We start from the raw sequence: 113,963 nt of genomic DNA, 5'->3' as shown, positions 1-113,963 counted from the left end.
TCCCCGCCGGTGGTGAAGAAGTCGGCGTTGCGGTCCGGTGCCGAACCGGGCAGCTGGGCCTCCCACAGCTCGGCCAGTGCCTTCTCCACCTCTCCTCGGGGCGGTTCGGCGTCGGCCGGGGAGGTGTCCCGGGCGGCCAGCAGGGCCAGCGCGGCGCGGTCGACCTTGCCGTTGGCGGTCAGCGGCAGCGCGGGAAGCAGCAGCACCCGGGAGGGAACGGCGTAGGCGGCCAGGCGCTCACCGAGCCAGCGATGAAGCCGCTCCAGCAGCCCTGGCATCTCCGGGCCGGGAGCGTCGTGCCCGGTGGGGGAGCCGCCGGGCAGGTCGCGGGGGACGGCGAAGGCGACCAGCCGCCGGGCGGTGCGCTCCCCTGCGGCCACCACGGCGGCCCGCGAGATGCCGGGGTGGGCTTCGATGGTCGCCTCGACCTCGCCGGCCTCGATGCGATGTCCGGCGATCTTCAGCTGGGTGTCCAGGCGGCCGAGGAATTCCAGGAGCCCGTCCGAGCGGTAGCGGCCCAGGTCGCCGGTGCGGTACCAGCGCTGCCCGTCGTGGGTGGGGAACTTCTCCGCGGTGCGGTGCGGATCGCCCAGGTATCCCATGGCCAGCCCCGCGCCGCCGATCCACAGCTCGCCGGGGGTCCAGTCGGGGCAGTCGCGGCCGAAGCCGTCGACGACGCGGTAGCGCTGCCCGGTCAGCGGGCGCCCGTAGGGGATGGACGCCCAGCTGGGATCCACCTTCTCGACGGTGAGGGTGTTGGACCACACCGACGCCTCGGTCGCGCCGCCCATGGCGACGAACCGGCAGGGCCGCGCGGTGAGCGCCCGCAACCGGCCCGGCAGGTCCAGGCCGATCCAGTCGCCGGAGATCAGCGCGACGCGCAGCCTGCGCAGCGTTTCGCCGTCGGCCACGGCGTGCTCGGCCGCGTCCAGGAGGAGGTCCAGGAGCGCCGGCACGGTGTTCCACACCGTCACCTCGTGACGGTGGACGAGTTCGGGCCAGCGCCGGGGTTCGTGTCGTAGCTCGTCGGTGGGCAGCAGCAGTGATCCGCCGGCCGACAGCAGCCCGAAGATGTCGTAGACCGACAGGTCGAAGTCCAGTGCGGACAGGGCGAACACGCGGTCGCCGGGGCCGATGTCGTGGCGCGCCCCGATGTCGGCGACGGTGTTCCAGGCCGCGGCGTGGGAGATCTTCACTCCCTTGGGCTCACCCGTCGACCCGGACGTGAAGATCACATAGGCGAGTGCCTCGACCGGCACGTGACGCGGCTGCTCCAGCGGTTCGTGGCTCAGCGCTTCTTGAAGGGACATCACCTGGTGTGCCCCGCTGTCGTCGGGCGCGCTGGCCCGCGGCGGTCCGGGCCGTTCACCGAGGGTCAGGCCGATTTGCGCGGCCGCTCGTATCCGGTCGCGGCGGGCGGCGGGCTGGTCCAGGCCGATCGGAACGTAGGCCGCTCCGGCGGCCAGCACACCCAGCACGGCCGTGATCTGCTCGGGCCCCTTGGGCAGGCTGACCGCGACGAGGTCGCCCGGCCGCACGCCGCGCTCCCACAAGGCGGCGGCGGTGCGCAGCGCCCCGTCGGCGAGCGCGCCGTAGCCGGTGGTGCGGCCTTCAGGGGTGATCAGTGCCGTCCGGTCCGGTTCGGCGGCGGCGCGTTCGAAGAAGGTCTCGTGCAGGAGCCGGGGGGTGACGGGGTCGCCCTCCTCCTCCAGCGCCACCTGCGCGCGCCGCCGCCGCTGCGCGGCGGGCAGCAGGTCCGGGATCGGTGCGCTCCAGTCGCCGTCGGCCAGGTGGTGGATCAGCCGGGTGTGGGCGTCGAACATGGCCTCGAGCACGCCGTCGCTGAACAGTTCCTCCACCGCGTCCCAGGTGACGACCAGCTCGCCCGATTCCTCGGTGACCTGGTTGTCCAGGATGACCTGGGGGGATTGGGAGATTCCCCACACCTTGGGCGGGAAGCCGGAGGCCGGGTCGGACAGTCCTGCGTCGCCGACGCCGAGCGCGCTGGTGAACACCACCGGCGCGGCGGCGTCGAGGGTGCCACTGCGGCGGGCGAACTCCCGCAGCAGCCAGGCGATCGGCACGTCCTGGTGGTCGAGGTCCTCGGCCTGCCGCCGCTGCAGCGCGGCGGCGGCCGACAGCCAGCCGTCGCCGGAGCGGCGGTAGGCGGCCAGGGACAGGGAGGTGAAGTCCCCCAGGACGCGGTGGACGTGCGGGTGCACCTCGCGCCGGTTGAACAGGGTGAGGGTGAGGGTGAGGGTGAGGGCGTCGGTTCCGCTCCAGGTCGCCAGGACCTCCCCGTAGGCGGCGAGCAGCACGGTGGACGGCGTCAGGCCGTGCCGGGTGGCGCGCTCCTTGACGGCGCGCCAGGCGGCGGCGTCCAGGCGCAGTTGCCTGCGGGTGAACCTGGGCGTCTCGAGCAGTGCCGGATCACGGTCCAGGGGCAGGGCGGGGACAGGGGGCAGTTCCTCCAGCCGTGCCTGCCAGTGGGCGCGGGCCCGTTCGGTGGAGCGAGGGTCGGTCGGCAGCTGGGTGAGGTAGTCGCGAAAGGACAGCTCGATCGCCGGGAGCGAGGTGTCGGGGTCGGCGTAGAGGGCGTTGAGCTCGGCGTACAGGGTAGTGATCGACAACGCGTCCAGGACGAGGTAGTCCAGGCCGATGGCGAGCCTGGTCCGGATCGATCCGGCGGGGCCGGGGTAGCGCACCGCCGCGAGGTCGAAGAGCGGCCAGCGGCCGGGGTCACGGACCTGGTGGGACATCCGCTCGCGCAGGGCGGCCAGGGCCTGGTCGGTTCCGGTCTCGTCGACCTCCTGGCAGTCGATCCGATACGGTTCGACGCTCTCCAGCACCTGCTGCGTGCCGTTTTCCACGACGGCGCGTAACATGCCGTGCCGCTGGATGAGGGTCCGCCAGGCCCGCTCCAGCCGCCTCAGGTCGACGTCGGCGCCGTCGAACTCGCTGTAGTGCCAGGTTCCGACGCCGCCGAGGGTGAAACCGCGATCGCGTCCGGTGTGGTAGGCGGCCTGGACGTCGGTGAGTGCGAAGGGCTCGTGGGCGCGGCCGGGGTCGGCTGCAAGGACGGGAGCCGGTGCGGTTTCCTGGCCGGGGGCCTCGGGCCGCAAGGTCAGCAGCGCGGAGAATTCCCGCAAGACCGGGTGGGCGAAGAGCGCGGCCACGCGGGCCCCGCCGACGCCGGCGGCGCGCAGCCGGCCGATCATGCGGGTCGCGATGAGCGAGTCGCCGCCGAGCGCGAAGAAGCCGTCGCCGCGGCTCACCTCGCCCACCCCGAGAAGGTCGGCCCACACGTCCGCGACCATGGTCTCCACCGGACCGGACGGGGGTTCCGCCGCCACGGGGCGCTCGCGTGCGGAGGCCGTCAAAAGGTGCCGCACGGCCGCCCGGTCGAGCTTGCCGTTGGAGGTGAGCGGCATCGTGTCCATGACCAGGAGATGCTCGGGAAGCATGTAGGCGGGCAGCTGTTCGGCCGCCCGGCTCCGCAGGAGGTCGAGGTCCAAGAGGGCGCCGCCCGCGGGCGATATGGGCGACACGGCCGCCGCGAGGCGGCGGACCGGGCTCTCCAGCACGGCGGCCACCGCGTGCAGCACGTCCGGGTGTTCCTCCAGGGCCGCTTCGACCTCGCCGAGTTCGATGCGGTGCCCGCCGATCTTCACCTGGTGGTCGGCGCGGCCGAGGAACTCCAGAACACCATCCGGCCGGTAGCGGGCCAGGTCGCCGCTGCGGTACCAGCGCTCGCCGTCGTACTCGACGAACCGGGACGCGGTGCGCTCAGGATCGCCGCGATATCCGGTGGCAACACTCGGGCCGCCGATCCACAGCTCGCCGGGCACCTGGTCGGGGCAGTCGCGTCCACGCCCGTCCACGACGCGGGCCCGCATGTTACGCAGCGGCACGCCGTAGGGGATGGACTTCCAGGAGGGATCGACCTCGTCGACCTCGAAGACGGTGGAGTGCACGGCGGCCTCCGTCATGCCGCCCAGCGCCACGAAACGGCAGCCCGGGACGAGGGCGCGCAGCCGGGCGGGCTGGTCGAGTCCGACCCAGTCGCCGCCGAGCAGGACCAGGCGCAGCGCGTCGCCGAGCCCGGCGTCCCCGCCCGCCACCATAAGCAGGTCCAGCAGCGCAGGCACGCACTGGACGATGCTGATGTCGTGTTCGCGGACGAGGTGGGCCCAGTGGTGGGCGTCGCGCCGATGCTCCTGGCCGACGACGATCACCTGCCCGCCGACCGACAGCGGGGCGAAGATGTCGTAGGTGGCGAGGTCGAAGTCGAGGGCGGAGATCGCCAGCGTGCGGTCGCCGGGACCGAGTCCGAACTGGTCGCCCATCGCGTCGACGGTGTTGACGATGGCGCGGTGGGAGACCTCCACCCCCTTGGGCAGCCCGGTCGAGCCGGAGGTGAAGAGCAGGTACGCGGCACTGTCGGCTCCGGGGTGGGCGACAGTGCCGGGGGGCAGCCCTTCGGCGTCGGCCAGGCGCAGCACGCTCACCCCGGACAGGTCGGCGCACAGGTGGGCGTGCGCGTCGTCGGTGAGCACGACGGCCGCGCCGGCCATGGCGTGGATGCGGCCGCGCCGGACGGCGGGCTGCTCCACCCCGACGGGCGCGTAAGCGGCTCCCGCGGCGAGCACTCCGAGGACGGCGGTGATCTGGCCGGAGCCCTTGGGCAGGGTGATGGCCACGGTGTCGCCCTCTCGCACACCGTGGCGGCGCAGCAGGGCCGCCACCTTCCGCGCCGCCAGGGCGAGGGCGGCGTAGGTCAGCGCGGAGCCGTCCTCGGCGATGACGGCGAGGCGGTCGGGCCGCTCGTCGACGAGGGCGAAGAAGCGTGTGTGCAGGGCGTGGCCGGGGGGCGGGGACGGGGGCAGGGCGGCGACGGCGCGGGCCGGGAGCCGGTCGGCGGCCAGCAGCGGCCCGACGGGCAGCAGCCAGGCCTCTGAGGTGCTGAGGAGGCCGGTGACCAGGCGGCGGTAGGCCTCGAAGGCCGCGTCCGGTACACCGGGGGCGAGCACCCCGTCACGGACGTCCCAGTTGAGCAGGAGTCCGCCGTCGAGTTCGGTGACCTGGGCGTCCAGGAAGACCTGGGGACCCTGGGAGATGATCCACACCGGGCGTCCGAAGGTCGCCTGGACGTCCGGCTCGAAGATCTCGCCCAGGCCGATGGCGCTGGTGTAGACGACCGGCGCGAGGACGGGGGCGCCTTCCAGCCGCGCGAGGTCGCGCAATACCTCGACGCCGCCGTACGCGCCGTGGGCGATTCCCGCTTGCAGGCCGTCCTGCAACCGCCGGGCCTGCTCGGCGAAGGGCAGGGGGGCGCTCATGTCCGCGTCGAGCAGGACGGAGCCGCTGAAGTCGCCGATGAGGCCGGCGACATCGGGAGTGATCATCTCCCGGTCGAACAGCGGAAGGTTGAGCAGGAAGCGGTGGGTGTCGCTCCAGGCGGCGATGACCTCGGCGAACGCGGTGGCCAGGGCGGCGGCGGGGGTGATGCCGTGCAGCCGCGCCCGGGCCAGGAGGGTGGCCTTGGCGTCCGGGTCCAGCCAGTGGTGCAGGCGCCTGGAGTGGGTGAGTGCGTGGTCGGCTGCGGACACGGGCCTCAGCGGGTCCACCGTCGTGGGCAGCCGGGGCGCCCGGGGGAGGTCGGGGAGCCGGTCGCGCCACCACCGGGCGGCCCGTTCGCGTTCGGCGCCACGACGCCGGGCGTGTTCGGCGAGGTAGCGGCCGTAGTCGAGGCTGAGGGCGGGCGGTGACACATCGGGGCGCTCATACAGCCGGCGCAGATCGGTGAGCAGGACGCGCAGGCTCAACGCGTCGCCGGCCATCATGTCCAGATCGAGCTGGAGCCTGGTGCGCCCACCGGGCAGCAGGCACAGGGAGACCCGGAAGACCTCGCCCGCCGCGATGTCGAGGTGGCCGTGGGTGTGGCGTTCGCGCAACGTCTCCAGCGTGTCGGTGACCTCGTCGGCGGGCAGTTCTCGCAGGTCGTGGACGACCAGGCCGGCGCCGGGCGCGCCGTAGCGCTGGCGGCCCTCGTCGTCGAAGCGGGCCCGCAGCATGCCGTGCCGCTCGGTCAGGGCGCGCAGCGCGCGGTCGAGCCGTACGGGATCCACCTCCTCGCCGTCGAGTTCGACGTAGAAGTGGGCGGCGACGCCGCCCAGCGGCTGGCCGTCCTGCCGGCCGATCCAGTAGGCGTGCTGCATCGTCGCCAGCGCGAACGGCGCCTCCTCCTCGTGACCGGGGTCCGGGGTGAGGAAGGGGGAGGGGATGTCGAGGGGGGCCTGCCGTGCCTTCTCCGCCAGCAGGGCGCTCCAGGAGCCGAGCACCGGGTCTTGGACCAGGTCTTGGAAGGTGACGGCGACACCGTGGCGGCGCCACTGGCCGGCGAGTTTCATCACGGTGAGGGAGTCGAGACCGAGCTCGAACAGGTCACGCTCCTGGTCGATCTCGTCCGCCGGTATCCCCAGCGCCTGAGCGACCACCTCGCGCACGTCGTCCGGCGCGAACGCCGGTGCTTGTGAAGGCGGCTGCAGCAGGGGCGACGTCTGGTCTGGGACGGAGTGTTCGTCACTCAAGGGTGGGTTTCCCTCCGGTGTGGGCTCTCGGATGTTCGTGGTGCTTGCCCGCGGCGTCGCGTCAGTGAAGGGCGTGGCGATGAAGCAATATAGTAGAAATGATTATCATTTCTGTCCGTGCATCCTAAACGGACGGATGCGGCAGATGCCACTCCCAGCGGGAGACGACGGAGGAGATCGCCATGACCCAGCCCCAGGCCCATCCGGTCTGGCCGCGTGCCGACGCGGAGCGTTACCGCCGCGCCGGCTACTGGAGTGGCCGGACGTTCGGCGCGCACCTACGTGACTGGGCCGCGCGGCACCCGCGGCGAACCGCGCTCGTCGACGGCGACCGCCGCTGGACCTACGCCGACCTGGACGCCGAAGCGGACCTGCTCGCGCGCGGACTGCGGCGGCTGGGCTTGCGCAAGGGCGACCGTGTCGTGGTCCAGCTGCCCAACTGCGCGGAGTTCGTCCAGCTCTGGTTCGCCCTTCAGCGCCTCGGCGCGGTGCCCGTCCACGCCATGCCGGGCCACCGCCGCGCCGAGATCGACCACCTGGTTCGCATCTCGGGCGCGGTGGCCTGCGTCATCCCCGACCGGCACGCCCGCTTCGACCACCGCGGGCTGTTGCGCCACATCCTCACCGACCAGGCGGGAAGCGGCACGCTGCGTCACGTGGTGGTGCTCGGCGACCCCGGCGCGCACCGGGATTTCACGCGTTTCGAGGACCTCAGGACCGAGGCCGCACCCCTGGCGACCGGCCGGGAGGATCCCGACGCCGCCGACCTGGCCCTGCTGCTGCACTCCGGCGGCACCACCGGCCTGCCCAAACTCATCCCGCGCACCCACGACGACTACGCCTACAACGCCCGCGCCGCCGCCGAGATCTGCGGGCTCGACGAGCACTCCGTCTATCTCGCGGTCCTGCCGATCGCCTTCAACTTCACCTTCGCCTGCCCCGGCGTGCTGGGCACCTTGGCCGCGGGCGGCACCGTCGTCGTGTCGCCCGATCCGAGCCCGCAGACCGCGTTCACGCTGATCGAGCGCGAGCGCGTGACCATCACCTCGCTCAGCCCGCCCCTGGTCCCGTACTGGATGGAGGAAGGTGCCCGCGGCGCGGCGGACCTCGGCAGCCTCAAGGTGTTCCAGGTCGGGGGAGCGCGGCTTGCCGACGACGTGGCCCGCAGGCTCGGCCCCGCCCTGGGCGTGACGGTTCAGCAGGTCTTCGGCATGGCCGAGGGATTGATCAGCCTCACCCGGCTGGACGACCCAGAGGATCTCATCTGCACCTCCCAGGGGCGCCCGATCTCCCCGGACGACGAAGTCCTCATCGTCGGCCCCGACGACCGGCCCGTCGCCGACGGTCTTCCCGGCGAACTGCTCACCCGGGGCCCCTACACCCTGCGCGGCTACTACCGCGCCCAGGAGCACAACCGCGTCGCCTTCACCCCCGATGGCTTCTACCGCAGCGGGGACGTCGTACGCCGGCTTCCCTCGGGCCATCTGGTCGTCGTCGGGCGGATCAAGGACCAGATCAACCGCGGTGGTGAGAAGATCGCGGCACCCGAGGTGGAGGAGCACCTGCTCACCCACCCGCTGATCACGCAGGCGGCACTGGTGGGCGTCCCCGACGAGAAGTGGGGCGAGCGGTCGGTGGCGTTCCTGGTCTGTGCCGGGCCGATTCCGGGGACGCGGGAGCTGGCCCTCTTCCTCAGAGAACGAGGGCTGGCGCAGTACAAGGCACCCGACCAGGTGGTGGGAATCGCGGTCATGCCGCTGACCGCGGTCGGAAAGATCGACAAGAAGGTTTTGGCCGGAACGCTCTCACCGGCATGACACGGCCGTGAGGGGAAGAGGGCGGCCCTGTCTCCTTCCCCTCACGCGCCTACTCCGGGTTTCGCGTCGGCCCCATGGGGGAGCAGCTGACCAGTTCCCGGGTCACCGGGTGCCGCGGCCGGGCGAACACCCGGCACGGTGGGCCCGACTCGACCACCCGCCCGCCGTCCAGGACGACGACCTGATCCGCGTACCGCGCCGCCTCGGTCAGGTTGTGGGTCACCAGCACTACTGTCAGCTCCAGCGTCCGGCGCAGCGAGGCCAGCAACTCCAGGACGCCGGCCCCGACCTCCGGGTCCAGCGCCGAGGTGATCTCGTCACAGACCAGCACCCGCGGCGCACCGGCCAGGGCTCGCGCCAGGTTGACCCGCTGGCGCTCACCACCGGACAACTCCCCTGGCCGGCGTGACAGCATCGCCGGTGCCAGGCCGACCAGCCCGAGCAACCGGCCGGCCTCGGCGGCGGCCTCGGCGGCCGACATTCCTCGCAGGCCGGTCAGCGGTCGCGTCAGCGCGGTGCGCACCGACTCGCGCGGATTGAGGGCCCCGCGGGAGTCCTGGGCCACCAGCTGCACCGCACGGCCGCGTCCCGGGGCGACAGGCGGCCCGTCGGGTTCGTCCCTCCAGCCGGCCGTACCTCGCGCCGCGCGGTGCAGGCCGACCAGGCAGCGGGCGAGGGTGGTCTTGCCGGAACCGGACGGCCCCACCACGGCCGTGCACGTACCGGCGGGGACGGTCAGCGAGACCCCGTGCAGGACGATGCTGCGGCCGTGCGCGGCCGACAGGTCGCATATCTGCAGCTCGCCCCGGTTTCCGGCGCCGGTCGTCCGGGCAGCGTCCGTCTGGGCAGCGTCGCCGTTCCCACGGGCGGCGGGCGCGGTGGCGTGCGGCTTGCGCAGTACCGCCTGCGGACGCAGTACCGCCTGCGGAGATCCGGAGGCGGAGATCCGCCCGTCCTCCAGCCGGATCGCCTCGTCCGCCAGCGCCGCGACCCAGTCCGGGTCGTGACTGACCAGCACCGCCGCGCGCTCATCGTCTCGCACCAGTTCGCTCAGCAGTTCACGCATCTGGTGGGCCAGCACGGTGTCCAGGCTGCCCGTCGGCTCGTCCAGGACCAGCAGCCGCGGACTGCCCGCCAGGGCGACGGCGAGGGCCACCCGCTGCGCCTGCCCGCCGGAGACCTGATGAGGACGGCGCCGCAGGAACGCCCTGTCGGTCGGCAGCCGCACCGACGACAGCAGCGATCGGACCTGCCCGGCGACGTCGGAGCGTCTGGGCGAGCGCAGCCGTACCGCCTCGGCGACCTGGGTCCCGATCCGCAGCGCGGGGTTGAGGGAGGCCGCCGGATCCTGTCCCATGAACGACACCACCCGGCCGCGCAACCGGCGAGCTCCCGCCCGGTCGAACGGGTCGAGGCCGGTCACCCGCACCGCGCCGGAACGCCGTTCCAGGCCGGGACGCACGTGGCCGAGCAGGCTCAGCGCCAGGCTGCTCTTGCCGGAGCCGGACCGTCCGACCACCCCCAGCACCCGCCCGCAGGCAAGAGACAGCGTCGCCTCCCGCAGGACGGGGAGACCGCCGCCGACCGCCCCCAGCGTCAGCCCCGTGACGCGGAGCAGTTCCTCACCACCCGCGACGGTCATCGCTGCTCCCCGGATGCCATATCGGCGAACCAGTCGGCCAGCAGCCCGACGCAGACCGAGAGCAGCACGATCAGCAGGGTGGGCGCCAGAAAAGGCGCGACCGTCAGGGAGGCGCCGGGTATGTTCTCGTTGATCATGCGTCCCCAGTTCGGGGCCGGCGCGCTGCGGCCGAGACCGAGGAAGCCGGCGGTGGCGGTGAGGTGGATGGACGCGACCAGCCGCAGGGCCGTGTCCGCCAGTGCCGGTCCGGCGATGTTGGGCAGGATGTCGTGGCGCAGTACGGCCCACCTGCTGTCGCCGCGGGCGTAGGCGGCCTCGGCGTAGCCGGTGACGACGACCTGCCGGGTGGCCGCGCGCAGCACACGTACCGAGAACGGGGCGGTGGCCAGGGCGACGGCGGCCACGACCGCCAGATCGCTGCCGGGGAAACCGGCCGCCAGCACGAGGATGAGCAACAGCGCGGGAAGCACCGCCAGAGCGTCCACGAGCCATAGCACGAGATCGCCGACGCGGCGGGGCGCGAGCCCGGTCAGCACGCCCGCGGCCATCCCCGCGGCCCCGGCGACCAGCGTCGCACCGAGCCCGGTCAGGACGATCATCTGTCCGCCCCACAGCACCCGGCTCAGCACGTCCCGGCCCAGGACGTCGGTACCCAGCCGGTGAACGCCGTCCGGTGGCTGAAAGGGCATCCCCAGCTGCTCGGTCGGGCTGTACGCAGCGAGCAGCGGCCCGCACAACCCGACTGTGATCACGAACAACGCCCATGCCCCGGCGAGCAGCGGCAGCCATCGGCGGCGCGGTCGCAGCGCGCCGCCGCCCGCCCCGAACCGTCCCTCCCGCATCAGGACACCCGTCATCGCCGATCCCCGCCCACCGGATCGAGCAGCCGCCCACACACGTCGCCCAGCAGCAGGATCAGCAGCATCACCGCGGCCAGGGCCGTGGCGATGCCCTGCACCATCGGGATGTCCCTGGCCGCGACGGCCTGTTGGAGCTCGCGGCCGATTCCGGGATAGTCGAAGACGCTCTCCACGACCACGGCCCCGCCGACCAGCACCCCGGTGATGAGCGTGAGGGCCTGCACAGCGGGACCGACGGCGTTGGGCAGCACATGACGCAAGGCCAGGCGCAGACCACGCACCCCGTTGAGCCGGGCCGTCTCCACATACAGGGAGGCCGCCACGTCCGCCGCCGAGGCGCGGATCAGCCGGGTGGCCGTGGCCAGGGCCACCGCAGTGAGGGTGAGCACGGGCAGCACCAGGCCCTGCGGGGCCTCCAGCGGGGTACCGCCCAGCGGCACCAGGGAGACCCGCGGCAGCAGGTCCAGCCACACCGACAGCACGGCGATCAGCAGTGCCGCCGACACGAACTCCGGTACCCCCGCCGCGACCTGGGCGAGGGAGGAGACCAGACGGTCGGCGGTACCGCCCGCCCGAAGCCCGGATGACAGGCCGAGCAGCACCGCGAGCGGAACGGTGAGGGCGAGGGTCAGGCCGGCCAGCAGCAGGCTGTTGGGAAGCCGGGCCCCCAGCACCTCCACGACCGGCCGATGCCCGACGAATCCGGTGCCCAGGTCTCCGCGGGCCGCGCCGAGCGCCCATCGGGCATATCGTTCGGCCACCGGCCGGTCCAGACCGAGGGCGGCCCGGACCCGGGCGCGTTCCGCCGCGGAGGCGTCGATGCCCGCCACCGCGCTGACCGCGTCTCCCGGCAGCACGGCGGTGGCGGCGAACACCGCGCCCGACAGCAGGACGAGCAGCACGGCCGCGCCGACGAGTCGGCGGCCGACGAAGACCGCCCAGCTCACGTCAGGGTTGCCCGGGAAAAACCGGGGAACTGCTCGAAAAGGTCGTCCTGGATGCCGGTGACCCCCTTCGCCTGGGCGTTGACGTAGGGCTTGAACACCGGAAGCACCGTGTTCCCGTCCTCCCACTGCTTCCTCTGCGCCTCGGTTCCGATCCTCTTGGCCTCCGCGGGATCGCTCTGCGCGCGGGAGGCGGAGACGAGCTTGTCGACGTCGGGGCGCTTCCAGCCGAACGCCGACGGCGCGCCACCGGCCGTGCCGATCTGGTAGGTCGACAGGGCCGGGACCGGCACCTGATACGAGGCGGTCAGCGGCAGCTCGGTGTAGGCGGCGAAGTCGGCGAAGAGCTGCCCGGCGGGCAGCTCCTTGAGGGAGGCCTTCACCCCGATCTTCTTCAGGTCCTCGACGTACAGGGTCGCCACCTCCACCATGCCCGGAGTCTCCGGCCCCGTCGTCAGCACGATCTCCATCCCCTCGGCGCCGGCGGCCTTGAGCAGGGAACGGGCCTTGTCCGGGTCGTGCGCCCGCTGCGCGAGCCCCTCCACGTAGTCGGGAAAGCCCATCGAGGGCAGGTCGTTGCCCACGGTGGCGTTGCCGTAGAACACCGTCCTCACCATGGCCTCGCGGTCGGCGGCGAGCTTGAACGCCTCGCGCACCCGTTCGTCGTCGAACGGCTTGACGTTCATGTTCATCCGGAAGGACAGACCGACCAGGTAAGGGCTCTTGGAGGGGACGAGGTCGAACTTCTCGTTGGCGGACAGCGTGCGAGCGGTGACGGGGGAGAGGTCGTGCGCGAAGTCGACCTCGCCGCTGGTCAGCGCACCGGCCCGGGCGTCGGAGTCGGCGATCGAGCGCAGTTCCAGCCCGGCGAGACGAGGCCCCTGTCCCAGGGCGGCGCCGTAGTAGTCGTCGTTGCGGGTGAAGGCGGCTCCCTGCCCTGCGGTGAACTCGGTGAGCGTGAACGGGCCGCACGTCGGCATGCCGATGGAGAACTGCTTCGTTCCATCCTTGACGACGAGGAAGTTGCCCTGGCACAGGATCAGGCGACCGTCGGCGATCGGACGGACGGTCGGCAGGATCACCTTGAGGTCGCCGTCCGCCTTCGCGCGGGCGAGGTCGAAGTTGAGCGAGGCCATCCGATACACCGGCAGCGTGCTGCCCGCCGCCAGGGTCGCCAGGGAGTGCAGGACGTCGGCCGAGGTCAGCGTGGAGCCATCGGTGAAGCGGACGTCGCGGCGAAGGCGCAGGGTGTACGTGGACAGGTCCTCGGACACGTCGATGCCGTCGAGAACCCCGTAGCGGACGCCGTCCTCGGCGGCGGGGTCGAGATTGCCCAAGGTGGCGTGCCAGGCGCGGGCCCGTACCAGGTCCATCGGGGTGGGGCCGTTGAAGAAGTCGAGGGTCTCGGACGCGCCGCCACCGACGAAGGCCGCCCGGAGCGTGCCCCCGGTCCGGGGTGTCCCGGAAGCCGCAGCGGCCTTCGGTGACGCGGTGGAACCATCAGCGGAGCATGCGGTGATCAAACTGGGCCCGGCGGCCAGAGCCACGGCGGTCAGGGCTCCCTGGCGCAGGAAGCGGCGGCGGTCCAATGGGCGGGACATGGTTCTCCTTGATGTGAGGGTGCTGCGGTGGTGAGCGTCCGGATGGAGGCGGGCCTGCTTGTGAAGCGGACGCGTGGTGTCTCGGCAGCTCTGACCGGATGGTGGGGAAAGGCGGGAAACGGTGTGGGGAATCGTGGGACAGCCGCCGGGCCTGTCTGCTCAGCGGGCGGTGTCGTCGCCGACGGTGACGGCGCCGGACGGGCACTGACGCGCGGCTTCTTGCACAGCGGTGCGCAGCCAGGGCGGGGGAGTCCTGGCGAGAAGGACCACCAGCCCGTCGGGGCCCTGGTCGAAGACCTCGGGAGTGGCGAGCACACACTGTCCGGCGCCGACACAGATGTCTGTGTTCACGGTCACCTCTGTGCCGGACCGCTTACGACCGGTTCCGAGCGGCCCTGGGGTGATTGCCAAGGCGTCCTCCCTTCCGTGGGTGAAGCTGTCAGCCGCTGCCCTCGATCACGGGAAGCAGGAGGAACGGCGGTCGCGCGGTCGGTCTGACCGCGGACGATGCCGGCGTTCGATACAAACTAGTGGAAATGATAACCATATTTATACTTTCGGGGTCCCGCTCGTTGTCCACCACCTTGCGAACAGCCGGCAGGATCCCGCTGTCGCCGGTCCGGCGAGGTCCTCGGCCGCACCGTCACATCAAGCCCGCCTGAGGGCTCTTCCGGCCCAACGACGCAGGACATCCACGAAGCCATTGGGCCGGGACTCGGGAGGTCGCAGAGGTCGCACCGCGCCTGCCGGCCTCCCGCTGCATCGCCAGGGCGTCATGATCCCTCGCGGCCGGGGCGGCGCACTGGAGCCGGGGGCTGTGGTCACAGGCGCAGACGCAGGCAGGGCTGAGGGCGGGCCGGGTGACACCCGCGGGCGAAGCGGACTCGTACGGTGAACCGTCCTGCGGCCCTCCTCGCCGAGCGGTCCGGTGCCGGACTCGTCCACTTCTCCCGCGGACACAAGGGGCAGGGCCTTGGACACGCACCCGCCGAGCTCGTCGACCTGCTTGGCGGTGTTGAGCGTCCAAGGATGACGAAGACCTCGACGGATGCGCGCGATGGGCGTCGCCATCCTGACCGTGTTAGAGCGGCATCGCCGGTGGATGACCCCGCACCCGAACGAGGAGATGGAGGCGCTTCGGTCTTCCACCGGTGCAAGAACGCGACGCCACCGGCCAAGTGAGCGCGACGAACACCATGACCCTTGCCCACTGTGGTCCGTGTGGCACTAAGAGGTCGGCGGCCGGCTCATGTCATGCAGTTGCCGCAGATGCCGTACACCTCCTCGACCTGGAAGCCGTCCGCTCGTTCCTCTGCCCCTTGTTCTGTGACGAGTCCGCAGACGCGACAGATCAGGTGGTGGTGCCGGGCGGGGCCGCAGAGCCGGTAGGTGGTTTCGCCCGCCTGGGTGAAGGCGTGTGCGAGACCCGCGTCCACGAGGGAGGACAGGGTTCGGTAGACGGTTGTCAGGCCGATCGCCTTGTCTCGCGCCAGGAGTCCGGTGTGCAGCTTTCGGGCGGTGGCCGGTCCGTCTTCAGCGTCCAGCACCTCCAGCACCAGCACGCGTTTTCGTGTTGCCCGGATGCCGACCGCGCGGAGCCGGGTGTGCCACCGGGGTGGCTCTGACATGTCGGTCATCACTTCGGCTTGACAATGGTTTTCACTTTCTACAGGGTTGTCCGCCGAGGCACCATATTGAAATGAAAATCGTTATTGATCTAGGAAGGTCCGGAATGCACCTGATGCGCTCTGCCGCTCTCTGCGCCTTGGCGCTGCTGATGGCCGGATGCGGCGCGCCATCCTCACCCGCATCACAGCCCGCCTCCTCGGCGACCGCACCCCTGCCGCCTTCCGCGCCCATCACCGTGGTGGCCTCCACCAATGTCTACGGCGACATCGTCAAACAGGTCGGCGGCGACAAGGGCGCAGTGACCTCGATCATCTCCGATCCAGCACAGGACCCGCATTCCTACGAGGCCAACACCCAGAACCAGCTCGCGCTGTCCAAGGCCAAGGTCGTCGTCGCGAACGGTGGCGGGTACGACGACTTCGTCGACACCATGATCAAATCCAGCGGCAACTCCTCCGCAGAGATCATCAACGTTGTTGCCGTCTCCGGCAGGACGGCACCCGCCGACGGCGAACTCAACGAACACATCTGGTACGACTTCCCCTCGGTCGCCAAGATCACCGACCGGATCTCCGCAGCTCTGACCAAGGCCGACCCCGCCTCGGCGGCCACCACCGCCAACGCAGACGCCTTCAAGAACAAACTCCAGCCTCTGATCGACCACGAAGATCGCCACTGATGCGGGCGGTGCCGCCGTGGCCATCACCGAGCCCGTCCCGCTGTACGTCCTGGACGCCGCAGGATTGAAGAACCTCACCCCCAAGGAGTTCAGCGAGGTCGTCGAGGAAGGCGACGACGTCTCTCCCGCGGTCCTGCGGGAAACGCTCGCCCTGCTCAGCGACAAGAAGGTCGAAGTCCTGATCTACAACGAGCAGACGAGCGGGCCGCAGACCGAGCAGCTCAAGAAAGCGGCCGACGACAACGGCATCCCGGTGGTGACGCTCACCGAGACCCTGCCCGAGGGCAAGGACTACATCGGCTGGATGACCGCCAACCTTGACGCCCTCCAAGCCGCTCTCGCGACATGACCGATCCCGTTGACGTCGCGGTTTCGCGTCGCGAGGAAGCGGCCGGCGACGGCGACGTCATGCTGAGCCTGGCCGGCGCGGGACTCGCTTACGGCGATCGGGTTCTGTGGCAAGACCTGGATCTGGACTTGCGACGTGGCGAGTTCGTCGCCGTCCTGGGACCGAACGGATCGGGTAAGACCAGCTTCCTGCGCGTCCTGCTCGGTCAACAGGCGCTGCCGGTGGGCACTTTGACGGTGGGCGGACGGCCGGCCCGCCGGGGGAGTGACCTGATCGGAACATCCCGCAGCAGCGGGCCGTCGCCGCGCAGACCCCGCTGCGGGGACGTGATCTGGTCCGGCTCGGCGTGGACGGGCACCGCTGGGGTTTCTCCTTCGGACGGTGCTCGAGGCGGCGAGTGGAGGAGCTCTTGGAGGCCGTGGGCGCGACGGCGTTCGCCGACGTTCCGCTTGCTTTGTTGTCGGGTGGTGAGCAGCAACGGCTACGCGTCGCTCAAGCCCTCGCCACCGACCCGGCCCTTTTGCTCTGTGACGAGCCTTTGCTGTCGTTGGATCTGCACCACCAGCAGGTGGTGGCCGGTCTGGCGGACGCGCGACGACGTTCCCACACCACCTCGGTGGTGTTCGTCACGCATGAGATCAACCCGATCCTGAAGATGGTCGACCGGGTGCTCTACCTCGCCGGAGGACGGTTCCTTATCGGCCCACCCGAGGAGGTCATGACCTCCCAGACACTGTCCGACCTGTACGAAAGCCCAGTGGAGGTGCTTCGGGTCCGCGGCAGATTCGTGGTCGTCGGCGCCCCCGGCTCCCACGACCACGGCGGAGAACCTCCAGCATGACCGGCGACATCTGGCAGCAGATCTTCAACTACGACAACTGCGGCGAACTGCTGTTCCTGGTTCGTAACTCTCTCATCGCGGGAGCGATGCTGGGCCTGGTGGGCGGCATCATCGGCACCTTCGTCATGATGCGTGATCTCGCCTTCGCCGTGCACGGCGCCTCCGCAGCACTGCTGTTCGGGGTGAACGTCGCCGCGGGCTCCCTGGCAGGCTCGATCGTCGCGGCGCTCATCATCGGCGCTCTGGGGGTACGCGCCCGGGACCGCAACTCGATCATCGGGGTGCTGATGCCGTTCGGTCTCGGTCTGGGGGTGCTGTTCCTGGCCCTGTACAAGGGCCGGGCGGCGAACAAGTTCGGGCTGTTGACCGGTCAGATCGTCGCGGTCGACACGGTGCAGATGACCTGGCTGATCAGCACCTGCGTGGTGGTCTTGATGGGGCTCTGCGTGCTCTGGCGGCCTCTCACGTTCGCCAGTCTGGATCCCGACGTCGCCACCGCCAGAGGCGTTCCCGTCCGGGCCTTGTCCTTCCTGTTCATGATCCTCCTTGGCCTGTCAGTGGCCGTTTCCATCCAGGTCGTGGGGGCACTGCTGGTGCTCGCCCTGCTCGTCACCCCCGCCGCGGCGGCCATGCGGGTCAGCGCCTCACCGGGCACGGTCACGCTGCTCAGCGTCGCGTTCGCCCTCACCTCGATGCTGGGCGGCATCCTGCTGGCACTGGGCAGCAGCATCCCGATCAGCCCGTACGTCACCACCATCTCCTTCACCATCTACATGGTCTGCCGGGGGTGCGGACCCGTGGGGGAAGCAGGTTCTCCGGGCCGCCTTCAGAGGGGCAGTTGAATGCCTCCCATGCGCGCCATCCGCCGATGCGCCTGAGGTAGCCGCGGCATCCGTCCGGCGGCTGTCACGCCCGTCCGCGGAGTCACGGCGTGCCGGCGAGGCGACTCGTCGCCTCGCCGGTGGCTTCACCCGGTGCGGCCGAGAAGCCACGGCTGCCCGGGGTCAGGGCCGCCGCCGCGGGAGCCAGGAAGCAGACGATCGCGCAGACCGCCAGTACCGGCCGCCAGCCGAAGGCGTCCACGGCGGGGGCCAGGAACGCCAGGCCGATGGGGGCCAGACCGTAGGAGACGAGGAAGTCAAGCGAGGACACCCGTGCCAGCAGGCGCGGGTCCACCTCGCGCTGCGTGGCGGTGAACCACGGCACGTTGAACAGCTCGATCCCCAGCCCGGCGATCGCGTAGGCGACGAACACCACCGCGGGGTGCACCGGCAGCAGCAGGCTGAGCGGGGCGAAGCCATACAGCGCCAGACCCGCCAGCGCCGTCCAGCCCTGCGCGCGCGGCTGCCAGCGCGCCATGAGCGCGGCCCCGGCGAGCGCGCCGAGGGTGTAAGCGGTGAGTGCTCCGGCCAGTACCGCCTCGGTCCCGTAGCGGTCCCGGCCCACCAGCGGCAGAGCCACCGCCGTGGCGGAGTAACCGGTGAAGATGACGGCGGCCAAGGCGGCGAGACCGGCGAGGAACCACGGATGCCGCCGAGCCTCGCGCACTCCTTCACCGAACTCCGCCAGCAGTGCCGTCCCCGGCTGCTCGGCAGCGGGCGTCCTTCGTCCGGGCGGGGGCAGGAGCGCGGCCGCGAGCCAGAGCAGGCCGGTGCTGACGATCAGTGTCCAGGTGCTCAGTACGGTCGCCAGCAGTGCGGTCGCCGCCGGCGCGACCAGGGTCGTGACGCGGACGGCCAAAGTGATCGCGGCGTTGGCCTGCCGGCGTCGTCCGGCATCGACGACTTCGGCGGTCAGCGCCTGGAAGGCGGGCCTGCACGCCCCCTGGCCGGCGCCGACGACCGCCGCCGCGGCGCTCATGAGCAGGACCGAGCGACCCAGGCCCAGCGCGATGAGCGGGGTGGCCAGGGCCGAGGCCAGCCCCGCCCACAGCACGACGGCCCGCCGCGAGTACCGGTCGGCCAGGACCCCGGCGACGGGCACCGCGAGAAGGAAACCCACGGTGCGGGCGGCCAGAACGACACCGAGCCCGGTGGCGCTCAGAGCGTGGTTCAGCACCGCGAGGCCAAGGACGAACGGCAGCGCCCAGGTCGCCAGACCGGAGGCGGTGGTGGCCGACCACAGGCGCAAAAACGACGGCTCGCGTGAGATCGGCCGGCCTTTCGGGGACGCGGTCGCCGGTGCGCTCACCGGGCCTCACCCTTCTGGCCGTGAGGAATCACTTGTTCAGCTCACGCAGGTAGGTGGCGAACTTCTCCAGGCCGTCGATATTGCGCGGCCCGCTGATGCCCTCGTTGTAGTCAAGGATGAAGAAGCGGTCGTTGACGACGGCGGGCAGCTTGCTGGTGGCGGGGAACTCCTTCAGGAACTTGATCTTCTCCTGGGCGGGTTTGTCCGCGTAGTCGAGGATGATGATGACCTCCGGCTTCGCCTTCACGACGGCCTCCCAGGTCACCTCGCCCCACCGGGCGTCGAGGTCGGCGAAGACGTTGCGGCCGCCGGAGAAGCGGATGATGTCGTTGGGCGGCACCTGGCTACCGGCGGTGAAGGGCTTGTCGGTGCCCGAGTCATACAGGAAGACGGGGACCTGCTCACCCTTGGAGGCCTGAGCCTGCACCGCCTCGACGCGCTTGCGATACCCCTCGACCAGGGAGGCGGCCCGATCCTCGACACTGAAGATCTTCCCGAGGCGCTCCAGGTCGGTGTAGAGGCCTTCGAACGGTGTCACCCGCTCCGGATGGCCGGGGTAGTTGAAGCAGGATTCGGTGTGCATGAAACTCTGGATCTTCAGGCCGTCCAGGATGGCCGGGGTGATGCCGCGCTGGTCGCTGAAGCCCGAGCGCCATCCGGCGACCACGAAGTCGGCCTTGGCCTCGACGACCAGTTCGCGGTTGAGCAGGTCGTCGCTGAGGAACTTCACCTTGGCGTACTCGGCCGCCCAGGGCGAGGTAGTGACGGGCGGGTTGGCGGGTGGCATGACGTAGCCGTGGACGTGGTCGGTGAGCCCGAGGGCGAACATCTTGTCCGCGCTGCCGCCCTCGTAGACGACGGCACGGCGCGGAGTGGTGTACTCGACCGGCTGGCCGCACCGGTTGACCGTCACCTTTCGGTCGGCCGCGGTGCCTTCCACCTGGGCCCCGCAGCCGGTCAGCAGGAGGACGCCCATCAGGAGGGGGACGGTGGAGCGCAGCGGGCGAGATGCCAGCGGGGAGCGCGTGGTCACGCGGATTTTCCTTTCGAGGGTTCGGCCGAGCCCAGGTCGTAGAGCACCTGGGGGACGCCGGTGAGGGGATGGGGGACGACGGTCGCCGCGACGCCGAAGACGTCGCGCAGGAGTGCCCCGCTGAGGACCTCGGCGGGAGGCCCGCAGGCCACGAGGCTCCCTTGGAACAGCACCGCCAGCCGGTCGCACGCGGAAGCGGCGAGGTTGAGGTCGTGCAGGGTGACCAGCACGCTGAGGCCGGAGCCCTTGAGCATCGACAGCAACCGGAGCTGGTGGTGCAGGTCGAGGTGGTTGGTCGGCTCGTCCAGGATCAGCACCTGAGGCTCCTGCACGAGCGCGCGAGCCACCAGGACTCGCTGGCGTTCGCCGCCTGACAGCGACAGCACGCCGCGATCGGCCAGGTGCGAGACCTCCATCCGCGCCATGGCCCGGTGGCACAGCTCGCGCTCACGCGCGCTGAGCGCCTGGTTGCCATGCAGGTGCGGGGTACGGCCGAGCGCGACGGTCTCCTCGACGGTGAAGTCGAGGTCGGATCCCCCCTCCTGGGTGAGGGCGGCGATCATCCGGGCGCTCTCCCGTAAGGGGATCCGGTCCAGGTCCCTGCCGTCGATCCGTACCACGCCGCCGGTCGGTCGCAGCGTCCGGTACACGCATCGCAGCGCGGTGCTCTTGCCCGAGCCGTTCGGGCCGATCAGGCCGACGACCTGCCGGGGGCCAACGGTGAGCGCCAGGTCGCGTAGCAGGGCGGTCCCGTCGACGGAGACCGAGATCTCATCGAGCACGAGCGTCATCGTCAGCGCCCTCCGAACAGGTGGCCGCGGCGACGCAGCAGGACGAGGAACACCGGGACGCCCACCAGCGCGGTGATCGCACCGATGGGAAGCTCCCGGGGGGCGACCATGGTGCGGGCCAGCAGATCGGCCCAGACCATGAAGATCGCACCGGCCAGGGGAGCGATCACCAGCACGCGCGCGTGCGCCGCACCCGCCCACAGGCGGACCACGTGCGGCATCACCAGCCCGACGAACCCGATGGCACCGCTGACCGCGACCATCGCCCCCGTGGCCAGAGAGGTCAGCACGAACAGTCCCCGGCGGAGGCGGCGGGCGTCCACCCCGAGGCTCGCGGAGGTCTCGTCGCCCAGCGCGAGCACGTCCAGGCCTCGGCCGAGTCTGCGCAGGACGACGAGTGAGACGGCCACGGCCGCGGTCACGAGGGGCAAGGCTCCCCACGTCGCCGCCCCGAAACCGCCCATCGACCAGAACAGCACCATGCCGGCGGCCTCACCGTCCGGCGCGAAGTACACGATCACGCTCATCACGGCCTGGAAGCCGAACGCCATCGCCACCCCGGTCAGCACCAGCCGCAGCGGCGTCAGGCCTCCGCTGCCGTGTGAGGCCAGGTAGACGAGAGTTGAGACGAGCAGCGCCCCGAGGAAGGCACCGGCCGAGACCGCGTAAATCCCCAGCACGGCGAGGGAGCCGGAGACGGTGACCAGCACCGCGCCCGCCGAGGCCCCCGAGGACACTCCCAGGACGAACGGGTCGGCCAGCGCGTTGCGAACCATGGCCTGGATGGCCACGCCTACCGCGCTGAGCCCGGCCCCGACCGTAGCCGCCAGGAGCACACGCGGAGTTCGTACCTGCCAGATGATCTGGTAGGACGTCACCTCCTCGGCGGTGATCCGCCCTCCGGTGAGTGCCGCCCACAGGTAGCGGAGCGTCTCACCGGGCGGCACGGCTGCGGCGCCCAGCCCGATCGCCAGCAGCATCGAGGCCGCGAGCGCGCTGACCAGCAGGACGACGGCCATGGGCGTCGGCAGCGCTCGCGCCCATGGCCGAGGGATTTCCTTCATGGAAGCAGGTGGGGGAGAGGGGAAGCGCACGCCGAGGTCCGGGCGCTGAGGGGCGGGGGACGAACCCACGAAACACTCCGATAACGGGAACCATTTTCATAAGACGGTAGCAGTGACTTTGAGGAGTCGAGCCTCCGGGGGTCGCCCGGAGCCCTTTGCGGGTGCTTGGTGCCGCTCGCTCTTGGCAGCGTCAGGTCCAGCAGGGATGCAAGTACCGACCATGGGACGCGATCTTGAGTCTGTGACTTCGAGGGACTGCGGGAGCAGTGCCCCGGGCGGGCTGGCGAAGTGCGCTGGGCTCTAAGCTTCGCTTTCAACCCGGTGACGAGTGGTTCTCACGTAGAACGGCCACCGCGCGATGCTCCGAGTACGACCAAGTGTCCGGAGGTGTGGTGGCCGTCATTTCGAGTGTGCTCCTACCAGGCCCAGCTCGCCAAGGGGTGGCCCGCCTGGCGGTGTTCCGCCAGCAGCTGATCGGTTGCTTCACCCGTCGCCCGGATGCATTGCTCGAGGTCACCGATGCCGTACTGGCCGGGCCGGTGCTCTCGTTGCCGCACCTGTCCCTAAAACCTCTGCACCGACGCGGACATGGCAGCGTGTATGCCGCGCTGGCCGCGCCGACCGCGTCCTGCACCTCGGCTCTGCGAACTACTGCTGGTTCACCGACCCCTCCCGCGCGCTCTGCCTGAAACTCGCCGGAACCCCGACCGCCGACAAACCCCTCGTCGGGATGCGTGACTCCGCCCGCTGCCCGCAAGCCACCCACCACCCCTGCCACCGACCCGTCTGGGCCGAATTGGATCCATCGCTGGCGGCGTCCTCACCTGGTTCACCGCACGGTGGACGCTTCGTCGCCAACTCGAGCAGGACTATGACAAGGACCTCAGAGGGCGTTCCGCGAGCTGATGTCCATGATGTCGTAGTGTGATCGGACGGATTTGTAGAGTTACAGCCTGTCGGCGGGTTCGGATGTGTTGGGATGGCCGCGTGAGCGAGCGCAAGCCGTACCCGAGCGACTTATCCGACGAGCAGTGGGCGTTGATCGAGCCGGTGATCACGGCGTGGAAGGCCGCGTACCGCTCCGTCAGCGGCCATCAGGGCAACTATGCGATGCGCGAGATCGTGAACGCGATCCTCTACCAGGGCCGGACCAGCGTTCAATGGGACTATCTGCCCCACGACCTGCTGCGCTGGCACCTAAGCGTCCCGGCACACAAGTCTGCGCCACCCGAAGTCGGCGTCAAGGCCAAGCCCTGACGGGTCGGACTACGGTCGAGCTTTGACCCCGACCCCTCGATGGCGCCTGCCCGCACCTGCCCGGGAAAAACGGCCACAGCTCCCCGGCCCGGAGACTTGACCGGCCCCGCTCCTTCAGGAATGAACAGTTACTGCATTCAGAAACGGAGGGCGCTTCGCCACTGTCCCGAATCAAACAATAAAGTTTCCTAATAATTATTGACCGATGTCGGCGATCTGCGATTGACTGCTCCATGGTGCACCCTCGCGTACCGGGAAGGTAGGCATGAAGAAGCATCATGTGGCTGTCCCTGCCGTTGCCGGTGTCGCCCTCACCGAAGCCGCCGCGGCCGCCGTGCCCATCTCCGTGCCCAACTCCGCGGCGGCCCGCGCCCGTGGTGAGCGTGCTATTGGGCGGCGCCGATCCCGTCGTCCGTCACGCCGAGCGGCAGGGTTTGTCGTCGCGCTGTGTGCATTCGCCGCAGCGTGCTTCGTCGGCGTCCCGACGGCGTCGGCCGCCGGGCAGCGGCCGATCTACGCCATCGCCCACCGCGTTAATACCCTCGACGGGGTGAGTGCTGCCATCAAGCACGGCGCCAACGCCATCGAGATCGATGTGTGCGCCTGGTGGAGCCCGAACGAGTGGCGGGCCTGGCACGACTGCTCCACCGCCGGGAACAACCGCCTCGGCCCTAGCATCGACAGCATCTTCGATAAGATCGTTTCCGAGGCTTGGGCCGGTCGGCGACTGTCACTGATCTGGCTCGACATCAAGGACCCCAACTACTGCGGCGAGCAGCAGAACCGTACATGCAGCGTGGCCGGCCTACGCGACAAGGCACAGAGACTTGTCGCCGCCGGCATTCAGGTCCTCTACGGCTTTTACGAATACCACGCTGGCAGCGACCCTGATGTTGGCGGGCGAGGCTGGAGGAGTCTCCAGGGTCGACTCGGCCCGCTGGAGGGAATCACCACGACCGGCTCACTGTCGTCGGTACAGAACACCTACGCCACGCACGGGTCGGGGCTGCCGAACGGCCGCCGGTTGATGGACTATGGCGACTCCGACATCCGCAGCGGGTTCGGCAATTGCACCGAGGCCAGCTGGTACACCTGTGCCGAACTGAAGAAGGCCGCCCAAGCTCGCGACGCCGGCGCGTTTGCCGCGACCTTCTCATGGACGATCGATTACAACGACACCTGGTACGTCGGCAAGCTCCTCGGTGAGGCCCGGGTTGACGGCATCATCGCAGGCTGGGCCAAGAACCAGGTGACGGAATATAACGACGGTTGGGAGTGTGCCCAATCCATCGCCGCCATCCGTACCTGGGTGAGCCAGCACAGCTCCACCCACCGTATGGCGACTCCCAGCGACCGACTCTTCCGGTAGCGGGACTGGAAGCTCAGCCGGGTCATCACCGTTGTGGACCGCGGGCTCTCCAAGCCCAAGCGACGAAAAGGACATCAACTCACGCAAGGCCTCCTCAGAGTCGAGAGGATCGCGTCCTACCGGGAGCTTTGGAAACTGACCGGGGCTCTACCTCGATACCAATGGCCCGACAAGATCACCAAGTCGGAGCTTAGGGAACTAATCGAACGCTTCCACGCTGGTACTTCGACGCCGGAGGCATGTTCCTGTCCCAGGACGCCAAGAACGCCTACTTCGAGATGATGAACGCTCTCGACGATGCCGCTGGCCGCAAGGTCGGCGACGACACTGCAGTCGAAGATCACATCTACGAGGCCATCTTCAGGACTGGTGAACAGCTCCGACTCCAGCTCGCAGCAGACGTTGGCACAGGCCAGCAACCGCGAGTGATCTCATCCCAACTGCGCCCGCCAGAGACCCCCGAGAGCATGAGGGCATGTGACATCCATCACTGCGGAACCAAGGAATCGCGACACTCGCCGCAGCCATCGTCACGAACACGCCCCGAGAAGGGCGGCCACGACGATCACAACACGGGCACAACCGCACACAGCGAGCGCGGGTAGAAGACGCCTGTTCATCACCGACGCGATCATGAACGGAATGCCGCCCCACATCGCTCAACTCGTGATCGGACATCGAGACATCAACACCACCATGGGCTGCAAAGCCGTCTAGGGCGTGTTTTAGAAGTCGGTGATGTGCCTGGTTGGCCGTCCGGGGAAGTGGCGGGCGGCCATCCAGACGGTGAGGTCGCGGGCGATGTCGTTGATGCTGCTCGAGGTGGTGACCTGGTGCTCGTTTCGGGTGCTGTCACGGCGGACGACCTCGTATCCGCCTTCGCCCAGCACAGCCACCGAGGCGAACCAAACAGGGGCGTCCTCATCGGGCTGGATCACGACGAAGGTGTTGTCGGAGTCGTTCAGATCACTGATCATCATGAACAGCGCGTCCTCGGATGGGTCGTCGATGCGGTCGCCGTTTTCACTGTCGGCGCCGTAGTACTGAGCCCCCATCTACGCTCTCCCTCTCGCCCCGCTCAACCTGGTCGCGGTCAGCATGGCATGCGAAAGCGGCCGCTCTGCCGGGTCACAGCCATTCGCCGATCGCGGCAATCAGCGCGGTGGCCTCGAAGCGGACCGCGAGCTTGTCAAAGCGGGTGGCCACCGCCCGGTTGCGCTTGAGCCGGTTGATCCCGCACTCGACCGCGTGCCGGGCCTTGTAGTCCTCGTGGTCGAAGGCCGGAGGCCGCCCGCCGGCCCGCCCGCGTCGCTTACGGTTCCCGGCCTGATCGGCCGGCTCGGGGATCGTGCTCCGGATCGCCCTGCTGCGCAGGTAGGACCGGTTGGCGCGAGAGGAGTACGCCTTATCGCCTCGCACCCGCAGCGGACGGACTCGGGGACGACCCGGCCCGATACGGGGGACCCAAATGCCTCCCAAGACAGCCGTGAACTGTGGGCTGTCGCCGCGCTGTCCGGCGGTGACCAGCAAAGACAGCGGCCGCTGGCCTTGCTCGCAGGCCAGGTGAATCTTGGTGGTGAAGCCACCCCGGGACCGGCCCAGGCCGTGGTCGGCGGGCTCGATACCGATTCCGATTCCGCCCGGCGGCTCCTTCTGGGCTGATCCATCGCGACGGGCGCCCGCGGCGTGCTGATGGGCCCGGCAGATCGTGGAGTCGACGTTGACCTCCCACGTGATCAGTCCTGCCGCATCCGCCCGGGCTTGCAGCCCGGTCAGCAGCCTCGGCCACGTGCCATCGCGCTGCCAGCGGCGAAACAGACCATAAACCGTCTGCCAGGGCCCATACTCCGGCGGCAGATCCCTCCACGGAGCACCGGTCCGCACCCGCCAGCCGATCCCGTCTATCAGCCTGCGCCGGTCCACCACCGGCCTGCCCAACACCGCGACCGGCAGCAACGGCTCCAGCACCGCCCACTGCTCATCAGAAAGATCCCCTCGCCCCACACCGAGATCATTACGGTGCGGGGCAAAGGACAGCGTCCACTTCTAAAACACGCCCTAGCCGGAGAACCTCTTCGCGAGGTCGCGGGCCCATTTCGCGGCCTCGGCCGCCTGGTCGCCAGTGAAGGGCGCACCGGACCACCGGCTCAGGCGCTCCACCTGTTCGGCCCAGCGCAGGTGCTCCCGGTGAGCATGTTCCCTGCAGGCGAGACAGGTGACGCTTTCCGGGCGGGGAGAGGTCATCACATAGGGCACCTGGATGCCGCAACCGGTGGTGACGACGCTCGGAGAGTCAGGCACGAGGCCCAACGTCAACACCATCGCGTTGCGGCCGCCGGCGCTAGCCTGCATCACCTTCTGGTCGACGTGGATGTGCGGGCCGGTCTCGCTCATTTGCGTCCGTACCTCCGTCCGAGTCGTCCTGGAATCAGGGTAATGCGGTGACCACTCAGGTTCACCGAGCGGTCAGGCTGCTTGTGGCCGGCCCCAGCGTGGCCGACATTCACTGTGGATGCGCGCTCGGGTTACGGGCCAGGCAACTGGCCGGATTCCGCTCCAGCGGGTGAACGAGCACCTGGGCTGACAGGAGCCCCAGCCAGCGTGTCGCCGACCCGGCGAACGTATGTGGTCACCGCACTAGCAATCCCACCTGGTCTATCGAAGGAGTGAATTACCGCAGGCCAGGGGTGTATTTATTAGATTTTTCGCCATTGCTACTGAGACCTTTTGAGACGAGGTTGTGCGGTGTAGGGATCACGGCCACAGCTGCTTCCTTTGATGCGCGGACTACTTTCTGATTGCCGTCGGCCAGGTACGGCAACGGAGGTCTGGCGTAGAGAACCGGGCGTCGGGGTTGTCGGTCCTCCTGCTGGGCGTCACCCTGATCGGTGTGCTCGATTCTCTTGGCTGCCCAACCTGCTGGGCTCCCTCCGGTGATGATTGCCGCCGCCCGGATGGCCGCGCCCGGGCGCCTCACCGCGACCGGATCGCGCTGGCCCTGGCCGTCATCAGCCTGAAATGGATCACTCAGCGCTACACGACGGCCGACGTCGCCGCTCTCCTTGAACTCCTGATCACCACCGAGCACACTCTCGGGACGCGCGAGCAGCGCCACAAGGCTCACGCCTTTGGAGCTGAGACCGAAGATGACGAGCGTCAGCCGGCACCGGAGTGGGAAGTCCAGATGCTCCTGCTCGCCACGCACCTGCAAGAAAACATCGAACACATTCTGGGCATGCTTAACGGCCGGAGCCTCACCCTGACGCGCGAGCGGAACCAGGCGAGCGAATTCGCCACCACCTTGTACCATCTGCGCCACGCTGTCGCCTTGGTGAGCGAGAGCACGCTCGCCTCGCACACCGGCGCGCCGACCTTGGACACTCTTCAGCGGCTGCAGGACCAGGAGCTCAACGCACACCTGAGCGCTCGTGCCCGGCGCCGTGATGACCTCGCCGAGCGGCGGCTGGATCGGAGTTTGCCGCCCGCGCGCTGGCAGGTCACCCGCTACGACCGCAACGGGGTCTTCCACGCCGTGCCTGTGGACGAGCAGGGACGGCCACGCCCCGGTCACGAAGGCTGGGCTGCCGTTCCCGCCGCTGTCCCTGATCTGCTGCGCACGCGGAGCGTCCCCTCGTGTCGCCCCATCGAGGTGACCTGGCAGAGGGGCGTCATTCCGTACATCCCCGACCGTGTCCTGCCCTACGGCGGGTGGCTGCCCGGGCATCGCGGCAACGACAGTTCCCGCCCGGACGCTGCAGATCCTGGGATCGAGGAGTTATGGCGTGAGGGGTTCGACGAGCACCGGGCCCGCTTCGCCTCCTACATGCGCCGTGTCCGCCAGGCTTGGCCCGAACAGGTCACGGTGGACGCGTTCATGCAACAGCGCACCGCCGAGCTCAACGCCACCCACCCGCCCGCGCCGGACCTGGACGAACTGCTGAGGGCCACCTATGAGCATCACTCCACGATCGGCCCACGCATCTCCGACACGCTCGGCCTAGGCATGATGTCCACCTGCGAGTGGATCGACCCGGCCGCCGTCGCCGAAGTGGGCTACCGGCGGTGGAACGATTTCGCCGCTCATCGGCCCGGCACGGTGCCCGCCATGCTCGGCGCACTGTTGAATCCGTCGGTGGATGAGGCGTTGAGAATCTGGGCTCTGGATGAGGATCCGATCAGGGTCATGCGCATCGCGGGCTTCGCCGGGCCGCTCTACACGCTGGGCGAGAACGGAGCGCATCGCCTCACCGCCGCTCGTCTGGCCGGCCTGCCGGGTATCTGGGCCAGCGTCGAACAGGCCGCGCTTCCCCTCCAGGTCCGGCCGTATCAGGTTGTCGCCGGCCAGGATGCGGCAAAGCTCCTAGCGTGCTGGCGCGGCCTGCTCGCCCGCGGTTTGGTCACCGGCCACCTGGAGGAGAACCCTGACCTGCCGGCTTTAAGCACCCTGCATCTCGACGACGCTGCCGCGATGTGGCTGCTGACCGGCCCGCGCACGGCGATCGGGTGGGCGGCCGCCTATGACCGGGCCTATCCCGGAGCGTTAGCCGATCTCGGCATCGCGCCGGAGCGCTACGCCGACGTGGCGGCCTGGACCACCTGGCTCAGCAGCCCGCCCCGGGACCCGCCACCGGCGGCCAGTCGATGACCCGCCAGCCGACGGGCGCCTCACCGCCGGCCCGGGCCGATGCGGCATGTGGAGCTGGGTGTGTAGGTGTTCTGATCGGTCACGAATCTGAGCCCTGGTCAGGGGGTTTCAGATATCGAGGGCGGTGTGGGTGATGGCATGGGCGGGGATCGGATCGCGCAGCACGGTGGGGTCGGCGTAGACGTCGAGTACCGCCGCCGAGGCGAACCGGCGCGGCCACGCTTTCGCCAAGCCCGTCCGGCGCAGTGCGATCTGATCCAGCCCTTCGACCAGGGCCTCTGCCGGGGAGGGGGCGAGCGAATGCCAGATGCGCCACAGCTCGGGCAGCGCGCGAACGGCCTCCCAGCACGTCCTGGTCTTCCCCGTCGACGAATCACCGACCAGCACCGCGATCCGCACGCCGCCGGCCGCGACAGCCGTGGCGACCACCTCGTCGACGATGTCGTCGTGGGCGCGCCGGATCCCCAGCCACCGCCTGTACTCGATGCGGGATCGTCGCCGCGCGAGGGCGAAGCAGGGGCGATGTTCGATACCGTGCCCCTGAGGGAGAGGATCTTCGATGAGTGCGTCGCCGCCCCCGGCCTGGTATCAGATCAGTGTGCGCCGGTCGTCTGCCCCGACTGCGAGCGGCCGCTCAGCGAGCAGCAGGTGAGCAGCCTCGGCGCCCTGGAGTGCGAGACAACCTCGTGCGCTGCGGCAGGCATGACGGTGCCGGTGTGGCGCCACGCCGACCGCTTGGCCGCCGCCAGCGGCCGGGATCCGCGCCCGGCGGGCTGGCCGCGCCCACACCGAGACGGCCGCCCCGTCCCCTGGATACCCCGATCACCGGCGTCCGCGTGTGGTGGGGGCAGATGCATGGCGGGCGGCTGCTCACCTGTCAGGAGGCGGGGGCTGTCAGGTGTGCGGCATCGGGCTGGGCCCGGCCGCCACCGTGCTGGCCCGTCCCGACGGCAAGGTGGTGACCAACGCCGCCCTGCATGCGCGTTGCGCCGACCTGGCTCTGGCGACCTGTCCGGGCCTGTCCGCCGTGCTGCTGCGCCTGGCCGTCACCCCCGACGACCTACTGGCCGACGGCCGCCCGCTCCCCGACGCACCACCGGCGCTGACCTGGCAGACCTGGAGACTGCATCCGCAGGTCCTGGCCACCGCTGTGGGTGATGCGGCTGCTCCATGAGATCAGGGAACTCGGCTACACCGGCAGCCTCACCCTCCTCTACCGCTACCTCACCCAGGGCCGAGCCGAAGGCGACCGGCCCGTCATCACTGCCCGCCACCTGACCCGGCTCTTGCTCACAGACCCCGACCGGTTACGCGACAAGGACGCCGACCTGCTGCGGGATCTCACCGCCGCACGCCCCGAGCTGGCTGCACTCGCCCACCTCATCCGCGCCTTCGCTGAGCTGCTCACTCCTGCCGTCGGAAACGACACCCAGCTCACCGCGTGGATCACCGCCGCACGCGCTGTCGACCTACCTCACCTGCACGGTTTTGCCAACGGAATGGAGCTCGACCGCGCAGCCGTCGATGCCGCTCTCACCCTGCCCCATCACAACGGCCGGACCGAAGGCGTCAACACCCGCACGAAAAGGATCATGAGACAGATGCACGGCCGCGCCGGATTCGACCTCCTTCGCCATCGCATCCTCCTCCCGTGACCATTACCCAGCGCCACCACCGATTACGGGACAGAGCCGTTTGATTGACAGACCTACGTCGGGGTGGCCTGCCAACTGAACGCCGGATGCCTGATCGAGGGCAATTACTTCGAGCGGGTCGAGGTCCTGGCGACGAACACCTACGTCGGCACCGCTGGCAGGTGCGTCGCGCAACAACGTGCTCGACGACTCCGGCCCGCCCGAGTGCAGCGGCAGCGTGCAGGAGGCGAGCTCGTACTACGCCTACACGCTGAACGACCCGAACTCGGTGAAGATGATCGTCAGCGCGGGGGGTCGGGGTTGGCAAGATCGGCGGCTGACTCCCAGGGGGCCCGGGAAATTCTTCGGACCGGGTCCCCGGGGGGTGGCTCACTTTCGCGCCCGCCGGGGACCCGCCCCTTGTCCTGGGTGCTTGCGGGAAATTCCCAATGGAAACGCGATGACATCATGCCTCATACACTAATTGTCCATTTATGTCGCCTCATGGATGGATGACCGTTTCGACGTTCCAGGAAAGGCGGCTCTGCGGCATATCCTCAGGCAGGACGACAGTCTGGGGAGTAAAGGACGTGTCACGACATAGACGCTTCATGTCACCACGGGAAGAAATTGCGCCTGCAATAAATCATTACAAACACTACCGTAGGCCATATATAAGTTGTTAAGATCCCGCGGATCTGTCCGTTGACCGCGTGGGAGTCGTTACATGGTTTCGTTCGACAGCAGGACCGCCCGGCTTCAGCGGATCGACCAGGGCCAGGAGAGTTACGGCGAGGGCGATTCGAAGTCTCAGGCGGTCCGTTTCTACTTGGACCATCTGCTTGACGACGTGGTCGAGCGGATCACGCAAGAGGGCGGCAGGACTCCTCGCGAACCCGTCGAGCTTCTGATCAGTCTCTCGGGCTTCTCCCCGCTCACCACGATCATCACCCATAAGGTGATCAAGCCCCGTAGGCTGCTGGTCGTGTCCTCCGAGACCGCCCAGGACAGCATCGACGTGATCGCCGAGTGTCTCGTGGGTCCCGGAGGGCTGCGGCAACGGGACTTCGCCCACCGCCCGTGCGTTCCCACCGATCCGCTGGGCATCTACCGGATCGTCAAGGAGGAACTGGACCGGTTGCGCCCGGCCGACGGTTCCCGGCCGTACGCGATCATCGATATCACCGGCGGCCGGAAGGTCATGAGTGCGGCGGCGGCGTTGGCCGCCTGGCAGCTGGGCCTGGATCTGTGTTACGTCAACAGTGAGTACGACCCCGGGCGGCACCGCCCCATCCCGGGCTCCGACCGCCTGCTCCTACTCGACAACCCGATCGCTCTCTTCGGGGAGCAGGAGATGGCCGGGGCGCTGCAGGCCTTCGCCGGCGGTGCCTTCGAGAGCGCTCGGCAGCGGTACGACGAATTGTGCGAGAGCCTGGCCGCACCGGGCCGCGCACGTTTCATGCGGGCCCTGTCGGATCTCTACCGGGCCTGGTGCGACTTGGATCTCGATCGCCTCTCCGCGTGCGTGGAGACGGTCGCCACAGCGCTCGGTCACGAGTCGTACCAGATCAGCACGGAGACCGCCGGTCGGCTCAAACGCCAGATCGGCTTCCTGCGGCGACTGGCCGCAGGAGACGGGGACAGTCTCGTGATCAACTACTTCGTCCTGGGCGAGCACTACAGGGAACTCGGCCGCCATGACTTCGCCGCGCTTCTGTCTTACCGAACCATCGAGGGCTGCCTGGCGGGCCGGCTGGAATCACTGGCGCCCGGCTTCACCTGTGACCGGCCCGACTATTCCCTCCTCACCGATGACGTGCCGGGTCTGCGGGAGCGGTACGGGCGCATCCAGAGCTCGCTGGGCCGCACGGGCGCGACGGACACGTTGCCTCCCGTCATCGGGCTGATGAGCGCGGCGGTTCTGCTCACGGCGCTGGACGATGCGCTGCCCGCCAGAGCGGGTATCCGCGAGACCTCGGCATTGTCGCATCTCAACACTCTGGTCACCGCGCGCAACAGGTCGATTCTGGCCCACGGCGACCGCCCGGTGAGTCCCAAGGACAGCCAGACGCTCGGAAACAAGGCCCGGATCGTCTTGCGTGCCGCCTGGGCGCTGCGCGGGGACGCCGAGGACGTCACGCGGCTCTGCGACGATCTGCGGTTCGTCCGCACCGACCGGTAGGGGCACGGCATGCTCGGCGCGATGCTGCTTCTGGGAATCCCGCTGCTGTGGCTCATCGAGTACACGCGCGAGGTTCGCGCCACCCTGGACGTACCCGAGGGGGCGATTCGGCTCCCCCTCACCCACCGGGCGGGCCTGCCGGAGAAGCTGGCGAGGATCGGCACGGACCTCGGCGCCGTCGAGGCGGATCTACGGGCGGGCTTCGTGAGCGACAGGCGGACCGGTCGCGACGAGGACTACTTCTGCCTGAGCACACTCCGGTACGACGTCTTCGTCAGCAGCCAGCCCGAGTCGGACAGCGGTGAGCCGCTGGCGGTCGTGACCTCGGTGAAGCCGCGTACGAGGCCACCCCGCTCGGAGTTCACGGTCAGTGGCGCGGTGACCTTCCACTCGCCCTACGAGGAGCGTATCTGCGACATGGAGGTCATACACCGGGAGGTGCGGGAACGGATCCGCGCTGCCCGACGCGCCCGTGACCTCGCCACAAGGGGCCTTGGCTCACCGAACGAGCAGATCATGGAGAACGCCCGGCTCCATTCGGGCGTGCGCCGGTACTACTCCGCCCTGCTCATGATGATCGACCTGCTCGCGCTCCGGATCGAGAGGGAGGAGAAGGTCAGCGTCCATGGTGTCCTCCTCGACCCGTCACCGCTGTTTCCGCCCGACACGTTCCCGATCCGCCTGCACGGCCCGGCCGACGGGTTCGGCATCGGCAGCTCGGTCACGGTGGAGGCCGACGGGAAGAAGGCGGGCGTACGTGTCGAGTCGGCCGACGAGGGCGTGCTTCACCTGACGCAGACGGACCGTCTCGTCCTCCGGCCGGGAACGCGGGCGACCGTCACGAGCACCGCGCGCTTCGGCCTGGCACGGCACTCCTACGCGCTGAACCGGTTTCTGCAGGAAGAGGTGGTCGGCAACTGGGATGTACTGGCCCGGATGCTCAGCGCGCCCGCGTCACTCCCCGCGCTGCCCGCTCTTGCCCCGCTCGGAGGTTTCTTCGACACCGAGCTCAACAGCGAGCAGCGCGCGGCCGTCACGGGAGCGGTGGGCAGCCCTCATGCGTTCTTCATTCAGGGGCCGCCGGGGACAGGCAAGACCACGGTGATCACGGAGGTCGTCCGGCAGCTGGTGGCCCGGGGGGAGCGCGTGCTGCTGCTCGCCCCGATGCACGTCGCCGTCGACGAGGTGCTGCGGCGCCTCAGTGACGTTGATGGCGTGTTCCCGCTACGCGCGGGATGGGACGACTCCCGGGTGCGGCCGGAGCTCCGGCGGTTCACGAAGACGGAGATCGTGGGAGAGATCGCACGCAGGGCGCGGCGGCCGGAAGATTCCGGGGCCTTCGGATGGCGTACCGAGGCAAGTCGCCTCGCAGACGAGCGCACCCGCATCGAGACCTATGCCCAGGCCCGGCGAGCGGAGGTCGGAGCCGCCGCACGACGCGACGAGGCGTTTCACCGGCGCCTCCACCACCGGGCCGAGCACCGCGCGGCCATGGAAGAGGCCGAGCGCCTGCTTTCCCTCGCCGTCACCGCCGACCGGGCCACCGCCGCGCGGCTGGTCCGCGCCGAGCATGACGAGCGTCTGGCGCGCGAGGCGCTCGACCGGCTCGAAGGCCGGGCGACGATCGGGTCGCGGACGCTGGCATGGTTCGGGGCCGGCGAGCTGGGCCGGTCGCGCCGAACCCACCGGGCGGTCTGCGGCGATCTGGAGGCGGTCCGTCACGAGCGGGAGCGCGCCGCCGCGGCGCGCGTCGAGGGGCAACGACGCGTCGACTCCCTCCAGGCCTGGGACGCGGATCGGGAGGCCCGCGACGGCCAGGCTTGCGCGGAGACCGCACGGATGGCCGAGGAGGCCCGGCACGCCCGGCTCCAGGCACTGAACCGGCTCGAGGACCCCGGCATGGCGGACGCCGGCGACGCCGAACTGGCCACCCGGGTCAGGCGGAACCAGGAACGGGAATGGCGCCTGGAGCGCTACGCCCACCTTGAACAGCGCTGGTTCCAGCTCACCGGCCTGGACCGGACAACCGGGCAGCACGAGCAGCGGGGTCTCATGACGAAGCTGGGCGAGCAGCTGGCCGCTTCGGCCAATCTCGTCTGCTGCACGACGGTGGGGTTCGGCGGCGACGAGGGCCTGCGCGACGAGGAGTTCGACACCCTCATCGTCGACGAGGCCAGCCGGGTCATCGACAGCGAGTTCCTCATCGGGGCTAAACAGGCCCGCCGCTGGGTTCTGGTCGGGGACGAGAAGCAACTTCCTCCGTATGTCGAGGCCAAGGACGAGCACTTCCTGCACGCGCTGAGCGCGCTCAACATGGCGGACCGGGACGCCGTTCCCGACGTCCACGCCACGGTCGCCACCCTAGGAGGACTGTGGAAGGAGGACGAGGAGCTGCACCGGTTTCGCGCCGATTCGGTCCTGAAGATCGCCGAGCGTCTCCGCCTGCAGGGGCACTGGCCCCAGACGTACAAGAAGGAGTTCGCCAAGGGGCACCGTCGGCTTCGGGCCCAAGGCGCCGACGCCGACCGGGAACTGCTCAGCGCCATGCGTACCCATCTCGTGCGCAGCCTGTTCGAGCGGTGCGTCATCGAGGGCCCGCCGTCCATGCGGCAGGAGTTGATCGAGCAACGCAGGATGATTGACCCCATTGCCGCCCTGGTCAGGGATCCCGTGTACGGGGGGCGTTACATCAGCCCGCCGGCGGAGCGGCTCGCGGCCTCGGGCGTGACACCGCTCGTCACCGGCCAGACGTTCCGCCGACCGCTGATCTTTCTGGACACGTCCGACCATCCCCGGGCCGGTGAGGAGCTCGTTGGCACGGGATTCGTCAACCCTCTCGAAGCCGACCTCGTCGCCTCGGCCTGCCGCACCTGGGAGCGAGAACTGCTGGCCCGCGGGGAGAAGGCGGTGACCGTCAGTGTGCTGACCTTCTACCGTGCCCAGGCGCGCGCGATCAGAGAACAGCTGGAAGCGCCCGGGCAACCAGCCTTCCGGATCCTGCGGTTCGAGGTGATCGACGCGATCGACAGGATCCAGGGGCAGCAGAGCGATCTGGTCGTCATCAGCTTCTGCCGCACCCGGCGCGGCCCGCTCCGTGAGCGGCCGGGCTTCGCCTTGTGGCTGCAGGACGTCCGCAGGCTCAACGTCGCGTGCAGCCGGGCACGTCGTTCGGTCATGATGATCGGCCACCTCAACACCCTCACCGGTCTGCGGGGGGTGCCGGAAGCAGAGCGCTTCTACGCGAACATGGCCGCCCAGTTCTCCCCCGGCAACCCCTCCTCTCTGCTGCTCAAGCAACTTGAGGTGACGTCTCCGTGAAGCTCCGGTCCATCACGCCGACCGTACTCGAAGGCGACGCCGTCGCCATCATCTCCGAGTCGTTCCTGCCGATGCTGTACTGGCGCAACGTACCGGTGCTCCGCAGGCGATCCCGCGAGCTGACGTCGTTGGAGCGCTTCGTCCTGGAGATGGGGCTGGCACTCGGCACGATCGATCCCACGGACTTCTCCGCAGTGACGTCGCTGCCGCCCAGCGTGCTCGCGGGAGCGGCGTGGCAGCTGGTCGCCGACGGAGTGCTGACACCTGATGGCACCGGTTACCGCGTGGATCCCGGGCGCTCTGTGGAGGCGCTGACGCAACAGTCCGTTCACCGGCTGGTGCGTTCCACCGCTGACTTCGTCCTGTTGCCACGCACGGGTGATCTGCTCGTCGTCGCCTCCGAGAAGAACAGCTGGTTGCGCGAGCTCGAGCGCAAGCAGCTCACCGCGGACCTACGAGCTCCCGTACCCCCTGAACTCAAGGGGTATGGCAGAGCCGCCTACCTCGGCATGCGCGTCCGCGAGGGTGCGGCGGGCACGCATGGTTCGGGCGTCGCCGACGTGCCGATCCCCGACCACGGTGACGTCCCGCTGGTGGAGGATCTGAAAGGCGGACCCGGTCAGCCGGTCCTGCCTGGTCTGTGCCCCGCCTATCGCTGCAGTGCTGTGGTCCGGACGGACCCGGACGCCGGCCACGTCGCGGATGTCACCCTGACCGGGTCCCGCCGGCGTTCCGGAAAGGACGGCGAGCAGGTCGAGGTAAGCGTCCGACTGGACGGCGCCGACGGCCTGCTCGGCCGGTGGCTGGCACTCGCCGACCACCTCGGTGATCCGGTCGCGCAACGAGCCGCCTGGCGCGAACTGGGCCTGGTACCCGAACGGGACGGGCCGCCCCCCAGGATGCGAAGGCGCGGCCCGAGCGCGTGGGAGCTGCTTTTGGAGGGCGAGACCGCCCGGATGATCGGTGATCGGGGCCGGATGCTGGCCGAGCCCATGGGCCTCGCCGTCCAGGGGGAGGAGGCGGTGGCCGAGGTCTCCTGCTGGTTCTTCCCCGCCGACGACGACGCCCGCCTGCTATTCGCCAGGGACGATGTCGTCACGTCGGTGATGTCGGCGCACGACCCGGCCGGAGAGCTGGAGCGGGCCTGCGCGGAGGCCGGGCGCCGTTACGGGACAACGCTGGACGAGGAATCGGTACGCGAGCGCATATGGGCACTGGGCCATTACGCACTCGCTTATGAGCTGCGTCGACGCAAGGACTTCGCCTATGACTGACCAGATCGACCTCGGCGAGCTCACCTTCGACGAAGGTTTCTTCCTCCTGCGCAATGCCCGGCGGACCCACGGATCGTACTCGCCGGGCGAGGACGCCCCCGGCGGCTACCGGCATGTCTTCACCTATGCGGGATCTCGCAAAACCATCAAGGAAGCGGCTCTGGAACTGATCGGCCGAGCTCGCGACAAAGTGTTCGTGGCCAGTTACCTGCTCGGCGAGAAGGACCTGCTGGAGGCCCTGTACGCCGCGGCGCACCGCCTGCGGGGCGGTGTCTACGTGATCTCCGAGCTCAGCGGGCAGAGCCTGCGACGCCGGCTGGCCGAACTGGAGGACGAGCGGGACCCTGACGACGCTGCACGCATCCAGCGCAAACACTTCGCCGAGTTGACCCGGCGCGGCATCGCCGTGCGAGGACATCCCAACTGCCATGCCAAGTTCGTCGTCGTGGACGACCGATTCGCGCTGATCTCCAGCGCCAATCTCGACACGAACGGGCTCAACAGCATCGGGGAGAACGGCGTCGTCATCGACGAACCGGCCGAGGTCGACCGGATCGCCCGGTTCTTCGTCCGCCTGTGGCACTCCTGTTCCTACGAGATGCCGCCGGGGTCCGCGACCTACTCCGTGCAACGGCGCGAGCCGGAACCGAGCTCCTGCCGGGTCCCGCTTCCCGAGAAGCCTCCGGGCCCAGGCGTCATCTGGACCCATGACGACGAACGCTTCATCCTGGACCACCTGCACGATGTGATCGACCAGGCGCGTAACAGTGTTCTCCTGGCCACCTTCTCCCTGAACGGACTCGTCGACCGGCCAGAACTGCTCCTCGGCCCCCTTGAGCGCGCGATGAGGAGGCGGCCGCTACAGGTCGATCTGCTGTGCCGGGGACGTAACAACATGGCCGCCCATCGGGCCGACGCCACGGCGCTGGCCGATCTGGGAGTGCGCGTTCACGCTGACTCCCGCAACCACGCCAAGGGCGTCATCGCCGACGGCGGAAAGGGAGCGCTGTTCTCAGCGAACTTCGACGCCGCGCACGGCCTGCTCGACGGTGTCGAGACCGGAGTGAGGCTGGACGGCCAGACCGCACTGGCCGAGGCCGTCCGCTACTTCACCCACGCGATGGCCGAGGCGGATCTCTCCTTCGCCCGGCGGCCGACACAGAAGGAGATGAACGACCGGCTGGCCGCCGGCTGGCGGAAGCCATGGCCCCTCGAGACGACACTCGGGATCGACTGCGCGGAGAGCGTGTGGCGGGAATTCTCCGCGGCCGTCAGGAAACCACCGGTTCTCTACACCCGGGAGCGGGGAGGACGCCTGCTCCTGCACGCGGGAGAGGCGGTGTGGGAACTCTCGCAACCGCGGGACCGGAAGACCTGGAGACTGGCTCCCCTGCCCGAAGAGACTTCGCCCGGCGCCGGCGCCCTGCTCGGGAACTGGCTGTCCAGGCCACGTACCCGAGGCACCAGCGACCCCGAGGCCCGGGGGATCTGCCCGGCCGTTCTGGAACGCCGATGAGAATCGTCGCTCCTTCCGCCTCCCACTTGCCGACGTCGAACTCGTGACGTTCACCGCCGGGAACGCGACCCACCCCCCACCTCCCCTCCACCGAACAGGACCTGACCGAGACGGACGGTGGCCGTGTTCGAGCGGCCGCCCCGGCCCACCTCAGCGCTTCGGTTCACGCCTGGAGGACGTCGAGCGTGGTACTGCGTCGTGACGGATCAGCCGGTTGGAGGTGTGGCGGAGCCGCCGCATCCTGCGCAGGGGAGTTGTCAGCTTCAGCAACTCCGGCAAGGAGACCCCTTCGGTGGCCCACCGGTGAAGCTCCTCTCGGCCGAACAGGTGGATCCGGAAGGCGGCAGCCGCCTTCCGGGCATCGCTGGTGAACGCCCCGTTGGTGATCACCACCGCGACGTCGGCGTTATGCGCGGGGTGGGCGGTGCCGTTCACCGTGTAGATCACCGGCGCGCCGACCTTGGCCTGGGTGGTGGTGTGTTTGCACTGGGCGACGATGAGGTAGCCGCCCGGGGCGTGGCCGATGACGTCGGCGGCTTTGTCTCCTCGCTGGCCCACATGGCGGGCGTCGATACCGTCGCGCACCATCAGATCACGCACCGCCAGCTCGAAATCGGTGTAACCCAGCGCGTCCAGCTCCGCCAGCGTCAGCTGTAAATGGCGCAGCCGAGCAGCACGGCGAGTGGCGGCGGAGGCTTTCCACCACCCCCATACCGCTATTGCCCCCACAATGAGAATTACCGTCGGCACACCGATGTACCAATGGCCGAAAATGACCCGGACGGCTGCCCGGAACACATGGAATGCCACTGAAAGCGCAGCCAGCGCGATAAAAGCGGCCGCGATCCATTCCGTCCGGTCGGCCGGTTTTCGAGGGCGCGGAAGGCGAGCGCGCCAGCGCGGGCGTGTCACGGTGCGCCGGTCGGCTCGGGCGGCGGACCCTCGTCTTCTACCTGCTCAGCGATCGGAGCCGGATCCGGCGGCGCCGATTCCGACACCGAGGGCGGCGTCGGGGGACTTTCTTGCTGGTCGCCGGGCAGGCTGCTCCACAGCCAGACCGCGCCGACAACGGCAGCCGCGATCACCCACCCGGATGTCTTCTCCTTTTTTGATCCGCGTTTTCTCACCCAATGTCCGCGCCGAAAATACTTGTCTGCCACAACGCCTCCTCGCGGTGCGACCGAATGATATTCGGGGGAATGGCGGCCCTAGAGGAATGGAAACATGTGGCACCGACAAAAGCAGTCGTTCGGTGAAAGGTCACGAAATTCACAGTGAAGAAACGCGTGTCCGCGCCGGGGCTGAGCACGCTGAACCGGGCCGGCGTCACGCCGTCCGGGGCGGCCACGGCGGGCAGCAAGTGAGCGCGCCCATCGGCCAGGCCGATCCGCAGCCCCGAAACTGGCACCGCGTGGGGTGAGTGAGATCGGTGGGCATGAAGGCTCTCCGGGTAGGCGGGCAGATGGGAGATCACCTTGATGTCAGAATTCAGGCCGGACGGCCGCCCGCCCGCTGAAGGTCATCGCTGTCTTGATCAGCCCGGCCTGCGTCGCCAGCCGGAGGAGATGGCCGCCCGCCGTCCGCCCGGCCATCGGGTCGCCTGTGTCACCCACCTGCTGATGACCGGTCCGAGTCGCTGTACCGCACCGGCCGAACCAAGCCCTTCTCCACTACACGGGTCATTGCCTGGTGGTGTGGGCGAGTTGGCCATGGCCCCGGCCGCAGGCACCATATCGGTCAACGCCACCTATTCGGCGCTGAGTAGAGAACCTTTGGTCATGCGGAGCGATGATGTTGGCTTTGAAGCGCGCCGGGATTGCTGGAGGCTTTGGTGTGCCCCTGGTCTTATGGAGGCGGGTTCTTAGATTCTCGTGCCACTCATTGAGAGGAGAGTGGCGTGGGACAGCATGGCTACCCATCGAAGTTCCGGCGCAAGGTACTAATCTCGTTAAGGCGGGACGCTACAGCCCGGCTTTGCCCATGGGGTTGTCCTTCCAGCGGTCGACGGCGCGGACGTAGCCGTGCACGGTGGGGGAGGTGGGCTTCCAGCGGCCCTGTTCGGCGATCTTGCCGGTGGGCACGTTCGCGTCGGCCAGGGTGGTGGCGCCACCGGCGCGCAGCCCGTGCGCGCTGTAGCGTTCGGCGTCGGCCAGGCCCGCGCGCAGAGCGGCGTCCTTGACGATGGTGTTCAGTGTGACGCCCGATAGGCGCAGGCCGCCGCGGCCGGCCCAGCCGGGGGTGCCGCCGATGCGGCCGAAGCGGTCGATGGGTCGCAGCAGCGCCCCGGTGGTGATGCCGTGTTCGTGCAGCACGGCCAGCCAGGCCTGCACCGAGCGGACCGGGCAGGTGGCAAGATGGGAGCCGTAGGGGACCGCGACGGTCTGCCCGGCGGCGTCCTGGTCGGTTTTGCTGACGGGGATGAACACTTCCAGTCCCTGGCGTGGGAAGGTGAGGTGTTCGCAGTCGAGGGCGGCGAGCTCGCTGCGCCGGCCCATCAGCGCGAAGCCGAGCACCAGCGCGGCCCGATCCCGGATCCCGGTGGGGGTGTCGTCGGGGGTGTGTGCGATGAGGCTGCGCAGGATGTCGATGGTGATCGGCGGGGCCTTGCGTACCGTGTTGCCGGGGTGGGTGCTCCAGGCGCGGCGGTAGGCGCGCAACGCGTCGCGGGCGGCGGTGGTGTGCGGTCTGGGCAGTCCGGCCTTGCCGTGCGCGGACGACACGCAGGCCAGCGCCTGGTCGATGCTGGCCGGGGCCAGGCCACGTCCGGTCAGTTCGGCGACGAAACTGGCCAGGGTGGCGGCGGTGGCCGGCAGCGGAGTGCGGCCGGTGGCAGTGCACCAGGACAGGTAGTCGGCCCAGATACGGGCATAGGCGCGGGTGGTGTTGGCCGCCGGAGCCGCCGCGATCAGCCGCGCCGCCTCCTCGGTCACGTACTCGTCGGCCGAGCGCCGACCGCCGGTGACCGTCACCCCGTCCAAGACGACCGCATCGTCCAACCGTGCCGCATTATCGACCGGAGCGCGCCAGGCAAGCGCGGTCCCGGGCGAACTCGGCTCCTCAAGAGAGACATCCACTTCGGCACCGTCACCGGCACCAAGGCCTGACATCGCGTCGTCGTCGTTGGGGCGCTTCAGATGCATGCAGCCACTCCCTGCCCAATTCATAGGATCATCGGGTCTATTTTGATGCTTCTAGGCTTGCGGTAAGCAAAGTTATCGCAAGCCTGCCCGGGATGCGTTCGATCTCCAAAATTTCGTTTCGTGACGTACGTAAATATGATCGTTCGCGAACGGTACGATGCTATTCTTTGCCGGTGAGTGAAGATCCTTCCCGCGCGTTCACCCCTTTTGCGCCCCTGGAGACGAGCCCAGATGATCCCGATAGGGGGCGGATGTGTGCCCGCTCGGGCTGCGTCAACCGACTGGAGCCCACCGGTCGGCGCAGCGGCCGCCCGGCGCTGTACTGCGGGGACGCCTGCCGCGCCGCCGCGCATCGCGCCCGCACCGCCACCCACACCCCGGCGGTCACCGAGGCGCTCCGCCGCACCGGCGCGCTGAGCGGAGATCTGCTGGCCGCAGGTGAGCAGTGGAGCGCCCAGCTTGCCGCCTTCACCGAGGCGCTACAGGCCGCGACTACCGGCGCGCTCACCCAGATCGATGCCGCCGAGCAGGCCGCCGAAGAGGCCCGCGCCGCCGCTGCGGCCGCCGAGCAGCGTGCCGCCGACCGCATCGCCACCGCCGACCGGCGCGCCACCGCCGCTCAGGACAAGGCCGAGGCCGCGATCACCGCCAGCGAAAAGGCGATGGAAAAAGCCGCCGCGGCGCAGCAGCGCGCCGAAGAGTCCGAACGCGTGGCCTGGCGCACCGCCGGCGAGCACGAATCAGCCCGCGCCCACGCCCAGCAAAACGCCACCGCCAGCGCCGAACGCGCCACCGCCGCCGAACGCGAGACCCGGCGCATCACCTCCGAACGCGACGCTCTGCAGGGTCTCCTGGACGCCGAACGTCGCCAGGCCCGCGTCGCGGCCAACGAACACGACCGGCAGATCGCCACTCTGAAAACCGCCCTGGCTGACCGCACCACCGCTCTCGATCAGGCACATACCGATCTGAAAGCCGCTGCTGGCCGAGCCGAACGCGCCGAGACCGCCCGGGAAAAGGCGCACCAGGAAGCCGCGGCGGCCCGCGCCGAGACCATCCAGGTGCGCGAGGAACTCACCACTGAACGTGAGCAACTGCGGCGAACCGGCGTCCAGCGCGATGAGGCACGCACCGCAATCGCGGTGGCCGAGGCCCGGCTAGAGGTGCTGCACAAGGCGCTGGAAGGGGCCGAACTCCGTGCTCAGGCCGCCGAGCAGCGCGAAGAGGTCGCCCAGCAGACGATCAGCCGTCTGCTCACTCTTCAACCGCCTCCGGAAGCCGTATCGGCTGAGGGAGCAGGCGGTGCCGCACATCGTGAGGACTTCCCTGAGCGTCCCTGAGACGCTCGCCCTCTTCCGCCACAGCGGCCGTCGACGGAGGAAAACGCCTCTCTCAACACCGTGCTCCACCCCGACGTAGAGGTGCAGGAATCGAGTCTGACCAGGCGAAAAAACCAACGACCGGGCCCAAGGCTGCCCATCGTCGACAGAGGCGTCACTGACATCCTGATGACGATTTCCACTGACAGCAGGTGACGAAGCCCCAGTTCAGAGCGCCTTCTCCTCGTCGCGCCGCCCCGGAAACGTCATGTGATGTCAGTGATCCTGGGGGCCTGTCTGCGGCTGGCGCCGCCGCCCTGTGGGCAGCGAAGAACTTCTGTGCCCGGCATAGCAGCGAGCCTCACCGCATTCTCAAGGCAAGCCATCTGGGCCCACATGGTTCGCTACGCCGACGCTCATCAGCGCGACCACACATCCGGCGCAACGCTGCGGCCTGTAGCCCGCCGACGCCTCCGGCGGCGTGATGTGGCCTCGGAGAAGATCCCTGCAGATGATCATCAGCGGCCGAAAAGTGCCTCTGACCTGCGTACTGACACCTCATGCAGATTTCTACTGACATCCCAGTGCAGATTTGCATCTGCACTGTTCCTCGCCCTTGGACCCGTTCGGGACACTAACTTGCGGGAATTTCCATTCCCGGTAGTTACTTGGATCTGGGGGAGACGCAACAGATCTTGTTTATTTATTTTTAATTTCTGGAAAATAAAAGATGCTAGGCTGCTGCGCATGCGGGAGCCGGGTGCGATGACGCCGTGTAAACACTGTGGGACGCCGATCGAGCAGAGGCCTGGGAGAGGACGGCCGAGAGCCTACTGCGCGCAGGGAGACTGCCAGGCGGTGGCCAAGCGCGAACGCGAGATGCGGCGGGCGACACCGGGGCTTGAGGGGGCACTGGCCAGAGCCGAGGAGTTCTACGAGCGCATGGAGAAGGGGATGACCGCGGCGATCGCGCCGCTGGCGCAGGTGCTGGCGCAGGAGCTGAGCCCGGCGGGGGTGGAGGCCAAGGTGAGCGCGGTGCAGGCCGAGGCGCACACCCGGGTGGCGATCGCACGCACCGAGCGGGAACAGGCCTTCGAGCAGGTACGCCTGGCGCGGGAGGCTTCCGAGCACGCCCGGCGCGAGCGGGACGCGATGACGCGCCGCGTGGAGGAGGCCAATGCCGAACGTGACAACGCCCTGGCCGACGCGGAGACCGCCAGGGAGCAGGCACTGGCCGCGCTGCACGAGGCGGCCAGCACCGAACGCCGGGCCAGGCAGGCCGAGCAGGAGGCCACTCGCAGGGCCCAGCGGGCCGAAGCGGCCAGAGACGCGGCGCTGCGGGAGATGGCCGAGCGCGTCGAGGCCGCGGAGGCCGAGGCACGCCGGGCCGAGGCACGGGCCGTTCACGAACAGGAGCAGGCCGAGGGGGCGCGAGCCGAGCGCGACCAGGCGTTGCGGGAGGCCGCGAGCGCGCAGGAGGCCAAGGGACAGGCCGAGCGTTCCGCTTCGGCCGCCTCGGCACGTGCCGAGGCGGCCGAAGCGGAACGGGACCGGGCGCTGGCGCGTGCCGACGCCGCGGCGACCGCCCATGCCGAAGCCCTGGCCGAGGCGGCCGAGGCGCGCACACGGGCCGACCGGGCGGACAAGCAGGCGGCCGAGGCGGAGAAGCGGACGGCGCGCCGGGTGGCCAAGGCCGAGGAACGGGCCGCCGAGAAGATCGCCGAGGCGGAGGAGCGCGCGGCGGCCAGGGCCGCCGAGGCGCTCGCCGAACGTGACGAGATGCGCCTGCGGTTGGCCATGGAACAGATGCGCCTGTCGGACCTACGCGACCAGATGGAGGCACTGCGCGCCGAGTCCGCCCAGCTCAGGGAACGCGCCGTCGCCGCGGAACTGCGGGCCGAGCCAACCGGAGCCGAGGGCTGACGAGCGGCTGGGCGCGGGGCCTGCCGCAGGTTCACGACAGGCTGGGGATCACCAGGGGATGACGCCGTCGTCCTCGAAGAACGAGCCGGTCGGACCCCCGTCGGGCAGGGTGGCGAGCCGGATCGCCGTGGCCGCGCCCTGCTCGGGGGTGCGGGGCCCCTGGAAGCCGGTGAAGTCGGTCGCGACCAGGCCCGGGCAGGCGGCGTTGATCAGGATGTCCGTACCGGCGAACTGCCGGGCGTACTGCACGGTGACGGCGTTGAGGAAGGACTTCGACGGCGCGTAGGCCGCCATGACAGGGCCGATCTCGATGTCCGGGTCCGCCTGCCGGGTGAGGGAGGCGACGCTACTGGAGACGTTGACGATGCGTGGCGACGCCGAGCGCCGTAGCAGCGGCAGCATCGCGTTGGTGACCCGGATGACGCCGATCACGTTGGTCTCCACGACCGTGCGGACCACATCGAGGTCGAGCGCGGTCGGGTCCTGCACCCACCCCGGACCCACCGGTCCTGAGATGCCGGCGTTGTTGACCAGGACGTCCAGGCGCCCAGCCTGCCGTTCGACCAGTTCCGCGGCCTCGGTGACGCTCTGGTCGCCGGTCACGTCCAGCGGCACCCCGAACGCCTCCACTCCGGCGGCGCGCAGCTTCTCGACGGCGGTCTTGAGCCGAACCTCGTCGCGAGCTCCCACGCCCACGCGGTATCCGAGGGTGCCAAGCCCGGCCGCGATCTCGTACCCGATTCCCTTGTTCGCGCCGGTCACCAGCGCGGTCTTCGTTTCGCTCATGCCGTTGATGGTCGCGGATGGGCAAGCGGTGCATCCAACACCGATACGGCACCCTGTCATACCCGGTAGGTATCACCGAGGTATGTTGTGGCGGTGGACACTCTGGAAACCCGCGAGTTGAGGTATTTCGTAGCCGTCGCCGAGGAACTGCACTTCGGCCGGGCCGCCGAACGCCTCGGCATGGCCCAGCCACCGCTGTCCCGGGCGATCCAGCAGCTCGAGCGACGCCTGGGCGTCTCCCTGCTGAAACGCAACCGCCGCGGCGTCCTTCTGACCGGCGCCGGCGAGGTGTTGCTGCACGAGGGCCGCGCGGCCCTCGACGCGACCACCGCCGCCGCCCGCCGCACCCGTCGCGCCGGTGGTGCCGACAATCCGGACGGTCCTCGCAACCGCCTGGTACTGGCGGTGAAGGCCGCCGGCTCCCACGAGCTGCTGCGAAAGCTTCTCGACGCCTACGCGGCCGAACCCGGCGCCGCCGAGATCGAGGTGCTGCCGTGCGGCCTCTGCGAGCAGGAAGGGCTGCTGCGCGACGGCCGCGCCGATGTGGCGCTCATGCACGCGCCGTTCAACTCCCTCGCCGGGTTCGACAGCGAGGAACTGATGACCGAGGGACAGATCGCCATCCTGCCCGCCGGACACCCCCTCGCCGCGCGCAAGACCCTGTCCCTCGCCGATGTCGGCGATGTCCCCGATCTTCCTCTCGCCCGCTGGCCCCGCCACGGCGTCTACCCGCCAGGGCCGGGCCCCGAGATCCGCGACCAGACACAGCTGGCCCAGCTGATCGCCCTCGGACGCACCGTGGCCGTCCTCCCCGACTCCGCCCGTTCCTGGCTGTGGGCCGAGCACACCGCCGTCCCCCTGACCGATGCGCCCCCCGTCGTCACCCACATCGCCTGGCCCGCGCACAGCCGCTCCCTCGCCCTCGCCGGCCTGGTCCGCACGGCCACACGACTGTGACGCTCTCCCGCCCTTCGTACTGGTCCGACGATGTGGGTATGACGACCTCTGGCCGGACCACGGCTTCTCCGGCAGCGCGAAGGCGCATCACAGGCCGGTACGCCAACCTCAGGGCGTACCGGGAATCCCCGTCGTTCACGAGAGGGAGAAAGTCAAGATAAGACTCCTCGCATGGAGTTTTTCTGTTATCACCGCGATCGACCTGACTCAGCGGCCCTGCGCGACGAACTGGTGGAAGAGCACTGGTCCTACATGGACGGGTACGCGGCAACGATGATCGCGCGTGGCCCGACCCTCGGTCCCGGCGGCGAGACGGCCACCGGCAGTGTGCACATCGTCGATCTGCCCGATCTCGCCACGGCGCGTGCTTTCGCCTTCGAAGAGCCCAACTACCAGACCGGTGTGTATCGGGACGTGATGCTGCGCCGATGGCGCAACGTACTGGGGCGCACCATGTGGGATTTTCCCGGCGACCGAGACGGCGGTGACCGGTATCTGGTGGTGGGCCTCGGCTCCGGGCAGGCTGCCGACCTCGTCCCGCCGCCCGGCCGGGACGGCCTGATCGCCTATGGACCGTTGCTGTCGGACGACGGCACCACCTGGCTGGGTACGGCGCTGCTGGTCCAGGCGCCGGGACCGGACGCGGCACGCGACATCCTGACCGCGGGCCGGTACGCCGACATCGAGGTCCACGACTGGAGGTTCGGCGGGCGGCGATGATGATTGCTTGACCGGCGCCGAGGGCGGGTGACGAGGATCGCCGCCCGCCCTCGGCTCTACGTTGCGGCATCATATTTCCATCTGGCAATATGAGTGCATGAGCGCCTACGCAGCCCTGGCCGAGCCGCACCGCAGACAGATTCTCGACCTGTTGCGTGACGGCGAGCGGCCCGCCGGGGAACTGGTGAAACGCCTAGACCTCAGCCAACCCGGCGTGTCGAAGCACCTCAAGGTGTTGCGCGAGGCCGGACTCGTCGTCGTGCGCAAAAACGGCAAGCAGCGCGTGTACGCGTTGCGCCCGGATCCCCTCGCCGAGGTCGACCAGTGGCTGGAGCCCTATCGCGTGTTCTGGTCCAGACACCTCGACACCCTGGAACGACACCTGGAGGAGAACCCATGATCGACGGAACCCTGGAAACCATCGACGGCCGCCCGGCGCTGCGCTTCGAGCGCACGCTCGCCTATCCGGTCGAGCGCGTGTGGCGAGCCGTCAGCGTGCCCGCGGAGCTCGAGCGCTGGTTTCCCGCGGCCGCGGACTGGACACCGGCGACGGGAGAGACCTTCGAAGCCGCCGGTGTGACCGGCGAGGTGACGGAGGTCGATCCACCCCACCGCCTGGCCTGGACCTATGCCGGCCAGGCGTACAGCTTCGATCTGACCGCCCACGGAGACGGCTGCCGCCTGGTCTTCACCCACATCTTCGACGATCGCAACACCTCAGCGCAGACCGCCACCGGCTGGGACGCCTACCTTTCGCGGCTTGAGCCTCATCTCGCCGGCAAGGACCTCTCAGAGGAGGACGCGCACGAGGGGTGGGAGGAGAATCACGAACGCTACGCCGAGCGCTTCGGGGTCGACCCGGCGCCGGGTCGGCGCTTCGCGGCGGCTCTGCGCGGAGACAACGGCGACACCTGATCCCTCGCACCACGGCGGCCGTCCCGCCCAATTCGGTGGCGTCCTCGCTCGTCAACTCCATCAGGGTCGGCATGGTTGCGGGAAGGGAGCCGCGGCGAGCGGGAGGCTCGCCGCGGCTCCCTTCCCGCTAGTCCCCGGCCATCACGGTGAAGGTGAATCCGGTGCTCGTCGTACGGCGCAGCGGAATGTCGCACTTGATCCGGCGCAGCACCTCGTTCCTGCTGAGGCCCAGCCCCTGGGCGAGGAGCCGTTCCGGACGCACCGGCACCGGATCCTCGAAGACGACCTCCACCCGCACCGGCCACGCCTCGTCGGACCATGCCGACCGGATGTCCAGCCGCCAGGCCCCTGTCCAGTCCAGGACGAAGCGGTTGCGCCTGGCGAGCAGCGGATCCAGCAGCCTGGACGCCACCAGTTCCGGATCGTTGACGCGGTAGCCGTGAAGTTCGGCCGGATCGAAGGATCTGACCGGCGCTCGCTCGTGCACGGTGAGCTTGCTCGTCCGATCGCAGGACACGCAACGCACCAGCAGCCACACGTCCAGCAGCTTGCCGTTGGCGTTGACGCGGAACCTGCCCTCGCCGGGGGTGGCCGACCCCGACCGGCAGTCCACGCACCGCAGCGACAGCAGAGGAAGCCTGGTCCGGCGAACGACCCAGGGCAGCACGATATGAGGTTGTGAAGACATGATCTCTCTAGACCTGACACGAGGCCGATTGCGCGCGACCTCAAACGCTGTAGGACCGGGCGCGCACGGGCAGCCCGGCAGGACCGACGGGAACGTCGGCTACAGGTGAGCGAAAAAAGGTGTCAGATCTGGAAAGCAGGCGGGGTCACGCGGTTTTGTCCTCTGTCCTCACTACGGCGGGGCTGGGAGGCAACCTACGGGAACGCGGAAAGAAGACTCAAACGGTTTTCCGGCCGAGACTTCGCCGGTGCTACCGGCCCCTCTCCGACGAAGGCCGTCCAGGGGGCCGGTAGCCGTCGCCGGTGTCCACGGCTTCGCGTCAGCCCGGGGTGATGACGCAGAACTCGTCGCCCGCCGGGCCGGTGAGGACGATCCACGAGACGTCGCCCCGGCCCACGTCCGCGGGCGTCGCACCCAACTCCCGCAGGCGCGCGACCAACTCCGCCTGATGGGCCGCGGGCGAACGTCACCGCCGTATCGACGTCAGACGGCGCGGCGGGAGCGGGCCAGGGCCAGCCCGCCGAGTGCCATGGCGATCAGCCCCACCGCCAGGGCCATGAAGCCCCCGACTATTCCGTAACCGGTGCCGGGACCACCGTCCGCGGCGGCCACGACCAGCCCGCCGACGACCGCGCCGACCGCCCCCGCCATCAGAGCCACGACGGCCCCCCTTCTCCCGGAGCCGGAGCCGATACGCCCTGCGGAGCGTGCCAGGGCGAGCCCGCCGACGACCACTCCGGCCACCCCCAGCAGCACGGCGATCAGGGACCACAGACGCCCGGCGGTCATGGTGTAGGCCCCGACGGGGTCCAGTTGGGCCGAGGCGTGCGCGGCCGCCGGTGCGGCGAGTGCGAGGACCGCGATCGGGGCGGTCGCGGCGGCGAGCAGGTGACGGACGGACATGGGGCGCTCCTTTTCTATGTCTTCTCCGGCGAACCGGATGTCGCCCGATCATGTCCGCCGGACCCGTCGCCGGTCGTCCCGCGCGGGCGGGCACTTCGCGCTGCCACCGACGCGCACCCGGTTGCCGCGAACGCCGCAGGAGCCGCGAAAGATACCGCGGATGCGGTAGCCGAAGACTGGTCCGCGCGCAGGAGTCGCCCGCGGGGACATCCGGCTAAGGTCCCCCCATGGGGACAGGACGGTCCGGCGTGCGGGCGAATGCCACAGACTGGGTGATCGCCGTCGGCGTGGCGGCGACACTGCTGGTCACCGGGCTGTCCGGGCGGCACTCCACCCCCCACCTGGAGCTGCTCGGCTACGCGCTGCTGGCGGCCGGTGGCCTGGTGCTGGTCGCGCGCCGTCGTGCTCCACGCGCCGTCCTGGCCGTCACCGGGCTGTGCGCGGCGGGTTACCAGGCGGCCGGTTTCGACATACCCGCCGTCGCGTACCTGTTCGCGGTGTACGCGGCGGTGCGGGCGGGGCAGCGCGCCTTCACGGTGGCGGCGAGCGTGATCATGCTGGCCCTTCTTCCGCTCGCGGCCCTGGCCGCGGGGTCGCACGACACGGGTGAGGCGTTCGCGCAGGCCCGAGGTGCCCTTGAGCTGGCCTGGCTGATCGCGGCCGGCGCCGCGGGGGAGGCGCTGCGGCAGGCCGAGCGGCGGGCGGACGAGGCCGAGCGCACCCGGGAGGAGACCGCGCGGCGCCGCGCCGACGAGGAGCGGCTGCACATCGCGCGGGAGTTGCACGATTCGCTCACCCACCAGATCTCGATCATCAAGGTGCAGGCCGAGGTCGCCGTCCATGTGGCCCGCAAGCGTGGTGAGCAGGTGCCGGAGGCCCTGCTGGCGATCCGGGAGGCCGGTCGTGAGGCGACCCGGGAACTGCGGGCGACCCTGGAGGCGCTGCGCGAGGAGGATCCGGCCCCGCCGCGCGGCCTCGACCATGTCGCCGAACTGGTGGAACGGGCCCGGACGGGCGGTTTGGAGGCGACGCTGACGATCGAGGGGCGGCGACACGACGTGCCGGCCGCGGTGGAGCGGACCGTCTACCGGATCGTTCAGGAGTCGTTGACCAACATCGCACGTCACGCCGCCGCCGCGACGGCGTCGGTCCGGATCGACTACCGTCCCGACACCCTCGCGATACGCGTCGACGACGACGGCAAGGCCAGGGCGGACGCGGCCCCGGTGCCCGGTGTCGGTCTGCTCGGGATGCGCGAACGGGTCACCGCCCTCGGCGGGCGCCTGCGGGCGGCACCGCGCGAGGAGGGCGGGTTCACCGTCCAGGCCGAACTTCCCGTGGAGCGGACGTCATGATCCGGGTCCTGCTCGTCGACGACCAGCCGCTCGTCCGCAGCGGATTTCGCGCGCTCCTCGACCTCGAGGACGACATCGAGGTGGTGGCCGAGGCCACCGACGGCAGGCAGGGGTTCGCCCTGGCCAGGGAGCACCTGCCCGACGTCGCTCTCGTCGACATCCAGATGCCGGTCGTCGACGGCATCGAGGCGACCCGGCTCATCGCCGCGGACCCGGCCCTGGCCGGGGTGCATGTCGTCATCCTGACCAACTACGGCCTGGACGAACACGTCTTCAACGCGCTGCGCGCCGGCGCGGCCGGATTCCTCGTCAAGGACATCGTGCCCGAGGACTTCCTGCACGCGGTGCGCGTCGCCGCCCGGGGCGACGCGCTGCTCGCCCCCTCGATCACCCGCAGGCTCATCGACCGGTACATCGCCCAGCCGCCCCGGCCCGGCGCCGGCACCGGTCTGAAAGAGCTCACCAACCGTGAACGCGAGGCCGTCGCCCTGGTCGCGCGGGGTCTGTCCAACGACGAGATCGCCGACCGCATGGTGATCAGCTCGTTGACCGCGAAAACCCACATCAACCGGGCCATGACCAAGCTTCATGCCCGCGACCGCGCCCAACTCGTGGTCCTCGCCTACGAATCGGGCCTGGTGGTCCCACGCGACTCCTGACCTTCACGATCGCTCGTCGCGCGCGTGCCGTCGCCGGTGCGCGGGCCGTACCGGTGCAGCGCCTCGACCTGCTCGTAGGACGGCACCTCGCCGGTGACCGGTTCGCCCCGGGCCACCGCCAGCGCCGTGGTGACGGCCGTGCGCAACGCCGCACGAAACAGCAGCGACCCGTAGCTGACGCGGGCCACCCCCAGTTCGGCGAGCCGTCGCATCGGCACGCCGGGGGAGACGAGCACGTTCAGCGGTACCCCGGCCCCGGCCACCAGCGCCTCGATGTCCCGCCCGGCGCTCGCGCCCGGTACGAAGACCCCGTCGGCCCCCGCCTCGCGGTAGGCGCGGGTCCTTTCCAGCGCCAGAGCCAGGGCATCGGGCAGGTTCAGCCAGAACGCGTCGGTACGGGCGTTGAGGAACACCTCGGGAACCCGGCTCTTGACCACCGCGACCAGTTCGGCCTGCGCCGAAAGGCCGGCCAGGCGGTCACCGCGCCCGTCTTCGAGGTTGATCCCCGCCACTCCCAGTCCGGCCAGCTCCGCCACCAGGTCGGCGACCCGCTCGGGCGCCTCGGCGAAGCCCGCCTCGATGTCCACCGTCACCGGGATGCCCAGTCTCGTTATCGTCCGTGCCAGCCGCAGTGTCTCCTCCCGCGTCGCCCGCCCGGCGTCAGGCTTGCCCGCCGCGGCGGCCACCCCCAGGCTCGTCGTCCCGATCGCGGCGAACCCCGCCTGTGCCAGGGCCGCCGCGGAGGCGTGGTCCCACGCGCAGGGAAGCAGCAGCGGCTCGTCCGCGTGGTGCAGCGCCCTGAAGCGCGCGAACGTCATCGGGCCGCCGCCTCGATCGTCCCGGCCGCCAGGGCCAGCGCGACGTGCCTGCCCGGGCAGGCACGCGGCCCCGCCCCGAACGTCAGGTACTCCGCTTCGCCTTCCGCAGGCGCGAGGTCCCGGTCAGGGAGTGCCTGCGGATCCCGGCCGGCCGCCGTGACGTCGAGCACCACGATCCTCCCGTCGCCGGGCGTCCTGCGGCGCAGCGTCCGGACCGGAGGATCGTGGCGCAGTGTCTCGTCCAGCAGTTCCTCCACCGACCACGCCTCGGCCGGGCGCGACTTCGCGGGAGTGGTTCCCCCTCCCGCCGGAAACCGTGTCGCTGCGGCGGCCAGGGCTCCGCGGACCAGGGCGACGGTGGGAGCGTATGCCTGGGCGAGCAGTCCCGCCAGCACGGCCAGCCGCTCAGAAGACGGGTCACCCAGCAGGCGCGAGAGCTCCACCAGCCCTTTGTCGGCCACGTCCCTGCTCTCCTCCTCGCCAGGCCCGGCCCCGACGCCGGGCAGGTAGGCCGGGGCGATCGCCGCGACGGCCCGCACGGCACTCGGCCCGTCCTCGGCGCGTACGCCCAGCGCGATGGCGAGGACCAGCACCGGAATCTGTTCCGGGGGACAGGGGGCAGGGGCGATGTCCCGCGAGGCCAGCCGGAACGCCTCGGCGCGCAACGCGCCCGGGTCCAGCCCGGCCAGTACCGCCACCCCCGCGGCCCGGCGCTCGGCGTGCATGGACCCCTCGGTGAAGCGGCCGACCGCTCCGCGCAGCCACGCCACGGTCAACGCGAACGGCGGGCGCGGTACGGGGTCGACGGTGAAACGGGGGTCGGCCAGCACGGCCCGTATCTCGGCGGGACGGCTCACGACCAGCGGGTCGGACGTCATCGGTTCTCCTTGAGTGGGCGCCTCCCCTCTCGGTCGGTGGGCGAAGGAGAAGGCGCGGGACTCGGTGATCTTCAGAAGGTTAGACGCCGGACGTTTCGGCACTCGCCGAAACGTCCGCGTCCACTCACCCGCGTCCACTCACCCGCGTCCACTCACCCGCGTCCACTCACCCGCGTCCACTCACCCGCGTCCACTCACCCGCGTCCACTCACCCGAGGCGAAGTCGGCGATGACCGGGGGCGGCTGCTGTGTGGAGGCCGCGCACACCGAGGTCGTGGTCCCGGCCACGGCGCTCGCCGCTCAGCCGCGCCAGCCGTCCTCGTCCACCCCGCCGGGCACCTCCGCCTGCGGGTCGTAGGGGGTACGGGTGAAGACGAAGGTGTTGAGGTCCAGGTGGCTGAGGGAGCCGTCGGGCCTGCGGACCACGCGGAGTGTCTCGCCCGCGTAGTAGCCGTCCAGCCCGAGCCAGGTCCCGTCGTCCTGGGCAGTGAACCGCGAGGCCCGTCCCGCGCCGCCGATCGGGTTGAGGGAGAGGCCGCGCTCGGGCAACAGCCGCAGCGCGTACGCGCTGGGCCCCCAGTACCACGGGCCGGTGAGCTCCAGCAGACCCGCGGTGTCGGCGACGGGCTGCCATTCGTCGGGCAGGCGCGGCTCGTGCTGGTCGAGGATGGCCAGCAGGTCGCTCAGCAGGGTGCGTCCGACGCCCGCGGTGGAGTTGGCGGTGAACAGCACGCCGACCTTGTCGGCGGGGTCGGCCCACACCGTGGCCAAAAAGCCGGGCATGGAGCCGGTGTGACCGGCCAGGCGGCGGCCGCCCGCCCGGGCCAGCTGCAGGCCCAGGCCGTATCCGCCCGTCCAGGCGTCGCCGTCGTCGACGATCGCCGGCTCGCGCATCTCCGCCACGGTGTCCGGGGCGAGCACGTCCCCGGTGTCCCCGGCGACGAACGCCGCCCACCGGGCGAGGTCGGCGGGGGTGGACCACAGCTGCCCGGCCGGGGCCATGGCGACCGCGTCGTGTTCGGGTTCCGGCAGCAGGACGTCCGCCCAGGGGTGCACGGCGTAACCGGTGGCGTGGGGTGCGCGTGGCCGGGGCGTGGTGTCGCGCATGCCCAGGGGCAGCAGGATCTCCTCGTGCACGGCCTGTGCCCAGTTCACGCCGCGGTGGCGGGCCACCAGTTCGCCCAGCAGGGCGAAGCCCACGTTGGAGTAGTGGTAGCGGCGTCCCGGCCGGTGCCTGGCCGCCTCGGGCCCGAGCGCGGCGACGAGGTCGGCGGCCGGCACGCCCTCGGTCCGCTCCCACCACTGGCCGGGGGACTCGGCGCTCAGCCCCGAGGTGTGCGACAGCAGCTGGGCGACGGTCATCTCACCGACCCGCAGGTCGGGAAGGTGCTTGGTGACCGGGTCGAGCAGGCCGACCTTCCCCTCGTCGCGCAGGCGCATCACCACGACGGCGACCAGGCTCTTGGTGATCGAGCCGATGCGGTACTGGGTGCCCGGGGTGGGGGCGGCCCCATCCACCCGGCCGCGCGCGCCGAACCAGGCGAGCTCCCCGTCACGCACCACGGCGGCGGTCAGCGAGGGCAGGCGTCCCTGGGACTGCTCGACCGCGATCCTGCGCAACAGCGCGCGAGCCGTACTCTCCAGAACCGGCGACATCAGATGGCTCCTCACCCGACACGAAACCCAACGCGAAAAAGTGCCCCCAGGTTAGTGCCGCCCGAACCGGGAGGGCATCGCCGACGGCTCGGCGCGACGGGCGATCAGCGGCTCCACAGCATCTGGGCTTTCGCCTCCGTACGACGGCGGATACGACGAAGCCGGCGGTGTGGCCGGCCGAGAAGGCGGCGCACGCCGAGCGGGCGGTCCGAGCGGATGCGCGTGCCGAACTTTCGGCCTGGGCACCGGGGCGCCGCCTCCGAGGAAGCGTCCGGGAAACCCTCTATCTCGCCAACCTGGGTGATTCCGGCGGGGACGACGCTGAAGGGGGAGGCGGAGCACCGCTTCGCGAGGGTCTCGTCCGTCCACGGCCAACGACGGGGAAAGGGAAGTATCCACACCTTTCCACTCTCAACGTATAGCGCACCGGGGGGCTTGCCACAAGACCCGGGTCATGCCGCAGAATCGTCGGCCGAAGCCGGAAGTCGCGGAAACGGGGGATGCGAAGTGAGTGTGTTGCCGCCGACGTATGAGGGGGCCGGGAAGGCCCCTTGTCCACCTCGGATCGGAGCCGAGGACGTGAACCCGGTGACGAATCCGCTGACCAGCAGCGCGTTCGACCTTCCCGCCCATCTCGCCGCCAAGGCCGACCCGGCGCTGATCGCCGGCGACGAACGGCACTTCGTGGCCATCGCGCAAAGCCTTGAGCACACGATCGCCGACCTGTCCGGCCGCCTCGACGCCGAACGCAGGGCGCCCGGCGGCAAAGGCCGGCAGGCGCTGGACCGGGACCTGGAGATCCACCGGCTGTCGGCTCGCCTGCGCACGCTGCGTCGCTTCGGCCTGGATTTGTGTCTTGGGCACATGGTCGGCGCGGACGATTCCGAGCCCGTGTACATCGGACGGCTCGGCCTCACCGACAGCGCGGGCCGCCGCCTGCTGCTCGACTGGCGCTCTCCGGCGGCCGAGCCGTTCTTCGGAGCGACCCACGCCAACCCGATGGGGCTGGCGAGCCGCCGCAGGTACCGCTGGAGTCGCGGCCGGATCAGCGACTACTGGGACGAGGTGTTCACCCCGGAGGGATTCGAAGGACACCACGCGGCCCTTGACGACCAGTCCGCCTTCATCGCCAGCCTGGGCGGTGACCGATCGGCCCGGATGCGAGACGTGCTCGGCACCATCCAGGCCGACCAGGACGCCATCATCCGCGCGGGATCTCGCGGGGCTCTCGTCGTCGACGGCGGTCCGGGGACGGGCAAGACCGTCGTCGCCCTGCACCGCTCCGCCTACCTGCTCTACTCCGATCCCCGTCTCGGCCACCACCGGGGCGGCGTACTGTTCGTCGGCCCGCACCAGCCCTATCTGGCCTACGTCGCCGACGTCCTGCCCAGCCTCGGAGAGGAGGGCGTGCGCACCTGCACCCTGCGAGACCTCGTCGCCGAGGGAGCCGGCGCGACGGTCGAGACCGACCCGCGGGTGGCCCGCCTGAAGGCGTCGGCGGACCTGCTGAAGGCGATCGAGCCGGCCGTCAGGTTCTACGAGAACCCGCCCGCCAAGGGGATGACGGTCACGACCCACTGGTCCGACATCTGGCTGGGCCCCGACGACTGGGCCGAGGCGTTCGGGGCGGCCGAACCCGGTACCTCGCACAACGAGGCACGCGATCAGATCTGGGAGGAACTGCTCAGGATCCTGATCGACAAGCACGACGACGAGATCTCGGCCGACCTGCTGCGCAGATCGCTGCTGCGAGACGAGGAACTGCTCACCACCTTCAACCGCGCGTGGCCGCTGCTGGAGGCGGCCGACCTCGTCGGAGACCTGTGGTCGGTGCCGGCCTACCTGCGGATGTGCGCTCCCTGGCTCGACCCTGAGGACGTCCGGCGACTGCAGCGCGCCGACGCCCATGCCTGGACGGTGTCGGACCTGCCGTTCCTGGACGCGGCGCGGCAACGCCTCGGCGACCCGGAGACGTCACGACGCAGGCGCCGGCAGGAAGCCGCTCTCGCCGCCCAGCGCGAGCGGATGGCCCAGGTCGTCGACAACCTGATCGAGGCCGACGACGACGGTGAAGGGCTCGTGACGCAGTTGCGCCGCGCGGACCTGCAGCGAAATCTGATCGACGAGTCCGAGCTGCCCACCTTCGAACCGGATCTGCTCGCCGGCCCGTTCGCGCACATCGTCGTGGACGAGGCCCAGGAACTCACCGACGCGCAGTGGCAGATGTTGCTGCTGCGCTGCCCGTCGCGGAGCTTCACCATCGTCGGGGACCGTGCCCAGTCCAGGGGCGGGTTCACCGAGTCGTGGAGCGAACGGCTTGAGCGTGTCGGGCTCGACCGGATCACCCTGGCCTCCCTGAGCATCAACTACCGGACGCCGAAGGAGATCATGGCGGAGGCCGAGCCGGTCATCCGGGCCGTGCTCCCGGACGCCAACGTGCCGACCTCCATCCGCGGCGGTGCCGTCCCCGTCGTCCACGGATTGGTCTCGGAGCTGGGCCCGGTCCTTGAGACCTGGCTCACCGAGCATGCCGAGGGCATCGCCTGTGTCATCGGTGACCCCACGTTCCAGGCGACCTCTCGGGTTCGGTCGCTGACCCCGGAGTTGTCCAAGGGGCTGGAGTTCGACCTGGTCGTCCTCGTCGATCCGGAGACGTTCGGCACGGGTGTCGAAGGAGCGGTCGACCGCTATGTCGCGATGACCCGGGCGACCCAGCGGCTCGTCATCCTGTCAACACCCTGATCGCCCGCCCTGTCCGGCCGGGGTGCGGGGGATCCCCCGCACCCCGGCCGTGTCCGCCGCCGTGTCCGCCGCGCAGGCCGGCGAAGGTCAGGAGTCGGGCCCGGGTACGGCGAGGTCGATCCGGCGAAGGCGGTCCGGCTCCGCGATCACGTCGATCTCGGTGATCCCGTCCTCGGTGATCGTGAAGCCGAGCACCAGGCGCAGGTGACCGTAGGGGGCCATCGCGAGCCCGATCGCCCCGTCGAGCAGGGCGGGTCCGGTGAACCAGGCCCGTTCCATCGCGGCCATCGCGCCCTCGGCCACGGAACGGGAGCCGCGGACCACGAAGGGCTCGGGGGTGGGGATGACCGCTGCGTCGGCCCGGAGCACCACGTCGGGATGGAGCAGGGCGACCAGTGCCTCGAAGTCCCCTGCGCGTGTGGCGGCCAGAAAGGCGTCGACGACAAGGCGCCGGCGGGTCAGGTCGGCGTCGGGGGCCGCGGGTGCCCCTTTGACCCGGCGGCGGGCGCGGCTCGCGAGCTGCCTGGTCGCGGCTGGCGACCGCTCGAGCATCGGGGCGATCTCCTCGAACGGCACGGCGAACATGTCGTGCAGCACGAAGGCGAGGCGTTCGGCCGGTGCCAGCGTGTCGAGCACCACCAGCAGCGCCACCCCGACCGAGTCGGCCATCAGCACCTCCCGTTCGGGGTCGGTCCCGGCCTCCTGCCGGCCGATGAGCGTGCCGGTCACCTGCGCGTCGATGGGGTCCTCACGCCGATGCTCGCGCGCACGCAGCATGTTCAGGCACACCCTCGCCACCACCGTGGTCAGCCACCCGCCGAGGTTGTCCACGTCGCCGGCTCCCGCGCGGCTGACGCGCAGCCAGGCCTCCTGCACGGCGTCGTCGGCCTCGCTGAGCGAGCCGAGCATCCGGTAGCCCACCGACCGCAGACGAGGCCGATGCTCCTCGAAACGCCCTGCCAGCCATTCGCGTTCGTCCACCGTGTCACATTCCTTCGCCGCCGGGGGTCATAGCAGTGAATCCGAAAAACACCAACCGAAAGTACCGGGAGGTCGACTCCCGGCCGAACGAACACTGGAGAAGCCATGACGGCACCCATCCTGGTCACCGGAGGCACGGGCACGCTCGGCGGCCACGTCGTCCCCCTTTTACGGGAGGCCGGTCGCGAGGTACGGACCCTGAGCCGCCGTGATCACGGGCCCGGCGACGGCGTCGAGCACTTCTCCGCCGACCTGCTCAAGGGCGAGGGGATCGAGCCCGCGGTGAAGGGCGTCGAGACCGTCCTGCATCTGGCGGGCGGCAGCAAGGGCGACGACAAGGCGACGTGGAACCTGGTGGGCGCCGTCTCGAAGGCCGGTGTGCGGCACATCGTGTACATCTCGGTGATCGGGGCGAACACGATGCCGCTGAGCTGGTTCAAGACCCAGCTGGAGGCGGAGCGGGCGGTGACGGACTCCGGTATTCCGTGGACGATGCTGCGCGCGGCCCAGTTCCACGACCTCGTCTTGAAGATCGTGGAGAAGATGGGCAGGATGCCGGTGGTCCCGGTCCCGGGCGGGCTGCGCTTCCAGCCGGTCGACTCGCGTGAGGTGGCGGCCCGGCTGGTGCAGCTGACGCTGGGGCGGCCGGCCGGCCTGGTCCCCGACCTCGCGGGCCCCACGGTGTACGGGATGGGGGAACTGGTCGGCGGCTACCTGCGGGCGCGCGGCAAGCGCCGGATGATGATGCCGGTGCGGATGCCGGGAAAGGCCGGCAAGGCCTACCGGGCCGGGGAGAACCTGTCGCTGGACGGGGCCGATGTGGGCAGGCGGACCTGGGAGGAGTTCCTGGCGGAGCGGGTGCGCTAGCGCGCCGGCGTCTTCGTCCGTGACACGCGTGTGGCTTTGGGGACGTCCGGCTCCATGCCGCCCGCCCTGCCGGTCGTTCCGTGCACGCCGGCCGCCTCGGGGCGGCCGGCGTGCACGGGGCGGCTGCGGTGACCGGGTCCGCCTAAGGGTGGGGGATCGAGCCGGTGAGGGGATCCTCCGTCCGGCGGCGGTGGCGCGCCGCCGGGGGTGGCCGGTGCTCGGGGGCGGCCTTGCGGGCGCTGGCCAGCGCGGCCAGGGCCGTGGTGATCGGGACGGCCGCGATGAGTCCCAGGGTGCCCACCACGCTGCGGACGATCTCGGTGGCGATGACCGGGTTGGTCACCACCTCGCCGATGGGCTGGTCGCCGACGCTGACCAGCAACAGCAGCGGCAGGGAGGCTCCGGCGTAGGCGAGGATGATCGTGTTGATCACCGAGGCGATGTGGGCGCGGCCGACCCGGGCGGCGGCCCGGTACAGCTGGGCGAAGGTGTAGCCGGGGTTGGCGTGCGCGAGCTCGGTGACGGTGGCGGCCTGGGTGACGGTGACGTCGTCCAGGACACCGAGCGAGCCGATGATGATGCTGGCCAGCAGCAGGCCCTCGGTGTTGATCCGGTAGCTGACGTCCAGGTAGAACGAGCTCTCGTCGGTGATCCCGTTGAGCTGGGCGAGGCCGATGGCCGCGTACGACAGCACGCCGGTCAGGCTGAGGCTGACCAGGGTGCCGACCACGGCCATCGAGGTGGGGACGGTGAAGCCGTGGGTGAGATAGAGCACCGCGAGCATGATCGCCGCGGCGCCGACGATGGCGACCAGCAGCGGCTGCTGCCCGGTCAGGATCGCCGGGATGACGAACAGCAGGAGCAGTATGAAGGTGACGGCCAGCCCGATCAGCGCCATCACCCCGCGCCAGCGGCCAAAAGCGATCACCGCCGCGGCGAACGCGGCACCGGCCAGCCACAGCGGCGAGGAGCGGTCGTGGTCGGAGATCTGGTACGGCGGCACCTCCAGCTCACCGTCCAGCTCACCGTCGCCGCCGGGGGTGTGGACCAGGATCACGTCGTCGCCCGCGGCGAACCTCTGCGAGCCGGGCCCGCTGGGAAGGCCGCTGGTGACGAAGTGACCGGCCTCGGGCCCGCTGGTCAGCTCGACCTTGGCGTCGCCGCAGGTGGCGGGGTCGGCCGGCCGCTGCTCGCCGGGGGGTTGCCCGTCGGCGGGCGGCTCCTGCGGGCACGGGGTGAGGGTGATGGCGGTGATCGTCCCGGTCACCCGTTGCAGGCCGGCAGGTTGCTGCCCGCTGGAGGTGAGCTTCGCGGGCCACATCCAGATCAGGGCGATCAGCGTGGCCAGCGCCAGGGGGACGATGACGGCCAGCGTCGCCCACACCGTGCCACGGGAGCTGGGGGCGGCCGGGCCGTGCGAGTGGTTGGCACCCATGGTCGAAAAAGCTCTCCTCAGGGACGGTAAAGGCGAAAGTACCGCACCTGGGAGGCGGCCGTGGCGCCGTGGCGGCTCAACAGGACCGGTGAGAGCGGCAAACGTGACGTTCATCCTGATGGATGGCGCTTTCCGGTCATTGTGGAAGGCCGAAGTGGTGGGTGAGCGCGGCGCGCAGCGTGCCGGTGTCCCCGGCGGACCAGGCGACGAAGCAGTCGGGGCGCACGAGTAACGCGGTCGCGGTCGTGCCCTGCAGGGGGCCGGTGACCACGTCGACCCGGTCTCGCCATGGCGCGGTGACCTCGGCGTAGGCGCCCGTGGAGTCCAGCAGCAGCGGCCGGGCGGCGCGGGTCAGTTCGGCGAGGCGTTTCGGGCCGTGCTCACCGTGCACGACCACGTCGGGGGCGCAGCGGCCGGCCAGCGGATCGGCGGGGTCGGCGGGGTAGCGGGTGTCCGCGCCGGACATCAGCGCCGCGATGTGCCCGGTCACCTCGGGCTTACGCAGCAGTTCGGCGAAGAGTTCCCGCAGACCGGTGATCTCCTCGCCGGGGCCGATGAGCGCCGCCTGTGCCTGGGTGGACATGACGACCCGTTCGGCGACGGGGCGACGTTCGGTCTCGTAGGTGTCGAGCAGGTCCTGCGGTGCCCAGCCGCGCACCGTGGCCGCGAGCTTCCATCCCAGGTTGACGGCGTCCTGCAGGCCCAGGTTGAGGCCGGGGCCGCCCATCGCGGGGTGCACGTGCGTGGCGTCACCGACCAGCAGCACCCGGCCGGCGCGGTAGCGGGCGGCGATACGGGTGTTGCCGCCGGTCAGCCGCCGCAGCAGGCCGGGCCCGTCGGGCGCACCGATGGGGACGTCTGCGCCGAGCACCCGGGCGACGCTGGCGCGTAGCTCCGCCAGGTTCATCGGGGTCTCCTCGCCCGCCGGCGCGTCGGGCCACTCATGCGTGCTCAGGATCGCCGGGCGGCCGGGGAACGGGGCCCAGGCGATGAGGCCGCGCGCGGTGCGGGTGTGCTGGAACGGCGGGACGACACCGTAGCCGGGGACCCGCAGGCCGCCGGTCCCGGGGTCGAGGAAGGAGTCCGGGACGGTCACGGTGGCGGTGCGGGAGATCGACCGGTCGTTGGTGACGCCGGGGAAACCGATGCCGGCCAGGCGGCGCACCGTGCTGCGGCCGCCGTCGGCGCCGACGAGGAAACGGCAGGTGAGCCGCCTGCCGTCGGCCAGGCGGACCTCGACCGCTTCGGGGTGTCGGCACACGTCGACGACCTCGTGGCCGCGACGCAGGTCGACTCCGAGCTCGGCGGCCCGGGCGGCGAGGGCGGCCTCGAGCCGGGCTTGCGGCACACCGAGCACGTAGTGCGGGTTGTCCGCGAGCATCGTGAGGTCCAGCGGGAACGCGCCGAAGGTGAAGGCCGGCTGGGGGGAGGGCGGAGTGCTCTCGCCGCTGAGCCGCGTGTAGAGGCCGCGCCGGTCGAGCAGGCGGACGACCTGCCCGACCAGGCCGTTGGCGCGGGACTCGCCGGTGGGCGCGGCGTGGCGTTCGAGGACGACGGGGTGGACGCCGGCGAGGGCCAGTTCGCAGGCGAGCATGAGGCCGTTGGGCCCGGCTCCGGCGATGAGGACATCGATCATGATCGTTTTCCTTCGCTGGGCGTGCGTCATCGCCACGGCGGGCGCGGCACGCGGCCGGACCGCCGCGGGGTGTGACGCGGCTGCAGAGGTGGGTGAGGCGGTGTCTTGGGCGAGGAGTGAGAGCTTTAGCGGGGCGGCGCCGGGAGGCCGGCGGCGACCTGGGTGAAGGCGTCGGTGATGAGGCGCTCGATCGAGGTGGGCGGGTCGGCGCTGTCGAGATAGTGCCGCATGGCGACGGCGACGGCGGCGCTGGCCGCGGCCGCGACGAGCCTTGGATACATGTCGGTGGCGAGGTCGGTGCCGGTGCGCTCGGCGACCGCGGCGGCCAGCTCGGCCTCGGCGATCGCGACCGCGCGCAGTCGCTCGCCCTGCAGCGCGGGCTCGGCGAGCATGGTGCGTACGCCGGTCACCCACTGGGTGTGTGCGGGGGAGGGTGTCGCCTCGACCTCGGGGCCGGGCGTGAACTGCTCCAGCGCGGCCCCGGTGAGCGCGGCCCACAGCGGCTCGTCGGCGGGGCGTTCACGCAGCGCGGCGGCGGTGCGCAGGCTGCGGTCGAGGTGGCGGGAGGCGATCGCCTCGGCCTTGCTGGAGAAGTAGTTGTTGAAGGTGCGCGGGGAGACACCGGCCGCCTCGGCGATGTCCTCGACGCGGACGTTGTCGTAACCGCGCTCCACGGTGAGGTGGATCGCGGCCCAGCCGAGCGCCGCCCGCGTCTCGGCCTTCTTGCGCTCTCGCAGCCCCGTCATACCGCCACACTAGCACTAGTTGCGTGCCACGCAAATATACGTGACACGCAAAAATGTCGCCACCGGGCGTGGCCCTTTGCCTCGCGTGAGGCAAGGGGCGGCCGGGCCTGCCCCGGTGGCGCGTCAGTCGTCAAAGTCACCGAGGTCACCGAGGTCACCGAGCCCTCCCGCCGTATCCACGACAGTGGCCGGTGACGGCGGCGTGAACCGCATCCGGGCACGGAGGGTGCGTATCGGGCGCGGCCGGGTCAGCGCTTCCACTCCCTGTCGTCCGGCGTGACGGTCTGCTTGAGGAAGACGACGCCGTCGGCCCTGCCGAGCCGGGCCGGGTCCAGCGGGAAATAGGCGAAGTCGTGGGAGACGCGCGGGACGGGCTTCGTGAGGGTCTCGGCCAGGCGGCGGGCGTCGACGAGAGAGTGCTCCCACGGGAGCTCGGACAACAGGCCCTCGACGGTGTCCGGAGGCGGGGTGTCGTCGCCGAACGTGCCGAAGGCCGAGGCCAGGAAGGCGTACCGGTCGCCCAGGTGCGCCTCGGTGATCGCTCCCGCGCTCCACCACTCCAGTTGCCGGTCACCGAGCGACATGAGGCTCTTGTCGCGATGCAGGTGAAGGTTGTGGGCGAAGACCAGGGCCGGACCGCTCTCGGCGACGGCGCGAAGGTTGGCGGCCATCATCGCGTCCCGCAGACCCGACAGCCTGGCCATCCGGGCCGGGGAGGTGTCGGCCATCCAGTGGTGGTAGCGCAGCAGGCCGACGGCGGTGCGCCCGTACAGCGCCGCCCGCTCCCTGTCAGGCCGGCTCAGCCCGGGTGCCTGGATGTCGAGCAGCGCCACCAGGTCGTCGGCGATCAGCCGCAGCCGCCGGGCGTCGGCGGACTGGCCGATCGACTGGGACGGATCCATCACCGTGGCCTCGTTCGTCCACCGCTGGTCCGGGCCCAGCAGCGCCTCCAGGGTTTCCACGGTGCAGGGCAGCGGGCCCTCCAGGAGGGCGTGCAGGGCGGTGAGCGCCTGGCGCGGGCTTTCGGCCCAGTACTCCAGCGGGCCGTCGAAGCCGAAGAACCGAAGCTTCTCCTCGTGCTGCTCGTTGTGGGCGCGCATCCAGCGCACGAGTTCGCGGTTGGCCGCGAAGGCGCCGAAGTTGTGGCTGAAGCCGCGTTCCATGACGTCGTCGAGCGTGCCCGCGCCCGCGGTGACGTACTCGTCCACCACAAGGCCCTTAAGGCAGTCGCTCTCGATGGCGAACGACCGATATCCCTCGTGCTCGGCCAGATGCCGGAAGATCTCGTTGCGCAGCTCACCCAGCTCCCCCACGAAGTGCCTGGCCTCGCCCAGACCGAGCAGCGAGGGCTGGGCGGCGAGCGAGCGCAGGAACGCCGAGACGCCCGCGCCGTCGAGCGGCCGGGCCGTGTCCTTGATATCCATGCCTTAAACGGTATCGTTGAACACTCGGTGTAAACTTTTGCGGGAATTACCCGCTGTTGTCGCGATGGACCTTCAAACGATGGTGTATTCATGAGGCCGGTGGACCTGGCGCGCGAGCACGGTCTGTCCACCCAGGCGATCAGAAACTACGAGGAGGCCGGCATCCTGCCCGCCGCCGACCGCACCGCCCACGGCTATCGCACCTACACGCCGTTGCACGCCCAGGCCCTGCGCGCGTTCCTCGCCCTGGTGCCCGGGCACGGCCACCAGCGGGCCACATCGATCATGCAGGCGGCCGGCCGGGGTGCCACCGAGGAGGCGCTGCGGTTCATCGACGACAGCCACGGCCAGCTCCTGGAGGACCGCCGCACCCTGCAGGCCGTCGAGGCCGCGCTCGGTGACCTGGCGCCCGTGCCGCCGGAGCACGGCGACACCTTCATCGGCCCCCTGGCCAGGAGGCTCGGCATCCGCCCCGCCACCTTGCGCAAATGGGAGAACGCCGGCCTGGTCAGGCCGCGCCGCGACCCACAGACGGGCTACCGGATCTACAGTCCGGCCGACGTGCGCGACGTCCGGCTGGTCCACCAGTTGCGGCGGGGCGGCTACCTGCTGGAACAGATCGCCCCGCTGATCGCCCAGGTCCGCTCCGCCGGAGGCGTCGCCCCGCTGGAGTCGACGTTGCGCGACTGGCGCGCCCGCCTGTCGGCCCGGGGCCGCGCCATGCTCAAGGGCGCCGCCGACCTGGACGCCTACCTGCGCGCCCGCGACGCCTGAAGGCCGATTTCAGGGTCAGCTCGTGTCACGCGGGATCAGCTGCAGCCGCAGCGCCATCTCGCGGGCGGCGCCGGGCTCACCGAGGCGCTGGATGAGAAGTTCCGTCGCGGCACGGCCGGACTCCTCCAAGGGCTGGCGCACGGTGGTGAGTTCCAGGGCCTCGGCCAGGTCGCTGTCGTCGAAGCCGACCACCGCCAGGTCATCGGGGACGGTGAGACCGAGGTCGCGGGCGGCCCTCAGCGTTCCCGCCGCGAGGGTGTCGTCGGCGGCGAAGACGGCCGAGGGGCGATCCGGCGCCGACAACAGCTCCCTGGCGACGGCGCGGGCCGGTGCGACGCCGTGTCCGGCCAGCCGTACGTCACCGTCGAGGAGAAGGTGGCCTGCTTCGGCCAGGGCCGAGCGGTAGCCGGCAAGTCGCTGCTGTGACGGCGAGAGGTACAGGCCGGATCTTTGCGTCTCGCCGAGGAAACCGAACCGGCGATGACCACGACTGATCAGGTGTTCGGCCACCAGCCGGCCGCCGGTGGTGTCGTCGGTGTGCACGGAGTCGAAGCGGGGGTGGCGGACGTCGATCAGCACCGTCGGCAGCCGCATGCCGGTCAGGCGGTCGGCCACCGCTTCGTCCAGGGTGAGACTGATGACGATGAGCCCGTCCAGGCGTCCGGTGATGGGCAGGCTGGCGAGCAGGGGGGAAGAGCTCTGCGCGGCCGACTCCTGGTCGAACAGGACGATTTCCAGGGGGTGGTGGCCCACGGCCCGCAGGATGCCGTTCAGGCGCCGGGCGACCGACGGATAGGAGGTGAACGGCGCGATGACGCCGATGCGCCCCACACCTCGCCGCGCCTTGGCGATCGCGTCCTGCTTGGGGACGAAGCCGAGCGCGTCCGCGGCCTGGAGGACCTTGCGCCTGGTCTCCTGACTGACCCGGGCCGGGGAGTTGAGGGCGAGCGAGACGGTGGAGATGCTGACGCCCGCGGCGGTGGCGACGTCGTAGATGGTCGTTCTTCTGGCCGCCATGTGTCACTCCTTCCGCGAGACGTGCTCTCGTCGGCAGGAATCGTATCAAGCGCTCGAAAGAATCGAAGTGCTTCGATAGAAGCATTTGACATTTTTGACGACGGTCCCGTCTCATGGTGAGGAAACGAATGCGCGACCGGTGTCCGGGCGGCACAGGACGGGACCGCGGCATGTCGAGGGTCTTGGCGAGCCGGCGCATCGACGAGAAAGGAGAGGGCATGAGCCGTTCGTACGTGGTGACGGGAGGGGGCCGCGGCATCGGCAGGGCGGTCGTCGAGCGCCTGCTCGGCGATGGCGCCGTCGTGGTCGCCGTCGAGCGCGATCCGGCGGCTCTGACCTGGATGGAGGACCATCTCGCCGGCGCACGCCTGGTCGGTGTGGTCGGCGACGCGGCCGACGAGACCGTGGCGCAGCGAGCCGCCGACGCCGCGCAGGCCGCGGGCACCCTCGTCGGCTGGGTCAACAACGCCGCCGTGTTCGAAGACGCCTCCCTGCACTCGGCCACGACCGCACAGGTGCTGGAGCTCATCGCGGCCAACCTCGATGCCGCCGTCGTCGGCTGCGCCACCGCGATTCGCTGCTTCCTCGCGGCCCGAACGCCGGGGGCGATCGTCAACCTCTCCTCACACCAGGCGCGCCGGGCGGTCCCCGGCTGCCTGCCGTACGTGACGGCCAAGGCGGCCGTCGAGGGGATGACCCGTGCGCTCGCGGTCGAGTACGGGCCGTCCGGCATCCGCGTCAACGTCGTGGCGCCGGGTTCGGTGGACACCGAGCGCTATGCGCGCCTCCTCGCCTCCCAGGGGTCCGCGGCGGCCGTCCGCGTCCAGCGGGAGATGGCGCTGTTGCACCCGCTGGGCCGGGTGGCGCGCTCCGCGGAGGTCGCGGCCGCGATCGTCTACCTGCTCTCGGCCGAGGCCGGTTTCATCACCGGCGCGACCGTACCCGTCGACGGCGGCCGGTCGGTACTCGCGCACGATCCCGAGTCATGATTTCCGGCGAACGGTGACCGTCGTACAGGCCCGCGGAGGGCTACCGGAACGCGGGCCAGTGCTCCGGCCTTGCCGGGGGTGAAGGCCCGCGCGGGAGTGCCCGCCAGGGCGCGAGACGCCGCCCAGTGCGCGTCCGGCGCAACGTGGAGATCCCGGACGCCGGGCGGACCGTGCGGCTGCCGATCGGCCCGTGGCCCCATGGCCGCGGGCTCTGCGCCCGTGAAGGGCTCAGCGACGCGCTCTCCATGCTGGATGCCGCGCTGCTCGACCGGCCGTGCGGTTGTTCCAGCCGGACCAGCCATATCCACCCGATCTTTTCGCCAGTACTACGGGGACCCCACCTCGACGTCGAGGTGTGCCCGACCCGAACACCTCCCCTGGATCGACCCCGGCCCATCCGGCCCGACCGGCGGTGCGGTGTCAGCGGCTTCACCGATCAGAAATCCTCCGCCACATCGTCAGTTCTGGTAATCCCTTGTCACCCGCGGAAGGATTGACGACCATGACCGACGCCAGGCTGCTGGGCGACGACGAGGCCACGTTCATCGCGGCCATCCGCGCGGAGGATACCGCGCGGTTCGCGCTCGTGACCGAGCCCCACCGGCGTGAGCTGCAGGTGCACTGCTACCGGATGCTCGCGAACTACGAGGACGCCCAGGACATGACGCAGGAGACGTTCCTGCGAGCGTGGAACAAGCGCGAGTCGTTCAGGGGCCACGCGGCCCTGCGGACCTGGCTGTACCGGATCGCGACGAACGCCTGCCTCGACTTCCTGGAGAAGCGCAACGACCGCACACCCGTGCCGTCCGAGCTGCCGGACCCCGGCTCCGAGGTGCGGTACCTGCAGCCCTACCCCGACCGGATGCTCCCCGAGGACCCGCAGGAGTCGGTGGTGGCGCGGGAGACGATCGAGCTGGCGTTCATCGTCGCCGTCCAGCACCTGCCGCCGCGGCAGCGGGCGGTGTTCATTGTGCGCGACGTCCTCGGCTGGCCGGCGTCGAAGGCCGCCGACGCCCTTGAGTTGACCGTCGCATCGGTGACCAGCGCACTGCAGCGGGCCCGTGTGACGATGCGCGAGCAGCTGCCCGGCCGCCGCCTCGACTGGCGGAGCCCCGCCATCCACGAGCTGTCGGATGACGAGCGCGGTGTGGTGAAGTCGTACATCGACGCCCATGAGCGCAATGACCTCGACGGGCTGATGTCCCTGCTGCGCGACGACCTGCGCTTCGCGATGCTGCCCGAGCCGGTCACCTTGACCATGACGGCCGAGGACGCGGTGGACGGCTGGGTCTCCGGTGGGCTCTTCCAGCGCGGCTACGACGACTGGCGCGGTATCACCACGACGGTCAACCGCATGCCTGCCGCCGCGCTGTACCTGCGCGCCCCCGGCGACCCGGGGTATCGGCCATTTGCCATCGCGGTCCTGCGCATCGTCGACGGGAAGATCGCCGAGCTCACCGGATTCGACGCCGCCGACAAACCATGGCTGAGCCTGCCCCCGACACTGTGATCAGACGAGTCCCCATCGTCGACGAGTCCGGCGCACGGGCCGCCGTCACCGAAGTCACCGCGAAATGAGCGCCCCGACCGGCTGAACACCAACGCGGCAACGCGAACACCACCGCCCCGCCGGCGTCGCCGGCGGGGCGTCTTCATGCCCGAAGATCATCGTCACGATCAACGACGCCGTCGCCCTCCTCTCCAGCACGTCGGTCGACAGCCCACTCGGAACGCGAGGAAGGGTCCGGGGAAGGTTCCCTCATAGCCGAGGGTCACGGTGAGCACGCCAGGAAGGATTTCGACCTGGCCTCGTGAACCCGGGACCTGGCCTCACGAGCCGGGCATCTGGCCCGTGCTCATCGCTTCGTCTCGTATCGGGTCAGTACCACGCCGCCGGGAAACGTCCGCGTCTCCACCAGGTTCAGGTTCACCCAGCTGTCCAGGGCCGTGAAGAACGGCGTGCCACCGCCCACCAGGACCGGTTGGATGACCAGCACGTACTCGTCGATCAGCCCGGCCCGCATGGCCGCCGCGGCAAGTGTGGCGCCGCCGATGTCCATGGGGGCGCCGTCTTCGGCCTTGAGCCGGGTGATCTCGGTGACCGCGTCGCCGGTGACCAGGCGGGTGTTCCAGTCGACCGTGCCGGTCGTCGAGGAGAACACCACCTTCGGCATGTCCCGCCAGCGGCGGGCGTACTCGATCTGCGCCGGTGTGGCGCCGGGCTGCTGGTCGGCGGTCGGCCAGTGTGAGCTCATCGTCTCCCACAGTCTGCGTCCGTACAGCGCCAGGCCGGTCGCCCCCACCCGGTCGGACCACCACTGGAACAGCTCGTCGCTCGGTACGCTCCAGCCGAGGTCGTCGCCGGGCGCGGCGATGTAGCCGTCCAGGCTCAGGTTCATGCCGAAGATCAGTTTCCGCATCGTGCAGCCTCCCGTGAGTCGATCTCACACCTACAGACGGGCGCGGCGCGGAAACCTAATCGGTGCGCGATCTGCGTCCGCAGGTGGTGCTCGCGTTCCGGACTCGGCACGGCGTACTCGGCTGGGCTCGAGCACTACCCACCGGTATCTCGACTTCACCCTCGTACGGGCGGCGGCGCGCCCATGGCCAGCTCTCCCCGACCGCTGCTTCGGCCATCCGCGTCAGCCCGAGATTGGTGGAGTGGGCCAACCTCGGCGTCACCGCCGCCGCCTACCTGGCCGTCGGCGGGTTCGGCCCGGTGGCGACCGGTGAGGACCACGCCCTGGTCGGCGCCCTGGAGTCGGCCGGTCGGCGGGTTCTGCGCACCACCGGGGTGAGCGTGGTGACCTCGGCGCGCCGCGACCCGCGGGCGCCGGACGGCTTCGGCCACTTCCTCACCCGGCTCGAAGCCGACACCGCCTCACAGCAGTAGGCGTACCGCGGCCAGCAGCGTGAGCCCCAGCGTGATCCACTCAAAGAGGGTGCGGTCGATGCGGCTGATGACCGCGCGCCCGATCGCGGCCCCGGCCAGGACGGCCGGGGTGCCCAGCGCGGCGAAGACGAGGCCGGAGGGGGTGATGAGACCCAGCGCGACGCTGAAGGGCACCTTGAAGGCGTTGATCGTCAGGAAGAACCAGGCGCTGGTGCCCAAAAAGCCCAGCATCGGCAGGCCCGCCGCCAGAAGGTAGACGGCCATGATGGGGCCGGCCGCGTTCGCCGTCATGGTGGCGAAACCCGCGAACACGCCCGCCAGGGCGGCCACCGGGCGGCGGTGGGCGAGTGAGTCCTGCGGCGCCCGGCGCCGGTTCCACAGGTGCACCGCGATGATCACCAGCAGGATCGCCCCGATGAGCCGTCTCATCTGCGCGTCGTCGACCCAGCGCACCACCACGGCCCCGGCGACCACGCCCAGGGCGACCCATGGGAACAACCTGATCAGCCTCGGCCAGTCGGCGTGACGCCGGTAGGAGGCCACGGCGACCAGGTCGCCGACGAGCAGAAGCGGCAGCAGCGTGCCCGTGGACTGCTTGGTCGGCAGCACGAGCGCGAACAGGGCGATCGCCACCGTCCCGGCACCGGAGACACCGGTTTTGGAGAAGCCCACCAGGAACAGGGCGGCCAGCAGGATCACCCACTGGACGGCGTCAAGGGAGGGCATCGGCCTCGCCGGTGGAGGGAAGGGGGGATGAGGTCACAGATGACCGTACATGACGTGTCGGCCGGCGAATCCTTTGGCCCGGTCAGATCTCCCGGTACCGGGCGGCCTGAGCTCGGCAACGGTTCCAGCAGCCTGCAGGAGCCGGTCGGCGACCTCATGGGCAAGTGCTCACGCCATGCGGTCGGCGGGCACGACATCCCATCAGCGATCAAGACCCCTGACCACCGGTGAGGGCACGATCTGCCCCTGGGACTCAAGGTCCAGGCGAGGAAAGTGCTCACTCACCAGCGGCTACCAGGCACCGAGCCTGCCCGAACAGCAGAACCGGTGACTCCCGTTAGGCGAGGTCATTGCTGAGGTGAGGTGCCGCCGGGTCCTTCCGGCGCGTGCGGGAACGGCGCAAGCCGACGAGCAGGACCAACGCGGCGATGAAGGCCACCCCGCCGACGAACGCGAGGATCAGGGGCAGCGAGGAGTCGACGGACGCAGCCAGCCCGAACGTTCCTGGCTTGTGTGGGAAGGTCAGCGTTCCGGTCTGCGTGCGGTTCACCCGGCCGCTGTTGAGGGTGAGGCTGAACTTCCACGGCCCGTCGGGGAGGTCCTTCCCGAGCAGGGCGATCACGGTTCCCTGCTGGCCGGGGGCCAAGGTGGTGCCGCGGTCGATCGGGAAGGGGCCGGCGCTCAGCGAGCTCGGCCCCTCCGACAGCGACAGCCGGCCTTCGAGGTCGATGGCGCGTCGGCCGGTGTTGGCGACGAGGGCCTGGATTCTCGGCTGCCCGTCCTCGGTCCGCTGTGGCACGAGCTCGCCGATGCTGAAGTCCGTCGGCGGCTCTCCGCCGGGGCCGACGTCGAGATAGGTGCGGATCCCGACGCGGTTGACGAGGGTGATGCCCTCTTGGTCCTCCCCTCCGGCGGTGGAGACCTCCGCCCAGATGACGGCGTACCGCTCGCCTTCGGAAGCCCATTTCGGTACGGCGACAACGGCCCGCACCGAGGCCCTCTCGTGCGGAGGCAGGAGGATGCTGGGACGGTTGAGCCCGATCCACGAGCTCAGCTCGTTCCCGGTCCGTTCCGGCGCGAAGGTGAAGCGGCCGTGGCTGATGTCGGCTCCGGCCGCGTACAACTGCAGGTGCTGGGGCTTGTTCGAGGCGTTGTGGACCTCGACGCGCCGGCTGAAGGTGGTACCGGGGTTGACGTGGTCGACGATGAAGACGTGCGAGCGCGGGTCGTCCGTCCGGTTGGCGGGAATCTCCAGCAACCTGATGCCGATGCTGTTCTTCCCGGTGGGACGCGCCTCGCCCCGGCCCGGGTCCGCGACGGCCGCCGGAGCGCCGATCATCGTGTGCGCGAGCAGCGCCGCGGAGACGAGCCGGGTGAACGGTGAGATGGCCATGCGCGTCAGGCGACGGAGTGGTTCACCGTGCCGGTGTAGGTGCCCGCCACCGCTTGGGCCGGGACGTTGACCACGATGGTCGGGTTCCAGGCGGCGGAGTTGTCACCGGAGCCGCTCGTCTTGCTGAAGGCGGTGCGCGAGATGTCGAGCGACTGCGCGGCGGCGGCGTTGGCCTGGCCGGGGACGAAGGTTCCCGTACCGGTGGTGGTCGCCGCGCCGGACCAGTAGAGAACTGCCGTGTTGGGGATGGTTTCGGCGGCGGTGCCGCCTCCCGTCGTGAAGCCTCCCGTCGCGGCGACCACCGACGCCACCCAGGTGGCGGTGAGCGCGGCACGCTGGTCGGTGACCGTGACGGTACCGAGTGGACCGCTGATCTGGCCGGCCGGCGTGGAGCCTCCGATGTTGACCGGGCTCTCCGGCACGGTGATCGTCAGCCCGTCCGGGGCGGTGACGGTGAAGTTCACCGTGGTGGAGCAGGTGGTCGACGCGGGGCAGGTAACGGCCTGCGTAGGCGAGGCCATCATCATGGCCGCCGTGACACTGGCGGCACCTATCAAGACGATGCCGAGACGGCTCTTGGACATTGGGTGATCCCCCTCATCGAACGCCCGTCCTGGTTCTGCGGACGGTTTCTACATGCGCACATTCTCCGTAGTGACCCCCCTGTGGAGACTTGTCTGAGAAGACACTTGGGCACTTTTGACGATCATTTGATGACCGGCCGTCATGGGGGTGGGCGGGGCGCCGGGCAGAACGCGCGCGGCCCCGGTCCGCGACGACGCAGGCACGAGGCCCGGTTCGGCGGTGGTGCGCGGCCCCGTCAGTCAAGGCCGCCTGCCCGCCCTGTGATCCGGCCTCCCGCGCACCGGCGGCAGGGGAACCCGGCGGCGTGTTCGCACGGCCCGGGGGAGGACGACGCATGCCATGGCCCGTGACGGTCTTTGCCTCGGATTTGCCGTCCACGGACGCCGCTGCAGGACGCGCAGTGGATCATGTGACTAAGCTGCCATCGATCTTTCAACCCATGGAAAGAACCGTCCTGCCCGCATCGCCCGCGAGGGATGTACGAGGAATCGATATGGGGATGAGCCGTGGCGGCCGTAGCGTCGCGCGAACACTCGTGCCGGTGACGGCCTCGCTCATCATGCTGCTCTCCCTCGGCGTACCCGCCGCCTCGGGCTCTTCGGCCTGTCGCCTCGCGGCGAGCGCCACCGTCGCCTGGCGCGCCGACCCTCTGACGATCACCGTGCCCGCCTCGGCCGGCATCGGCACCGGCACCCGCGGGGCCTCGATCACCGCCTCCCTGGGGACGGTGACCGTGCTCGACTCCCGGGGGGGCGATCCGCCCTGGACGGCCACCGTCTCGGCCACCGACTTCACCAGCGGGACCGCGACCATCACGAAGAGCAACGTCTCGTACTGGTCGGGCACTGCCACCGCCCAGTCGGGCGCCGGCACCCGCGCGCCCGGGCAGAGCACCGCCGCCCAGGCGGTCGCCCTGTCGGCACCGGCGACCGCGTTCTCCGGACGCAAGGTGGGAGGGATCACCCAGTCCACGAGCTGGCGGCCGACGATCATCGTCGCCATCCCGAGTACCGCCATCGCGGGCGTCTACACCGGCACCATCATGCACTCGGTCGCCTGAGAAAACCTCCTTCGCCCCGGCACGGCCGCCCCCCGCCTCGCATCCGGCTTTTTCGGGAAACTCGCAAAACGCCGCACGTCACGTCTCCGGACAGCCTGCCGATGAGTTGGCGTTTCCATGACCAGCCACGAACAAAGATGACCGAAGGCGATCGGCGACCGTGGGAGATATTGAGATCGCCGGAGCCGGGCGCGGAGCGAACAACGTCACCCAGACCGGGCCATCGGGGTTTTCGCACCGATGGCGCGAATTCCCTCCGACGGCCCGATGCCATGGCGCCGATTCGCCGAACCGCGCCCGGCGCACGTTCCCTTTTTTCCTTCTGGAAAGGATGTCATGCGCCTCTCGACCCGCCTTGGATACCCGCTCGTGGCCATGGCTCTGGCCATGGCCACGAGCGCCCCCGCGGCCGTATCCGCGGCCGCCACACCACCCCACCCGCCGTCTCCTCCGCGCCCCTGGGTGAAGATCTGCCTCAAGCTCAAGCAGATGCCACAGCACCGGCGCATCAAGTGCCACTTCCCGCCCGCGCCCCGCTCTCCCCGGGCGAACAGGCTCGCAGCCGAGGCCCTGCAGGCACCGTCGATCAGCGAGCTGTCGATACCGACCGACCCCTCGGCCCCCGTCGGGATCACAAGTGGCCCCGACGACAACATATGGTTCACCGAGAACTACGCCAACAAGATCGGGAAGGTCACGCCGGGCGGCCTGTTCACCGAGTACACCCTGCCCACCGACGACTCCGAGCCGGCGCACATCACCACCGGCCCCGACGGCGCGCTCTGGTTCACCGAGGCGGTCGGCAACAAGATCGGGCGCATCACCACCTCCGGGACCATCACCGAGTACTCCCTTCCCACCGGCGACGCCTACCCCTGGGGCATCACCACCGGATCCGACGGCGCCCTGTGGTTCGTCGAGACCCACGCCAACAAGATCGGGCGCATCACCACCTCCGGGACCATCACCGAGTACTCCCTTCCCACCGGCGGCGCCTATCCGATGCGCATCACCGCGGGTCCTGACGGCAACCTGTGGTTCACCGAAACGCTCGCCGCAAGCATCGGGCAGATCACCACGAGCGGCTCGATCACCGAGTTCGCCATCCCGTCCTCCGGCGCGCTGCCCATCGGCATCACCGCCGGCCCTGACGGCAACCTGTGGTACACCGACGCCAACGGCAAACTCAGCAACGTCGACACCTCGGGCACCTTCACCGAGTACACGCTCTCCGACCCCGACAGTTTCCCGTGGGGCATCACCGTCGGGCCCGACGACAACCTGTGGTTCGTCGAGCAGAGCGCCAACAACGTCGCCTACTCCACCACGTCCGGGATCATCAACGAGTACGCGATGCCGACCCTCGTCGCCGGACCGTTCGACATCACCAGCGGCTCCGACGACAACCTCTGGATCACCGAAGACTACGTCTCGCAACTCGCCGTCGTGACCCCCTGACCAGACCCGTCGGCGGCCGTTCCCGCACATCCCGGGAAACGGCCGCCGGCCGCGGTCAGCCGCGGTCGGGCCGGATGGCGATGTCGAACACCTGCCGGCCGGCGGGAAAGAGGCCGTAGTTGTAGTTGACGGCGCCGGTGAGCAGGTTGATGCCGTAGAACCCGTAGCGCCCGCCGACCCTCAGCGCGGCGAAGGCGCTGTTGGAGACGGTGACGCCGTTGCGCAGGGAGCTGTGCACGTCCAGGCCCGCCGCACCGGTCGCGGCCACCCGCAGGTTGCCGATCGCCACCAGCACGCCCGTGTCGGCCGGGGACTGCAGCAACACCCGGGCGGCCGTGGTGTCCACGACGAAGAGTGTCGTGGCGGTGGCCGGGCTGAGGTCGTTGTTGGTGTACCCGGCGCCCGTGACGCCGGTCGCGGCCACCGCGGCGACGGCCGGCGGCAGGGACGGGCCGCCGGGGGAGCCGGCCTGCGAAGCGGTGAGCGCGTCGGTCTCGGGTCCGGGCCGCGGGCGGGTCAGCGGATCGTCGGCCACGCTCTGTCCCGCCGCCGGAGCGCCCCGCGGATCGTCGAGGTTGTGGCGCAGATTCTGCCCGGTGTCACTGATCACCCGCAGCCGGTCGGTGGCGGGGTCGAAGTCGACGCCGAAGCCGGCGCCGCTCAGCGGCACGCTCAGCTGCGAGACCTTGACCGCCCTGGAGCGCCCGCTGAGCGTGTAGACGCCGCCCTGGTCGCCGACGCCGTACAGCCTGCCGTCGCGCACCCGGTAGTCGATGCCGACCAGGGTGGTGTCACCGGCGAGCCCGCGGACCCTGCCGAGGTCGCGGGTACGGCCGGGGGAGCGGATCTCGAACCCCACCAGGCGCCGGTCGGCGGTCAGCCCGATGACGTCGAGGCCGCGCCTGGCCGTCCCCGGCGCACCGCCGCTCGCAGCGCCCGCCGTGGTGTCTGCCGCAGTGTCTGCCGCAGTGTCTGCCGCCCGGCCTGCGACAGGGCCTGTCGCGGCTCCTGTCGCAGGGCCCGCCATCGTGCTCAGCGCCACCACGGCGGCCAGGAGTGTCCTTCGCATGTGCCTCTCCTTCGCGACCGGCTACCGGAGCACCGGCCCGTTCGGCGACCAGGTCGTCGCAGATCGCGAAGACTTCATCACACACCGCGACGACGCGCACGTGAAAGGCGCGGCCGGCCACCGGCGTGTCGGGGATCGGCGGGCAAGCCACCTCGCCCACCCCCGGACGGAGCCTGCCGAAACCCGCGAAACCCCGCCCCGCGCCCCACCGGCCTCTCCCATCGATCCGGCGGGCCCCTGACCGCTTCCTCCCGGCGGGCCCGGCGCGGGGGCGGTCAGGACGGGGAAACACGCGTCTTCCGGCCGCGAAGGCTGTCCTACACTTGCGCGAGCGGATCCAGCCGATCCAGCGCGAAGGAGGTGGCGTGCAGCCGGAGCAACGGGCAGTCGCGGGCGTGTCGATCTCGGCCGTGCTCGAGCGCATCACCTACGCCAACGAGGAGACGGGCTACACCATCGCCCGGGTGGCCACCGACCGCTCCGGCGCCGATCTGCTGACCGTGGTCGGGCCGCTGCTCGGCGCCCAGCCCGGCGAGTCGCTGCGGCTGACCGGGCGCTGGGCCTCCCACCCCAAGTACGGCAAGCAGTTCGAGGTGTGGTCCTACGCCACCGTGCTGCCCGCCACCATCCAGGGCATCCGCCGCTATCTGGGCTCCGGGCTGATCAAGGGCATCGGGCCGAAGATGGCCGAGCGGATCGTCGACCACTTCGGCGTCGACACCCTGGAGGTCATCGAGACCACCCCCGAGCGGCTGGTGGAGGTTCCCGGGCTCGGCCCCAAGCGGACCAAGATGATCGGCGTCGCCTGGGAGGAACAGAAGATCATCAAAGAGGTGATGATCTTCCTGCAGGGGGTCGGCGTGTCCACCTCCATCGCGGTCCGCATCTTCAAGCAGTACGGCGACAAGTCCATCACCGTCGTCAAGAGCGAGCCCTACCGGCTGGCCGACGACGTGTGGGGCATCGGTTTCAAGACCGCCGACACCATCGCCCAGGCCGTGGGCATCCCGCACGACAGCCCCGAGCGCGTCAAGGCGGGCCTGCGCTACACCCTGTCGCAGGCCGCCGACGACGGCCACTGCTACCTGCCGGCACCCAACCTCGTCGGCGACGCGGTGAAGATCTTGGAGGTTCCCGCCGAGCTCACCGCCCGCTGCCTGGAGGAGCTGGTCGCCGAGGAGGGCGTGGTCCGCGAGGAGGTCCCGGTCGGCGATGCCGGCGTCCCCGCGGTCTACCTGGTGCCTTTCCACCGCGCCGAGCTGTCCCTGGCCGGCGCGCTGCGTTCCCTGCTGGCCTGCGAGCACGATCGGCTGGGCGCCTTCGCCGGCGTCGACTGGGACGCGGCGCTGAGGTGGCTGCGGACCAAGACCGGCGCCGACCTCGCCGAGGAGCAGGCCCAGTCGGTACGGCTGGCGCTGACCGAGAAGGTCGCGGTGCTGACTGGCGGCCCCGGCTGCGGCAAGAGCTTCACCGTGCGCTCCATCGTCACCCTGGCCCGCGCCAAGAAGGCCAAGGTGATCTTGGCCGCGCCCACCGGCAGGGCGGCCAAGCGCCTGGCGGAGCTGACCGGCCACGAGGCCACCACCGTGCACCGGCTGCTGCAGCTGCGTCCCGGCGGGGAGGCCACCTTCGACCGCGACAACCCCCTGGACGCCGACCTGGTCGTGGTCGACGAGGCCTCGATGCTGGACCTGCTGCTGGCCAACAAGCTGGTCAAGGCCGTGGCCCCGGGCACGCACCTGCTCTTCGTCGGAGACGTCGACCAGCTGCCCTCGGTCGGCGCCGGTGAGGTGCTGCGCGACCTGCTCGCCGCCGAGCAGGAGATCCCCCGGGTGCGGCTGACCCACATCTTCCGCCAGGCCCAGGAGTCGGGGGTGGTCGTCAACGCCCACCGCATCAACACCGGCCTGCCCCCGGCGCTGGAGGGCATGAACGACTTCTTCCTGTTTCCCTGCGAGGAGCCCGAGGAGATCGCGGCGCTGACCGTCGACGTGGTCGCCAACCGCATCCCGCGCCGGTTCGGCCTCAACCCGCGCCGCGACGTACAGGTCCTGTCGCCGATGCACCGGGGCCCGGCCGGGGCCGGCAACCTCAACAACGCGCTGCAGGAGGCGCTCACTCCCTTCCGGGAGGGCATGCCCGAGCGCCGCTACGGCGGGCGGGTCTTCCGGGTCGGCGACAAGGTCACCCAGCTGCGCAACAACTACGAGAAAGGCGCGGCGGGGGTGTTCAACGGCACCGTGGGCACGGTGGTCGACATCAGGCCCGACGAGCACAAGCTGACCGTGCTGACCGACGAGGACGAGAACGTCGAGTACGCCTTCGACGAGCTGGACGAGCTGACCCACGCCTATGCGGTGTCGATCCACCGATCCCAGGGCAGCGAGTACCCGGCGGTGGTCATCCCGCTGTCGACCAGCGCGTGGATGATGCTGCAGCGCAACCTCCTCTACACCGCGATCACCCGGGCCAAGAGGCTCGTCGTCATCGTCGGCTCGCGCCGCGCGCTCGCCCAGGCGGTACGCACCCGGGGCGCCGGGCGTCGCCACACCAGCCTCACCCACCGCCTGCGCGTGCGCTGAGCACCTCCTGCGGCCGCGGCGCCGCGGCGCTCGCCCAGGCGGTGAGGCCCAGCAGGTGTTCCAGGGCCTCGCCCCCGGCGCCGGTGACGGCCACGGCGCGCCCTGAGCCGATGCGGACGACCCAGCCGCGCTCCAGCATGGTCGTGCACAGCACGGCCCCGGCGCTGCCGGCCAGATGGGGGCGGCGTTCGGTCCAGTCCAGGCAGGGCCGGGCCTGGGGGCGGCGCCCGCCGCCGGGCAGCGGCGCCCCCAGCTCGACGGCGAACCACGACAATCCCTCGTCGCTGAGCGCGAACCCGGCGTCCTGGCGCAGCAGGCCGCGCGCGGTGAGCGCGTCGGTGATCGTCACGCCGAGCCGCCCGGCCAGGTGGTCATAACAGGTGCGGGCCTCGGCCAGCGCGCGGGCCGCGCTCACGGCGCGCAGCGTCGCGGGCCGGGGTTCGCACCCGGGGCCGGTGTGGGCCGCGTGGGAGGCCAGATCCTCGATGAGCTGGGCCACCCGCGGCCCGGCCAGGCGCACGTAGCGCCGGCGTCCCCGGCGCTGTTCGGCCAGCAGCCCACCGGCGACGAGCCGCGACAGGTGCTCGCTGGCGGTGGAGGCGGCGACCCCGGCGTGAGCGGCCAGCTCCCCGGCGCTCCAGGCGCGCCCGTCCAGCAGGGCCAGGCAGAACGTGGCACGGGTGGCGTCGGCGAGCAGGGCGGCCAGCGCGGCCAGCGGCACCGGCCCGCCCGGCGTCATGGCAGGTGTCATGTCCCCATCATCGGCCGGCACCGCTTCGGCGCCGGCCGAAGCCTTCTCCAAGACCCTCGGCGGCCCTCGGCGCTCTAGTGGCGGTCGCCGGCGCTCACTCCTGCTCCTGGGGAAGCCGGAAGACCCGGTCCAAGGCGGTGACCCGCAGCAGATGGCGCAGGTAGGGGGTGAGGGCGACGATGCGCATGGCGATGTCGTGCTCGCCCGCGGAGTTGTAGACGTTGATCAGCGCTGCCACCCCCGAGGAGTCGATGAACTCCAGACCCGACAGGTCCAGATCGAGGTTGCGCATCTGTCCCGACAGCAGCTCTCGCGCGAAACCGAAGAGCTCAGGGGCCGTGTCGTAGTCGAGGTCACCGCTGAGGACGAGCAGGGTGGTGTCCGGAGCGGTGGTGCGCACCTCGGTACGCAACGGGGTCTTGTCGAACATCAAACGTCAGGTCTCCTGATCGGGGCCGGGGACAGGTGCCGCCTCGGCTGCCTGGACCAGCATGTGACGGGCACGGGGGAAGTCTCGCAGCTCGTCGTGGAAAACACGCAATCCCACCGTCACGGCCTCGGCGGGGACGCCGCGGGCCGCGAGCACGGAACCGGTCCAGCCGATGAAGCCGGTGAACAGCTGCGCGTCGTCGACGTACAGGGACGCGGCCAGAAAGTCGAGCAGATGGCCCAGGTCGGCGGCGGTGGCGTCGACCTGCTGCAGGTCATAGGCCGCCATCGGCGGGTAGGCGCGGGCCAGGGCCTGCAGGGCGCAGGTGAGCAGCTCGGCGCGCCGGCGCGTCAGATGGGTGTACTCCTCGTCGGCCAGATGGGCCGGCGCGGCGGCCTGGCGGGGCGGGCCGGTCAGGTCGCCGCGCTCCAGCAGGTCGGCCGCGGCGTCGGCGCTGGGCGCCCAGGCGTCGGCGCCCAGCAGGCGGGCGTAGCGGCCGTCGGCGCCGAAGCCGGCCCCGCCGGCCATGACCGGCACGCCGACGGCCTGGCAGGCGGTGAGCGTGGCGTGCGCCCGGGGCAGCCGGGTGGCCAATGCGCAGCCCAGCGCGACCGCGTCGGGCCCGCTCTGGTGCAGGTGGGTGATCAGGTGCGGGCCCGGCACGCTGGCGCCCAGGAAGTCGACCCGCCAGCCGCGCAGGCGCAAGACCTCGGCTAGCAGGCGGGTGGGCAGCGCGTGGTACTCGCCGTCGGCGCAGGCGACGGTGAGGCGCCCGCGGGTGGGCTCGGGCCGGACGCGGGCGGCGACCGCGGCCACGGCGCGCTCGCTGACGGCGGTGGCGCCGTGCTCGCGGGCGATGGACCACTCGTTGGCCGCCCACAACTCGCCGACGCGCCGCTGGGCGGGGGCGATGAGATCGAGCAGCAGCCGCTCGGCGTCCGCCCCCTGCTCCAGCAGGTCGAGCACCAGGTCGATGGCGGCGAACTCGTCGGCGCGCCCGATGTGCTCCAGGTACCGGCCGAGGGCCTCGTGCGGGCCCGCCCCCTGCGGCGTGGCCGCGCCTTGGGTGTCCGTCGTGCTCAGGGTGCTCATCGGAGCGGCCTCGCCTGCACCGCCAGCAGTGCCCGGTCGTCTTGGACGTCGCCGCCCAGCCAGTCGGTGCTGATCTGCTCCAGCCGCTCGACCAGTGCCGCGACCGGCATGCCCGCGCAGCCGGCCAGGGCGGCCTTCAGCCGCTGGGCGCCGTACATCTCCCTGCCGGTGGGGCCGCCGAAGGCCTCGGTGATGCCGTCGCTGTAGAACAGGCACACCTCGCCGGGGGCCAGGTCGACCCCGGCCGAGGCCAGGTCGGCCTCGGCGAACGCGCCGAGCATGGGGCCGTGGGCCGCGCACTCCTGCACGGTGCCGTCCAGGCGCAAGATCAGCGGCGCCGGGTGCCCGGCGACCGCCAGGTTCACACGGACGTGCCCGCCCGGGGCGGCACTGAGCACGCCGAGCACGAGGGTGGCGTAGGAGTTGGGGGTGGGCGAGCCCCGCAGGGAGCGGTTGAGCAGGGCGACCAGATGCTCGGGGCGCTCTTCCAGCAGCAGCAGGGTGCGCAGGCAGTGGCGGATGTGCCCGGCCAGGACGGCGGCGCGGGCGCCCTTGCCGCAGACGTCGCCCAGCACCACCAGCGGATCGCCGGACTCGCCGGGCTCGGGCAGGTAGACGTCGTAGAAGTCGCCGCCGATGAGCCCGGCCTGGCGGGCGGCGCGCAGCGATCCGGCCAGCTCCGCGCCGGCCAGCGCCGGCAGCGGCGGGGGCAGCAGGTCGCTGCTGAGGATCGCGTTGGTGGCGCTTTGCTCCTGATAGAGGGCGGCGGCGGAGATGGCGGCCCCGGCCCGGGCGGCGAAGATCCGCACCAGGGTCTCGGCGTCCTCGTCGAAGGGCGGCCCGTCTTCGTGACGGGCGAGCACGAGCGCTCCGGCGGGCACCCCGTTGCCGGGCAGCGGGGTGACCAGCAGGTGCCCGGCCGCCCCGAACCTGTCGGGCAGCAGCCAGCCGGGCACCTGCCCCGGATCCAGCCAGCGGCTGGGCACGGGCGGGAAACCCGCCAGTGCCTCGGCCAGGCCGGGCACCTGCGCGGTGTCGGCGATGGCGACGTTGCCCTCCTGCAGGGACCGGTCGGTGCTGGTCAGGCGGAGCCAGCCGGCGTGGCGGCGCCCCGAGGGCGGCAGCACGACCATGGCGGCATCGGCCAGGAACGGGGTGGCCAGCTCGATCGCGGTGCGGGCGCAGCGGCGCATGTTGAGCGAGGCCGACAGCCTGCGGCCCGCCTCGATGAGGAAGTCGGTGCGCCGGCGCTCGGCCAGCAACGCGTCGGTCCTGGCGGCATCGGTGGTGACGTCGCGCAGGTACCAGGCCCGGTGGCTGAGGCCGAAGACCTCGCGACGTACCCGGATCCGGCGCCGCCCGTGATCGCTCTCGCGGCTCTCGCCGTCGGGGTGCTCACCTTCGAACAGGGACGCGGCCGGCCCCTGGCACAGCGGGCGGCCCACGACGATCTCCGGCGCCATCTCGGCCGCGGCGGCGTTCAGCATCACCACGACCCCGTCGGCGCCGCACAGCACGACCCCCTCGCCGCTGGCCTCCACGATGGCGCGCAGCACCTCTTCACCCGGTGGACGCGAAAGATCGCGCTCACCGGTACCGATGTCACGGTCGAGGCCGGCCGCGGCGGTGAGCACGTGGCCGGGGTCGCGCAGCGGGGGAGGTCTTGTCATCACCCTGGGCTTCCGTGTGGAGAGGGATCGATCAGACTATCTTCCCGCCGCGCCGTCGGGACGGGGCGGAAAACCGGCGCGTGAGGCCGGAGGGTCCTTTGCTGCCCATGCCCCTCACAGGGCCGTTGATGCGGCCGGCGCGCGACGGTTTACGGCGGGAAACCGCACCTGCGGCCGCCCACCCCGCCGGAGCAGGGCTTTCACCTCGGGGCCGGTGACGTGGGCACTTCGCCGTCCCCTGACTCTCGGTTGGTATTTTTCCGACTTTACGAAGAGTCCGAAACGTTACCAAACCCGCCGCAACCATGCCGAGTCACCATGCATCTCCTATTAGTGTTTTAAGAGCAGTTTGCTGTAGTGGGGGAGAGACATTGTGCTGACCATGCAACACCGACGCCTCAGGACGCCACTGGCCACCGTGGCCCTGGCGACCACGACGGTGCTGGTCACCGCCTGTTCCACGGGGACGGGCCCGAAGGATCCCGCCGGTCCCGGCGCCGGATCGGGCGCCGTGGCCGCCACCGCTCCGGCCGCGACCGAGATAAAGATCAGCCCCGCCCAGGGCAGCAAGACCGTACGCCCCGACAAGAAGGTCGTCGTCGCCGCCTCCAGCGGCGCGCTGGAGGAGGTCACCGTGCAAAGCGGCGACCGGGTGCTGGAAGGCGACTTCAACGCCGAACGCACCAGATGGGTCTCCACCACGCCCATGGAACCGGCCAGCGACTACACCGTGTCGGCGCGGGCGGTCGACGGCACCACCGCCACCGGCTCCTTCAGAACGCTCAAGCCCAAGCATGAGCTCGAGGTGGCGGACGTGACCCCGGCGATCAAGGGGGAGAAGGTCGGCGTGGGGGCGCCGATCATCGTCACCTTCAACCAGCAGATCGCCAACAAGGCCGGGGTGGAAAAAGCCCTGAAGGTCACCTCACAAAAACCGGCCCAGGGCGCATGGCGGTGGATCAACGACACCACCGTGATCTACCGGACCGCGAAGTTCTGGCAACCCCACCAGAAGGTGACCTTCACCGCCCGCCTCAAAGGCGTACAGGGCGGCAAGGACATGTACGGCGTCAAGGACATGACCAAGGTCATCCAGATCGGCGCGGCCCAGATCTCCACCATCGACACCCGCAAGCACAAGATGATCGTCAAACGCGACGGCAAGGTCGTGCAGACCATGCTGATCAGCGCCGGCAACGCCAGCACCCGCGAGTACACCACCACCAGCGGCGTCCACCTGACGATGGGCAAGGCCAACCCCGAACGCATGATCTCCCCGGGCCGCAAGAAGGGCGACCCCGGCTACTACGACCTGATGATCAACCACGCGGTGCGGTTCTCCAACAGCGGCGAGTACGTGCACGCGCTGAACAACGTCTGGGCCCAGGGGCGCCAGAACGTCAGCCACGGATGCATCAACGCCCGCCCCGACCAGGCCAAGTGGTTCTACGACCAGGTCCAGCGCGGCGACGTGATCACCATCAAGGGCACCAACCGCGAGATGGAGTGGAACAACGGCTGGGGCTTTTGGCAGCTGTCGTTCAAGGAATGGCGCAGCGGCAGCGCCCTGGCCTAGAGCCCTCGCTCTTCGAAGCCCTCCCGAGCCCTTCAGGGCTCGGGAGGGCTGATGACCGCATGAGTTCACCGGCTGCCCGGCGCGTTCGGCGGTGAAGGTGCCCGTGTGACCAGCCGTCCACCGCGTCCTCGGCCGTCATGATCAAGGTGACCGGCTCGGGCAGCATCGCGAAGCGCAGGTCCTCACGCAGCTGGCCGCGATGAACGTGGCCTCGTCGTCGCCCAGCAGCCTGGCGTCGGTCATGGTCGTCAATCCTTTACCGCCGGATCTCGCGGACTTGCTCCTCGCGGGCCGAAAACAGGACGCGCCGGGCCCGGCGGGCGCGGTAGCGTGTGCGCCGGGCACCGTCCGGGCACGGTGGCGGACACACCGAAGGCGGCCAGGACCGCCGATGACGACGTTCTCGGGGGAGGACCGGGTGAGACTCCAGGGGCAGGTGCTCATCTTCGACGCCGACGACACGCTGTGGGAGAACAACGTGCTGTTCGAGCGCGTCGTGGAGGACTTCCTCGACTGGCTGGCGCACCCGACCCTGGAGCGCGCCCAGATCCGCGCCGTCCTCGACGACATCCAGGCGGCCAACGCCGTCACCCACGGCTATGGCAGCACGATGTTCCTGCGCAGTCTCGGCGAGTGCTTCGAGCGGCTGCGCGAGCGCCCGGCGACCGCGGCCGAGCGCCGCCACATCGACGAGCTGGCCCTGGCCCTCCTGCAGCGCCGGGTGGAGTTGGTCGCGGGCGTCACCGAGACGCTCACCGCGCTCGGCGAGCGCCACGAGCTGCTCCTGCTCACCAAGGGCGACCTGGAGGAGCAGCGGCGCAAACTGGAGGCCTCACAGCTGGCCCACCACTTTCGCGACGTGCACATCGTGGCCGAAAAAGACGTCGCCGTCTATCGGTGGCTGGCCCGCGAGCACGCCCTGGCGCCCGCGACGACCTGGATGATCGGCAACTCCCCGAAGTCGGACATCCTTCCCGCCCGGCAGGCGGGCCTGAACGCCGTCTTCATCCCCAACGACCACACCTGGGCGCTGGAGCACGACGAGCTGGACCCCGGCGACGAGCGGGTGCTGCGGCTGGACCGGTTCTCCGAACTGCTGGAGCACTTCTGAGACCCGCCGGGACGGCCGGCCGGCCTACAGCAGGGTGAGCTGGGCCTGCCGGGGCAACGCCAGCGGCAGCGGCTGCTCAGGCCGGGTCGGCCCCATCCCGTAGCGGGCGGCCAGCTGCAGGATCTGGCCGGTCAGGCGCCGCACATAGCCGGGTTCGGCGTCGGCGCCGCGGCCGTACAGCTCGGCATAGCGGGGCTCAAGCGCAGGATGGTGCTCTCGAAGCCAGGCCAGATACCACTCACGCGCCCCGGGGGGCAGGCGCAGCACCTGCGGGACGCAGCTGACGGCCCCGGCGTCGGAGATACGGCGCACGGTGGCCGAAAGCTGGTCGGGGGAGTCGGTCAGCAGCGGCAGGATCGGCGCCATCGCCACCCCGCACGCCACCCCGCGCTCGTTCAGCTCCGCCACCAACTCCAGGCGCTTTTGCGCGCCGACGGCACCGGGCTCCACCGTGCGGCGGATCCGGTCGTCGACGAACGCGATCGAGACCACCACCCCGGCCCCCGGTGTGGCGGCCAGCAGGTCGGCGTCGCGCAGGATCAACCGGCTCTTGGTGTGCACGGTGAACGGCGCCCCGGCCTCACGCAACGCGGTGACCAGGCCCGGCATCAGCCGGTAGACCTCCTCCACCTGCTGGTAGCAGTCGCCTGCCATCCCCACGGTGATGTGCTCGCCGTCCCAGCGTGACCTCAGCTCCGCACGCAACCGCCGCACGATGTTGGTGCGCACCACGATCCGCGCGTCGAAGTCGCCTTCGGCGTCCAGCCCCAGGTAGCGGTGCCCCCGGCGCGCCGAGCAGTAACGGCACGCCTGCGCGCACCCCCGATACGGACTGACCGCCCAGCCCTCGGGCGTGGTGTCCAGCGCGGTACGCGCCTGCACCTCGTAACAGGTCAGGGCCCCGTGAACCCTGGTCAGCGCGGAACGCTCGATCCGCGGCCTGGCGTCGGGCGGCGCGGCGAGCAGGGGAGGCGCGTCCCATCGCATACGGCTCAGTGGAACACGCTTTCGACGCCGCCCGCAAGCCGGGCAGGTCGTGGCGCCGGACGGTTCCGCCCATGGCGGGCGCCCCTCTGCGATCAGCGAAAAATGGTATGTTTGGCCCGATTTACGGGGGAGTGGTGACAATGGCGTGGCTAATCCTGGCCGGGGCGATCATCGCCGAGATCGTGGCGACCACCGCCCTCAAACTGAGCGACGGATTCACCCACAAAGGCTGGTCGGTCCTCGTCGTCGCCGGCTACGCCGCCGCCTTCCTCCTGCTGGCCCAGGCACTCAAGCTCCAGATGGAGGTCGGCACCGCCTACGCCGTCTGGGCCGGAGCCGGCACCGCCGCAATCGCCGCCATCGGCGTCCTCTTCCTCGGCGAGACGATCAACCTCGCCAAGGTCGCCGGAATCGCCCTGATCATCGGCGGCGTCGTGGTCCTCAACCTGGCCGGAAGCCCCCACTGACCCCCGCACACCACCCCCACCCTCCCGCGAATATTGACTCGCCCCCGCCTCGGCGGCTGTCCTACCCTGACCGGATGCTGAAGCCCGCCCTGCCCATCCGGACCGACCGCCTCACCCTGCGCGCCTACACCCCCGCCGACCTCGACGCCCTGCACGCCATCCACCGCCTGCCCCAGGTCACCCGCTACCTGTACTGGGAACCACGCGACCGCGACCAGACCCGCCAGGCACTGGAAAAGAAGATCAGCGAGACGGCGCTGCTGGAAGAAGGACAATCCCTCACCCTGGCGGTGGAACTGACCGCCACCGGCGAACTCCTCGGCGACGCCCTGCTCATCTGGCACAACCGCTCACAACGCGCCGGCGAGATCGGCTACGTCCTGCACCCCGACCACCACGGCAAGGGCTACGCTACCGAGGCCGCCCGGGTCATGCTCGAACTCGGCTTCGAGCACCTGAACCTGCACCGCATCGTCGGACGCCTCGACGCCCGCAACGAGGCCTCGGCCCGAGTGCTGGAGAAACTCGGCATGCGCCGCGAGGCCCACTTCCTCGACAACGAGATCGTCAAAGGCGAATGGACCAGCGAGATCGTCTACGCCATCCTGCGCCGCGAGTGGCACCCCCAGCGCTGACACCGCCCGCCCCCGGTTGAACGGCCGGTTGAACGACGGCGACGCACACGGCACCATGTCTGCGGTGACCATCCTGCATCTCGCCCTGGCCTCCGACTGGGAGGCCGCCCGCCAGGCGGGGGAGTACCGCGTCTCCACCCTCGGCCGCACCCTCGACGACGTCGGCTTCATCCACGCCTGCGCCGGCCACGAACAGCTACTCGGCGTCGCGGAACGCTTCTACCGCGACGTCACCGACCCCCTCGTGCTGCTCAGCGTCGACCCCACCGGACTCGACGTCCGCATGGAGGTCCCCGACGACACCCCCGAGGCCTTCCCGCACATCTACGGACCCCTCCCGCTCAGCGCGGTGACCTCCGTCCTGCCCTACACCCCGCCCGGCCCCGGCCCCGGCCAGTAGGGTCCCTGCATGACCGACGTATCCGGACCGACGATCCGCACCCTCGACTCCATGGTCGTCTACACCAATCCATGGATCAGCGTGCGCGAGGACCGTATCGAACGCCCCGACGGCTCCCACGGCATCTACGGCGTCGTGGACATCCCCGACTTCGCCCTCATCGTCCCCATGGAGAACGACGGCTTCCACCTCGTGGAGGAATACCGCTACCCGGTCAGACGACGCACCTGGAACTTCCCCCAGGGCGGAGTCAAGGACAGCCCCTCGCCCCTGGTCACCGCCCACACCGAACTCACCCAGGAAACCGGCCTGCGAGCCACCTCGATGACCCATCTGGGACGCCTGGACAACGCCCACGGCACCTCAGGCCAAAACTACGACATCTTCCTCGCCACGGGCCTGAGCGCCGGCGCCCACGAACGCGAGCACACCGAACAGGACATGCGCCAGACCTGGGTTCCCCGCACCGAACTGGAACAGATGATCGTGAACGGCGCCATCACCGACAGCAACTCGATCGCCGCCTACGCCATGCTCCTGCTGCGCGGCCTGGCCCGACAGACCTGACCCGACAGACCCGACAGGGCACTCCCGCACCTTCGGCGCCCTCAAGGCCGCCATCACCGTCAAATCCGGTGATCTCACCTCACACACGCGGACCTCGCGGCGGTACGCTCACCCCATGTCGAACCTGATCGTCATCCTCCTCCTGACGGCGGTCATCGTGGCGGCGCTCATCGCCCTGATCGTCTTCGCGGTACGAGCCGCACAGCGCCCCAGAAACGCCCTGGTCGGCGGGGGAGTAGGCCCCGAGCTCATCGAACGGCTCCTGGAACTCAAGGCGGCCGGCCAGTTCGACCAGGCCGTCTTCCTGGTACGCGGCGAAACCGGCATGAGCCACCGCACCGCCGCCCGCTTCGCCAGGAGACTCAAACCCGCACCCCCGCCCTGACCCCCACCGCCTGCCCGGCACAGGAACCGACCCACCAGTGCCGGCGGCGCGCCCCGCGAAAACCGTCACCCGACGCTTTCGGCCACCCAGTTCCGTACGGCAGGAACGTACCCGGTCGGCTTGTCCCCGACCTTGACACCGGGACTGACCAGCCAGCCCTGACAACCGGGCGTGAACATCCGGTAGACCGACGAGGGCGACACGGCACTCGCCTCCTCCAGCCGGGCGCGCAGTTCGGCCGGCAGCTCGAAATCCAGAGCGGTCATGGTGCGGGCGACGACCGTGTCACGCCAGCGCCCCCAGGCCGGCCAAGAGGTGAGGTCACCGAGCTGGGGCCGCTGGTCCTCCAGCACACGATCGGCCTCGAAACGGGCCACGGCCAGCAGCAAGGGTCGTACCCACCACGCCGTACTCGCGAATGCAGGCGGCCGCGCCCTCGAGAATGCGCTGCCGCGTCGCGGCCCCCTTACGGGTCAGCGAACGCATGCCACCCCCAGATCAGACTTCCCGCCCTCTGTAGTGCGGGCGCCCCGGCGACATATCCCGACTTCGAGTTCGGGAACCGAACGCCGAACAGCCGACACCGAGGACCCGGGCGTCGGCGTACGGCCCACCGAGTGGGAGGGGATCAAGCGGGGCTACGCCAAGGTCATGCGGCGGCCGAACCCCGCCCCCGCCGACATGGCCAAGGTGCTGCCACTGACGTACGCGGCCGCACTGGCGATGATGATCATGACATGCCTGCTCGTCTACGCCGACCTGGTCAACCCGCGCACCCTGACGAACTGACAGGCCGGTTCGCACGCAAGACCACCGGCAGGACTCTCGCCCCGCCACCCCCGACGGGGAGTACCGCCAGGGTGCCGCAGACAGGGCCCGTACCCGACGACACCAGGACACAAGACCGTCCGCCGAGCCCCGAACGCAGCCTCGCCGCCGACGACCGCCTTTCACATACCACCAAATAACACCAATAAACGACCTAATTTATTATAGATCAATATAAATTTGGATAAATCGGGAAGATCTATGTGCCGATATTAAGAAGATGTATGCCAACATCAAGGCGGGTCGAAAAAAGCGAAGCAAGGAAGAGATGGTCAATGGTGGCCGCCGAAGACAACACCGCCACCGCCGGTGAGTGCTTCACGGCCGCCGTCGGCGGCATCGGACAACACCTGCTGCAACAGCACTCACACCAGGCGTTCCCCCAACCCCTCCCCGGCACGAAACCTCCCGCCCCGGACACCGCAGCCGCCGCCACCGACAGATGGCTGCTCGCCGTGAGCGAACCAGGCATCGGCCGACTCGCCCTGCAGGCACGCGAACGACTCAACCTGCTGTGCGACGCCGGCTCCCACATCGGCACCTCACTGAGCGTGACCCGGACCGCCGAAGAACTCACCGAAATCGCCGTCCCCCGGTTCGCCGACTACGCCGGCGTCGATCTGTACGACTGCGTGCTACGCGGACACGACCCCACCGGCCTCGACGAGGGACTACGCCGGGTCGCCCTCACGGGTATCGGCGAAAACTCCTGCCTGCACCCGGTCAACGCACTCATCCAAATGCTCGCATCCACGCCCCAGGCCCGCGGCGTGGCCGCCGGACAACCGGTACTCGAACCGGACCTGCCCACCAACCTCGGCTGGATGGCACAAGACCCAGAACGCTGCCGGAAAGCCTGCGAACACGGCATCCACTCCCTCGTCGCGGTGCCGATACGAGCCCGCGACATCACCCTGGGAGTGGTCAGCTTCTACCGCTGCACGACCAGGGAAACCTTCGAGGAAGACGACCTCACACTGGCCGAAGACCTGGTCAACCGCACAGCGCTGTGCGTGGACAACGCCCGCCTCTACACCCGCGAGCGCATGATCTCCACAGAACTGAAGCAGACCACCGAGTCACTGCGAGACGCACTCGACCACCAACGACGCTTCACCGCCGACGCCTCCCACGAACTACGCACCCCCCTCGCAGGACTACGGGCCCAACTGGAAGAAGCCCGGCTCCACCCCGGCCAGACCGACCTCACCGACCTCCTCAACCACACACTGAGCGACGTGGACCGACTGCAGGCCATCATCACCGACCTGCTCTCGCTGGCCCGGACCGGAACGACCCCCCTCACCGCCCTGGAGCCCGTCGACCTGGCCGAACTCGTCGAAGCCGAAGTCACACACCGGATCGGCGACCATCACCCGACCCGGCTCGACCTCACCCCCGACGTGCTGGCCAAAGCCGTCCCCATCCAAATCCGCCGAATGCTGAACAACCTGCTCGACAACGCCCAACGGCACGCCACCCACCACGTCACAGTAGAGGTACGCCGCGTCGGCGACGACGCCGACCACATCGCCGAACTCAGCGTCACCGACGACGGCCCCGGAGTCCCCCCGGCCGAACATGAACACATCTTCCAGCCCTTCACGCGACTGGACAGCGCCCGCAGCCGCGACCGCGGCGGCACCGGACTCGGCCTGGCCATCGCCCGCGCCATCGCCCGCGATCACCACGGCACCCTCCACGTCGAGGACGCCCGCCCGAACGGAGCGCGCTTCACCTTCCGCCTCCCAGCCATCACCTCGTGAAACGACCGGCTCCCCGACCCGCCCGAAAAGTACACAGAACAGCCGGCCACAAAAACGGCAACAATTCACCGGCCCAACAGGAAAACCCGAGCACAGAGGATTTGTTTATCGTGAGGACATCGTGGGCGTGAGCCGAACGGCGAGTGTCTCGAACACCGAGCGACAACCCGCCGACAAGATCATGGAGCGCCTCCTGGACGGAACACTCACAGAGAACGAGATACGCGCTCCGATCTTGAATTCGTGGCGACGCTGCCAAGCCACCGGACTACCCCCCGGCGGCTTCCAAACACGCCTGCTCGACGACCTGAACTACGACAGCCCCCTGATACGCGCGGCCCGCCCCGTACTCGACCGACTGCGAACAACCATCGCCGGCACCTCATCAGGCGTCTTCCTGAGCGACTCCTCCGGAGTACTGTTCCTGCGCGCCCTGGGCGACACCTCGATGCGAGCGGCAGCCGACGCCAACGGCGTCATCCCAGGCTTCAGCTACGCCGAGTCCGACATAGGCACCAACGCCGTCGGCTCCACGCTGCTGGAACGGCGAACCTACCAGGTCTCAGGCAACGAGCACCTGTGGGAAAAATTCCACAAATTCGCCGCCGTCGGAACACCGATACTCAACCCCCTCAGCGGACGCGTGGAAGGAGTCATGTGCGTCGCCGCCCTCGACGAGCGGGCGAACGCGCAGATGACGGCCGTGGCCCAGCGATCAGCCCACGACATCGAGCAACGACTGCTCGAATTCAGCGCCGAACGCGAACGTGCCCTGCTGAAAAGATTCCTCAGCGCGGCACAGGAAAGCGGCACCACACACACCGCGTCGGGATCCATGCCCTCAGACCTGTGCCATCGCGACCGGATCGCCCTGGAAGACGTCGCTGTGAGACTGGTGGCGCAAGGCAGGGAAGCCACAGTGGACATACCCCTCTCCGACGGCCGGACCGCCACCGTCGCCGCACAACTGGTGACCTATTCCACCGACCTGACCGGCATCGCCGTACAAGCGTGGCTCTCAGAGAGAACCCCGCGGACACCGCCGAAAATCGGCTGAGCTGAGCCGCCTCCGGCACCCACCGCGGGCCCTGCCCGCACCCCCGAACCGGGGGAGTGGCGGGATCCAGAACGATCGGCAGGGCCAACCTGTCCGTATTCATCCACCGAAGCGAATGTCTTCGCTGACGACACAGGGGAGAGCCGGCCTGGACACCGATTTCGTGGACGCCGGTCACCGCCATCGAACGGCCGAAGAAAAACGTCCAACAGAACAGAGCAAATGCGACAAATCGCCCATCAGGGGATCGTCCGAGATGACCAAGACCACAAAGCGGGCCGGCCGAGACGCGACCCCCGTCGCATCCGCCGGGCGACCACCGACACCGAGCAGGACACTCCCGACGGGGCGGCCCCGGGCGGCGCGCATCGACGGAGCCCTGCCACCTCTTGATCGTTCTGGGCGATCCAGCAGGTTGTGGATCTTGCCCGACGAAACGATCAAGAGCGGGGTGATCATGCACGGAAAGAGACTCCAGGCGCCGTGACGCACCCGGAAGGGAAGCCGCTTCGATTCTTCGCCCTCCGGCGCGGCGGGGAGCATCCGACCGGCAAAAACCCGCACCACACACCAAGCAGGCCCTACCGAAACACAAAATCTATACCATACAGAATTCAGCTTCTGTACGGTATAGAGCCAATAGTACAAGCATGTCGCCCTTCGTCCTATTCGGCTTACTTCAAGCATCCCGTGTGACTCCGGGTGCATCTCGCTTAATCCGCACAGCGAAGATCGCCTTGTGGAGAAGTCGCTTAGCCGATTCGTGTAATCAATGACCGCCAAGCCGCCTGTGGATGCGGTTGAGCCTGGCGTCTCACTTGACCCGCCAGGTGATCACGATCTTCTCGAGCGACTCGCCCGCCGAGTGGCTTGTCGCATTCAACCTCCTTTGTCGGGTTCTTTCGTCAACTGATGGCAGCGGCTGTCATCGCCCGCGAAATCGGCGCCCGGGTGACCTCTCCCCTGTGTCGTCAGAGTGAATATTCGCTTTGGCGGACGAATATGAGCAGGTCAGCTCCGCCCCGCAGGTCCGTGGCGGCGGAAACCGGCGGGTTTCCGTCAGGGCAGAGGGCCGGCGGCGGCCATGACGCCGCGCACCGCCTGGCCGATGCGCTCGGCGGCCTGGTCGGGGTCGGGCCGGCCGCCGTCCAGCCAGGCGAGGACCGCTTCCAGGGTGAGGGTGGGGATCAGGTCGGCGGCCCAGTCGAGCCATGGTCCCGCCGGGAGGTGGCGGGCGAGGTTGCGGTGATGGAGTCGGCCAGGTCCCGGAAGTCGGGGTGATCCCCTGGTCGGTGCGGCAGGCGCTGGAACTGGCCGATCGTCTGCGTGCGGTCCTGGCCCCGGACGGTGAGGGGGGTTGATCTTCGGAAGGTCCGCCCGGCGGCGGGGTTCACAGGCGCATGACGCTGCTGTGGTGGTCGATGTGGTCGGCGGTGTCGTCGTCGAACCACAGGCCGCCGGTGGCGAGGTAGCGGAAGCGGTGGATTCCGGGCGGCAGGATGACCGAGACGGTACGGGTGCCGTTGCGGCGGCGGCGCATCTCGTGACGGCCGGGCTGCCAGTCGTTGAAGTCCCCGACCACGCTGACGACACCATGGGGGTGGTCGGCGGGCAGGGCGAAGGTGACGCGGGTCTTACGGCCGAACAGTTGGGTGCGTTTGAGCATGTGTGTCCTTTCCGGGGTTTTCCGCGGCTTTCCGGGGTGGGGATGAGGTCAGCTTCCCGGTTGGCGGGGTGATTCGGTAGAGGGGTGTGCAGGCCGTAACACACTGTTCACGCTGGTTTCGGGTTGTTCGCCACCTGAGTGATTCACTGGGATCGGCCACGGGTGAACTGCTGAAGGACGCGGGGTCTCACCGGCGGGCTCCCGCCGGGGTCTGCCCCCTCTCATGACTCCGCGCGGGGCGGGCGAGCCGGAGGCGAGGCGGTAACGCCATTACGTCACCACAGATCAGTCGAATCCGGTAAAAACATCTTCGGGACTTCCGTGAGGCCGGGCGGCGGGGTTTTCCTCGCAAGCCCTGCGCCGGGCGTTCGTCTACCGTGGGGGAATGAACATGATCGGTGAGATGGCCGGCGGGCCGCTTTCCCGCGGCCACGGCCGGCGTCTGTCGCCGCGACAGGCGCCGGTAGCCGGTGGTGGCAGGGCGGGAAGGGGCGGGGGTTTCGGCGGGCGGGCATGTGGCACTGGTGGCGGGTGAGCGGCCGTTGAGGGCTGCCAGGATACGAAAGGGGTGTCGCCGGGATCATGCGGCCTGCTGATCTGAATCGTCTCAGTGTGGGCGAGTCGGCCGATCGTTACGTGGAGCTGGTGCGGGCCAAGACCCTGACCGGCGCGTTGTCGGCGTCGACGGCGGAGGTGTACGCGCGTGATGTGGCCACTTTCGTGGATCTGGCGGGCGAGGAGACGGTCCTGGACGATCTGACCGGTGAGGACGTCGACGCCGTCCTGCTGGCCTTCGCCCGTAAACCCGACGGGCGACGGCGCTCGCGGCCCGAGGAGGCGGCGGGCACCGCCTCTCAGCCGGTCTCCTCCGCCTCTCAGTCGGCCTCCTCTCAGGCGCGGTTTCGGCGGTCGGTCTCGGCGTTGTTCAAGCACGCGGTGCTGGCCGGGTGGGTGCAGGTCAATCCGATGGCGACGGCGACGGTGACGGCCAAGGAGCGCGGTGGGCTGCGGCCGCAGCGGCGGGCGCTCACCCGCGAGCAGGCGCGAGGACTGATCGGCGCGGCGCGTGAGCTGGGAGGCGGGCCGCAGGCCGAAGCACCGCAGGAGGTGCCCGCGGCCAGGGCGGGGCGGGTGCGCCGGCGTGACCAGCACACCGAACTGCGTGACGGGCTGATCGTGTTGATGCTCTCGACGCTGGGGCCGCGGGTGTCGGAGCTGGTCCGGGCCAACGTGGAGGATTTCTACACCAACGACGGGGTGCGTTACTGGCGGATCTTCGGCAAGGGCGGCAAGACGAGGGATGTGCCGCTGCCCGACGACGTCGCGCTGGTGTGGGAGGCCTATCTGCTGCACGGGCGGATGGCTTCCGCCGACAAGGCGTTGCTGCTGTCGTGGCGGGGGCGGCGGCTGGCGCGGGGCGATGTGCAGGCGGTGATCGACCGGGTGCAGCGCAGGGTGGATCCCGATCGGCGTCGTTCGGTGACCCCGCACGGGTTGCGTCACACCACGGCCACCCATCTGCTGGCCGACGCGGTGGACATGGACGCGGTGCGGCGGGTTCTGGGTCACAGCGATCTGGCGACACTGGGGCGTTACCGCGACGAGCTGCCCGGGGAGTTGGAGGTGGCGATGCGCTCGCATCCGTTGCTGCGCGGTCCCTCGTCGAACTGAGCGGCAGGCGGCCCGCTTCTGTCTCCGCCTCGGGTGAGGGGCGGCGGGCGGCGTGGTACTCGACGCGGTGTTCGATGCCGCGCGGCCGGCGCGAAGATTCGATCGGGTACGGCGCGTGCGGGTGAGCACCGTCGGTGCTCACCCGCACGCGCGTCGGCTCCGGCCGTTCTCGTTCAGGTCAGCAACTCCCCCACCAGCTGCCGCATGGAGCGGGCGAACCTGCCGGGGTCGGCGCGGGGGGTGAGGCGGCGCACCATGTCGGCGTCGAACATGCCCAGCAGGGTGTGGGCCACGAAGCCGGCGTCCAGGTCGGGACGGGCCTGGGTGATCAGGGTTTGCAGGTGGGTGTGCCAGCGCACGTAGGTGGGGTCGGCGTGACGGTCGAGGGCGCAGGAGCGTTCGTGGGCGGCCAGCAGGGCGAGGTTGTCGGCGGCCAGCCGGCACAGGGCGTCCAGGAAGGCGACGATGCGCTCGGCGGGCGGCGCGCCCGGTCCCAGGGGTGGTGGTCCCGACTCCAGTGCCTCGCGCAGTTGCGCGGCCCGCTCCTGCAGCAGGGCCTGCATCAGCCCGGTGCGGCTGCCGAAGCGCCGAAAGACGGTGCCCTTGCCGACCTGGGCGTGCGCGGCGACCTGGTCCAAGGAGATGTGGGCACCGCGGGCACCGTCATGGGCGCCGTCGCGGGCATCGTGGGCGGCCAGTAGTTCTTCCGCGGCGCGCAGGATGGCGCGGCGGTTGCGGGCGGCGTCGGCGCGCTCGCTCACCGCTTCCTCCTCGGTTTTCTTTGCGTAATCGGACTGTCGGTCCGTATATTAGCCCACAGCTAACCGGACCAGCGGTCCGATTGGTTCGGTGTGCTTCGGTGTGCGGGGCCTTCCGCGTGCCGTCCTTCCCGACCGGCAGGAGCCTTTGTCATGCGCGCTCTCCTCGTCGACCCCCTCGCCCCTTGCGGCCTGCGCCTGGGGGAGGTCGCCGACCCCGAACCCGGCCCCGGCCAGGTGCTCGTGCAGGTGCATCACGCCTCCCTCAACCCCGGCGAGCTGGGCATGCTCGCCCACCTGCCCGCCGGCCACGTGGGCGGCTACGACGCCGCCGGAGTCGTCGTGCGCCCCGCCTCGGACGGCACCGGCCCCGCGGCGGGCACCCGCGTGCTGGCCTTCGGGTCCGGTGCCTGGGCCGAACTCCTGGCGGTCGGCGTCGCCGACGTCGCCCCCCTACCCGGCGCGGCCGCCCTGGCCGAGGCCGCGGCGCTGCCCATGGCGGGCATGACGGCCCTGCGTACGCTGCGCGCCGCCGGTTCCCTGCTGGGCCGGCGGGTGCTGATCACCGGCGCCACCGGCGCCGTGGGCCGCTACGCGGTGCAACTGGCCTTTCGCTCCGGCGCCCACGTCGTCGCCTCGGTCCGCGACGGCGCCCACGAGGCCGCCCTCACCGCGCTCGGCGCCCACGAGGTCGTCGTCGGCCTGGCCGGCCTGCGACAGGTGAGTGAGCCGTTCGACGCGGTGCTGGAGACGGTCGGCGGTCCGCACCTGGTGGCCGCCTGGTCACTGCTCGCCCCCGGCGCCACCCTGCACAGCATCGGCTGGGCGAGTGGTGAGCCGGCCGTCTTCCCCGCCGGCTCCACCTTCTTTCCCGGCCAGGCCCGCACCTTGAGCTCCTTCGGCGACGCCGCCGCCGTCGGAGCCGACCTGGGCCTGCTGGCCGCTCTGCTCGTCTCGGGCGCCCTGTCGGCGCAGGTCGGCTGGCGCGGATCCTGGGAGCGAGCCGAGGAGGCCGCACAGGTGGTCCGCGAACGAAAGGTCACCGGCAAGGTCGTCATCGACATCACCGGCGCTCACACCGGCGGGCCTGACGCGAATCCGGTGCGGGGGTGAGGAGTGGTGAGGCAGAGGGCGCCCGGCGCGCCCGCTGCCCGCGCCGGGCGCGCCGCCCCGCCCCGTCCACCTGCCCGGCGCTGCGAAGGACGAGAGGTTCAGCCGTGCTTCAGCGGGTGGCCGCCGTGGTGGCCTGCCGGTCGAACTGGGTGCGATACAGCTGCGCGTAGCGGCCGCCGGCGGCCAGCAGACCGGCGTGCGTGCCCCGCTCGACGATCCGCCCATCCTCGACCACCAAGATCAGGTCGGCGGTGCGGATCGTCGACAGCCGGTGGGCGATGACCAGCGCGGTCCGTCCGGCCAGCGCCTCGGTGAGCGCCTCGGCGACCGCGGCCTCACTGGTGGAGTCCAGGTGGGCGGTGGCCTCGTCCAGCACCACCACCCGGGGGCGGGCCAGCAGCAGCCGGGCGATGGTCAGCCGCTGGCGCTCCCCGCCCGAGAGCCGGTAGCCGCGCTCACCGACCACGGTGTCCAGCCCGTCGGGCAGCGCCGAGACCAGATCGGCCAGCCGGGCGCGCCCCAGCACCTGCCACAGCTCCTCGGTCGTGGCCTCGGGGCGGGCCAGCAGCAGGTTGGCACGGATGGAGTCGTGAAACAGGTGCCCGTCCTGGGTCACCACGCCCAGCGTCTGACGGATCGAGGCCGCCGACAACTCGCGGACATCCACCCCCGACAGTCGCACCGCGCCGCTGTCGACGTCGTACAGGCGCGCCAGCAGCTGCGCGATCGTCGACTTTCCCGCCCCCGAGGAGCCCACCAGCGCCACCATCTGCCCGGCCTCGGCGCGAAAAGACACCTCCCCCAGCACCGCCGCACCGCCGCGCCCGTCCAAGACGGCGACCTCCTCCAGGGAGGCCAGCGACACCTTCTCGGCCGAAGGGTAGGCGAAGCCGACGCGGTCGAACTCCACCGTCACCGGCCCCTCCGGAACCGCCCGGGCGTCGGCCCTGTCGGTGATCAGTGGCCGCAGGTCCAAGATCTCGAAGACCCGCTCGAAGCTGACCAGGGCGCTCATCACCTCCACCCGCGCCCCGGCCAGCGCCGTCAGCGGCGCGTACAGGCGGGTCAGCAGCAACGCCAGCGCCACCAGCGCACCCGGCTCCAGCTCACCGCGCAACGCGTAAAAGCCTCCCACCGCGTACACCAGGGCGAGCGCCAGCGCCGAGACCAGGGTGAGGGCGGTGACGAACACCGACTGCACCATCGCGGTGCGCACCCCGATGTCACGCACCCGCCGCGCCCGCGCCAGAAACTCGGCCGACTCCTGGGCGGGGCGGCCGAACAGCTTGACGAGGGTGGCGCCGGGAGCGGAGAAACGCTCGGTCATCTGGGTGCTCATCGCCGCGTTGTGGTCGGCGGCCTCGCGTTCCATCCGGGCCAGCCGGCTGCCCACCCGCCGGGCCGGCACGACGAACACCGGCAGCAGCACCAGTGCCAGCGCGGTCAGCTGCCAGGAGATGCCGACCATCACCACCAGGGTCAAGGTGAGCGTCACCAGATTGCCCGCCACACCCGACAAGGTGTCGCTGAAGGCGCGCTGGGCGCCGATGACGTCGTTGTTCAACCGGCTGACCAGCGCGCCGGTACGGGTGCGGGTGAAGAAGGCCACGGGCATACGCTGCACGTGGTCGAAGACGGCGCCGCGCAACCGCAGGATCAGCCCTTCACCGATACTCGCCGACATCCACCGCATCAGCAGGCCCAGCGCCGCCTCGGCCAGCGCGATCACCGCGATCACCGTGGCCAGCCCGACCACGACGCCCACCGCGGCGCCGCCGACGATCGCGTCGACGACCCGGCCGGCCAGCACCGGCGTGGCCACCGCCAGCACCGCCGACACCACACTCAGCAGCAGGAACCACGCCAGCAGGAAACGGTGCGGGCGGGCGAAGGCCGCGATCCGCCGCAGCGTGACCACCGACAACGGCCGCCGGTCCTGCTGGGCGTGCATCGTGGCGTACAGCGAATGCCAGGCCGCCATTTCCATGCTCATGGTGGGTCACCGTGCTTTCCGTGCTCGTCGGGTGAAGGACCGGCGCCCCCCGCCGCTGCCCGGCGGCGGGGGCGAAAAGCCCGGTGGGCGCCACCTCCACGACCCTAGAAGCTGAAGTTAACTTCAGGTCAAGGGTGCGGTGCCCCGGGCCACGGCGCCACGCCCCTCCCCCGGCCCGGGCGCCGCACCTCCCCCTCTCGCGCATCCGTGCCCGTGCCCCGGCGGGGCGGGCGCCACCTCGCCCCCATAGGCTGAAGGCCGTATTCCCCCGTCCGGACGCCCCGCCGTCTCGACGTCTTCCCCTTCTGAAAGGTGTACGCGCCGTGCCGACCGCACTCCGTCTGTTCCGTTACGTGGCGATCGCCGAAGCGTGCTCGTGGGCCGGCCTGCTCATCGGCATGTACTTCAAATACGTCGCCGCCACCGGAGACCTCGGCGTGAAGATCTTCGGCCCGGTGCACGGCGCCTTGTTCGTCCTGTACCTGGCCGCGGTGCTGTACGCGGCCCGCCAGGACGGCTGGAGCCGGGGTACGGTCGTCGTCGGTCTGGTGTGCTCGGTGCCGCCGCTGGCCACCTTGTGGTTCGAGCGGCGCGTGCTCGCCCGCCGCCGCGAACCGCTCACAGCCTGACCTGCGCCTTCGACCTGTGCCTTCGAGGCCTCACAGGTCCAGGACGGCGCGGGTGGCCGCCCGGCAGCGCCGCGGATCGGTCAGCAGTTCGGCGCAGTCGCCGAACTGGTCGATCGAGCCCACCGCGGGCAGCGCCCGCACGCCGGCGTCGGTGATGGCCGCGCTCAGAGCGTCGGCGAACCGGTCGGCGCCGATCACCTGGAAGGGCCGCCGGTGATACGGGCGCAGGCTCCCCTCCGGTGCCGCGGCCACCCCCATCCGGTTGTGCCAGGCCGCCACCCGCCGATACACCACCCCCAGATGCTCTTCTCGTTCACGCCAGGCGGTGGCCGCCAGCGCCGCCGACAACGCCTCCCCCAGCTCCGCCGTCCCCGGCAGACGGGCGAACGCACTGCCCAGCCACTTGGCGTACGGCGGGTAGCGCCGCCGCGTCAGCACGACCAGCCGCATCAGGTCACGCGCCAGGTCCGCGCTGACCACCGCCGATCCCAGGTCGTCGCCGACCTCCCCGCACCGCCCGGGGAAGGCCTCCTGCCGGGCCAGGCGCCTCCACTGCCCGGCCAGCACGTAGCGTTCCAGATCGGGCGGATACCAGCGCAGCGCGGCGCGCGAGCGCCCCATCACCCCCAGGCCGTCGTGGAAGACCTCCCCGCTGGTGACCTCCGCCAGCCGCTGCCAGGGAGTCGACAGCCAGTCCAGCACGCTCACCCCGCCCAGCGGGTCGAATCCCAGCCGATCGGTGAACCAGGTCCGCGGATCACTCACCTGCACCCCGTGACACTCACCGCCCACGGCGGTGCGATAGCCGCCGAAGTCCGCGGGCAGGCCCTCGCCGACGGCGCGCCGCACCTCCTCGGCGCGGTGCGCGGCCACGAACACCACCACCCTGGGCCCCCAGTCATGGTCGGTGGAGCGTTCGGTGTCGAACGCCAAGACCTCCGACCCGGCGCCGATCAGCGCGGCACTGTGCGGCACGTCGGCCACGAGCGGTCCCACGACCTGGGCGTAGAAAGCACGCGAAAGCTCCAGGCCAGGTATGAAACTGGACATCATTTCGTCCACTCTGCCTGCCGTGGCCGCGCCCCGCACCAGGTTTTCCTCCCAGGGCGCCCGCCCCCGAGACCACACCGAAGCCGCGCGAGACCTGCTCGCGCGGCTTCTCGCCCGGGACGGAAAACTCAGGCGCCGTCAAGAGCGGCGGCCGCCAGCGGCCGCCCGCGCAACCCCAGCCGCTCGTACAGGGCGATGGCGGCATGGTTGCCGGTGTCGACCATCAACGCGACCCGCTCGTGGGCGGCCGCCAGCTCCCCCAGCACGAACCGGCACACCCTGCCGCCGTGGCCGCGGCCGCGCACGGCCGGCGCGGTGGCGACCCCGGCGACGAACCCCACCTGCGCACACGACCAGGCGTCGGCGGCCACCGCCACCAGATGACCGTCCTGGCCGCGCACCCCCGCCCAGCGCCGTACCCCCGCCACGCCCGGCGCGGCCCAGGAGCCGGGAGCCGCCCGCGCCAGCAGGGCGGCGACCTGCCCCTCCTCGGCCGCCCCCAGCCACTCCGCTCCGGCTTCCGGCCGGGGCCAGGTGAGCGCGGACGCGGCCGCCTCCATCCACTCGAACACCCCCAGCGGGCGCAGCCGCGCCGATCGGGCGACCACCTGCTCCACCAGCTTTCGCTCCCCCATCACCCGGTAGGAGGGGCCGACCTCCTCCGGGAGTCCCTCCAGCAGGGCGCCCACCGCATCGGCCTGCCCGTACACCGTGAGGCGATCACGGCGGTTGAGGTCGGGGCAGGCCACCGCCACCGCCTCCCCCAGCGCCCACGCCCGCACCCCCGGCCCCATCGCCTGCGCCCCCCACAACACCAGCGCATCCCCCGAGCAGGCCCGCGCCAGTTGCGCGACGTCACGCAGCCGCACCGGCACGCCGCTCAGAGGATCGCTCCCGGCCGGTAGGCGGCCGCCTGCGGGTAGCGCTCCACGACCTGCCCCACCCGCTGCACGACCGCCTCCACCTGCGCCGAGGCCGCTCCGGTGAAGGAGATCGGCTCGCCCAGCAACGCCTCCAGGTGCGCCCGCTCCAGCGGGAAACGCTCATCTGCTCCCAGCCGGGCGACCAGCTCGTTACCGCCGGAGCCCTCGCGCATCGCCAGCGCCGACGCCACCGCGTGTTCCTTGATCAGCTCATGGGCGCTCTCGCGGCCCATCCCGGCCCGCACCGCGGCCATCAGCATCTTCGTCGTCGCCAGGAACGGCAGGTAGCGGTCCAGCTCGGCGGCGATCACCGCGGGGAAGGCGCCGAACTCCTCCAGCACCGTCAGCATGGTCTCCACCAGCCCGTCGAACGCGAAGAACGCGTCCGGCAGCGCCACCCGGCGCACCACCGAACACGACACATCCCCCTCGTTCCACTGGTCGCCGGCCAGCTCCCCGGCCATCGACGCATACCCCCGCACCACGACCGCCAGCCCGTTGACCCGCTCACACGAGCGGGTGTTCATCTTGTGCGGCATCGCCGAGGAGCCGACCTGCCCCTCGGCGAACCCCTCGGTGACCAGCTCGTGCCCGGCCATCAGCCGGATCGTCTTGGCCAGCGAGGAGGGGGCCGCCGCCAGCTGCACCAGCGTGCTGAGCACCTCGTAGTCCAGCGACCGCGGATACACCTGCCCCACACTGGTCAGCCGGTGGGCGAACCCCAGGTGGGCGGCCACCTCCTCCTCCAGCGCCGCCAGCTTGGCCGCATCCCCGCCCAGCAGGTCCAGCATGTCCTGGGCGGTGCCGACCGGCCCCTTGACGCCGCGCAGCGGATAACGGCCGATCAGCTCCTCCAGCCGCGCGAACGCCACCAGCAACTCGTCGGCCGCCGAGGCGAACCGCTTGCCCAGCGTCGTCGACTGCGCGGCCACGTTGTGCGAACGCCCGGCCATCACCAGCTGCGAGTGCCGCGTCGCCAGGCCCGCCAGCGCGGCCAGCATCGCCACGCACCGGTCCCGTACCAGCACCAGACTGTCGCGTATCTGCAACTGCTCGACGTTCTCGGTCAGATCCCGCGACGTCATGCCCTTGTGCACCTGCTCGTGGCCGGCCAGCGCGTTGAACTCCTCGATGCGGGCCTTGACGTCGTGACGGGTGACGCGCTCACGGGCGGCGATCGACTCCAGGTCGACCTGCTCAACCACCTTCTCGTAATCCCGTAACACCGCGGGGGAAACCTCCACCCCCAGCCGCGCCTGCGCGGCCAGCACGGCCAGCCACAGGCGCCGCTCGGCCACCACCTTGTACTCGGAAGACCACAGGCCGGCCAGCTGCGCGGAGGCATAACGGGCGGCAAGAACATTGGGGATACGCGGCTTGGCAGTCACGTTGGGTCAGTATATTCCGCCGCCCGCACCCACCCGGCCCCGGGCGCCGCCCTCCCCGCGGACCCGGGAAAAGGTGTGGGCCGCTCACCTCGTGCGAGGTGAGCGGCCCACACCTTTGCCTACGGGCTATCGGGCCGTCGGCGCCAGCTCGTCCTTGTCGTAGACCTTCAGCCGCGAGTGCTCACCCCTGGGCTTACGCCGCAGCCGCTCCTTGAGCCGCTCCACCGTCACATACAGGGTCGGCACCAAAACCAGCGTCAGCAGCGTCGACGACAGCAGCCCGCCGATCACCACGATCGCCAGCGGCTGGGAGATGAACCCGCCGGAACCGGTCAGCCCCAGCGCCATCGGGATCAACGCGCAGATCGTCGCCACCGCGGTCATCAGGATCGGCCGCAGCCTGCGCCGGCCACCCTCGATCACCGCCTCCACGATGCCCATCCCCTGCTCACGGTACTGGTTGATCAGGTCGATCAGCACGATCGCGTTGGTCACCACGACGCCGATCAGCATCAGCATGCCGATCAGGGCGGGAACCCCCATCGGCGTACCCGTCACCAGCAGCAGGCCCACCGCGCCGGTCGCCGCGAACGGCACCGACACCAGCAGGATCAGCGGCTGCACGAAGCTCCGGAACGCCGCCACCATGATCATGAAGACGATCGCGATCGCCGCCAGCATCGCCAGCCCCAGCTGCCCGAACGCCTCGTCCTGATCAGCGCTGACCCCGCCCATGGTGAAGCTCGCCCCCGCCGGCAACGCCAGGGCATCCAGCTTCGACGTCACCTCCGTCGTCACACTGCCCAGGTCACTGGCCGTCGCCGTACCCGACACCGTCGCGCTGCGCTCACCGTCGATCCGCGTCACCTGCGTGGGACCGTCCACCACGGCCACCTCCGCCACCTGCGACAACCTCACCACCCCCGTGGCCGTCGGCAACCTCAGCGCCTCCACCGCCTTGACGTCCTCAGGAGCGTCCGCGGTCCGCAACACCACCGCACCCGCGCGGCCGTCCAGCGTCAGCTCACCCAGCGGCGCCCCCCGGAACTGCTGCGCCACCAACTGGCCGATCTGCGTCTCGCTCAACCCCCTGGCCGCCGCCTTCTCCCGGTCGACCCGCACCTCGACCCGCTCGGCACCGTCCTCCAGGTTGGAGGTCACATCCCGCAACCCGCCCAGATCCGCCATCGCCGCGCGAACCGTCTCGGTCGCGCTACGCAGCGTCTCCACATCCGGCGCCTGTACGATCACCTGCAGCTGGTCGGTCGACCCGCCACCGGGACCGCCCTGGCCGCCGCCCACCGTGACCGTGCCGATCTCCGAGGCCTTCAGCAGCGCCAACCGCTCGCGCAACTCCTCCTCCAACGCCGCGCTGTCGGTCTCCTCGGCGACCGTCACCGAGTACGACGCCCGATCACCACCGCCACCACCGCCGCCCAGGAAACCGCCGCCACCGCCCACGTTCACCTGGTAGTCGCGCACCCCCTGCAACGACGACAAAACCTCCTCGACCTTCTTGGCCGCCGCGTCCGTCGCCGCCAGGTCGGTGCCCGCCGGCATCCGCTGGCTGATCGAGACCGTGTCCTGCCCTGAGGAGTCGATGAAGTTGGTCTCCAACCGGCCCGCCAGCCCCATCGTCGCGGCGAACACCACCACCCCCACAAGCACCGTCACCAGCCGCCGCCGCGTCGCGAACCGCAACACCGGCAGATACGCCCGCTGCAGCGGACTGCGCAACTCCTTGGCCTCGGCCTTCTCACGCACCACCCGCGCCTGCTCCGGCGACAACACCGGCGCCTTCAAGAACCAGTACGCCAGCACCGGCACCACCGTCAACGACACCAGCAACGACGCCAGCAACGCCACCGTCACCGTGATCGCGAACGGCGCGAACAGCTGCCCCACCATGCCGCCCACCACCGCGATCGGCAAGAACACCGCCACCGTCGTCAGCGTCGAGGCCGTCACCGCGCCACTGACCTCGCGCACCCCGGCCAGCACCGCCTTGCGCTTGGCCTCCCCGTAGCTCAGATGACGCTTGATGTTCTCCAAGACCACGATGGAGTCATCCACCACCCGGCCCACCGCGATCGTCAACGCCCCCAGCGTCAGCAGGTTCAGCGAATAGTCGCCCACCCACAACGCGATCAACGCGATGATCACCGACAGCGGGATCGACGCCGCCGTCACCAGCGTCGAGCGCACCGACAACAAGAAGACCAAGATGACCAGAACTGCGAACGCCAGTCCCAGCAACCCCTCGGTCGTCAGGTCCTCGATCGAACGCTCCACATACGGCGCCTGATCGAAGATCACCGTGATCTCCGAGGAGTCCCCGATCGCCCGCACCATCTCCGGGAGCTTCTCGCGCACCGCGTGCGAGATCGCCACCGCGTTGCCGTCCGGCGCCATCGTCACCGACAGGCCCAGGCTCGGCTGCCCGTTGGTCCGCGTCAGCGACGTCGCCTCGGCCGGCGTCCGCTCCACCGCCGCCACCTCACCCAGCCGCACCGGCTTGGGAGCCGCCTGCGCACGTGCCTGCCCCTGCGGAGCCTGAGCAGCCGCCCCGCCCCCCGGCGCCTGCCGGGTCTGCGGCGGCGCCTGCTGCGCCTGCGGCGCAGCCGCAGGCATCAGATACAGATTCTTCAACTCCTCCAGCGTCTCGACCCGCGCCCCCACCTGAACCGTGAGCGACACCTTGTCCTCGGTCACGCTGCCCGCCGGAACCGGCTGCCCGTTGGCCCGCAGCACATCTCCCACCGCGGCCGGCGACAACCCCAGCGCCGCCAGCTTCCCGACATCCGGAGTGATCGTCACGACCTCGTCACGGGCGCCCGTCACCGTCGCCTCGCGCACCCCCTCCACAGCCCGCAACTCCGGCACCACCAGCCGCTCAAGCCGCTCGGCCATGGCCCGCTGATCACCGCCGTCCCCCACCGCCAGCTGCATCACCGGGATGTCGTCGGTCCCGCCCGACAGGACCTGCGGATCGACGGCCTCCGGCAGCTGCGTCCTGATCCGCGAGATCGCCTGCTGCATCTGCGCGACCGCCGCGTCGATGTCGGTGCCGTACTCGAACGCCACCTGGACCTGCGCCATCCCCTCCCGGGAGGTCGAGGTCACCTCCGAGACCCCCTCCAGCCCCTGGAAACTGTTCTCGATCGGCTTGGTCACCTGCTCCTCGACGATCTCAGGAGAGGCGCCCGGATACGGGGCCGCCACGAACGCCCCCGGGAACGACAGCGAGGGCAGCAGCTGTTGTTTCAGTGAGGGGATCGCGAAAAGACCGAACGCGCTCAACACCAGCGTGATCAGTATCACGAGGCTGCGGTTGGCGAGGCTCAACCTGGCCAGGGACGTCATGGAGGCAGGCTCCTCAGGGAGGGACATCACAACAAGATTCGTCCCAGACTAACACTTCGCCTCAGGCGAATATTTAACGAAGCTTACCAATCCTGATAACCTTCTCAGGAAGCGAGAGGTGAGCGTGAACAACGACGACCGCGAACAGCTGATCGACCACATCGGCGCCGTCCAGCGCGCCCTGGGCCGGCTCCTCGCCCAGCAAGGCCCCCCGACGCCGCTGTTCGACTCCAACCTCACCATGCGCCAGCTCAAAGTCATCCTCATCCTCTCGGGCCAGGACCTCGCCTCGGGCCAGGACCTCGCCACCCACCTCGGCGTCGGCCTCGGCACCGTCACCGGCATCGTCGACCGCCTCGTCGCCCGCGGCCTCGTCACCCGCCGCGAAGACCCCCACGACCGCCGCATCCGCCGCGTCGAACTCACCCCCGCCGGACGCGCCCTCACCGAACAGATCACCGACGCCGGCCTCAACGAGTTCCGCCGCCTCCTGCAACACCTCGACACCCCCACCCTGCGCGACCTCGCCACGATCATGAACAAGATCCAACACGCCGCGCTCACCCGCTGAGACCACCACTCACCAGCCGAAAACCCCTCCCGCCCCAAAAGGTAGGATGATAGGTTCTGTCGCTGTGACAGAACCCACAAACACCCTCTTCTCCCTCACCGGCCGCACCGCCCTCATCACCGGCGGCAGCTCCGGCATCGGACACACCATCGCCCACGCCCTCGGCCACGCCGGCGCCAACATCGTCATCGCCGCCCGCCGCACCACCCACCTCACCCAAACCCTCACCGAACTCCACCACCACAACATCAACGCCGCCGCCATCACCGCCGACCTCGCCAACCCCGACGACATCACCCACCTCTGCCACCAAGCCCCCACCCTCTTCGGCGACATCGACATCCTCGTCAACAACGCCGCCAACAACATCCGCCCCCCCATGACAGAACTCACCACCGACGACTACCACCAGACAATGGCCGTCAACATCACCGCCCCCTACCTCCTCGGCCAACACTTCGGCCCCCTCATGGCCCAACGCGGCTGGGGCCGCATCATCAACATCGGCTCCCAGCAATCCATCAGAGCCTTCGGCAACAGCGGCGCCTACGGCATCTCCAAAGCCGCCATCACCGGCCTCACCCGCTCCCAAGCAGAAGCCTGGTCCCCCCACGGCGTCTGCGCCAACACCATCATCCCCGGCTTCGTCCTCACCCCCCTCACCCAAACCGTCCAAGACACCCCCGGCCGCCCCGAAGCACTCGCCGCCCGCACCCTCATCGGCCGCAACGGCCACCCCGCCGACTACGCCGGCATCGCCGTCCTCCTCGCAAGCAACGCCAGCGCCTACATCACCGGCCAAACCATCTGCGTCGACGGCGGCTTCTCCGTCCACTGACCACCCAGCACCCCACCACCACCAAACCCCCCATAATTGAATACGCCCCGGATCCACCACACCGGCCGGGAAACACCCATGACCACCACCCAGCACCCCACCAACGCCCGCAAAGCCCTCTCCTACTTCTTCATCCTCCTCGGCATCACCTCCGGAGCCTGGGCCGCCCGCATCCCCGCCGTCAAACACACCCTCGACCTCAGCGACGGCCAACTCAGCTACGGCCTCCTCGCCACCGCCCTCGGACTCGTCACCGGCATGCGCTTCGCCGGCCACCTCACCGACCACCTCGGCAGCGCCCGCCTCATCACCCCCGCCGCCATCGCCACCGCACTGTCCGTCATCCCCCCCGGCTACGCCACCACCCTGCCCACCCTCATCGCCGCCCTATTCCTCTTCGGCCTCACCAACGCCTTCCTCGACGTCTCCATGAACGCCCACGGCGTCGAAGTCGAACGCGCCTACCACCGCCCCCTGCTGTCCTCCTTCCACGGCATGTTCAGCATCGGCGGCCTCATCGGCGCCGGCATCGGCGCCACCTTCGCCCACCTCCACCTCAGCGCCGCCACCACCCTCACCGCCGTCGGCATCCCCCTCGCCCTCATCTCCCTGTACGCCCGCCGCCACCTCCTGCCCACCCCACCACCTCCCCCAACCACCACCCACCACCGCCACCACCGCACCCGCGCCCCATGGACCGGCTGGATCATCCTCATGGGAACCGTCGCCTTCGCAGGCCTCGTCGGAGAAGGCGCCGCCAACGACTGGACGGCCGTCTACCTCTTCCAGAACCTCGGCGCCCCCCAAGCACTCGCCGCCGCCGGATTCGCCGTCTTCTCCACCACCATGACCATCGGCCGCTTCGCCGGAGACCACCTCGCCCAACGCTTCGGACCGGTACGCCTGGTGCGCTACTCCGGCCTCACCGCCGCCCTCGGCCTCGGCACAGCACTACTCGCCGGCCAGATCCCCATCGCCTTCATCGGATTCGCCCTGTTCGGCTTCGGCCTGTCCACCATCGTTCCCCAGATCTTCTCCGCCGCGGGCAACCACGACCCCGCCCGCGCCGGCCAGGCCATCGCCCAGGTCGCCACCGTCGGCTACGCCGGCCTCCTCGCGGGCCCCGCCATCATCGGCGGCGCCGCCGAACTCATCGGCCTGCCCGCGGCCCTGGGCATCCCCGCCCTGCTCGCCGCCTTCATGGCCGCCTCCGCCGCGGCACTGCGCCCCCGTACGACATCATGACCGGCCAACGGCGCGGCTTTGCTTTTGGTGGGCAGGTCTTCAGTCCGCTGTAAATGATCTTGAACCTCACCGAACGCCTTTACAATGTAGATTAATAGATGTTCGATGCCCAACCACGGGCAGGCGAAATCCGGATGAGCCCAGGGCCCCCGGATTGTTAGAGTGACCGTCATGGCACGAGGTATCTGGTCGCAGAAGATCCGCTCCGCCCGCTGACGGCGGCGCCTTCTTCCTGCTGAATCCGCGCTCGCCGTCCCGGTTCCCGCCGGGCGGCCTCTTACCGCTGCCCGGCTCCACTGCGAGCTGCGGAGCACCGTTGAACCTCACCCCGACCCCCGAAACCATCTCCCTGCCCATCGAGGCAGGCGACAGCGCACACGTCCGCGCCACGAACGTCACCGTCACCCGTGGATCCCGGCGTGTCCTGAACAACGTCTCGGTCACCGTCTCCGCCCGATCGAGAATCGCCGTCGTCGGCGAGAACGGCCGCGGCAAGACGACACTGCTGCACGTCCTCGCCGGACTGATCACGCCGGACGAAGGCACCGTGCACCGGGCCGGCACGATCGGCCTGGCCCGTCAGGAACTGTTCGCACGAGACGGTGAGACCGTCGCCACCTTGACCTCCCAGGCACTGGCCGCCTCCCTCGCGGCTCTCGGCGCGCTGCGAGAGGCGACCCTCGCCATGACCGAGGGCGATCCCAGCGCCGGCGACCGCTACGCCGCCGCGCTCGACGCCGCCACCCGGCTCGACGCATGGGACGCCGAACGCCGCCTCGACGTCGCCCTCGAATCCCTCGGCGCCTGCACCGACCGCGACCGTCCCCTGGCGACGCTGTCGGTCGGGCAGCGCTACCGGGTGCGGCTGGCGTGCCTGCTCGGCGCACGACACGACGTTCTACTGCTCGACGAGCCGACCAACCACCTTGACGCCGGCGGACTGGACTTCCTGACCGGCAGACTGCGCGAGCACGACGGCGCCCTCGCCGTCGTCAGCCACGACCGGGCACTACTGCGCGACGTCGCGGACCGCTTCCTCGACCTCGACCCGGCCCGCGACGGCAAACCACATCTGTACGCCGGCGGTTACGACGCCTGGCAGGACGCCCGGCGTCGCGAACGTGAGCGCTGGGAGCAGGACCACGAGCAGCAGCAGGCCGAGCACCGGCGACTGCAGGAGGCGGTCTCGAAGGCCCGCGACCGGCTCTCCACCGGCTGGCGACCGGACAAGGGAACCGGCAAGCACCAGCGCCAGTCCCGCGCGCCGGGCGTGGTGCAGGCCCTGAACCGGCAGCAGGACGCCCTGCGGGCGCACCGCATCGACGTGCCGCAGCCGCCGTCGGCCCTGCGGTGGCCGGACCTGGGCGTCCGGCAGGGCGCGCCGCAGTTGCGCGCGTACGGCGTCGCCGTCGACGAGCGGCTGGCCGGCCCGGTCGACCTCACTCTCGACGGGGGCGACCGGCTGCTCGTCACCGGGCCGAACGGCGCCGGGAAGTCCACATTGCTCGCGGTGCTGGCCGGCTCGCTCCCACCCACCGACGGGCATCTCTGGACGGCGAAGGGCGCGCGAATCGCCTGGGTCACCCAGGAGACCGCCGAGCAGGTCCCCGGACTCACCGCCCTTGAGGCGCACGCCCGCCAGGTGGGGCGGCTGGTGGCCTGCGGGGCGCTGCGCGACGCCGACGCCGTCCCGCTCGGGGCGCTCGGGCTTTTCGACTCCGCCGCGATGCGCGTCCCGGTCGAGCGGATGTCGCAGGGACAACAGCGGCGCCTCGGCCTGGCGCTGGCGCTGGCCGGGCGGCCCGGTCTGATCCTGCTCGACGAACCGACCAATCACCTGTCGTCGACGCTGGTCGAGGAGTTGACCGGCGCGATCCGCGACACGAGTGCCGCCGTCGTCGTGGCCACACACGACCGGCAACTGCTGCGCGACCTCGCCGACTGGCCGCGCCTGGAGATAGGCGGGTCGGCACCGCGATCCGGATGATGTGACGCTCGGTCGCATAGGCTCGCAGAACCCGATGACTCCTCGACGTGCTCGGCCGGTGAGTCCTGGCCGTTCGGCCCGTTCACCGTCGTGACGCCGGTGACGAGAGCACCGGGTGCCGGAGGAGACGAGAAGAAGGCGGTGTCGATGTCCGACCCGGTGCGATGGCCGTCCAGGCTGCCGGTCATGCAGGCTCCCATGGCCGGTGGGGCCTCCACCCCCGAACTGGCCGCGGCCGTGTCCGAAGCCGGGGGCCTGGGGTTTCTCGCGGCCGGCTACAAGACGGCCGCGCAGATGCGCCAGGAGATCGAGCGGACACGTGAGCTCACCTCCCACCCGTTCGGGGTGAACGTGTTCATGCCCACGGCCGACGACGTCGACCAGGCCGAGATCGACGACTACGCGCGAGCCATCGGGAAGGAGGCACGGCGGCTGAGCACCACCTTGGGAGTCCCGGTCGGGGGCGACGACGACTTCCCCGCCAAGGTCGCCGACCTGCTGGCGGATCCGCCGGCGATGGTGGGGTTCACCTTCGGATGCCCACGAGACGAGCTGGTCCAGGCGTTCCGCGACAGGGGTACCACCGTGGTGGTCACGGTGACGTCGGGGGGGGGGCGGGGGGGGGGCCCCCCCCCCCCCCCACAAAAGGGGGGGGGGGGGCCGGGGGGGGGGGCCCCCCCGGGGTGGAACAAACCACCCCCCCCCGGCCGTCCCCCCGGGCGCCCCG

101 protein-coding genes and 2 pseudogenes (1 of these 103 running past the window's edge) are annotated in these 113,963 nt (G+C 70.2%); 52 read left to right on the top strand and 51 right to left on the bottom strand.

Going from position 1 to position 113,963, the window contains the following annotated elements; genetic code table 11:
* Positions 1–6,590: the 5' portion of an amino acid adenylation domain-containing protein gene (locus ACFY3D_RS31370; protein WP_389986039.1), read on the bottom strand. 160 nt of this gene lie to the left of the window's left edge; the window shows 6,590 of its 6,750 coding nt (coding positions 1–6,590); its start codon is at positions 6,588–6,590; its stop codon lies beyond the left edge, outside the window.
* Between the two features lie 182 nt (positions 6,591–6,772).
* Between ACFY3D_RS31370 and ACFY3D_RS31365 the strand changes: the two genes are divergently transcribed.
* A complete protein-coding gene (locus ACFY3D_RS31365) occupies positions 6,773–8,407 on the top strand; it encodes a (2,3-dihydroxybenzoyl)adenylate synthase (protein WP_389986036.1) in 1,635 nt (544 codons plus the stop codon).
* Between the two features lie 49 nt (positions 8,408–8,456).
* Here ACFY3D_RS31365 and ACFY3D_RS31360 read toward each other — a convergent pair whose 3' ends face one another.
* From ACFY3D_RS31360 to ACFY3D_RS31335, 6 genes are all read right to left on the bottom strand, one after another.
* The gene (locus ACFY3D_RS31360; RefSeq protein WP_389986033.1) at positions 8,457–10,049 is read right to left on the bottom strand and encodes an ABC transporter ATP-binding protein; all 1,593 of its coding nucleotides are present in this window, start codon (positions 10,047–10,049) and stop codon (positions 8,457–8,459) included.
* Positions 10,046–10,906 (bottom strand): ABC transporter permease, encoded by an 861-nt coding sequence (locus tag ACFY3D_RS31355; protein ID WP_389986030.1) that lies wholly within the window; start codon positions 10,904–10,906, stop codon positions 10,046–10,048. The genes ACFY3D_RS31360 and ACFY3D_RS31355 overlap by 4 nt, the downstream gene beginning before the upstream one ends.
* Positions 10,903–11,856 (bottom strand): ABC transporter permease, encoded by a 954-nt coding sequence (locus ACFY3D_RS31350; protein ID WP_389986027.1) that lies wholly within the window; start codon positions 11,854–11,856, stop codon positions 10,903–10,905. Before ACFY3D_RS31350 ends, ACFY3D_RS31355 begins: the two co-directional genes overlap by 4 nt.
* Positions 11,853–13,454, bottom strand: coding sequence for an ABC transporter substrate-binding protein (locus ACFY3D_RS31345; protein WP_389986024.1), 1,602 nt, complete (start codon positions 13,452–13,454; stop codon positions 11,853–11,855). The genes ACFY3D_RS31350 and ACFY3D_RS31345 overlap by 4 nt, the downstream gene beginning before the upstream one ends.
* Positions 13,455–13,613: 159 nt before the next feature.
* Entirely contained in the window at positions 13,614–13,805 is a 192-nt protein-coding gene (locus tag ACFY3D_RS31340) for a ferredoxin (RefSeq protein ID WP_389986021.1), read from the bottom strand.
* A gap of 896 nt (positions 13,806–14,701) precedes the next feature.
* Complete coding sequence (locus ACFY3D_RS31335; protein ID WP_389986018.1) at positions 14,702–15,091, bottom strand: Fur family transcriptional regulator; 390 nt, start codon at positions 15,089–15,091, stop codon at positions 14,702–14,704.
* Between the two features lie 104 nt (positions 15,092–15,195).
* Here ACFY3D_RS31335 and ACFY3D_RS31330 point away from each other — a divergent pair, with 104 nt between their 5' ends.
* The 3 genes and pseudogenes from ACFY3D_RS31330 to ACFY3D_RS31320 form a co-directional block, all read left to right on the top strand.
* A complete protein-coding gene (locus tag ACFY3D_RS31330) occupies positions 15,196–15,762 on the top strand; it encodes a metal ABC transporter substrate-binding protein (RefSeq protein WP_389986015.1) in 567 nt (188 codons plus the stop codon).
* 16 nt (positions 15,763–15,778) lie between these two features.
* Positions 15,779–16,111 (top strand): metal ABC transporter solute-binding protein, Zn/Mn family, encoded by a 333-nt coding sequence (locus tag ACFY3D_RS31325; protein WP_389986012.1) that lies wholly within the window; start codon positions 15,779–15,781, stop codon positions 16,109–16,111.
* Positions 16,108–16,311, top strand: a pseudogene (locus ACFY3D_RS31320) (ATP-binding cassette domain-containing protein); the annotation flags it as partial. The gene ACFY3D_RS31325 and the pseudogene ACFY3D_RS31320, both read left to right, overlap by 4 nt.
* A 5-nt stretch (positions 16,312–16,316) precedes the next feature.
* On the opposite strand, the gene ACFY3D_RS31315 reads toward ACFY3D_RS31320, so the two are convergent.
* Positions 16,317–16,469 (bottom strand): hypothetical protein, encoded by a 153-nt coding sequence (locus ACFY3D_RS31315; RefSeq protein WP_389986009.1) that lies wholly within the window; start codon positions 16,467–16,469, stop codon positions 16,317–16,319.
* Positions 16,470–16,508: 39 nt separating this feature from the next.
* Here ACFY3D_RS31315 and ACFY3D_RS31310 point away from each other — a divergent pair, with 39 nt between their 5' ends.
* Complete coding sequence (locus tag ACFY3D_RS31310) at positions 16,509–16,952, top strand: ATP-binding cassette domain-containing protein (protein WP_389986007.1); 444 nt, start codon at positions 16,509–16,511, stop codon at positions 16,950–16,952.
* On the top strand, positions 16,949–17,794 hold the full coding sequence (locus ACFY3D_RS31305; protein WP_389986004.1) for a metal ABC transporter permease: 846 nt from the start codon (positions 16,949–16,951) through the stop codon (positions 17,792–17,794). Before ACFY3D_RS31310 ends, ACFY3D_RS31305 begins: the two co-directional genes overlap by 4 nt.
* Before the next feature lie 82 nt (positions 17,795–17,876).
* Here ACFY3D_RS31305 and ACFY3D_RS31300 read toward each other — a convergent pair whose 3' ends face one another.
* Genes ACFY3D_RS31300 through ACFY3D_RS31285 form a run of 4 tightly spaced genes read right to left on the bottom strand, consistent with a single transcriptional unit; the run spans position 17,877 to position 22,030 of the window.
* Complete coding sequence (locus ACFY3D_RS31300; RefSeq protein WP_389986001.1) at positions 17,877–19,142, bottom strand: MFS transporter; 1,266 nt, start codon at positions 19,140–19,142, stop codon at positions 17,877–17,879.
* A 28-nt stretch (positions 19,143–19,170) separates the two neighbouring features.
* Entirely contained in the window at positions 19,171–20,175 is a 1,005-nt protein-coding gene (locus ACFY3D_RS31295; RefSeq protein ID WP_389985998.1) for an ABC transporter substrate-binding protein, read from the bottom strand.
* Positions 20,172–20,966: an ABC transporter ATP-binding protein gene (locus ACFY3D_RS31290; RefSeq protein WP_389985995.1), complete on the bottom strand. Its 795-nt coding sequence runs from the start codon at positions 20,964–20,966 to the stop codon at positions 20,172–20,174. The genes ACFY3D_RS31295 and ACFY3D_RS31290 overlap by 4 nt, the downstream gene beginning before the upstream one ends.
* A 2-nt stretch (positions 20,967–20,968) precedes the next feature.
* Positions 20,969–22,030 carry a FecCD family ABC transporter permease gene (locus ACFY3D_RS31285; RefSeq protein ID WP_389985992.1) on the bottom strand — a complete coding sequence of 354 codons (1,062 nt, stop codon included), beginning with the start codon at positions 22,028–22,030 and terminating at the stop codon, positions 20,969–20,971.
* 987 nt (positions 22,031–23,017) lie between these two features.
* Here ACFY3D_RS31285 and ACFY3D_RS31280 point away from each other — a divergent pair.
* The 3 genes from ACFY3D_RS31280 to ACFY3D_RS31270 all read left to right on the top strand — a co-directional run bounded on the left by ACFY3D_RS31280 (position 23,018) and on the right by ACFY3D_RS31270 (position 25,261).
* Positions 23,018–23,287 (top strand): transposase, encoded by a 270-nt coding sequence (locus ACFY3D_RS31280; RefSeq protein WP_389985990.1) that lies wholly within the window; start codon positions 23,018–23,020, stop codon positions 23,285–23,287.
* Between the two features lie 265 nt (positions 23,288–23,552).
* Positions 23,553–24,656, top strand: a complete 1,104-nt coding sequence (locus tag ACFY3D_RS31275; protein WP_389985987.1) for a hypothetical protein — start codon at positions 23,553–23,555, stop codon at positions 24,654–24,656.
* A 239-nt stretch (positions 24,657–24,895) separates the two neighbouring features.
* The gene (locus ACFY3D_RS31270) at positions 24,896–25,261 is read left to right on the top strand and encodes a hypothetical protein (RefSeq protein WP_389985984.1); all 366 of its coding nucleotides are present in this window, start codon (positions 24,896–24,898) and stop codon (positions 25,259–25,261) included.
* Between the two features lie 120 nt (positions 25,262–25,381).
* Here the strand turns inward: ACFY3D_RS31270 and ACFY3D_RS31265 are convergent, their stop codons facing one another.
* The 3 genes from ACFY3D_RS31265 to ACFY3D_RS31255 all read right to left on the bottom strand — a co-directional run bounded on the left by ACFY3D_RS31265 (position 25,382) and on the right by ACFY3D_RS31255 (position 27,050).
* On the bottom strand, positions 25,382–25,711 hold the full coding sequence (locus tag ACFY3D_RS31265; RefSeq protein WP_389985981.1) for a hypothetical protein: 330 nt from the start codon (positions 25,709–25,711) through the stop codon (positions 25,382–25,384).
* A gap of 73 nt (positions 25,712–25,784) precedes the next feature.
* Positions 25,785–26,660: an IS5 family transposase gene (locus ACFY3D_RS31260; protein WP_389985978.1), complete on the bottom strand. Its 876-nt coding sequence runs from the start codon at positions 26,658–26,660 to the stop codon at positions 25,785–25,787.
* Positions 26,661–26,714: 54 nt separating this feature from the next.
* Entirely contained in the window at positions 26,715–27,050 is a 336-nt protein-coding gene (locus tag ACFY3D_RS31255) for a hypothetical protein (protein WP_389985975.1), read from the bottom strand.
* A 460-nt stretch (positions 27,051–27,510) separates the two neighbouring features.
* Between ACFY3D_RS31255 and ACFY3D_RS31250 the strand changes: the two genes are divergently transcribed.
* Entirely contained in the window at positions 27,511–29,301 is a 1,791-nt protein-coding gene (locus ACFY3D_RS31250; protein ID WP_389985972.1) for a hypothetical protein, read from the top strand.
* 108 nt (positions 29,302–29,409) lie between these two features.
* Here the strand turns inward: ACFY3D_RS31250 and ACFY3D_RS31245 are convergent, their stop codons facing one another.
* Positions 29,410–29,730 (bottom strand): hypothetical protein, encoded by a 321-nt coding sequence (locus tag ACFY3D_RS31245; RefSeq protein WP_389985969.1) that lies wholly within the window; start codon positions 29,728–29,730, stop codon positions 29,410–29,412.
* Between the two features lie 469 nt (positions 29,731–30,199).
* Between ACFY3D_RS31245 and ACFY3D_RS31240 the strand changes: the two genes are divergently transcribed.
* The 6 genes and pseudogenes from ACFY3D_RS31240 to ACFY3D_RS31215 all read left to right on the top strand — a co-directional run bounded on the left by ACFY3D_RS31240 (position 30,200) and on the right by ACFY3D_RS31215 (position 39,225).
* Positions 30,200–30,475, top strand: a complete 276-nt coding sequence (locus tag ACFY3D_RS31240) for a hypothetical protein (RefSeq protein WP_389985966.1) — start codon at positions 30,200–30,202, stop codon at positions 30,473–30,475.
* A pseudogene (locus ACFY3D_RS31235) lies at positions 30,462–30,956 on the top strand (transposase); the annotation flags it as partial. The gene ACFY3D_RS31240 and the pseudogene ACFY3D_RS31235, both read left to right, overlap by 14 nt.
* A 706-nt stretch (positions 30,957–31,662) precedes the next feature.
* Positions 31,663–33,117, top strand: a complete 1,455-nt coding sequence (locus tag ACFY3D_RS31230) for a hypothetical protein (RefSeq protein WP_389985963.1) — start codon at positions 31,663–31,665, stop codon at positions 33,115–33,117.
* Between the two features lie 21 nt (positions 33,118–33,138).
* A complete protein-coding gene (locus ACFY3D_RS31225) occupies positions 33,139–36,435 on the top strand; it encodes a DEAD/DEAH box helicase (protein WP_389985960.1) in 3,297 nt (1,098 codons plus the stop codon).
* Entirely contained in the window at positions 36,432–37,709 is a 1,278-nt protein-coding gene (locus ACFY3D_RS31220; protein WP_389985957.1) for a hypothetical protein, read from the top strand. The genes ACFY3D_RS31225 and ACFY3D_RS31220 overlap by 4 nt, the downstream gene beginning before the upstream one ends.
* Positions 37,702–39,225: a phosphatidylserine/phosphatidylglycerophosphate/cardiolipin synthase family protein gene (locus tag ACFY3D_RS31215; protein WP_389985954.1), complete on the top strand. Its 1,524-nt coding sequence runs from the start codon at positions 37,702–37,704 to the stop codon at positions 39,223–39,225. Before ACFY3D_RS31220 ends, ACFY3D_RS31215 begins: the two co-directional genes overlap by 8 nt.
* Before the next feature lie 150 nt (positions 39,226–39,375).
* On the opposite strand, the gene ACFY3D_RS31210 is transcribed toward ACFY3D_RS31215, so the two are convergent.
* From ACFY3D_RS31210 to ACFY3D_RS31195, 4 genes are all read right to left on the bottom strand, one after another.
* Positions 39,376–40,137: a restriction endonuclease gene (locus ACFY3D_RS31210; protein ID WP_389985951.1), complete on the bottom strand. Its 762-nt coding sequence runs from the start codon at positions 40,135–40,137 to the stop codon at positions 39,376–39,378.
* Positions 40,134–40,385 carry a hypothetical protein gene (locus ACFY3D_RS31205; RefSeq protein WP_389985948.1) on the bottom strand — a complete coding sequence of 84 codons (252 nt, stop codon included), beginning with the start codon at positions 40,383–40,385 and terminating at the stop codon, positions 40,134–40,136. The genes ACFY3D_RS31210 and ACFY3D_RS31205 overlap by 4 nt, the downstream gene beginning before the upstream one ends.
* Positions 40,386–40,706: 321 nt before the next feature.
* A complete protein-coding gene (locus ACFY3D_RS31200; RefSeq protein ID WP_389985945.1) occupies positions 40,707–40,838 on the bottom strand; it encodes a hypothetical protein in 132 nt (43 codons plus the stop codon).
* Positions 40,839–41,186: 348 nt separating this feature from the next.
* On the bottom strand, positions 41,187–42,365 hold the full coding sequence (locus ACFY3D_RS31195) for a site-specific integrase (protein WP_389985942.1): 1,179 nt from the start codon (positions 42,363–42,365) through the stop codon (positions 41,187–41,189).
* 173 nt (positions 42,366–42,538) lie between these two features.
* Between ACFY3D_RS31195 and ACFY3D_RS31190 the strand changes: the two genes are divergently transcribed.
* Together ACFY3D_RS31190 and ACFY3D_RS31185 are read left to right on the top strand one after the other, a co-directional pair.
* Positions 42,539–43,705, top strand: a complete 1,167-nt coding sequence (locus tag ACFY3D_RS31190; RefSeq protein ID WP_389985939.1) for a hypothetical protein — start codon at positions 42,539–42,541, stop codon at positions 43,703–43,705.
* Between the two features lie 837 nt (positions 43,706–44,542).
* The gene (locus ACFY3D_RS31185; protein ID WP_389985936.1) at positions 44,543–45,607 is read left to right on the top strand and encodes a hypothetical protein; all 1,065 of its coding nucleotides are present in this window, start codon (positions 44,543–44,545) and stop codon (positions 45,605–45,607) included.
* A gap of 48 nt (positions 45,608–45,655) precedes the next feature.
* Here ACFY3D_RS31185 and ACFY3D_RS31180 read toward each other — a convergent pair whose 3' ends face one another.
* A complete protein-coding gene (locus ACFY3D_RS31180; protein ID WP_350949675.1) occupies positions 45,656–46,393 on the bottom strand; it encodes an SDR family oxidoreductase in 738 nt (245 codons plus the stop codon).
* Between the two features lie 93 nt (positions 46,394–46,486).
* On the opposite strand from ACFY3D_RS31180, the gene ACFY3D_RS31175 reads away from it, so the two are divergent.
* The 4 genes from ACFY3D_RS31175 (at position 46,487) to ACFY3D_RS31160 (ending at position 48,985) form a co-directional block, all read left to right on the top strand.
* Positions 46,487–47,350, top strand: coding sequence for a LysR family transcriptional regulator (locus tag ACFY3D_RS31175; protein WP_389985933.1), 864 nt, complete (start codon positions 46,487–46,489; stop codon positions 47,348–47,350).
* Between the two features lie 171 nt (positions 47,351–47,521).
* On the top strand, positions 47,522–48,070 hold the full coding sequence (locus ACFY3D_RS31170) for a YciI family protein (protein WP_389985930.1): 549 nt from the start codon (positions 47,522–47,524) through the stop codon (positions 48,068–48,070).
* A gap of 97 nt (positions 48,071–48,167) precedes the next feature.
* A complete protein-coding gene (locus ACFY3D_RS31165) occupies positions 48,168–48,470 on the top strand; it encodes an ArsR/SmtB family transcription factor (protein WP_389985927.1) in 303 nt (100 codons plus the stop codon).
* On the top strand, positions 48,467–48,985 hold the full coding sequence (locus ACFY3D_RS31160) for an SRPBCC domain-containing protein (protein ID WP_389985924.1): 519 nt from the start codon (positions 48,467–48,469) through the stop codon (positions 48,983–48,985). Before ACFY3D_RS31165 ends, ACFY3D_RS31160 begins: the two co-directional genes overlap by 4 nt.
* A gap of 127 nt (positions 48,986–49,112) precedes the next feature.
* Here the strand turns inward: ACFY3D_RS31160 and ACFY3D_RS31155 are convergent, their stop codons facing one another.
* The 3 genes from ACFY3D_RS31155 to ACFY3D_RS31145 all read right to left on the bottom strand — a co-directional run bounded on the left by ACFY3D_RS31155 (position 49,113) and on the right by ACFY3D_RS31145 (position 50,576).
* Positions 49,113–49,652, bottom strand: coding sequence for a DUF1062 domain-containing protein (locus tag ACFY3D_RS31155; RefSeq protein WP_389985921.1), 540 nt, complete (start codon positions 49,650–49,652; stop codon positions 49,113–49,115).
* A 340-nt stretch (positions 49,653–49,992) separates the two neighbouring features.
* The gene (locus tag ACFY3D_RS31150; protein WP_389985918.1) at positions 49,993–50,112 is read right to left on the bottom strand and encodes a VOC family protein; all 120 of its coding nucleotides are present in this window, start codon (positions 50,110–50,112) and stop codon (positions 49,993–49,995) included.
* Between the two features lie 44 nt (positions 50,113–50,156).
* Positions 50,157–50,576 carry a DUF6223 family protein gene (locus ACFY3D_RS31145; protein WP_389985915.1) on the bottom strand — a complete coding sequence of 140 codons (420 nt, stop codon included), beginning with the start codon at positions 50,574–50,576 and terminating at the stop codon, positions 50,157–50,159.
* Positions 50,577–50,803: 227 nt separating this feature from the next.
* Here ACFY3D_RS31145 and ACFY3D_RS31140 point away from each other — a divergent pair, with 227 nt between their 5' ends.
* Together ACFY3D_RS31140 and ACFY3D_RS31135 are read left to right on the top strand one after the other, a co-directional pair.
* Positions 50,804–51,931, top strand: a complete 1,128-nt coding sequence (locus ACFY3D_RS31140) for a sensor histidine kinase (protein WP_389985912.1) — start codon at positions 50,804–50,806, stop codon at positions 51,929–51,931.
* A complete protein-coding gene (locus tag ACFY3D_RS31135; protein WP_389985909.1) occupies positions 51,928–52,590 on the top strand; it encodes a response regulator in 663 nt (220 codons plus the stop codon). Before ACFY3D_RS31140 ends, ACFY3D_RS31135 begins: the two co-directional genes overlap by 4 nt.
* Here ACFY3D_RS31135 and ACFY3D_RS31130 read toward each other — a convergent pair.
* The 3 genes from ACFY3D_RS31130 to ACFY3D_RS31120 all read right to left on the bottom strand — a co-directional run bounded on the left by ACFY3D_RS31130 (position 52,554) and on the right by ACFY3D_RS31120 (position 55,942).
* Positions 52,554–53,408, bottom strand: coding sequence for an isocitrate lyase/phosphoenolpyruvate mutase family protein (locus tag ACFY3D_RS31130; protein ID WP_389985906.1), 855 nt, complete (start codon positions 53,406–53,408; stop codon positions 52,554–52,556). The genes ACFY3D_RS31135 and ACFY3D_RS31130 overlap by 37 nt on opposite strands.
* Positions 53,405–54,286: a hypothetical protein gene (locus ACFY3D_RS31125; RefSeq protein WP_389985903.1), complete on the bottom strand. Its 882-nt coding sequence runs from the start codon at positions 54,284–54,286 to the stop codon at positions 53,405–53,407. The genes ACFY3D_RS31130 and ACFY3D_RS31125 overlap by 4 nt, the downstream gene beginning before the upstream one ends.
* Before the next feature lie 300 nt (positions 54,287–54,586).
* Positions 54,587–55,942, bottom strand: a complete 1,356-nt coding sequence (locus tag ACFY3D_RS31120) for a serine hydrolase domain-containing protein (protein ID WP_389985900.1) — start codon at positions 55,940–55,942, stop codon at positions 54,587–54,589.
* Positions 55,943–56,530: 588 nt separating this feature from the next.
* On the opposite strand from ACFY3D_RS31120, the gene helR reads away from it, so the two are divergent.
* A complete protein-coding gene (helR, locus tag ACFY3D_RS31115; protein WP_389985897.1) occupies positions 56,531–58,684 on the top strand; it encodes an RNA polymerase recycling motor ATPase HelR in 2,154 nt (717 codons plus the stop codon).
* A gap of 87 nt (positions 58,685–58,771) precedes the next feature.
* Here the strand turns inward: helR and ACFY3D_RS31110 are convergent, their stop codons facing one another.
* The gene (locus ACFY3D_RS31110; RefSeq protein ID WP_389985895.1) at positions 58,772–59,665 is read right to left on the bottom strand and encodes a sigma-70 family RNA polymerase sigma factor; all 894 of its coding nucleotides are present in this window, start codon (positions 59,663–59,665) and stop codon (positions 58,772–58,774) included.
* A gap of 105 nt (positions 59,666–59,770) precedes the next feature.
* Here ACFY3D_RS31110 and ACFY3D_RS31105 point away from each other — a divergent pair, with 105 nt between their 5' ends.
* Positions 59,771–60,532: an SDR family oxidoreductase gene (locus tag ACFY3D_RS31105; RefSeq protein WP_389985892.1), complete on the top strand. Its 762-nt coding sequence runs from the start codon at positions 59,771–59,773 to the stop codon at positions 60,530–60,532.
* A gap of 142 nt (positions 60,533–60,674) precedes the next feature.
* Here ACFY3D_RS31105 and ACFY3D_RS31100 read toward each other — a convergent pair whose 3' ends face one another.
* The 4 genes from ACFY3D_RS31100 to ACFY3D_RS31085 all read right to left on the bottom strand — a co-directional run bounded on the left by ACFY3D_RS31100 (position 60,675) and on the right by ACFY3D_RS31085 (position 65,773).
* On the bottom strand, positions 60,675–61,967 hold the full coding sequence (locus ACFY3D_RS31100) for a YibE/F family protein (RefSeq protein ID WP_389985889.1): 1,293 nt from the start codon (positions 61,965–61,967) through the stop codon (positions 60,675–60,677).
* 136 nt (positions 61,968–62,103) lie between these two features.
* Positions 62,104–63,603 (bottom strand): FAD-dependent monooxygenase, encoded by a 1,500-nt coding sequence (locus ACFY3D_RS31095; protein ID WP_389985886.1) that lies wholly within the window; start codon positions 63,601–63,603, stop codon positions 62,104–62,106.
* A gap of 125 nt (positions 63,604–63,728) precedes the next feature.
* Positions 63,729–64,349: a TetR/AcrR family transcriptional regulator gene (locus ACFY3D_RS31090; protein WP_389985883.1), complete on the bottom strand. Its 621-nt coding sequence runs from the start codon at positions 64,347–64,349 to the stop codon at positions 63,729–63,731.
* A 248-nt stretch (positions 64,350–64,597) separates the two neighbouring features.
* Entirely contained in the window at positions 64,598–65,773 is a 1,176-nt protein-coding gene (locus ACFY3D_RS31085) for an erythromycin esterase family protein (RefSeq protein ID WP_389985880.1), read from the bottom strand.
* 90 nt (positions 65,774–65,863) lie between these two features.
* Between ACFY3D_RS31085 and ACFY3D_RS31080 the strand changes: the two genes are divergently transcribed.
* Positions 65,864–66,547 (top strand): TioE family transcriptional regulator, encoded by a 684-nt coding sequence (locus ACFY3D_RS31080; RefSeq protein WP_389985877.1) that lies wholly within the window; start codon positions 65,864–65,866, stop codon positions 66,545–66,547.
* A 15-nt stretch (positions 66,548–66,562) separates the two neighbouring features.
* Here ACFY3D_RS31080 and ACFY3D_RS31075 read toward each other — a convergent pair whose 3' ends face one another.
* Positions 66,563–67,564 (bottom strand): LacI family DNA-binding transcriptional regulator, encoded by a 1,002-nt coding sequence (locus tag ACFY3D_RS31075; protein WP_389985875.1) that lies wholly within the window; start codon positions 67,562–67,564, stop codon positions 66,563–66,565.
* Between the two features lie 218 nt (positions 67,565–67,782).
* Here ACFY3D_RS31075 and ACFY3D_RS31070 point away from each other — a divergent pair, with 218 nt between their 5' ends.
* Both ACFY3D_RS31070 and ACFY3D_RS31065 read left to right on the top strand, forming a co-directional pair.
* The gene (locus ACFY3D_RS31070; protein WP_389985872.1) at positions 67,783–68,553 is read left to right on the top strand and encodes an SDR family NAD(P)-dependent oxidoreductase; all 771 of its coding nucleotides are present in this window, start codon (positions 67,783–67,785) and stop codon (positions 68,551–68,553) included.
* Positions 68,554–69,055: 502 nt separating this feature from the next.
* The gene (locus ACFY3D_RS31065; protein ID WP_389985869.1) at positions 69,056–70,063 is read left to right on the top strand and encodes an RNA polymerase subunit sigma-70; all 1,008 of its coding nucleotides are present in this window, start codon (positions 69,056–69,058) and stop codon (positions 70,061–70,063) included.
* A gap of 346 nt (positions 70,064–70,409) precedes the next feature.
* On the opposite strand, the gene ACFY3D_RS31060 is transcribed toward ACFY3D_RS31065, so the two are convergent.
* Entirely contained in the window at positions 70,410–70,973 is a 564-nt protein-coding gene (locus ACFY3D_RS31060; protein ID WP_389985866.1) for a dihydrofolate reductase family protein, read from the bottom strand.
* Between the two features lie 236 nt (positions 70,974–71,209).
* On the opposite strand from ACFY3D_RS31060, the gene ACFY3D_RS31055 reads away from it, so the two are divergent.
* Positions 71,210–71,446, top strand: coding sequence for a hypothetical protein (locus ACFY3D_RS31055; RefSeq protein ID WP_389985863.1), 237 nt, complete (start codon positions 71,210–71,212; stop codon positions 71,444–71,446).
* Here the strand turns inward: ACFY3D_RS31055 and ACFY3D_RS31050 are convergent.
* Positions 71,435–72,172 (bottom strand): sulfite exporter TauE/SafE family protein, encoded by a 738-nt coding sequence (locus tag ACFY3D_RS31050; protein ID WP_389985860.1) that lies wholly within the window; start codon positions 72,170–72,172, stop codon positions 71,435–71,437. The two genes, ACFY3D_RS31055 and ACFY3D_RS31050, sit on opposite strands and share 12 nt — an antisense overlap.
* A gap of 39 nt (positions 72,173–72,211) precedes the next feature.
* On the opposite strand from ACFY3D_RS31050, the gene ACFY3D_RS31045 reads away from it, so the two are divergent.
* Positions 72,212–72,403 carry a hypothetical protein gene (locus tag ACFY3D_RS31045; RefSeq protein WP_389985857.1) on the top strand — a complete coding sequence of 64 codons (192 nt, stop codon included), beginning with the start codon at positions 72,212–72,214 and terminating at the stop codon, positions 72,401–72,403.
* Between the two features lie 106 nt (positions 72,404–72,509).
* On the opposite strand, the gene ACFY3D_RS31040 is transcribed toward ACFY3D_RS31045, so the two are convergent.
* Both ACFY3D_RS31040 and ACFY3D_RS31035 read right to left on the bottom strand, forming a co-directional pair.
* Positions 72,510–73,565 (bottom strand): hypothetical protein, encoded by a 1,056-nt coding sequence (locus ACFY3D_RS31040; RefSeq protein WP_389985854.1) that lies wholly within the window; start codon positions 73,563–73,565, stop codon positions 72,510–72,512.
* 5 nt (positions 73,566–73,570) lie between these two features.
* A complete protein-coding gene (locus ACFY3D_RS31035; RefSeq protein ID WP_389985851.1) occupies positions 73,571–74,149 on the bottom strand; it encodes a hypothetical protein in 579 nt (192 codons plus the stop codon).
* 494 nt (positions 74,150–74,643) lie between these two features.
* On the opposite strand from ACFY3D_RS31035, the gene ACFY3D_RS31030 reads away from it, so the two are divergent.
* Positions 74,644–75,210 (top strand): hypothetical protein, encoded by a 567-nt coding sequence (locus ACFY3D_RS31030; RefSeq protein ID WP_389985848.1) that lies wholly within the window; start codon positions 74,644–74,646, stop codon positions 75,208–75,210.
* A gap of 336 nt (positions 75,211–75,546) precedes the next feature.
* Entirely contained in the window at positions 75,547–76,668 is a 1,122-nt protein-coding gene (locus ACFY3D_RS31025) for a virginiamycin B lyase (protein ID WP_389985845.1), read from the top strand.
* A gap of 55 nt (positions 76,669–76,723) precedes the next feature.
* Here the strand turns inward: ACFY3D_RS31025 and ACFY3D_RS31020 are convergent, their stop codons facing one another.
* Positions 76,724–77,737, bottom strand: a complete 1,014-nt coding sequence (locus tag ACFY3D_RS31020; RefSeq protein WP_389985842.1) for a DUF4394 domain-containing protein — start codon at positions 77,735–77,737, stop codon at positions 76,724–76,726.
* A gap of 365 nt (positions 77,738–78,102) precedes the next feature.
* Between ACFY3D_RS31020 and ACFY3D_RS31015 the strand changes: the two genes are divergently transcribed.
* Positions 78,103–80,319 carry an ATP-dependent RecD-like DNA helicase gene (locus ACFY3D_RS31015; protein ID WP_389985839.1) on the top strand — a complete coding sequence of 739 codons (2,217 nt, stop codon included), beginning with the start codon at positions 78,103–78,105 and terminating at the stop codon, positions 80,317–80,319.
* Here the strand turns inward: ACFY3D_RS31015 and ACFY3D_RS31010 are convergent.
* The 4 genes from ACFY3D_RS31010 to ACFY3D_RS30995 all read right to left on the bottom strand — a co-directional run bounded on the left by ACFY3D_RS31010 (position 80,294) and on the right by ACFY3D_RS30995 (position 84,262).
* Positions 80,294–81,070, bottom strand: a complete 777-nt coding sequence (locus ACFY3D_RS31010) for an ArsR/SmtB family transcription factor (protein ID WP_389985836.1) — start codon at positions 81,068–81,070, stop codon at positions 80,294–80,296. The two genes, ACFY3D_RS31015 and ACFY3D_RS31010, sit on opposite strands and share 26 nt — an antisense overlap.
* A gap of 94 nt (positions 81,071–81,164) precedes the next feature.
* Entirely contained in the window at positions 81,165–81,500 is a 336-nt protein-coding gene (locus ACFY3D_RS31005) for an STAS domain-containing protein (RefSeq protein WP_389985833.1), read from the bottom strand.
* 6 nt (positions 81,501–81,506) lie between these two features.
* Positions 81,507–82,592 carry a B12-binding domain-containing protein gene (locus ACFY3D_RS31000; protein WP_389985830.1) on the bottom strand — a complete coding sequence of 362 codons (1,086 nt, stop codon included), beginning with the start codon at positions 82,590–82,592 and terminating at the stop codon, positions 81,507–81,509.
* A complete protein-coding gene (locus tag ACFY3D_RS30995) occupies positions 82,589–84,262 on the bottom strand; it encodes a SpoIIE family protein phosphatase (protein WP_389985827.1) in 1,674 nt (557 codons plus the stop codon). Before ACFY3D_RS30995 ends, ACFY3D_RS31000 begins: the two co-directional genes overlap by 4 nt.
* A gap of 382 nt (positions 84,263–84,644) precedes the next feature.
* On the opposite strand from ACFY3D_RS30995, the gene ACFY3D_RS30990 reads away from it, so the two are divergent.
* Both ACFY3D_RS30990 and ACFY3D_RS30985 read left to right on the top strand, forming a co-directional pair.
* On the top strand, positions 84,645–85,838 hold the full coding sequence (locus tag ACFY3D_RS30990) for an Ig-like domain-containing protein (RefSeq protein WP_362904210.1): 1,194 nt from the start codon (positions 84,645–84,647) through the stop codon (positions 85,836–85,838).
* A gap of 391 nt (positions 85,839–86,229) precedes the next feature.
* The gene (locus ACFY3D_RS30985) at positions 86,230–86,949 is read left to right on the top strand and encodes an HAD family hydrolase (protein WP_389985823.1); all 720 of its coding nucleotides are present in this window, start codon (positions 86,230–86,232) and stop codon (positions 86,947–86,949) included.
* Positions 86,950–86,973: 24 nt separating this feature from the next.
* Here ACFY3D_RS30985 and ACFY3D_RS30980 read toward each other — a convergent pair whose 3' ends face one another.
* A complete protein-coding gene (locus tag ACFY3D_RS30980) occupies positions 86,974–87,936 on the bottom strand; it encodes a radical SAM protein (protein ID WP_389985820.1) in 963 nt (320 codons plus the stop codon).
* A 140-nt stretch (positions 87,937–88,076) separates the two neighbouring features.
* Between ACFY3D_RS30980 and ACFY3D_RS30975 the strand changes: the two genes are divergently transcribed.
* The 5 genes from ACFY3D_RS30975 to ACFY3D_RS30955 all read left to right on the top strand — a co-directional run bounded on the left by ACFY3D_RS30975 (position 88,077) and on the right by ACFY3D_RS30955 (position 90,390).
* Positions 88,077–88,403: an SMR family transporter gene (locus tag ACFY3D_RS30975; RefSeq protein WP_362904203.1), complete on the top strand. Its 327-nt coding sequence runs from the start codon at positions 88,077–88,079 to the stop codon at positions 88,401–88,403.
* A 74-nt stretch (positions 88,404–88,477) separates the two neighbouring features.
* Positions 88,478–89,038, top strand: a complete 561-nt coding sequence (locus tag ACFY3D_RS30970; RefSeq protein ID WP_389985817.1) for a GNAT family N-acetyltransferase — start codon at positions 88,478–88,480, stop codon at positions 89,036–89,038.
* Between the two features lie 64 nt (positions 89,039–89,102).
* Entirely contained in the window at positions 89,103–89,438 is a 336-nt protein-coding gene (locus ACFY3D_RS30965) for a DUF952 domain-containing protein (RefSeq protein ID WP_389779239.1), read from the top strand.
* A gap of 9 nt (positions 89,439–89,447) precedes the next feature.
* Positions 89,448–90,005, top strand: a complete 558-nt coding sequence (locus ACFY3D_RS30960) for an NUDIX domain-containing protein (RefSeq protein ID WP_389985815.1) — start codon at positions 89,448–89,450, stop codon at positions 90,003–90,005.
* A 115-nt stretch (positions 90,006–90,120) separates the two neighbouring features.
* Positions 90,121–90,390 carry a hypothetical protein gene (locus tag ACFY3D_RS30955; RefSeq protein WP_389985812.1) on the top strand — a complete coding sequence of 90 codons (270 nt, stop codon included), beginning with the start codon at positions 90,121–90,123 and terminating at the stop codon, positions 90,388–90,390.
* 65 nt (positions 90,391–90,455) lie between these two features.
* Here ACFY3D_RS30955 and ACFY3D_RS30950 read toward each other — a convergent pair whose 3' ends face one another.
* A complete protein-coding gene (locus ACFY3D_RS30950) occupies positions 90,456–90,779 on the bottom strand; it encodes a hypothetical protein (protein WP_389985809.1) in 324 nt (107 codons plus the stop codon).
* Between the two features lie 262 nt (positions 90,780–91,041).
* Between ACFY3D_RS30950 and ACFY3D_RS30945 the strand changes: the two genes are divergently transcribed.
* The 3 genes from ACFY3D_RS30945 (at position 91,042) to ACFY3D_RS30935 (ending at position 94,041) form a co-directional block, all read left to right on the top strand.
* A complete protein-coding gene (locus ACFY3D_RS30945; RefSeq protein ID WP_389985806.1) occupies positions 91,042–91,179 on the top strand; it encodes a hypothetical protein in 138 nt (45 codons plus the stop codon).
* 314 nt (positions 91,180–91,493) lie between these two features.
* Positions 91,494–92,984, top strand: coding sequence for an ATP-binding protein (locus ACFY3D_RS30940; protein WP_389985804.1), 1,491 nt, complete (start codon positions 91,494–91,496; stop codon positions 92,982–92,984).
* A gap of 127 nt (positions 92,985–93,111) precedes the next feature.
* Positions 93,112–94,041 (top strand): GAF domain-containing protein, encoded by a 930-nt coding sequence (locus ACFY3D_RS30935; protein ID WP_389985801.1) that lies wholly within the window; start codon positions 93,112–93,114, stop codon positions 94,039–94,041.
* Positions 94,042–95,431: 1,390 nt separating this feature from the next.
* On the opposite strand, the gene ACFY3D_RS30930 is transcribed toward ACFY3D_RS30935, so the two are convergent.
* Positions 95,432–95,707, bottom strand: a complete 276-nt coding sequence (locus ACFY3D_RS30930) for an isoamylase early set domain-containing protein (RefSeq protein ID WP_362904643.1) — start codon at positions 95,705–95,707, stop codon at positions 95,432–95,434.
* A gap of 612 nt (positions 95,708–96,319) precedes the next feature.
* Between ACFY3D_RS30930 and ACFY3D_RS30925 the strand changes: the two genes are divergently transcribed.
* Positions 96,320–97,378 carry a tyrosine-type recombinase/integrase gene (locus ACFY3D_RS30925; RefSeq protein WP_389985798.1) on the top strand — a complete coding sequence of 353 codons (1,059 nt, stop codon included), beginning with the start codon at positions 96,320–96,322 and terminating at the stop codon, positions 97,376–97,378.
* Between the two features lie 173 nt (positions 97,379–97,551).
* Here ACFY3D_RS30925 and ACFY3D_RS30920 read toward each other — a convergent pair whose 3' ends face one another.
* Positions 97,552–98,139, bottom strand: a complete 588-nt coding sequence (locus tag ACFY3D_RS30920; RefSeq protein ID WP_389985795.1) for a TetR/AcrR family transcriptional regulator — start codon at positions 98,137–98,139, stop codon at positions 97,552–97,554.
* A 150-nt stretch (positions 98,140–98,289) separates the two neighbouring features.
* On the opposite strand from ACFY3D_RS30920, the gene ACFY3D_RS30915 reads away from it, so the two are divergent.
* The gene (locus ACFY3D_RS30915; protein WP_389985792.1) at positions 98,290–99,249 is read left to right on the top strand and encodes a zinc-binding dehydrogenase; all 960 of its coding nucleotides are present in this window, start codon (positions 98,290–98,292) and stop codon (positions 99,247–99,249) included.
* 109 nt (positions 99,250–99,358) lie between these two features.
* Here ACFY3D_RS30915 and ACFY3D_RS30910 read toward each other — a convergent pair whose 3' ends face one another.
* Positions 99,359–101,242, bottom strand: a complete 1,884-nt coding sequence (locus tag ACFY3D_RS30910; RefSeq protein ID WP_389985789.1) for an ABC transporter ATP-binding protein — start codon at positions 101,240–101,242, stop codon at positions 99,359–99,361.
* Between the two features lie 323 nt (positions 101,243–101,565).
* On the opposite strand from ACFY3D_RS30910, the gene ACFY3D_RS30905 reads away from it, so the two are divergent.
* The gene (locus ACFY3D_RS30905) at positions 101,566–101,871 is read left to right on the top strand and encodes a DUF3817 domain-containing protein (RefSeq protein ID WP_362904633.1); all 306 of its coding nucleotides are present in this window, start codon (positions 101,566–101,568) and stop codon (positions 101,869–101,871) included.
* A 30-nt stretch (positions 101,872–101,901) separates the two neighbouring features.
* Here the strand turns inward: ACFY3D_RS30905 and ACFY3D_RS30900 are convergent, their stop codons facing one another.
* The 4 genes from ACFY3D_RS30900 to ACFY3D_RS30885 all read right to left on the bottom strand — a co-directional run bounded on the left by ACFY3D_RS30900 (position 101,902) and on the right by ACFY3D_RS30885 (position 108,595).
* Positions 101,902–102,921 (bottom strand): DUF4037 domain-containing protein, encoded by a 1,020-nt coding sequence (locus ACFY3D_RS30900; RefSeq protein ID WP_389985786.1) that lies wholly within the window; start codon positions 102,919–102,921, stop codon positions 101,902–101,904.
* Positions 102,922–103,049: 128 nt separating this feature from the next.
* A complete protein-coding gene (locus ACFY3D_RS30895; RefSeq protein WP_389985783.1) occupies positions 103,050–103,796 on the bottom strand; it encodes a GNAT family N-acetyltransferase in 747 nt (248 codons plus the stop codon).
* Between the two features lie 5 nt (positions 103,797–103,801).
* Complete coding sequence (gene purB / locus ACFY3D_RS30890) at positions 103,802–105,232, bottom strand: adenylosuccinate lyase (RefSeq protein WP_389985780.1); 1,431 nt, start codon at positions 105,230–105,232, stop codon at positions 103,802–103,804.
* Between the two features lie 126 nt (positions 105,233–105,358).
* Positions 105,359–108,595 carry an efflux RND transporter permease subunit gene (locus tag ACFY3D_RS30885; RefSeq protein ID WP_389985777.1) on the bottom strand — a complete coding sequence of 1,079 codons (3,237 nt, stop codon included), beginning with the start codon at positions 108,593–108,595 and terminating at the stop codon, positions 105,359–105,361.
* 118 nt (positions 108,596–108,713) lie between these two features.
* On the opposite strand from ACFY3D_RS30885, the gene ACFY3D_RS30880 reads away from it, so the two are divergent.
* The 5 genes from ACFY3D_RS30880 to ACFY3D_RS30860 form a co-directional block, all read left to right on the top strand.
* A complete protein-coding gene (locus ACFY3D_RS30880; RefSeq protein WP_350949734.1) occupies positions 108,714–109,166 on the top strand; it encodes a MarR family transcriptional regulator in 453 nt (150 codons plus the stop codon).
* Positions 109,167–109,230: 64 nt separating this feature from the next.
* A complete protein-coding gene (locus ACFY3D_RS30875) occupies positions 109,231–110,004 on the top strand; it encodes an SDR family NAD(P)-dependent oxidoreductase (protein WP_389985774.1) in 774 nt (257 codons plus the stop codon).
* Positions 110,005–110,082: 78 nt separating this feature from the next.
* The gene (locus tag ACFY3D_RS30870; protein WP_389985771.1) at positions 110,083–111,249 is read left to right on the top strand and encodes an MFS transporter; all 1,167 of its coding nucleotides are present in this window, start codon (positions 110,083–110,085) and stop codon (positions 111,247–111,249) included.
* 316 nt (positions 111,250–111,565) lie between these two features.
* Positions 111,566–113,236 (top strand): ABC-F family ATP-binding cassette domain-containing protein, encoded by a 1,671-nt coding sequence (locus tag ACFY3D_RS30865; protein ID WP_389985768.1) that lies wholly within the window; start codon positions 111,566–111,568, stop codon positions 113,234–113,236.
* A 99-nt stretch (positions 113,237–113,335) separates the two neighbouring features.
* A partial coding sequence (locus tag ACFY3D_RS30860; RefSeq protein ID WP_389985765.1) for a nitronate monooxygenase occupies positions 113,336–113,963 on the top strand: 628 nt, incomplete at its 3' end.

The sequence above is a fragment of the Streptosporangium sp. NPDC000509 genome (assembly GCF_042898365.1).
GTDB lineage: Bacteria > Actinomycetota > Actinomycetes > Streptosporangiales > Streptosporangiaceae > Streptosporangium.
Note: the sequence above shows the minus strand (reverse complement) of the source record. Positions and strands in the feature narration are given on the sequence as shown.

Excerpts from the sequence above, each read along its gene's own strand:
- ACFY3D_RS31365 (WP_389986036.1), top strand. The coding sequence starts at position 6,773 with ATGACCCAGCCCCAGGCCCATCCGGTCTGGCCGCGTGCCGACGCGGAG.
- ACFY3D_RS31360 (WP_389986033.1), bottom strand. The coding sequence starts at position 10,049 with ATGACCGTCGCGGGTGGTGAGGAACTGCTCCGCGTCACGGGGCTGACG.
- ACFY3D_RS31355 (WP_389986030.1), bottom strand. The coding sequence starts at position 10,906 with ATGACGGGTGTCCTGATGCGGGAGGGACGGTTCGGGGCGGGCGGCGGC.
- ACFY3D_RS31345 (WP_389986024.1), bottom strand. The coding sequence starts at position 13,454 with ATGTCCCGCCCATTGGACCGCCGCCGCTTCCTGCGCCAGGGAGCCCTG.
- ACFY3D_RS31335 (WP_389986018.1), bottom strand. The coding sequence starts at position 15,091 with ATGACCGACATGTCAGAGCCACCCCGGTGGCACACCCGGCTCCGCGCG.
- ACFY3D_RS31330 (WP_389986015.1), top strand. The coding sequence starts at position 15,196 with ATGCGCTCTGCCGCTCTCTGCGCCTTGGCGCTGCTGATGGCCGGATGC.
- ACFY3D_RS31305 (WP_389986004.1), top strand. The coding sequence starts at position 16,949 with ATGACCGGCGACATCTGGCAGCAGATCTTCAACTACGACAACTGCGGC.
- ACFY3D_RS31290 (WP_389985995.1), bottom strand. The coding sequence starts at position 20,966 with ATGACGCTCGTGCTCGATGAGATCTCGGTCTCCGTCGACGGGACCGCC.
- ACFY3D_RS31285 (WP_389985992.1), bottom strand. The coding sequence starts at position 22,030 with ATGAAGGAAATCCCTCGGCCATGGGCGCGAGCGCTGCCGACGCCCATG.
- ACFY3D_RS31275 (WP_389985987.1), top strand. The coding sequence starts at position 23,553 with ATGAAGAAGCATCATGTGGCTGTCCCTGCCGTTGCCGGTGTCGCCCTC.
- ACFY3D_RS31270 (WP_389985984.1), top strand. The coding sequence starts at position 24,896 with ATGTTCCTGTCCCAGGACGCCAAGAACGCCTACTTCGAGATGATGAAC.
- ACFY3D_RS31265 (WP_389985981.1), bottom strand. The coding sequence starts at position 25,711 with ATGGGGGCTCAGTACTACGGCGCCGACAGTGAAAACGGCGACCGCATC.
- ACFY3D_RS31255 (WP_389985975.1), bottom strand. The coding sequence starts at position 27,050 with ATGAGCGAGACCGGCCCGCACATCCACGTCGACCAGAAGGTGATGCAG.
- ACFY3D_RS31230 (WP_389985963.1), top strand. The coding sequence starts at position 31,663 with ATGGTTTCGTTCGACAGCAGGACCGCCCGGCTTCAGCGGATCGACCAG.
- ACFY3D_RS31225 (WP_389985960.1), top strand. The coding sequence starts at position 33,139 with ATGCTGCTTCTGGGAATCCCGCTGCTGTGGCTCATCGAGTACACGCGC.
- ACFY3D_RS31215 (WP_389985954.1), top strand. The coding sequence starts at position 37,702 with ATGACTGACCAGATCGACCTCGGCGAGCTCACCTTCGACGAAGGTTTC.
- ACFY3D_RS31195 (WP_389985942.1), bottom strand. The coding sequence starts at position 42,365 with ATGCATCTGAAGCGCCCCAACGACGACGACGCGATGTCAGGCCTTGGT.
- ACFY3D_RS31180 (WP_350949675.1), bottom strand. The coding sequence starts at position 46,393 with ATGAGCGAAACGAAGACCGCGCTGGTGACCGGCGCGAACAAGGGAATC.
- ACFY3D_RS31170 (WP_389985930.1), top strand. The coding sequence starts at position 47,522 with ATGGAGTTTTTCTGTTATCACCGCGATCGACCTGACTCAGCGGCCCTG.
- ACFY3D_RS31165 (WP_389985927.1), top strand. The coding sequence starts at position 48,168 with ATGAGCGCCTACGCAGCCCTGGCCGAGCCGCACCGCAGACAGATTCTC.
- ACFY3D_RS31160 (WP_389985924.1), top strand. The coding sequence starts at position 48,467 with ATGATCGACGGAACCCTGGAAACCATCGACGGCCGCCCGGCGCTGCGC.
- ACFY3D_RS31145 (WP_389985915.1), bottom strand. The coding sequence starts at position 50,576 with ATGTCCGTCCGTCACCTGCTCGCCGCCGCGACCGCCCCGATCGCGGTC.
- ACFY3D_RS31140 (WP_389985912.1), top strand. The coding sequence starts at position 50,804 with ATGGGGACAGGACGGTCCGGCGTGCGGGCGAATGCCACAGACTGGGTG.
- ACFY3D_RS31135 (WP_389985909.1), top strand. The coding sequence starts at position 51,928 with ATGATCCGGGTCCTGCTCGTCGACGACCAGCCGCTCGTCCGCAGCGGA.
- ACFY3D_RS31130 (WP_389985906.1), bottom strand. The coding sequence starts at position 53,408 with ATGACGTTCGCGCGCTTCAGGGCGCTGCACCACGCGGACGAGCCGCTG.
- ACFY3D_RS31125 (WP_389985903.1), bottom strand. The coding sequence starts at position 54,286 with ATGACGTCCGACCCGCTGGTCGTGAGCCGTCCCGCCGAGATACGGGCC.
- ACFY3D_RS31120 (WP_389985900.1), bottom strand. The coding sequence starts at position 55,942 with ATGTCGCCGGTTCTGGAGAGTACGGCTCGCGCGCTGTTGCGCAGGATC.
- ACFY3D_RS31105 (WP_389985892.1), top strand. The coding sequence starts at position 59,771 with ATGACGGCACCCATCCTGGTCACCGGAGGCACGGGCACGCTCGGCGGC.
- ACFY3D_RS31100 (WP_389985889.1), bottom strand. The coding sequence starts at position 61,967 with ATGGGTGCCAACCACTCGCACGGCCCGGCCGCCCCCAGCTCCCGTGGC.
- ACFY3D_RS31095 (WP_389985886.1), bottom strand. The coding sequence starts at position 63,603 with ATGATCGATGTCCTCATCGCCGGAGCCGGGCCCAACGGCCTCATGCTC.
- ACFY3D_RS31090 (WP_389985883.1), bottom strand. The coding sequence starts at position 64,349 with ATGACGGGGCTGCGAGAGCGCAAGAAGGCCGAGACGCGGGCGGCGCTC.
- ACFY3D_RS31085 (WP_389985880.1), bottom strand. The coding sequence starts at position 65,773 with ATGGATATCAAGGACACGGCCCGGCCGCTCGACGGCGCGGGCGTCTCG.
- ACFY3D_RS31080 (WP_389985877.1), top strand. The coding sequence starts at position 65,864 with ATGAGGCCGGTGGACCTGGCGCGCGAGCACGGTCTGTCCACCCAGGCG.
- ACFY3D_RS31075 (WP_389985875.1), bottom strand. The coding sequence starts at position 67,564 with ATGGCGGCCAGAAGAACGACCATCTACGACGTCGCCACCGCCGCGGGC.
- ACFY3D_RS31070 (WP_389985872.1), top strand. The coding sequence starts at position 67,783 with ATGAGCCGTTCGTACGTGGTGACGGGAGGGGGCCGCGGCATCGGCAGG.
- ACFY3D_RS31065 (WP_389985869.1), top strand. The coding sequence starts at position 69,056 with ATGACCGACGCCAGGCTGCTGGGCGACGACGAGGCCACGTTCATCGCG.
- ACFY3D_RS31060 (WP_389985866.1), bottom strand. The coding sequence starts at position 70,973 with ATGCGGAAACTGATCTTCGGCATGAACCTGAGCCTGGACGGCTACATC.
- ACFY3D_RS31050 (WP_389985860.1), bottom strand. The coding sequence starts at position 72,172 with ATGCCCTCCCTTGACGCCGTCCAGTGGGTGATCCTGCTGGCCGCCCTG.
- ACFY3D_RS31045 (WP_389985857.1), top strand. The coding sequence starts at position 72,212 with ATGACCGTACATGACGTGTCGGCCGGCGAATCCTTTGGCCCGGTCAGA.
- ACFY3D_RS31040 (WP_389985854.1), bottom strand. The coding sequence starts at position 73,565 with ATGGCCATCTCACCGTTCACCCGGCTCGTCTCCGCGGCGCTGCTCGCG.
- ACFY3D_RS31035 (WP_389985851.1), bottom strand. The coding sequence starts at position 74,149 with ATGTCCAAGAGCCGTCTCGGCATCGTCTTGATAGGTGCCGCCAGTGTC.
- ACFY3D_RS31030 (WP_389985848.1), top strand. The coding sequence starts at position 74,644 with ATGGGGATGAGCCGTGGCGGCCGTAGCGTCGCGCGAACACTCGTGCCG.
- ACFY3D_RS31025 (WP_389985845.1), top strand. The coding sequence starts at position 75,547 with ATGCGCCTCTCGACCCGCCTTGGATACCCGCTCGTGGCCATGGCTCTG.
- ACFY3D_RS31020 (WP_389985842.1), bottom strand. The coding sequence starts at position 77,737 with ATGCGAAGGACACTCCTGGCCGCCGTGGTGGCGCTGAGCACGATGGCG.
- ACFY3D_RS31010 (WP_389985836.1), bottom strand. The coding sequence starts at position 81,070 with ATGACACCTGCCATGACGCCGGGCGGGCCGGTGCCGCTGGCCGCGCTG.
- ACFY3D_RS31005 (WP_389985833.1), bottom strand. The coding sequence starts at position 81,500 with ATGTTCGACAAGACCCCGTTGCGTACCGAGGTGCGCACCACCGCTCCG.
- ACFY3D_RS31000 (WP_389985830.1), bottom strand. The coding sequence starts at position 82,592 with ATGAGCACCCTGAGCACGACGGACACCCAAGGCGCGGCCACGCCGCAG.
- ACFY3D_RS30995 (WP_389985827.1), bottom strand. The coding sequence starts at position 84,262 with ATGACAAGACCTCCCCCGCTGCGCGACCCCGGCCACGTGCTCACCGCC.
- ACFY3D_RS30990 (WP_362904210.1), top strand. The coding sequence starts at position 84,645 with ATGCAACACCGACGCCTCAGGACGCCACTGGCCACCGTGGCCCTGGCG.
- ACFY3D_RS30985 (WP_389985823.1), top strand. The coding sequence starts at position 86,230 with ATGACGACGTTCTCGGGGGAGGACCGGGTGAGACTCCAGGGGCAGGTG.
- ACFY3D_RS30980 (WP_389985820.1), bottom strand. The coding sequence starts at position 87,936 with ATGCGATGGGACGCGCCTCCCCTGCTCGCCGCGCCGCCCGACGCCAGG.
- ACFY3D_RS30975 (WP_362904203.1), top strand. The coding sequence starts at position 88,077 with ATGGCGTGGCTAATCCTGGCCGGGGCGATCATCGCCGAGATCGTGGCG.
- ACFY3D_RS30970 (WP_389985817.1), top strand. The coding sequence starts at position 88,478 with ATGCTGAAGCCCGCCCTGCCCATCCGGACCGACCGCCTCACCCTGCGC.
- ACFY3D_RS30960 (WP_389985815.1), top strand. The coding sequence starts at position 89,448 with ATGACCGACGTATCCGGACCGACGATCCGCACCCTCGACTCCATGGTC.
- ACFY3D_RS30955 (WP_389985812.1), top strand. The coding sequence starts at position 90,121 with ATGTCGAACCTGATCGTCATCCTCCTCCTGACGGCGGTCATCGTGGCG.
- ACFY3D_RS30945 (WP_389985806.1), top strand. The coding sequence starts at position 91,042 with ATGCGGCGGCCGAACCCCGCCCCCGCCGACATGGCCAAGGTGCTGCCA.
- ACFY3D_RS30940 (WP_389985804.1), top strand. The coding sequence starts at position 91,494 with ATGGTGGCCGCCGAAGACAACACCGCCACCGCCGGTGAGTGCTTCACG.
- ACFY3D_RS30930 (WP_362904643.1), bottom strand. The coding sequence starts at position 95,707 with ATGCTCAAACGCACCCAACTGTTCGGCCGTAAGACCCGCGTCACCTTC.
- ACFY3D_RS30915 (WP_389985792.1), top strand. The coding sequence starts at position 98,290 with ATGCGCGCTCTCCTCGTCGACCCCCTCGCCCCTTGCGGCCTGCGCCTG.
- ACFY3D_RS30910 (WP_389985789.1), bottom strand. The coding sequence starts at position 101,242 with ATGAGCATGGAAATGGCGGCCTGGCATTCGCTGTACGCCACGATGCAC.
- ACFY3D_RS30900 (WP_389985786.1), bottom strand. The coding sequence starts at position 102,921 with ATGTCCAGTTTCATACCTGGCCTGGAGCTTTCGCGTGCTTTCTACGCC.
- ACFY3D_RS30885 (WP_389985777.1), bottom strand. The coding sequence starts at position 108,595 with ATGACGTCCCTGGCCAGGTTGAGCCTCGCCAACCGCAGCCTCGTGATA.
- ACFY3D_RS30870 (WP_389985771.1), top strand. The coding sequence starts at position 110,083 with ATGACCACCACCCAGCACCCCACCAACGCCCGCAAAGCCCTCTCCTAC.